Consider the following 112,580-nt stretch of genomic DNA (forward strand, 5'->3'; position numbering starts at 1 on the left):
GCACAGACGCGCGGCGTTGCCCGTGGCCAGCACGGGCAGATGCTGCGCGCAAATCGCGCGAGCGCACGCCAGGACCGCCGGGTCAGCCGCTTCCGGCAGGCTGGCCAGGTCAGGGTGGCGCAACTGCAACACCAGGCAGTCGGCCATGTCGCGCGCGCCGATGCCAGGGGGGTCGAACGACTGCAACAAGGACAGCGCGGCGCGCAATTCGTCCAGGTCCGGCTCCATGTCGGCGGGCAGCCAGGTCAGGATTTCCTCAAGCGGCGACCCCAGATACCCGTTTTCGTCCAGCTCGTCGATCAGCAGCGCGGCCAACGCCGCGTCACGCGGGGCGGCCCGCGTCAACATCAGTTGGCCCAGCAGGTGCTCACGCAGGGTGTCGGGGCGCGCCGCCTCGGGCAGGCCGGAGTCATCATCCGAATACACCCCGCCCGAGCCGGGCATTTCGTCCACGGGCGTCTCGCGCTCTACGGCGGGCTCATCGTCCTGCACGGAGGATTCGCGCTCGGATTCGGCTTGCGCCTCGGCGGCGGGGGTGTCGTCTTCCCGCTCCAACAGGGGATTGTCCGCGAGCACTTGCGAGATCTCGGCCTCAAGGTCGAGCGTGGACAACTGCAACAATCGTATCGATTGCTGCAGCTGAGGGGTCAGCGTCAAATGCTGGCCAGGTCGCAGTTCTAAAATTGGACGGGTCATAGGTACAATATTTTGCATGATGAATCTGACTTCGCCCGCAAGCGTTCGCCAGGACAGCCGACTTATCGGCCAGACCCTGCTCAAACTGGCGCTACCCCGAATCGTTGTGCGCGCGATAGTCATCGCCGTCGCCATCGTCCTTTGGTATCTGATCGCCTCGTGGATACTGGATTTCGGCAAGCGCATGAACTACGACTTCCTGCATACCCTGGGCCAACCCACCCAGGACATGGCGCAGAAGGTCAACCCTTACATCTGGTGGGTCGTCGCCGGTATCTGGACCCTGATCGTCTTCTTCTCCGTGCGGGCCTGGTTTTCGGCCAGCCTCGCATCGGGCGCCGCGACACCGGTAGGCACCGACGTTCTGGCGGACCTGGCCCCCAATCTGACTGAAGAATCGCTGGGCGTGCTGCGCTGGACCTGGGGCGACCGCCAGGAACCCTTCACTGTAGGCGACTTGCGCCGCGCATTGTCTGAAATTCGCCACAATCGCATCGGCAAGATCGCCATGGTGGCGGAACAGGCGCAAATTCTGGACGGATCGGCCAGCCTGCCAGCACGGGATCCGCGTGACGACGGCCGTCGCGAACCGCGCGGTGAGGCCCGCACCGAACGCTACGTCGAACCGCGTATCGGCCCGGCGCGCTGAGCCCCAACCTGGCAGTTTCTGTTTGCGCTTGTCGAAAAAGTATGTTTGACTAGCACCCTATGGCCGCTTACCGCACCCTCCCCGCGATTGCCACCGGACGCTTCGCCGCTCCGGTCGCCGGCCTGCGCGCTCGCTCTTCCTTCGCCGCCGCGCTATCGCTATACCTACCGATCGGTTGCCGGGCCTAGTGTCCCCGTGGTAGCTCGGCAGCCACGTTTGCCACACGCGATTTCCCCCATTTATTTGTGAATCCTGCCGGTTAATCACGGCACCCCCTGGCGCAAGACCGTCATCCGGTCACAGGCGCCGACGAGACTCAGTGCTCACGGGATTCAAAAGATACCGATCGAGGTGTAGTAATGATGCTTGCCAACCCCGCCACCAAATACGTCCCCTTCGCGCCCTTTGCCCGCGACTTCTCCGAGCGCACCTGGCCCAGCCGCCGCATCACCAAGGCGCCGATCTGGATGAGCACCGACTTGCGCGACGGCAACCAGGCATTGATCGAACCGATGAGCGTCGAGCGCAAGCTCCGCTTCTTCGAACAACTGGTGAAGATCGGCTTCAAGGAAATTGAGGTGGGTTTCCCGTCCGCTTCGCAGACCGACTTCGATTTCGTGCGCAAGCTCATCGACGAAAAGCGCATCCCCGATGACGTCACCATCATCGTATTGACGCAGTCGCGTGAAGACCTGATCAGCCGCACCGTGGAAGCCGCCGCCGGCGCCAAGCAAGCCATCGTTCACATGTACAACGCCTGCGCGCCGGCCTTCCGCAAGGTCGTGTTCAACATGTCCAAGGACGAGATCAAGGGCATCGCCACCACCGGCACGCGCCTGATCAAGCAATACACCTCGCAGCGCCCCGAAACCAAATGGAGCTACGAGTATTCGCCCGAAGTGTTCAGCACCACCGAACCCGAATTCGCGTTGGAAGTCTCGAATGCCGTGGCCGATGTCTGGCAGCCCACGCCTGACCACAAGATGGTGTTGAACCTGCCCGCCACCATCGAGGCTACCAGCCCCAACCTGTACGCCGACCAGATCGAATGGATGCACAAGAACCTGGCGCGCCGCGACAGCATCGTGCTTAGCGTGCACCCGCACAACGACCGCGGCACCGCAGTTGCCGCCGCTGAATTTGCCGTGATGGCCGGCGCCGACCGTATCGAAGGCTGCCTGTTTGGCAGCGGCGAACGCACCGGTAACGTCGACCTCGTCACGCTTGCCTTGAACCTGTACACGCAAGGCGTGCATCCGGGCCTGGACTTCTCCGACATCGACGAAGTGCGCCGCTGCGCCGAATACTGCAACCAATTGCCCGTACACCCGCGCCACCCGTACGCGGGTGACCTGGTCTTCACGGCGTTCTCGGGTTCGCACCAGGACGCCATCAAGAAGGGCTTTGCGCTGCAACAGGCCGACGCCGTCTGGGAAGTGCCGTACTTGCCGATCGACCCCGCCGACCTTGGCCGCAGCTACGACGCCGTGATCCGCGTGAACAGCCAGTCCGGCAAGGGTGGCGTGTCGTACCTGCTCGAGCAGGAACACGGCCTGGTCTTGCCGCGCCGCCTGCAAATTGAATTCAGCCGCGCCATCCAGCGCGTCACGGATGAGACCGGCAGCGAAGTCACCGCCGACGATGTGCACACCATCTTCAACCGCGAATACCTTGAGCAAAAGACGCCGTGGAAGCTGATCCGCCACCGCATCGACGGCAATCCGTCGGCCGGCGAAGGCCAGCACTTCAGCATCGAAGCCGAACTTGAATACAACGGCGAACGCCGCATCGTGACGGGCAAGGGTGATGGCGCCATCTCGGCCTTCGTCGCCGCGCTGGACGTGCCCGTGCGCATCATGGACTACCACGAGCATGCCATCGGCACCGGCACTGACACGCGCGCCGCTTCCTACGTGGAATTGCGCGTCGGCGAATCCAGCACGGGCTTTGGCGTGGGCATCGACCGCGACATCGTGACCGCCTCGTTCCAGGCCGTGCTGAGCGCCGTCAACCGCCACATCAACGCGGGCGCCGTGGCGTCCGCCGAGCAGGAAGCCGCCGAAGCCGAATCCGCGTGATCCGCGTGATCCGCTTGCTACGTCTGCGCAACCTGAACTGAACGCCCACAGCCAGCCCGAAACATGGGCTGGCCACCACCCAAAGACACACCTCTCTTTGGCGCACCCGGCAAAACAAAAGCCCGCCTTATCGGCGGGCTTTCTGCTTTCTGCACGACGCTATCCGAATAGCGTTCAGCCGCGCGGCCACATATCGGAGGCGCCGATATCGGTTTCATTGGCCTCAAGCAGCCGCTCATGGACCCAGGCGCCGATTGCCAGCGTGCGGTAGTCATCGTAGCGTTGCCCGATCAACTGCAACCCCACGGGCAGGCCTTGCGGGCCGGTGGCGAAGGGCAGGTTCAAGCAGGGCAGGCCGAACAGGGTCCAGGGCCGCGAGAATTGCGGGTCGCCCGTGCCCAGGTCGGCAAACGGCGCTTCGCCGGCAGCGCTGGGCGCCAGTACCACGTCGTAGTCCTCGAACCAACTATTCACGCGGGCGCGCGACTCTTCCGCCCGGGCCAGATTCCTGATGTGTTGTTCCGCCGTAATCTGCGACCCCGCCTCAAGCACCGCCTGAATTTTCGGGCTGAGCTGGCCGGCGTGCTGCAGGCGTTCGTAGGCCAGCGACTGCGAGGCCTCGAACGCCATGATGTCCGCGTGCAACTGCACCAGCATGCAATCCTGCGCGGGCAGCGGCACCTCTTGCACTACGGCGCCAGCGCGCGACAGCGTGGCCGCGGCCTGCGCAAAGGCTTCCTTGGTTTCCGCCTGCGCATGCCGCCATTGCAGCGTGCGGCACATGCCGACGCGCGGCTTGGCGTCGTAGGACAGGTTCAGCATGCGCGCATCGCGCATCATGACCGAGGCGAACAGCGCAACGTCCGGCACCGAGCGCGCGAACCCGCCGACGGTGTCCAGCGATTCGGCCAGGCTTTTCACCCCCGCGCGCGGAATCGCCCCGAACGTGGGCTTGAAGCCCACGATGCCACAGTAAGAAGCCGGACGGATGATCGAGCCCGCCGTTTGCGACCCCAGCGCGAAGGGCACCATGTCGTCAGCGACGGCTGCCGCCGAACCGCTGGACGAGCCGCCCGGCGTATAGGCCTCGTTGCGCGGGTTGCGCGTGGGGCCAGCCTGGTAGGTGGCGAATTCCGTGGTGACGGTCTTGCCCACGACAACGGCGCCCGCGCCACGGCAAAGCGCCACTGACGCGGCATCCAGGCCGGGGCGGTGGCGTTCGTAAATGGGCGAGCCATAGCGGGTGGGCAGGTCGACGGTGTCAAACAGGTCTTTCACGCCGATGGGCAGGCCGTGCAGCGGGCCGCGCAGGGCGCCTTCATCCAGGGCCTGGGCGTGGTCCAGCGCCGCCTGCTTTTGCAGCGCCGTCCAGGCATGAATGGTGTTCTCGCGCTGCTCGATACGGGCAAAGCACGCCCGCACCAGCTGCACCGCGGTTAACTCGCGCCGTTGCAGCTTGCGCGCGGCTTCAAGCGCGCCAAGTCTGTTCAAGGCAATAGACATTTTCTTTTTCCTCTATCCCGGCGCCACGCATTGCGTGGCGGCTGAAGCGCACCCGGTCCCCTTGACCGAGGGTCTGTCCTTGCTTGCCGCGCGGCATTATCGCCACGCGGATTCAGCGGACCGATCCCAGCCATTGTGCGCGCCGCGTCAATTGGGAAAAACACCAAAAACACCGGGTTTTCCCAGTCAATCCGTCTGCGCCACGCTCTGACTTTATGTTGTTGCGTTCGCACCAGCATAGCGCAAACCCGTGCAACACAAAGGTCATATTTGTCTTGTAAGATGAAATCGTTTTCAGCAAATCGACAGTCATCCAGATATGGCCACGCGCCCGTCGCCCCGCTTTTCCATTATTGAAGTGGCCCGCAAGGCAGGCGTTTCGCCGGCGACGGTTTCGCGCGCGTTCAACCAGCCCGAGATCGTGCATCCCGACACGCTGGCGCATATCCGCAACGTGGCCAAGCGCGCCGGCTTCAGGCCCAACCGCGTGGGCCGCAGCCTGCGGTCGGGCAGCACCCGCACCATCGGCTTGATTCTGCCCACCTTGTCCAACCCCGTCTTTGCCGAATGCTTCGAAGGCGCGGAACGGCGGGCGCGCGAATCCGGCTACAGCGTCATGCTGACCGCCACCGGCTATGACCCCGCCGTTGAATCGGCGGCGGTGCAAGGCTTGATGGATCACCAGGTGGATGGCTTGATCCTTACGGTTGCCGACGTAAACAAAAGCGCCACACTGGACGATCTGGACAGCGCGGGCATGCCCTATGTGCTGGTCTACAACGAGTCGTCCACGCACCCATTCGCCTCTGTCGACAATCGCGCCGCGGCCAGCGATATGGTGGCGCACCTGGCCGCGCTGGGGCATCGCCGCATTGCGCTTGTCACTGGCCCCTTGACTGCGTCCGACCGCGCGCGACGCCGTCTTATGGGCGCGCGCGCCTGCGCCAAGAAGCTGGACCTGGACACCGTGCAGCACATCGCGATGAGCTCGCATACCGGCAGCGACGCCGACGTGCTCAAGGCGGCGCTGCGCGGCAAGCAGGCGCCCACCGCGCTGTTCTGCTCGAACGACCTGCTGGCCACCGCCGTCATTGCCGACCTGGTGGCGCTGGGGCTGCGCGTGCCCAGCGACATTTCGGTCTGCGGCTTTGACGGCATGCGCTTTGGCGCCTTGTTGACCCCGCCGCTGACCACCGTGGCGCAACCCAGCGATGGCATTGGGCAGACGGCGTGCTCGAACCTGCTGGCGCAGATTCACGGCCAGCCCCCGCAATCGAATCGCCTGCCGCATTGCATCGTGGTCGGCGGCACCGCGGCGTCCGTGCGTCGTTGACGGCATTTCACGGACTTCATTCCGCTGCCTTTTCCAATTCCAACCTACCGTACGCATCATGCTCATCGCACAAATCACCGACCTGCACATGCGCACCCCGGGCGACAAGGCCTACGGCGTCATCGACCCCGCGGCGTTCCTGGCGCCGGCCGTGCGCGCGTTGAACGCGCTGACGCCGCGCCCCGATTGCGTGCTGATCACGGGCGACCTGACCGACCTGGGCCGCCCGCATGAATATCAGGTGCTGCGCGACCACTTGAGCGCGCTGGAGATTCCGTATTTTCTGCTGCCGGGCAACCATGACGATCGCGCGGAGCTGCGCGCTGCGTTTCCCGATCATCACTATCTGCAAGGCGGCGGCCCGTTCATCCAGTACGCGATCGAAACCTATCCGCTGCGCATGCTGGCGCTGGACACCGTGGTGCCGATGAAGAGCCATGGCGAGCTTTGCCAGGACCGGCTGGACTGGCTGGCGGCGCGCCTGGCGGAACAACCCGACCGCCCCACGCTGGTGTTGATGCACCATCCGCCGTTCCTGACCGGCATTGAGCACATGGACGCCATCGGCTTGCTGGCGGGCGCCCCGGAACTGGAGCGCATCGTGTCGCGCTTTCCCAAGGTAGAGCGCGTGTTGTGCGGCCATTTGCACCGCACGATTTTCCAGCGCTTCGGCGGCACGATCGCCTCAACCTGCCCCGGCACCGCGCATCAGTTGGCGCTGGAGCTTGGGCCTCGCCCGACACTGCAATACATCATGGAACCGCCGGGCTACCAGCTGCATTGGTGGCAGGGCGAAAACCTGGTCACGCATCACGCCGTTATCGGGGAATACCCCGGCCCGTATCCCTTTGCATGAGCGCTGCGCCTGACAGGCGACACGCAGTTTGAAGCCGTAGAGCTTGCCACGAATCCGTCATGTTTGCGCTGCACAATGAAAAGGTTTTCATAACAGGCAACAATGCGGATCTAACAATTAGATCTTCGAGACAGCATGTCATCCATCGTTCTGGATAACCTCACCAAACAGTACGGCAACGCCGCCGCCATCCACGGCGTGAGCTTCACGGTGCCGGCAGGCAGCTTCACGGTGCTGCTGGGCCCGTCGGGCTGCGGCAAGTCGACCACCTTGCGCATGATTGCCGGGCTGGATACGCCCACGTCGGGCACCATCCGCATCGGCGACCGCGACGTGACGCAACTGCCGCCCGCCAAGCGCCGCATTTCGATGGTGTTCCAGTCGTACGCGCTGTTTCCGCACTTGTCGGTGCGCGAGAACATCCTGTTCGGCTTGAAGGTGCGCAAGGAACCGGCGCGCGATTTCGATCGCCGCTTGCAGCGCGTGGCCGCGCTGCTGGGCCTGGGCCATCTGCTGGACCGCAAGCCGTCGCAATTGTCGGGTGGCCAGCAACAGCGCGTGGCGCTGGGGCGTGCCGTGATTTCCGAAGCGCCCGTGTGCCTGATGGACGAGCCGCTGTCCAACCTGGACGCGCAACTGCGCCACGAGATGCGCCGCGAGATCCGCGCGTTGCAGCAGAACCTGGGCATCACCATGGTGTACGTGACGCACGACCAGACCGAGGCCATGAGCATGGCCGACCAGGTTGTGCTGTTGCGCGGCGGCCAGATCGAACAACACGACACGCCTGACGGCCTGTACGCGCGCCCGGCCAGCGAATTCGCGGCCCGCTTCATCGGCACCCCGCCCATGAACCTGATCGCGCTGACCAGCCAGCAGGGTTCGACAGTCATCACCGGCACGCAAGGCCCGACCATCGCGAACGCCCCGGCGGGCGCGGTGAAGCTGGGCGTGCGCCCGGAACACATCCGCATCGACAGCGCGGGCATACCCGCCATTGTCGAAAGCGTCGAGTACTTCGGCGCGGACTCCATCGTGGTGTGCCGCGTGGGAGACACCAGTGGCGTGGCCGTGCGGGTTGGCGGCCATCTGCGCGCCCGCGCCGGCGAGGCCCTGGGCCTGACCTGGCCGAACGAGCAACAGCATTTCTTTGCCGCCGATTCGGCGGTCATCAACACCGTCGGGCGCTGAAAGACGCCCAATCCACAGGAAAGGAAACGCACCATGCGACGCATCGTACTGAAGACCCTGGCCGCCAGCCTGGCCGCCGCCTGCCTGTCCCTGCCGGCACAGGCGCAGAACAAACCCGTTGAAGTCGAGTTCTACTACCCGGTGGCCGTGGGCGGCCCCATCACCAAGATCGTCGACGACATGGTGGCGGACTTCCAGAAGGAAAACCCCGACATCAAGATCAAGCCCATCTACGCCGGCTCGTACCAGGACTCCATCGCCAAGGCGCTGACGGCGCTCAAGGGCGGCACGCCGCCGCAACTGGCGGTGCTGTTGTCGACCGACATGTTCACCCTGATCGACGAAGACGCCATCGTGCCGATCGATTCGTTGGCGAAGTCCGATGCTGACAAGAAGTGGCTGGGCAGCTTCTATGACGCCTTCATGCAGAACAGCCGCACGGGCGGCCACACCTGGGGCGTGCCGTTCCAGCGTTCGACCATCGTCATGTACTACAACAAGGACCTGTTCAAGGCCGCCGGGCTGGATCCCGAGCGCGCGCCGGCCACCTGGGAAGAACTGGTTGAATACGGCAAGAAGCTGACCAAGCAGGACGCCTCGGGCAACACCACGCAATGGGGCATCGAGATTCCATCGGGCGGCGCGTTCGCCTATTGGCTGTTCCAGGCGCTGACCACGCCCAACGGCGCCATCCTGATGAACGAGGCTGGCAACGAGGTCTACCTGGACAAGCCGGCGGTGGTGGAAGCCGCTCAGTTCTGGCGCGACCTGTCCGCCAAGCACAAGATCATGCCGACGGGCACGATCGACTGGGGCACCACGCCGAAGGACTTCCTGGAAAAGAAGGCGGCCATGGTCTGGACCACCACCGGCAATCTGACCAACATCCGCAAGAATGCCGACTTCCCGTTCGGCGTGGCCATGATGCCGAAGCAAAAGCGCGGCGGCAGCCCGACGGGCGGTGGCAACTTCTACATCTTCAAGAGCGGCACGCCGGCGCAGCAACAGGCCGCGCTGAAATTCGCGCAGTGGGTCACGACGCCGGAACGCGCGGCTGACTGGAGCATCGCCACCGGCTACGTCGCCGTGACGCCGGCCGCCTGGCAGACCGAGAAGATGAAGAAGTATGCGCAGGAAGTGCCGGCCGCGGCGGTCGCGCGCGACCAGTTGGAAGTCAGCGTGGCGGAATTCTCCACGCATGAAAACCAGCGCGTCACCAAGACCCTGAACGATGCGTTGCAAGCCGCGCTGATCGGGTCGAAGACGCCGCAGCAGGCGCTGACCGACGCACAGCGCGAGGCCGATCGCATCCTGCGTTCCTACAAGTAAACCGACAAGCACGATGAGCCGCTCTTTACATGCGCTTTATGGCTGGCTGCTGTTGCTGCCAGCCATCGTGCTGCTCGCCGCCTTCACGCATTACCCGGCGGTGGCGACGCTTTGGCACAGCTTTTTCTCTACCCCCAAGGGCGCGCGTCCGGCGCGCTTCGTGGGGCTGGAGAACTACGCCGTCATGCGCGACGATCCGGTGTTCTGGCAGTCGCTGTGGAACAACCTGTGGTTTGCGCTGGGCACGATCCCCACGTCCATCGGCATTGCGCTGATCATGGCGCTGTGGGTAAACCGCAATCTGAGCGGCCGCGGCTTTCTGCGCATGGCCTACTTCACGCCGACGGTGCTGCCGATGGTGGCGGTGGCCAACATCTGGCTGTTCTTCTACACGCCGCAATACGGCTTGATTGCGCAGGTGATGGGCTGGTTCGGTGCGCCCGGCCCCAACTGGCTGGGTAGCAGCGCAACCGCCTTGCCGGCGCTGATGCTGGTGACGGTGTGGAAAGAGGCCGGCTTCTTCATGATCTTCTACCTGGCCGCCTTGCAGACCGTGTCGCCGTCGCTGCGCGAGGCCGCCATGCTGGAAGGCGCATCGCGCTGGCAGTATTTCCGCCGCATTCTGTGGCCGCTCTTGATGCCCACCACGCTGTTCGTGCTGATCAATGCACTGATCAACGCTTTCCGCCTGGTGGACCATGTGGTCGTCATGACGCGCGGCGGGCCGGACAACGCCAGCACCTTGCTGCTGTACTACATCTACCAGGTGGGTTTCAGTTTCTGGGACACGGCTTACGCCGCCACGCTGACCGTCGTGTTGCTGGTGGTACTGGCGCTGACCGCGCTGTTCAAGTTCCGCTGGCTGGACCGCAGGACGCACTATCAATGAAAGACAAGCTAGATACCCTGGGCGCCTGGGCGCTAGGCCTGTTGTGGATTCTGCCGCTTGCCTATGCGATGTGGGCGGCGTTTCACCCTCCCGCCTACGCGACCCGCTTCGAGCTGTTCGCGCCGCTGACGCTGGATAACTTCGTGCGCGCCTGGCACGCGGCGCCGTTTCCACGCTACTTCCTGAACACCTTCATGCTGGTCACGATGGTGCTGGCGGCGCAACTGGTGCTGTCCACGCTGGCGGGCTACGCCTTCGCGCGCTTCGAATTTCGCGGCCGCGATTTCGTCTTCATGCTGGTGCTGCTGCAGTTGATGATCATGCCGGACGTGCTGCTGGTGGAGAACTACCGGTCAATGAGCCAGCTGGGCATCCGCGACACGGTGTTCGCCATCGGGCTGCCGTACTTCGCGTCGGCGTTCGGCATCTTCCTGCTGCGCCAGACCTTCAAGACGGTGCCGCGCGAACTGGAGGAAGCGGCGCGCATGGAAGGCGCCAATGCCATGCAGATTCTGTGGAAGGTGTATGTGCCGCTGGCCAAGCCGATCTACGTAGCCTATGGGCTGGTGTCGGTCAGCCACCACTGGAACAACTTCCTGTGGCCGCTGATCATCACCAATTCGGTCGAATCCCGGCCGCTGACGGTGGGCTTGCAGGTGTTCTCGTCCACCGACCAGGGCATCGACTGGTCGGTCATTACCGCCGCCACCCTGATGTCCGCCGCGCCGCTGCTGATCGCTTTCCTGCTGTTCCAGCGGCAGTTCGTGCAGTCGTTCATGCGGGCGGGGATACGGTAGGTTTTCCTGCTGCCGCGTTACGCGCGGACGTCGCCCAAAACAAATCCCCGCCTTGCGAGCGGGGATTTTCACGTGTGCCGCGCCGGTGCCGTCAGTAGCCGACGGTCAAACCCGGCAGGTCAACGGTGATGCGCGGACGCTCCAGCGCCATGGCCAGGTGCTCCGCGAACTCGCGGGCTTCCTTGGCGTCGCTGGACAGGGTGTCGTAGCCCAGGGCATCGGCCACGCCCAGCACCTTGTCCAGCAGCAGCACTTTGCCGCTGGGGCGCAACGGTTCGCAGCCCAGGGTTTCCCAGGCGCCGTCGAACCAGTCGCGCGCGTCGCTCTGGCGTTGCGGAGACGTTTCCACCGTGGCGTTCAGGTCCAGCGACCGGCGGGTGTCGAAAACAATGGTGATGTCGCAGCGCATAAAGGGGTTCCTTGAAAGGGCGTCTGGCGGCAAGGGTAGGCAAAAAACGCCGGGCAGATTGTCCGCCGGGCGACATTGCCTACCAGCCGCGCGACGCTTCCCAGGTAACTTCAACGCCCGCGGCCTGGGATTGCCGCATCATGTCCAGCAGCGGATACGCGCGTTCCTTCATGCCGACCGCGCGCGCCATGGCCGAACGCGGGGCCTTGTCTTCGTCGTCTTCGTCCTCGTCGGGATGTTCAGCGCTTTCAATGGCGCGCTCGATGCCGTTAATGGCGGGGCCCAGTTGCTCGACGGTGAACACACCACGTTCGGGGATCTTGTCGCCGATGGGCTTTCCCGCCGCCTGCAGGATGGGCATGGCGTGGTCGGACACCATCAGAACTTCGGCCACGACCTTGGAGTGAAAGGTAATCAGCATGTTGCGGTCTCCCTCAATGAATACGTTACATACACTACCCCAACGCCCCAGGGATGCCAACTGGCGCTATGGGGCGGGTGCAGGGGCCGCTGCCGTCGGCGCACCCACGAAAACCTAGGCGATTGATTTTATTGAGAGTTCCGCCGCCCGCGCGAACGCTTGCCGGACAGTTTGCGCCCCCATGGCCGCCGATTGGATCGCCAAATCAACTATCATTCCGGATGATTCCCGTGACATTGCCGGCCCGGACACCGTCCGTTTGATCCCCGCCTTGGTCACTCACCCAGAACTTCTTCAGACGCCCATGCTCCCCGAGCAACAAAAACAGCTTATCTCCCTGATCCAGGCCGCCGTTGCGCAGAGCCTTCCCGACGCCCAGGCCAACGTGCTGCTCGAGCGCCCCAAGGTCGCCGCCCATGGCGACGTTGCCACCAACGTGGCCATGCAGCTGGCCAAGCCGGCACGCCGCAACCCGCGCGAACTGGCCCAAGCCATCGTCGACGCTCTGCTGGCCGCCCCCGAGGCCCGTGATCTGGTCGATAGCGCCGAAGTCGCCGGACCCGGCTTCATCAACTTGCGCATCACCGCCGCCGCGCGCCAGGCCGTCATCACCACCGTGGCCGAGCAGGGCGCAAGCTTTGGCCGCGCCCCGCGCAGCGGCGAGAAGATCCTGGTTGAATTCGTGTCGGCCAACCCCACCGGCCCGCTGCACGTGGGCCATGCCCGCCAGGCCGCACTGGGCGACGCCCTGTGCCGCCTGTACGACGCCATCGGCTGGGACGTCACCCGCGAGTTCTATTACAACGACGCCGGCAACCAGATCCACAACCTGGCCATCAGCGTGCAGGCGCGCGCCCGTGGCCTGACGACCGAATCCCCCGACTGGCCGGAAGACGGCTACAAGGGCGACTACATCGCCGACATCGCGCGCGATTTCCAGGCAGGCAAGACCATCCAGCCGTCCGACGGCGAGCCCGTCACCGCCACCGGCAATATCGACAACCTGGACGACATCCGCGTCTTCGCCGTGGCCTACCTGCGCCGCGAACAAGACCTGGACCTGCAAGCGTTCGGCCTGGCGTTCGACAACTACTACCTGGAAAGCTCGCTGTACACGTCGGGCCGGGTCGAAGCCACCGTCAAGGCGCTGGTCGCCGGCGGCCATACCTATGAAGAGGGCGGCGCGCTGTGGCTGCGCACCACCGAACTGGGTACGGGCGACGACAAAGACCGCGTCATGCGCAAAAGCGAAGGCGGCTACACCTACTTCGTGCCGGACGTGGCGTATCACAAGGCCAAGTGGGAACGCGGCTTTCACCGCGCCGTGAACATCCAGGGCAGCGACCACCACGGCACCGTGGCCCGCGTGCGCGCCGGCCTGCAAGCGCTGAACGAAGGCATTCCGAAGGACTACCCGTCTTACGTGCTGCACAAGATGGTCAAGGTGATGCGCGGCGGCGAAGAGGTCAAGATCTCCAAGCGCGCCGGCAGCTACGTCACCATGCGCGACCTGATCGACTGGGTGGGCCGCGACGCCGTGCGCTACTTCCTGATCCAGCGCCGCGCCGACACCGAGTTCGTGTTCGACGTGGACCTGGCCTTGTCGAAAAGCGACGAGAACCCGGTCTATTACATCCAGTACGCCCACGCGCGCATCTGCACGATGATCAACAACGCCGGCATGCCCGCCGCCGACGTAGCCACCGCCGATACGTCCTTGCTGACCGCGCCGTCTGAATTCGCGCTGATGCAACGCCTGGCCGAATTCCCCAACGTGGTGGCGCTGGCCGCCCAGGACCTGTCGCCGCACCACATTGCTTTCTGGCTGCGCGATTGCGCGTCGGACTTCCACGCCTGGTACAGCGCCGAACGTGTGCTGGTGGACGACGTGGCTTTGAAGCTGGCCCGCCTGCGTCTGGCCGCCACGACGCGCCAGGTACTGGCCAACGGCTTGGCGCTGATGGGCGTGTCCGCGCCCGAGCGGATGTAACATCGGTTCATGGCAACCAAGCGCAAAACCACCCGCCGTTCCTCTGGCGAAAGCGGCAGCACCCTTTACGGGGCGCTCGCCGGCCTGCTTCTCGGCCTGATCGTGGCCGCCGTCGTGGCCTTTTACGTCACCAAGGCTCCCGTGCCCTTCGTGGACCGTGCCACCCGCCAGGGCGACACGGGCAAGCTGCCCGACCCGCGCCAGGCGCCGGACCCGAACGCGGGCCTGTACGGCCGCGACGGGGCGGCGGGCGCGCCGCCCACCGGCCCCACGGCCACCGCGCCGATGCCGCTGCCGGGTGCGGGCACTGCGTCCAAGCCCGACGAAACGCCATCCCGGCTGGATGACCTGGGTGCGCTGATCGCCACCTTGCCGTCCACCAGCAAGCCGCAGGCCGCCGCGCCGAATCAAAGCGCCACCGCAAGCAGCAACGCAACCCCCAGCGCAAGCCCGACGCCCTTGTCCAAACCCGCGCCAGCCGCCAAAGCCGCTGCCCCGGCGGCAACGGGCACGTACTACTTGCAGGCGGGTGCGTTTCGCGGTGAAAGCGACGCTGAATCGTTAAGGGCTCGCATCATCCTGCTGGGCCTGCCGGTGGCGGTGCAAAAGGCCGAAGTCAACGGCAAGCCGTTGAACCGTGTGCGGGTGGGTCCGTTTGCGCGGCTGGACGACATGAATCGCGCACGTGGCCGCCTGGGCGAAAACAAGATCGAAACCGCCGTGGTGCGCCAGTAAGCCTATCCGGCGCTATTTTTTGCATTGAACTTATCCGGCCCCGAGCCTGTCTGTAACTTTTTACTCAGGAACCTCTCATCCATGTTGTCCCCCAAGATTATTCGCATCATGGCCGCGGCCGCGCTGAGCGCCTCGGCGTTCTTCAGCCCGGTAAGCCACGCTCAAGGCACGCAAGCCTATGTGGCAATCAACCCGCCGCTGCCGTCGGACACCCCGGGCAAAGTGGAAGTGCTGGAATTCTTCGCCTATACCTGCCCGCATTGCGCCGCCATGGAACCCATGGTTGAAGAGTGGGCCAAGACGGTTCCTTCGGACGTCGTCCTCAAGCAAGTTCCCATCGCGTTCAACGCCGGCATGAAGCCGCTGCAACAGGTCTACTACACGTTCCTGGCCCTGGAACGCCCCGACCTGCACGCCAAGTTCTTCACCGCCATCCACGGTGAACACAAGCGCCTGTTCGACAAGAAGTCCATGGGCGACTGGGTTGCGACGCAAGGCGTGGACCGCGCCAAGTTCGATTCCGTGTTCGATTCGTTCAGCGTGCAAACCCAGGTGCAGCGCGCCACCCAGTTGGCCGACGCCTACCGCATCGACGGCACGCCGTCGTTTGCCGTCGGCGGCAAGTTCATGACCTCGCCGGTCATGGCGGGCAACAGCTACGAAGGCGCCCTGAAGGAAGTCGACAAATTGATCCCGATGGCGCGCAACAAGTAATTCGGTTTGCGCAGGGATTGCAGAGCGCCCCGGCCACATGGCCGGGGCGCTTTCTTTTGAGAAATCGTTGAGACATTGCGCCGCCCTTTTGCACCCACGGCGCTACACTTTCGCCACAAGAATTCGCCGCAAAGACGGCATCACATGGGTGGAAGACAAATGAAACAGCAATTCCTGCGCAAACGCGCCGCATGGTGTCTGGGCCTGTGCCTGGCGTTCAGTGCCAACGCCACGCACGCGAGTGCGGCTGACGGCGTGAAAATCGGCGTGCTTACCGACATGGCGGGCGTGACCGCCGATGCCACGGGCAAGGGCTCGGTCGAGGCCGCCCGGCTGGCCATCGAGGAGATGGGCGGCACCGTACTGGGCAAACCGATTTCGCTGGTCTCGGGCGACCATCAACATCGCCCCGACATCGGCAGCAGCATGGTCCGCAAGTGGTATGACACCGACGGCGTGGACGTGGTGGTGGACGTGCCTAATTCGTCAGTCGCGTTGGCGGTGCAGGGCATCGCGCGCGAAAAGAAGAAGCTGGTGTTGTTCTCCAGCCCCGGCACTACCGCGCTGTCACAAGCGCAGTGCTCGCCCTACGGCGTGCAGTGGACGTACACGACCTACGCCCTGTCTCGCGGCACGGCCACCGCCGTGGTCAACGAAGGCAACAAGCGCTGGTTCATCCTGGCGTCGGACTACGCCTTTGGCAAGCAACTGGCGGCCGACACCGAGACCGTCGTCAAAGCCAACGGCGGCGAAGTCGTCGGCACCGTCTTCCATCCGCTGAACGCATCGGACTTTGCCTCCTTCTTGCTTCAGGCCCAGGGGACCAAGGCGCAAATCATCGCCATCGCCAACGCGGGCGGAGACACGATCTCAGCCATCAAGCAAGCCGCGGAATTCGGAATCGGCGGCGCGCAGCAACTGGCGGCCATGCTGCTGCTGATCACGGACGTGCACAGCCTGGGCCTGCAGGCGGCGCAAAAGACTTATCTGACCGTGCCGTCGTACTGGAACATGAACGACGGCACGCGCGCCTTTACCAAAAAGTTCGAAGCGCGCGTCGGCCGGCCGCCCACCTTCCTTCAGGCCGGCGTCTACGGCTCGGTGCGCCACTACCTGCAAGCCGTGAAGGCGGCCGGCACGGTGGACGCAGATGCCGTCATGGCAAAAATGAAATCGCTGCCTATCGATGACCCCTTCAGTATCAACGCGCATATTCGCGAAGACGGCCTGGTGGTGCGCGACATGATGCTGGCTCAGGTAAAAACGCCTGCGCAATCCAAGGGGCCCTGGGACTACTACAACATCGTGCGCAACATCCCCGGCGACACGCTGGCATGGCCGCTGGCGGACAGCCAATGCCCGCTGGTCAAACGATGATGCAAGCACAGGGCCTGACCCAAACCCAGCAAGCCCAGACCCAGGCCGTCACGCTGGCCGATTTCGGCAGCTTCTATGCGGGTGGCAGGCCGGTGACCATCACTGGCCTGGCCCAGCGCGAGATCGCGTTCACCAAAAGCGCGTCACTGGCTTATGACCCCAACGGCCTGTACCACTTTGAACAGGCCTACGTGCAGTACTTCATCCCGGCGCGATTAGCGCATCCGCTGCCCGTCGTGCTGCTGCACGGCGGCGGCATGACGGGCGCGATGTGGGAGCAAACGCCCGACGGACGCCCAGGCTGGATGCAGCATTTTCTGCGTCAGGGGCATGCGGTGTATGTGGTGGATAACGTCGAGCGTGGGCGCGCGGGTTGGGCGCCATTCGAACAGGTGTGGCCCGAGCCGCCCATCATCCGAAGCGCGCAGGAAAGCTGGTCACTGTTCCGGCTGGGCCGCGCCGAGGATTTCGACGCGCGCCGTGCCTTCGCCGGCCAGCGCTTTCCGGTCAGCGCGTTCGACGACTTCATCCGACATGCCGTGCCGCGCTGGCTGGGCAACAACGACGCGGCGCTGCAAGGCTTCTGTGCGGTGCTCGACCGCGTCGGCCCCTGCCTGGTGGTGGCACACAGCCATGGCGGCGAAGTGGCCTACCGGGCGCTGCACGCGCGGCCCGATCTGGTGCGCGGCGTCATCGGCATTGAGCCATCGGGTTTCTCCGGCGACGTCGCGGCCGCCGCCGTCGCGGCCAAACCGTTTCTGTTCGTCTATGGCGACTATCTGGACGCCACGCCGCTGTGGCAACGCCTATGCGTCAGCGGCCAGGACTATGCCGATACGCTGGCACGCCACGGTGCCCGGGTCGACACCTGGCGGCTGGCAGAGATGGGCATTGCGGGAAATTCGCACATGCCGATGATGGACGACAACAGCGACGACATCGCCGCCCGCATCGGCACGTGGATACGCGCCGCGTCGGTGTGAAGCCGTCGCGGCGGCGTCAGCGTTATGCGCCGACCGCGGCCGCCTTCTCCAGCGCCTGGGTCAGGTCGGCGATGATGTCGTCCGGCGACTCCAGGCCGATGTGCAAACGCACCAGCGCGTTGTCGCCTTCGCCCCAATAGCGATGCTTGGACAGGTCTTTGGGCGACACCAGTTGCACCAGGCTTTCGTAGCCGCCCCACGAAAAGCCAATGCCGAACAAGGTCAGCGCATCTACGAAGGCGCCCGCCGCGGCGGGCGATAGACGCAGTTCGACGGACAGCATGCCGTTGGAGCCGGTGCAGTCGCGCTGCCACAGCGCATGGCCCGGATCTTCGGGCCACGCCGGGTGGAACAGGCGCACGGTTTCGGGACGGTTCTTGAAGAATTCGCACACCTGCATGGCATTGCGCGCGTGCTGCGCCATGCGGATCGGCATGGTGCGCACGCCGCGCAGCGCCAGCCAGGCGTCGTCGGCGCTGATGGAATAACCCATCGCGTACTGCGTGCGGTTCAGCTTCTTGGCGATGGCCTCGTCGTTCGTCACCACCGCACCCAGCATCAGGTCGGAGTGGCCGCCCACGTACTTCGTGCCGGCAATGACGGACACCTGCGCCCCCAGCGTCAGCGGGCGGTAGATATAGCCGGAGCCCCAGGTGTTGTCGGTGGCCAGCACCAGGCCGTGGCGGTTGGCAACGGCCGCCATGGCGCCCATGTCCAGCATTTCAAACAGCAGCGAGCCCGGTGATTCCACGTACAGCAGCTTGGTGTTGGGTTGCACCAAGGCGTCCAGGTCTTCATCGGCCGCGAAGTAGGTGATGCTGATGTTCATGCGCTTGAGCACCGCGTCGTCCAGCTCTCGCATCGGGCCGTAGACGCAATCGGAAATCAGCGCATGGTCGCCCGCCGAGCACAGCGCCATCATCACCATCGTCATCGCCGATAGCCCCGACGAGGCCAGATAGCAGTGCGTGCCGCCTTCCAGGTGTGTGAAGACCTCTTCCAGCGCGGCGTGGGTATCCATGCCCATGCGGCCGTAAGTGGTGGCACGGTCGCCAGCGGCCTTGCTGCGCTGTGCCTGCTCCAACGCGGCCAGGTTCTGGAACCGCACGGTGCTGGCGCGCATGGGCGGCAGCGGCACGGGCGCCGTGCCGGTTTCGGGGTCGAACGGGGCGGTGCCCGCGTGCTGCAATACCGTATCGATGTGTTTGGAGGTCATCTTCAAGGGGAATGCTGGAGAAATGAACAGGGCCGGACGGGGCCAACGGCGCCTGCCTGATGGAGCCGGGCTAGCGGCAAACAGGATGAACCATATCAGGCGTAGGGACGCCTGTCCCGGGCCGTATCGTTGAGCAGTCGCTTTAGCCAGAAATCCAGCTTACGACTTCCGGTAATTCGGCACGCCGCGTGCGGTAGCTGTTGGCCGGATGCGCGGCGTCGGCGTAGCCGAAGGAAATGCCGCAGACCACGCGCCGGTCGGAGCCAATGCCAAGCACCTCGCGCAGCACTTCCGGATACATCGCGAGCGAAGCCTGCGCCACCGTGGCTACGCCATTGGCCTGGGCCGCCAGCAGGAAGTTGGCGACGTAGCCGCCGCAGTCCATCGCGCCGTATTCGCCCAGCGCCTCATCGGTGGTGATGATGGCCACGTGCGGCGCGTCGAACAACTGGAAATTGCGCATCTCTTGCTGGCGGTAGGCGTCGCGGTCACCGCGCGCCACGCCCACCGCGCCGTACAGCTGGAAGCCCGATTCCCGGCGGCGCGCCAGGTATTCGTTGCGGTATTCGCGGGGGAAAGGGAAGTCGGGTGTGAAGGCGGGGCCGGCATCGGCGGCTTGCGCCCGCGCTTGCAGCGCCGCGCGCAGGCGCTCGGTGCCCGCGCCTTCGGTAATGGCCACTTGCCAGGGCTGGCAGTTGCACCAGGACGCCGTGCGCTGCGCCAGCGTCAGGATGCGTTCGATGACATTGCGCGGCACCGGCGCGGGCAGGAAAGCGCGGCAGCTATGACGGGCAAGCAGCAGGGCTTGCAGGGCGGCGTCGGGGTTCGCGTCGGGATTCGAGACGGCATTCGTGTCGGGATTCAAGACCGAGGGCGAGTCAGGGATCGCGCCGGGATTCCCGTCATCATCCTCGGGGACTTGCTGGCTTTGCGCGGCGTGTGTCGTCATGGCGTGTCTCTGTGTCCTTTGTGTCCCGTGCCGGGGGCTGAACGGTGTGGTTTTGCCCTTATGATGCCATTCTCCGGCTGACCGGCGCCCACCCCAACCAGGCCACACCCATGCTGCCCCTAGACACTCTGACCGCCTTTTTCGGCATTGCCGTTCTGCTCGCGCTGACGCCGGGACCGGACAACGTATTCGTGCTGATGCAATCGGCCATCTGGGGACGCAAGGCGGGCATGCTGGTGGTACTGGGGCTGTGCACGGGGTTGCTGGGTCACACGGCCGCCGTCGCCCTGGGGCTGGCCGCCGTGTTCGCCGCGTCGCCCATGGCGTTTACAGCATTGAAGCTGGCGGGCGCGGCGTACCTGGCCTATCTGGCCTGGCAGATTCTGCGCGCGCCGGTGGAATCGGAAGCCGGCAAGGCGCCCGAGCCCTTGAGGCCCGGCGCGCTGTACCGGCGCGGCATCGTCATGAACCTGACCAACCCCAAGGTGCTGCTGTTCTTCTTTGCCTTCCTGCCGCAATTCACCACGCCGGCGCTGGGTCCGGTGGGCTTGCAGGTCATGCAGTTGGGCGCCGTGTTCATCGTGTCGACGCTGTTGGTGTTTGGCGCCATCGCCTTCTTTTCCGGCGCCTTTGGCGAACTGCTGCAACGCTCGGTGACGGCCAAGCGCTGGCTGAACCGCATCGCCGCCTTGGTGTTCGTGGGCCTGGCCGTCAGGCTGGCCACCGCCACGCGCTGACCGTGGCGGGTTCCGTCTGGAACCCGCCTTGCCTACCGCGTATTGCTTGCTGCTCAGGCGGCCGTGAACCGCACAATGCCATCCGCGCCGGTCGCGCGTTTCAGCTTGCCTTCGAAATAAAGCGCATGCAGGTGCGCCAGCGCCTCGCCCATGGCGAAGGTCAGTTGGTGCAGGTCCAGCTTGCGCTTGAACAGCACTGGCACGATGTCGGAGGTTGAGTGCGGCTGCACCGCGCACGCCTCCAGCACTTCGGCCAGGCGGTCGCGGTGGTGCTCGTGCTGCTGCGCGATGCGCTCGTGCAGGCCCTTGAACGGACGGCCGTGCGACGGCAGCACCAGCGTGTCGCGGGGCAGGCCGGCGTAGCCGTCCAGCGACCGCAGATACAGGGGCAGGGGGTTGGCATCGGGTTCGTAGTCGAACACGCTGACGTTGGTGGAGATGCGTGGCAAGACCATGTCGCCGGAGATCAGCACGTTCAGGTCAGGCGAAAACAGCGACGCATGCTCGGGCGCATGGCCATAGCCCACGATCACGCGCCAGTCGTGGCCGCCAATGCGGACCTGATCGCCGTGCATGATGCGCGTGTAGCGCGCGGGTACGGCGGGCACCAGGTTCGGGAAGTAGTTGGCGCGCTGACGGATCTGCTCTTGCGCGTCGGGGTCGGTCAAACCATGGCGGGCGAAGTGCTCCACCGCCGACTGGCCACCGGGGCCGGCGCCCGCATCGTTGCGGCGCGACGACCACAACGACGCCACCATGAAGTCGGTCATCGTCATCCACAGCCGCGCGTTCCAGCGCTCACACAGCCAATAGGCAAGGCCGATGTGGTCGGGGTGCATGTGCGTGACCAGCACACGCAGCACGGGCAGGCCTTCCAGCTCGTTCTTGAATACGTCTTCCCACAGCGACTTCACTTCGTCGCGCGAAATGCCACAGTCAACGATGGTCCAGCCGTCCTGGCCATCGATGTTGTCGCGCAGCAGCCAGAGATTGATATGATCCAGCGCGAACGGCAGCGGCATACGTATCCACTTGACGCCTTCGGCCACCACCTGGGCCCGGCCGGCTTCGGGCTGGAAGTCTGCCCAGGGGTACTGCAATTTCTGTTCGTTGGGGTTCATTGCCTCGCGCTCCACGCTTGACGTTCACGTCAAGTCATCATAATTTACGTTTACGTAAACTGCCACACGTCGCATGCCCTCGTCAACCTGGACCATCTCTGAACTCGCCCGCGAGTTCGACGTTACGCCCCGCACGATCCGCTTCTACGAAGACCAGGGAATCGTCAGCCCGGCGCGCGAGGGACGCAACCGCATCTTCGGCCCGCGCGACCGCACGCGCCTGAAGCTGGCGCTGCGCGGCAAGCGCCTGGGGCTGCAACTGTCTGAAATCCTGACGCTGATCGATATGTACGACAGCCCAGGCGACACCGAGGTGCAACTGCGCCAGTACCTGAGCGTACTGGAACAGCATCGCGCCACGCTGGAACAACAGCGCCGCGACATCGAAGACACCCTGCAAGAAATCGAGCAGCAGGAACGCGAGTGCCGCGTGCTGCTCGCGAAAAAGCCTTAAAGGGCAGGGCCGGCGGACCAGACGGTTCCGCCCAAAAATAAGATTTATCCAATATCTTTGCTCCCCACGGGAAGGCAAGATCGGCGATCGCCATACCCGGCGCGTCGCGCTTGCGATTGCCCGGAGCAAGTCGTGCCCGTTGCCTGCACCTGTCCTGTTTCCCAAGCGGTGTTCGGTGGCTGCGCGCGCGACAGTCATGGCGGTGTCTTTGGCAACAGGATTCCTCATGCACAAGAGTCGTCGTCACCCCATTCTTGACCGCCAACCCCAGCTACGCGCCGCGGCGGACGCCGCCGGTTTCGAATGCCTGGACACCGATTGGCGCGGTTTGTCGGCGATGTATCGCTTTCAATGCCAAGAAGGGCATCTATTCCAACGCACGCTGCAAACCTTTGGCCGCGCGCTCGAAGTCAAATGCCCGCTGTGCGCCGCGGCGTCGAATTTCGGACGCTTGCGCGAGCTGTCGCGACAGCATGGCGTGACTTGCCTGGAACCGCACTGGCTGGGATGGGACGTGCCGCACCGCTTCCAGTGCGACGCCGGGCACGCCTGGAACCGCAAGGGCAACAAGGCGCTGCAACGGATAGGCTGCGCCGTCTGCGGCCGCGACGCGGGCTACCGGCGCAGGCGCGACGATCTTCTGCAGCGCATCCATCAAACGGCGGCCTTGCGGGGCGGGCAATGCCTGGACACCTCGAGCCCCCGTGGGCAACGAACATTCCTGTTTCGCTGCGGCGCGGGCCATGAATGGGAAGCGGCCGGCGTCGACGTGTTGCGGCGCACCTGGTGCCCGGAATGCGCGCGGCTGCGCAAAGTCGAAGGCTATCGGCATCCCGACGGCCTGGAGCGCTTGCAGCGCAAGGCGGCCGAACGCGGCGGCGCATGTCTGGCGGACGCCTATGGCGGGCTTGGGGTGCGCTACCGCTTTCGTTGCGCCGAAGGCCACGAATGGCTTACTACCGGCGGCAAGGTCATGCTGGGCAGTTGGTGCGGCGTGTGCGCCAATCTGAACAAGCGCCTGGGCATCGAAGCGGCGCATCAGGCGGCGCGAGAGCGGGGCGGTGAGTGCCTGACGTCCGTCTACCAGAACACCACCAAGAAAATGCACTGGCTGTGCCACCGTGGGCACGATTGGCACGCGCCATTCGCATCAATCAGGGCCGGCCACTGGTGCGCGCAGTGCGCACACATGGCGCGGATCACCAATCCCAAGTCCCTGGCGGTCATGCGGTATCGGGTGATGGACTTGCCTGTGGACGACCGAGGCGTGCCACACAAACCCCGCAGGCGCGCGACTCAGCCAGCCGTCAAAACATAAGCAGATCTTCTTGCCGGGGAATTTTCATTCCCTAGGGATAACCCGACTCCAATTTACGTTTACGTAAACGTAATATTTGCGGTGCATCATTGCGTAGCGGTGCGTGATCGGCGCATGATGAGCCACACGACGGCGGCGCGGCGCCGGCTACAGGCGCCCATAAGAATGTAAGTACCCACTATCACGGAGACATCGATGAACCTTCCCGGCCTGAACTTCGACCTGGGCGAAGACCTGGACATGCTGCGCGACGCCGTGCGCAATTTCGCACAAGCCGAGATCGCGCCGCGCGCGGCCGAGGTAGACCGCAGCGACCAGTTCCCCATGGATCTCTGGCGCAAATTCGGTGAACTCGGTGTGCTGGGCATGACGGCCGACGAGGAATACGGCGGCGCCAACATGGGCTATCTGGCCCATATGGTGGTGATGGAAGAAATCTCGCGCGCCAGCGCGTCGGTGGGCCTGTCGTATGGCGCGCATTCCAACCTGTGCGTGAACCAGATCAACCGCAACGGCACGGCGGCGCAAAAAGCCAAATACCTGCCCAAGCTCATTTCCGGCGAACACGTGGGCGCGCTGGCCATGAGCGAACCGGGCGCCGGCTCGGACGTGGTCAGCATGAAGCTGCGCGCCGACAAGAAGGGCGACCGCTACGTGCTGAACGGCACCAAGATGTGGATCACCAACGGCCCGGACGCCGACACGCTGGTGGTCTACGCCAAGACCGACCCCGAAGCGCACCAACGCGGCATCACCGCGTTCCTGGTCGAAAAGGGCTACAAGGGTTTCTCGGTGGCGCAAAAGCTCGACAAGCTGGGCATGCGCGGCAGCCACACGGGCGAACTCGTGTTCCAGGACTGCGAAATTCCCGAAGAAAACGTCCTGGGCCAGGTCAACGGCGGCGTCAAGGTGCTGATGAGCGGCCTGGATTACGAACGCGCCGTGCTGTCCGGCGGCCCGCTGGGCATCATGCAGGCCGTGATGGACGTGGTGGTGCCCTACATCCACGACCGCAAGCAGTTTGGCCAGGCCATCGGCGAATTCCAACTGATCCAGGGCAAGGTGGCCGACCTGTACACCACCCTGCAAGCCAGCCGCGCGTTTTGCTACCAGGTGGGCAAGAACCTGGACAAGCTGGGCGCCGAACACGTGCGCCAGGTGCGCAAGGACTGCGCCGCGCTGATCCTGTACACGGCCGAGAAAGCCACCTGGATGGCAGGCGAGGGCGTGCAGATCCTGGGCGGCAACGGCTACATCAATGAATACCCGGTGGGCCGCCTGTGGCGCGACGCCAAGCTGTACGAGATCGGCGCCGGCACCAGCGAAATCCGCCGCATGCTGATCGGCCGCGAGCTCTTCAACGAAACCGCCTGATCCTCAGGCCGAGCGCCCCGCCATGATCCGCATGTCCGACGTCCAGCACATCGAGCAGGCCCCCGCCCCGGGGCCGTCTCCGCTGGACGTGGCGCGGCTGATCCTGGCCGGGTTTGACCGCCACTACGCCCTGTTTCGCTACAGCGCGCAGCGGGCCAAGGCACTATTCGAATCGGGCGACTGGCACGGCATCCAGCACCTGTCGCGCGAACGCATCGAGTACTACGACATGCGCGTGCGCGAATGCGCCACGCAGTTGGAAAGCGTGCTGCGCGGGCGGCCGGAAGGCGCGCTGGACGACATCCCCAGCCACACCGGCAACGGCAGCGGCAGCGGAAATGGCAACGGCAAGGGCGCGGCCGTACCCGCCCTGACCGACGCCCAGACCGCCTACTGGCAACAGATCAAACAGGAATTCGTGGGCCTGCTGGGCGCACACAAGCAGCCCGAATGCGCCGAGACCTTCTTCAATTCGGTCACGTGCCGGCTGCTGCACCGCGACTATTTCCACAACGATTTCCTCTTCGTGCGGCCCGCCGTTGCCACCGACTATCTGGACAGCAGCATGCCGTCATACCGGGTGTATTACCCGGCAACAGACGGCCTGGAAAAAAGCCTGATCCGCATGGTGGCCGACTTCGGCCTGGCGCTGCCCTTTGAAGACCTGCCGCGCGATACCCGCATGCTGGCGCGCGCGGCGGTTACTCAGTTGCGCACGCTGCTGCCGCGCCACGTGGGCCGGCGCATCGCCAGCGACTGCCAGGTCCACGCGCTGGGCTCGCTGTTCTTTCGCAACAAGGGCGCCTACATCGTCGGCCGCCTGATCAACCAGACCACCGTCTACCCCTTCGCCGTGGCGCTCACGCGCAACCCGGCCGGGCAGGTGACGCTGGACGCGCTGTTGCTGGGCGCTGACGACCTGAGCACGCTGTTCAGCTTCACGCGCGCGTATTTCCTGGTGGACATGGAAACGCCCGCCGCCGTCGTCAACTTCCTGGCAACGCTGCTGCCCCGCAAGCCCAAGGCCGAGCTCTACACCATGATCGGCCTGCAAAAGCAGGGCAAGACGCTGTTCTACCGCGACTTCCTGCATCACCTGGCCCATTCGCGCGACGCCTTCGACATCGCGCCCGGCATCAAGGGCATGGTGATGTGCGTATTCACGCTGCCGTCCTACCCCTACGTGTTCAAGCTCATCAAGGACCGCATCGACAAAGACGGCATGGACCACGCCACCGTGCGGCGCAAGTACCAGATGGTGAAGCTGCACGATCGCGTGGGCCGCATGGCGGACACCTGGGAATATTCACAGGTGGCGCTGCCGCGCAGCCGCTTCGCCCCCGCCTTGCTGGACGAACTACGCCGCCTGGTGCCCAGCCTGATCGAAGAAACCAGTGACACCGTCGTCATCCGCCACGTCTACATCGAACGGCGGATGACGCCGTTGAACATCTATCTGCGCCAGGCCTCCGACGCCTTGCTGGACCCCGCCGTGCGCGAATACGGTGACGCCATCCGCCAGCTTGCCGCCGCCAACATCTTCCCCGGCGACATGCTTTACAAGAACTTCGGCGTCACGCGCCTGGGCCGCGTCGTCTTTTATGACTACGACGAAATCCAGCGCATGACCGAAATGAATTTCCGGCGCATCCCGCCGGCCCCGAACGAAGAAGCGGAAATGGCCTCCGAACCCTGGTACGCCATCGGACCGAACGACGTATTTCCCGAAGAATTCGGCCGCTTTCTGCTAGGCGACCCGCGCGTGCGCGGCGCCTTCATGCGTCACCATGCCGACTTGCTGGAACCGGACTGGTGGCAGGCCTGCCGCGCCCACGTGGCGCAGGGCCGGATTGAAGAATTTTTCCCTTACGATACAGACAGACGCCTGCGTCCGGCCCGCCTTCCTGGCGACCGCGCAGTGCCGACACCCAGACGCTGTCCCGACCCTCACAGGAGTTAGTCATGTCAGATCCCATCGTTATCGTTTCCATCGCCCGCACGCCCATGGGCGGCATGCTTGGCAGCCTGTCCGGCCTGGCCGCGCATGAGCTGGGCTCGGTGGCCATCAAGGCCGCTATCGAACGCGCCGGCATCAAGCCGGAACAAGTCGACGAAGTCATCATGGGCAACGTGCTGCAAGCCGGCCAGGGCCAAGCCCCCGCACGCCAGGCCGCGCTTGGCGCCGGCCTGCCTTTGGGCGTGGCTTGCACCACGATCCACAAGGTGTGCGGTTCGGGCCTGAAGGCTGCCATGTTCGGCCACGACCTGCTGGCGGCCGGCAGCGCCGAAGTGGTGGTGGCCGGTGGCCAGGAAAGCATGAGCAACGCGCCGTACCTGCTGTTGAAGGCGCGCCAGGGCTACCGCTTCGGCCACAACACCGTGTATGACCACATGGCGCTGGACGGCCTGGAAGATGCCTACGACAAGGGCAAGGCCATGGGCGTGTTCGCCGAAGACTGCGCCGCCAAATATGAATTCACGCGCGAGCAGCAGGACGAGTTCTCGCTGGAATCGTTGCGCCGCGCCCGCGCCGCCACGGAAGACGGCAGTTTCAAGTGGGAAATCGCCCCCGTGACCGTTGCCGGCCGCAAGGGCGACACCGTGATCGACACCGACGAAGCCCCCACCAAGGCCATGCCGGAAAAGATCCCGACCCTCAAGCCCGCTTTCAAGAAGGACGGCACCATCACCGCCGCGAACTCGTCGTCGATCTCCGACGGCGCCGCCGCCATGGTGTTGATGCGCGCGTCCACCGCCGAGAAACTTGGCGTGAAGCCGCTGGCCCGCATCGTGGCCCACAGCCAGCACTCGCAAGAGCCGGGCTGGTTCACCACCGCCCCCGTCGGCGCGCTGAAGAACCTGTTCGCCAAGACCGGCTGGAAGGCCGAGGACGTGGACCTGTACGAAATCAACGAAGCCTTCGCGGTGGTCACCATGGCCGCCATGACCGACTTCAAGCTGCCGCATGACAAGGTCAACGTCCATGGCGGCGCCACCGCCCTGGGCCACCCCATCGGCGCGTCGGGCGCCCGCCTGATGGCCACGCTGGTCGGCGCGCTGCGCAAGACCGGCGGCAAGCGCGGCGTTGCCACGCTGTGCATCGGCGGCGGCGAAGCCGTGGCAATGGCCATCGAGATGGTGTAAGGATTGGGGCGGGACAACGTCCCGCCCAATTCGCAGGGTGGGTGAAGCCGTGGGATGGGTGACGCCGTAGGATGGGTGAAGCCGTAGGATGGGTGAAGCGCGAGAGACCGATGGCAAAAACCCAACCGCCTCAACGCGCGCAACCCATCAAGCAGCATCAAATTCCTAGACAACCTAGGCCAGAAAGCGATGGCCCCCACACCCCATCATCGCTACACCCCGGTTCTTTTGATCTTCAGCCACAACTTAACGTTTGTTTGATGGGTTGCGCGCGTTGAAGCGTTGGGGTTCTTGCCCTGGCTCTCTCGCGCTTCACCCATCCTACGCCTTCAAATCCCCATTTCGCAGGACGGGTGGTACCCCATGCCCATCATCGAATCCCGCATCAATCCGCGGTCGCAAGATTTCACCGACAACGCGCGTGCCATGCAGGCGCAGCTGGATGATCTGAATCAGAAGCTGGCGCAGACCGCGCTGGGCGGCAGTGAAGCCGCGCGCGCCAAGCATGTGGCGCGCGGCAAGCTGCTGCCTCGCGACCGCGTTGAAAACCTGATCGATCCGGGCACCCCGTTCCTGGAACTGTCGCCCATGGCGGCACACGATATGTACGACGGCGACGCGCCCGGCGCGGGTGTCATCACCGGCATCGGCCGCGTGTCCGGCACCGAATGCGTCATCGTCTGCAACGACGCCACCGTCAAGGGCGGCACGTACTACCCGATGACGGTCAAGAAGCATCTGCGCGCGCAGGAAATCGCCGCGCAGAACCATCTGCCCTGCGTCTACCTGGTGGATTCGGGCGGCGCCAACCTGCCGCAGCAAGACGAAGTCTTCCCTGACCGCGAACACTTCGGCCGCATCTTCTACAACCAGGCGCAGATGTCCGCGCAGGGCATTTCGCAGATCGCCGTGGTGATGGGTTCGTGCACCGCGGGCGGCGCGTATGTGCCGGCCATGAGCGATGAATCCATCATCGTGAAAAACCAGGGCACGATCTTCCTGGGCGGCCCGCCGCTGGTGAAGGCCGCCACGGGCGAAGAAGTCAGCGCCGAAGACCTGGGCGGTGGCGACGTGCACACGCGCTTGTCGGGCGTGGTGGACCACCTGGCCGCCAACGACATGCATGCGCTGCAACTGGCGCGCAACGCCGTCGCGCGCCTGAACCGCAAGAAGCCCGCGCAACTGGCCACCATTGCCCCGCGCGAACCGCGCTACGACCCCAACGAACTGAACGGCATCATTCCCGCCGACACCCGCAAGCCTTATGACGTGCGCGAAGTCATCGCGCGCATCGTCGACGGCTCGGAGTTCGATGAATTCAAGGCCCGCTTCGGCCCCACGCTGATCACGGGCTTTGCGCACATTCAGGGCATGCCGGTGGGCATCGTCGCCAACAACGGCATCCTGTTTTCCGAATCCGCGCAAAAGGGCGCGCACTTTATCGAGCTGTGCGCGCAGCGCAAGATTCCGCTGGTGTTCCTGCAGAACATCACCGGCTTCATGGTGGGCCGCAAGTACGAAAACGAAGGCATCGCGCGCCACGGCGCCAAGATGGTGACGGCAGTGGCCACCGCCGCCGTGCCCAAGTTCACCGTGCTGATCGGCGGCTCGTTCGGCGCCGGCAACTACGGCATGTGCGGCCGCGCCTATTCGCCGCGCATGCTGTTCATGTGGCCCAACGCCCGCATCTCGGTAATGGGTGGCGAACAGGCCGCAAGCGTGTTGGCCACCGTCAAGCGCGACGGCATCGAAGCGCGCGGCGGCCAATGGTCGGCGGACGAGGAAGCCGCCTTCAAGGCGCCCATCCGCGACCAATACGAGCACGAAGGCCACCCGTACTACGCCACCGCGCGGCTCTGGGATGACGGCATCATCGCCCCCGCCGACACGCGCCGCGTGCTGGGCCTGGCCTTGTCCGCCGCATTGAACGCCCCCATCGAAGACACCAAGTTCGGCGTCTTCCGCATGTAGCGCCATCGCGCTATTGCCGTGCCCGCAGTTCAAGAAGAATTACAGCCAGGATGACATTCATGTTCGACACTTTGCTGATTGCCAATCGCGGCGAAATCGCCTGCCGCGTCGCCGCCACCGCCCGCCGCATGGGCATCCGCACCGTTGCTGTGTACTCGGACGCGGACGCCAACGCGCGCCACGTGGCCGCCTGCGATCAAGCCGTGTACATCGGCGGATCGGAGCCGCGCGCCAGCTACCTGCGCGCCGACGCCATCCTGCAAGCCGCGCTGGATACCGGCGCGGGCGCCATCCACCCCGGCTACGGCTTCCTGTCTGAAAACGAAGCCTTTGCCGAAGCCGCTGAAAAGGCCGGCATTGCCTTCGTGGGCCCGCCGGCCTCCGCCATTGCCGCCATGGGCAGCAAGTCGGCCGCCAAGTCGCTGATGGATAAAGCCGGCGTGCCGCTGGTGCCCGGCTACCACGGCGACAACCAGGACCCGCAATTCCTGAAGACCCAGGCCGACGGCATCGGCTACCCCGTGCTGATCAAGGCCAGCGCGGGCGGCGGCGGCAAGGGCATGCGCGTCGTGGAATCGTCGGGCGCGTTCCTGGACGCGCTGGCCTCGTGCCAACGTGAAGCGGCATCCAGCTTTGGCGACGACCGCGTACTGATCGAACGCTATCTGCAAAAGCCGCGCCACATTGAAATCCAGGTGTTCGCGGACACTCAAGGCAACTGCGTCTATCTGTTCGAACGCGATTGCTCGGTGCAGCGCCGCCACCAGAAGGTCATCGAAGAAGCCCCCGCCCCCGGCATGACCGAAGAACGCCGCCGCGCCATGGGCGAAGCCGCCGTGGCCGCCGCGCGCGCCGTGGGCTACGTGGGCGCAGGCACGGTGGAGTTCATTGCCGAGCCGGACGGCCGCTTCTACTTCATGGAAATGAACACGCGCCTGCAGGTGGAACACCCGGTCACCGAAATGATCACGGGCCACGATCTGGTGGAATGGCAACTGCGCGTGGCCGCGGGCCAGCCGCTGCCGGCGCGCCAAGAAGACTTGCGCATCAACGGCCACGCCATCGAAGCCCGCATCTACGCCGAGAACCCCGACAAGGGCTTCCTGCCGTCGATCGGCACCCTGGCTTATCTGGGCCTGCCCCCGCACAGCGCGTTCACCAACGCCGACATCCGCGTGGATGGCGGCGTGCGCACCGGCGACACGATCACGCCGTTTTATGACCCCATGATCGCCAAGCTGATCGTGCACGGCGCCGACCGCGACCAGGCCCGCGCCCGCATGCTGCAAGCGCTGGCGCAAACACAGGCCGTGGGCGTGCAGACCAACGTGGCGTTCCTGGCGCGCTTGATGAAAGACAGCGCCTTTGCCGCCGCCGACCTGGACACCGGCCTGATCGAACGCCAGCGCGCCACCCTGCTGCCCGAACCGCAAGCGGCCAACGCCGCCACGCTGGCGCTGGCCTCGGCCGCCGTGCTGGTACGACAGGGCCTGGCGCAGCCCGGCGCGCAATCCCCGGGAAAAGGCCCCGCCGACCCCTGGGATGCGCGCGACGGCTGGCGCCTGGGCGGGCAGTACCAGCGTCACCTGCAATGGGTGGAAAACGGCGAAGCGCGCCGCGTCACCGTGGCGCGCCAAGGCGGCGCGTGGACGCTGGACGCAGGCACCGGTGCACAGCCCTTTCTGTGGCGCTCGCACGCCAGCGCCAACCCCAACCTGGCCTACGGCCTGCGCGTCACGCTGGCCGGCCATGAGCACGCCGGCACCGTCGTGCTGCATGCCGACCGCGCCCACGTCTTTGGCGACGACGGCGTGCACGTGCTGGAGCTGTACGACCCCCTGGCGCATGCCCAGGACACGCAGGGCGAGCACGGCGGCGGCCTGACGGCCCCGATGCCGGGCAAGATCATCTCGATCTCGGTCAAGGCGGGCGACACCGTCGAGAAAGGGCAGCCGCTTTTGGTGATGGAAGCCATGAAGATGGAGCACACGATTTCGGCGCCAGCCGATGGCAAGGTCGAAGAAGTGTTCTATGGCGTGGGCGACCAGGTGACCGAAGGCGCGGAACTGGTGTCGATCGGGGGCTAGCCCGCTGGGCATCACTGATCGGGGCATGGTCGATGTGGAACATGAACCTTGGGGCGCTGTGGATGCCGTCAGCGCGCTGAGGACCTTGCAGGGGCGCAACCCGGCAAAAGAGTAGACTGACCGCCTCTTTCCTTTGTTTGAGTTGAACATCCATGTTTGTCAAAGCCTTGCGTGTCGGCCTGGGTCAATTGATCGTTCTTGGCGACGCGCTGACCCGTCCGCGCCCGCAACAACGTTCAGCACAAGGCCAGGCCACGGTCAACGCGGAAGCCGCCGCGCTGTCGCTCTATCAATTCCACGCCTGCCCGTTCTGCGTGAAAACGCGCCGCGCCATGCATCGTTTGAACGTGCCGGTGACGCTGCACGACGCCAAGAACGACCCCCAGGCCCGTGAACAACTGCTGGCCGGCGGCGGCAAGGTCAAGGTGCCTTGCCTGCGCATTGAAGAGGCCGGCGGCACGCGCTGGATGTATGAATCCAGCGAGATCATTGCGTACCTGGACAAACGCTTCGCGGGCGTGGCTTGAGGGTCGTGTGGGTGGGGGGGAGATGATGGGTTGCGCGCGTTGAACACCACGTTCTAGCAACGAGCTTGCCGCGCTTCACCCATCCTACGAATGAAGGCGTTGCCCGTTGCGCGGATGAAGACGTTGCGCGTTGACCCATGGCGCCGGCAGCGCCCGGCTTGTTGCCGCTCTGCCCCGTAGGATGGGTGTAGCGCGCGCGGACCGACGCAAAAAGCGCTACCGCATGCCGCGCGAAACCCATCTGCCGACCGCCCATCTCCCGACCGCCCATCTGCCGACCTCCCATCTGCCGACCGCCCATCTGCCGACCTCCCATCTACCTCCCTCCCTTCTGCCCATCCCCCGGCATGCCACTTGCTGCACCTTGGCTTCGGCGAGCACGCCCCGACCCGCCGCGCATCGCTTGCACGGGGCCCAGCACAGGGAGCAATCATGGCAACACTTAACGAGATAAACATCGCCATTCTGGCTGTCGACGGATTCGAGCAGGTAGAACTGACCGGTCCGCGTGACCGGCTGCAAGCCGAAGGCGCCCGCACGGTACTGGTGTCGGCGCGCAATGACCCGATCCTGGGCATGCATCACGACAAACCCGGTGATCGCTTTCCCGTGGACCTGATATTCGCGCAAGCCGAAGCCGAACCTTCGGTGTTCGACGGGCTGCTATTGCCCGGTGGTGTCGTCAACAGCGATGAGATCCGCATGCACCCCAAGGCGCAGGCGTTCGTGCGCGCCATGTTCGACGCCGGCAAGCCCGTGGCGGTCATCTGCCACGGCGCGTGGCTGCTGGTGTCCTCGGGCGTGGTGCGCGACCGCACCATGACCAGCTGGCCGTCGCTGCAGGACGACCTGCGCAATGCCGGGGCCAACTGGGTGGATCAGGAAGTCGTGGTCGACGGCGCGCTGGTGTCCAGCCGCAAGCCCGACGACATCCCGGCGTTCAGCACGGCATTCATCGAGGTCTTGCAGGCGTCCAGGCGCTGACGCGCAGGCTTGACCAGGGCACGGCTAGTTTGATCGGGGCTTGACCAAGGCTCGGCTAGTTTGATCGGGGCGCGGGCTTAAGCAGGGCTGGGCTAGTGTGACCGAGGCGCGAGCTTAACCAGGGCTCGGCTAGTTCAACCAAGGCGCAGCTAGCGCAGATCGCCCACGTTAAGCTTGCGCGCATTGCAGGCCTGCACCAGCTCGGGGTCGTGACTGGCGAACAGCACAACGCGGTCTCGCGCCCAGGTCGTGAAAACCTCGGCCAACACCCCGCGCGCCTGCGCGTCCAGGCCACTGCTGGGGCCATCCGCAACGACGACGGCCGGCGTGCCCAGCGCGGCGGCGGTCAGGTACACCTTGCGCCGCGTGCCCGTGGACATCTGCTCGAAGCGCTTGTCCAGATGCGGCTCCAGCCCCAGGCGGAATGCCAGATCCAGCACGCTATCGTCCAGGCTCACGTTTTTCTCGGCGGCGGCGTTCAGCAGGAATTCGCGCCCGGTCTGCGTGGGAAACGCCAGGCAGTTATCCGGCACATAGGCCAGTCGGGCGCGGGCTTGCTGCGGCGCGTTGGCCAGAGAATGACCATCGATCCATACCTCACCGCCATCCGGCGCGATCACGCCCGCGATGATGCCCAGCAAACTGGATTTGCCGGTGCTGTCTTCTTCGCATAGCGCCATGCATCCAGGCTGGAACGTGTGGGTCAGACCCTGGAATACAAAGTAGTCGCCGTAGCGCTTGCCGAGATTGTCGATGCGTAGCATGGCGGAAAGTTTAATCGAAGCACCGGCTTCCAGGCATGGCCCGCCGATTCAAACCCGAGCCACTTCCACCCATAGCCGCGTCATGACAACGTGCTTGACCAGGTCAAACATGTGCGCGGGCGCGCTCGCGGGTACCAGGACACGCCGGATCAGGGCCTGCAAGTCGACGCGCAAGCACGCTTGCGACGCCCCCTGCCGCGTGGACAGGGTGCGCAGGCGGACGCGGCTTTGCGTCGGCATATCGATCTTCAGCTCGGCGTGCTCGGGCGCCAGGACGGCATCATGCAAGGCATCCAGCGTGGTGCAGACGTACACCGCGCCAGGGTCGTTGGACTCGCCTTCAATGCGGCGCAGCCATTCCTGCGTGCCGACCCACGTGGTGCCTGCCCCTTGTATCGGGGCATCCAGGCGCAGGTGACTGAACTCAAGCAGTTCGATGAGTTCAACAAAGGCCAGCTCACGTAACACCGTCAGCGCCCCTCTTGGCCCATCGTCGCGTGGACCGCGCGCCCATTGCTTCACGACACCCTCCTGTTAATCGAAAGGGGGGCTCACGAATGGCCCCCCGGTTCAGCCCTGCCTGTGTTGCGCGATCAGGCCTGAGCTTGCGCCTCCTCCAACGCGCGCACCTTTTTTCTGTTGCGCATCGTCGAAAACACCAGCCAGATGGCCAGCGCCGCGATGGCGTAGATGAAGCCCGCGCTGATCGGCCGGTCAATGAACACGTTCATGCTGCCCCGCGACAGCAACAGCGCGCGGCGGAAGTTCTCTTCAACCATGGGGCCCAGCACGAAGCCCAACAGCAGCGGCGCGGGAGAAAAGCGCAGCTTCAGGAACAGGTAACCGACCAGCCCAACCATCAACACCATGCCCACATCGAACAGGTTGTTGTTGGTGCTGTACACGCCGACGCAGACAAAGAACAGCGCGGACGGGAACAGATACTTGTAGGGCACTTTCAAGAGCCTTGCCCACATGCCGATCAAGGGCAGGTTCATCACCACCAGCATGATGTTGCCGATCCAGAAGCTGGCGATCAGCCCCCAGAACAAATCCGCGTGCTCGGTCACCATCTGCGGGCCGGGCTGGATGCCGTGGATGATCAGCGCGCCCAGCATCAAGGCCATGACGGAGTCGCCGGGAATGCCCAGGCTCATCGTGGGAATGAAGCTCGTTTGCGCGGCCGCATTGTTTGCCGCTTCCGGCCCCGCCACCCCTTCGATGGCGCCATTGCCAAAGCGCTTGGGCGTCTTCGACACGCGCTTCTCGACCGCATACGACATGAACGAGGCGATGGTCGCGCCCGTTCCCGGCAGGATGCCCAGGACGGCGCCGATGGCGCTGCCACGCGCGATCGGCATGGCCGATTGCTTGATGTCGCCCGGTTCCGGCCGTACCGACATCTTGGGGCCGGCGCCCACGGTCGTGGCCTTGCCGATGCGATTCACGTTGGCAAAGAAGTCCGCCAGCCCGAACAGCCCCATCGCCAACGCCACCAACTGCACGCCATCGCTGAGTTCGATGATGCCGAAGGCATAACGGATGGTGCCGGTGTTCACATCAGTGCCCACCACGCCCAGCAGCAGGCCCAAGAACACCATGGCAATGCCCTTGACGGCCGACCCCTTCGCCAGAGTGGCGCCGGCGAACAGGCCCAGCATCATCATGGAGAAATACTCGGCCGGGCCGAACTGAAACGCCACTTCGACCAGCAAGGGCGAGAACAGAATCATGATGATGATGCCCACGCTGGCGCCCACGAAAGACGACATCACCAGCATGAACAACGCGGACCCGGACTTGCCTTGCCGCGCCAGCGGATTGCCGTCCAGGCAGGTCACCGCATGGGAAGGCGTGCCCGGCAGGTTGAGCAAAATGCAGGTAATGCCACCGCCGTACTGGGCGCCGTAGTAAATGCCGGCCAGCATCATCAAGGCAGCTACCGGCGTCATCGCGTAGGTAAGCGGAAGCAGGATGGAAATGGCGGCCAGCACGCCCATGCCCGGCAGCACGCCGATCATGTTGCCCATGAAGACGCCGAACAGCGACCACAGCAGGTTGTCCCACTGCAGCGCCACGGAAAAGCCGTGCAATACGTTATCGAACAGATCCATGGCCTACCCCCAGCGCAGCATCGGGAACTGCAATTGCAGCGCCCACGAGAACACAACCGCGCCGAACACCGTCATCGCAATGGCGAGAATGGCGGCGGATTTGATGGAATTCGACGTATCGCCCAGGGCCGACACGAACACCAACGCGAAGGTCGCGGGCAGAAAGCCCACGAAGCTGCCCAGGATGATGAAGAGCGCAATGCCCGCTGCAATGCAGGCCATGCCACGGATGCGATCGCGGCGCGACGGTTGCGGCAGATGCTCTTCGACGAGTTCTTCCTGCACCTCGTCGGGGTCCGGGCTAAGCGGAATCAGAATGCCCAGCGCCACCAGGAAACAACCCACCATCAGGGGGAAGTAGCCTGGCCCCATCCGGGCCAGTTCTCCGATGTTGTATGACGTCGCTTCAAGTATGGTGAGCGCGCCGCAGAGTGCTATGAACGCACCTCCCCACAGATCGCGCTTTCTAGAGAATATGGTGCTGCCCACGGCTTGCTCCCCGGTTTGTTGTTGACTTGCTCCGGGCATGCAACCGTGCATGCCGGAGGAGCGGGCACTTTAAGGAGTGGGCCTTGCAAACGGCTTTCACGCATCCGCGGCGGCTATGCGGGATAACCATGGCGCGGGCATGACGGCGGCAGCCCGAGTGAACAAGCGTGAACAAGGGTTCAATGCCGATGTTCACAAAAGTGAACATCGCCGCGCCACATTGCGCCTGGAACGCCCGTGTGGCGCCCCTGGCACGGATTTTTCCCACGCCCAGCGCACTTGCCAAATATTGCAAATCCGAAGCAGGTAGAACGCGAGGCATAATTTCGTTTTCGAGGTCCAGAAGCGCCGCCATGCTCCGCCTGTCTCTTACCGCGCGAATTCCGCTTGCGGTCGCTTTGCTATTTCTTGTGATCTCCACCGCGCTCATCTCCCTGGCGCTGCATGGCGTATCACGGCAGTTCGACCGGCAGATCACCAACCTGGGCCAGGTGTATCTGGACGGGCTTTCCGCTGCGATTCTTCCCGCCGTGCGCGCCCACGACGCCGAGCAAATGGTGGAGGTGTTGAATCGGGCGCTGGACACCCATCTGGGCGTGGTTGATCGCACGCTTGCCGTGGTGGGTGCCGATCAGCGTCTGCTGGCGCACGTTGCACGTTATCCCGTGGTGGAACCGGTTCCGCTTGCGTTGCTGGCGGACACGTCCGGCACGCTGATCAGCGCGCGCTCGGAAGGGGTGTGGACGTGGCGCCTGCTGGACACTGCCCAGCCCCAGCTTGGCACCTTGGTGGCCAACCTGGACGTCAGCGACTTCCATCGGCAACGCCAGGAACTGGCCCTTGAGCTTGGCCTGGTCGGCCTGGCGATCAGCCTGCTAGGCGCCGTGCTGTGCTTCGGGATGGCTCGGCGCCTGCAACGCCCGATCATCTCGCTGACCGAGGCACTGCGCGCGGGGCCGGAAGCACGCCTGCGCCCCATGCGCGTTGACACCACGGACCCGGAACTCCGGGAACTGCTCTCGGCCTACAACTGGATGGCGGAAGGCGCCCTGCAACGCGAGGCGCTTGCCGCACGCAACGCGCGCATCGAACGCGAAGCGGTGCTGGGCCGCATGTCGGCGGCGCTAGCGCACGAGGTACGCAATCCATTGGGCGGCCTACGCACCGCCGTGCAAACCTTGCGGCAATTCGGTGAACGCCCTGAAGTCAGAACCGAGTCGCTGGATTTCATCGAACGCGGCGTGCAGGCGCTACAAGCCGTTGTCGATGCAAGCCTACGTACCTTTCGCCCCGGCAGCGCCTGGTTGCGCCAGGAAGATATCGCCGACATTCGCCTGATGGTGGATGCTCAAGCCGGCAAGGCAGGCGTACGCGTGCAACTCGATAGCGAGGGCATGCTCCACGACCAGGCCCTGGCGCTGCCCGCCGGCGCTGTCCGCCAGGTCTTGCTGAACCTGGTCCTGAACGCGATCCAGGCGTCGCCGCCCGGTGCATGGGTGCGGATCTTTGCGCGGGCCAAGCGCGACGCGTTGACGCTGCACGTGGCGGACAGTGGCTCCGGTTTGCCGACCGCGGCGCGGCGCGCGCTGGCGGGCCATCCGTCCGAAGGCGACGGCATGGGCTTGCGCATCGTTGCGGACCTGATCACCACCCTGAACGGCCGTCTGCGCGTGACGCGCTTCGGAAGCGGCACGCGCATCTCGGTGCGCCTGCCCTTCGCCACAGAGGAAATATTGTCGTGAACGATATCCAGGTGCTGCTCATCGAAGATGATGCCTTGCTGGGCGCGGCGCTCTTGCAGCGCTTGCGGCTGGAAGGCATCTCGGCGCAATGGGTGCAAAGCTGCGCGCAGGCCGTCGAGCTGTTTCGCCGAACGCGCATGCGGCCCGCGTTCCTGCTTGCCGATATTCGGCTGCCGGATGGATCTGGCGAAGACCTGTATCGCCGCCTGATTCCCCATCTGGCGCGCACCACCGTGGTCTTTGCCACCGCCTATGGAGAAATTGCCCAGGCGGTGCGCCTGGTCTCGGCGGGCGCGAACGATTACCTGACCAAGCCCTACGACACCGACGCGCTGGTTGCGCGCATCCGGTCCGTCATTGCCGCTCAGCCCTCGGGCGGCAGCCCGGCAGTCCAAGACAATCCGTTTGTGCTTGACGCCGCCACGCACGCTGTCGCGCAAGAGCTGGAACGGTTTGCAGCCAGCGCGTTGCCGGTGCTCTTTGAAGGGGAAACCGGAACGGGCAAAGACCGCGCCGCACGATACGTCCACGCGCGCTCGTCGTTTTCGTCCGGCCCCTTCGTTGCGGTCAATTGCGCCACGCTGGCCACCGACCTGGTCGAGAGCCTGTTGTTTGGCCATGCCAAGGGCGCCTTCAGCGGCGCCGGCGCGGCGCGCGATGGCCTGTTTTCCCAGGCTTCGGGCGGCACCTTGTATCTGGATGAAGTGGCCGAGCTGACGCCCAGAGCGCAAGCCGCCCTGTTGCGAGTGCTGGAAAATGGAGAGTATCGACCCTTGGGCGAGGCTTCGAGCCGCCAGACGAATTGCCGAATACTTGCCAGCACCTGCGCGGACCTGGAAGCGGCAATCGCGCAGGGAACGTTTCGCGCCGACCTCTTTTATCGGCTAGCCGTGGCACGGATTGCGACCTTGCCGCTCAGAAACCGGCCGGCGGCGATCGACGTGCTGGCAGGCGTCTTATTGGATGAGCAACACACGTCGGGCATCACGTTTTCGGCGGACGCCACGCAGGCGATGCATGACCATGCCTGGCCCGGCAATATCCGGGAAATGAAGAACCGGATCGCGCGCGGCCTCGTCATGATGGAGGGCACCACGCTACATGCCAGCGACCTGTTCCCGGAAAGACGGCTTACGGAACAACCGGATCTTGCCGCAACGCGCCTGGATGCCGAACAACGCGCCATCCAGCAAGCCATTTCCGAATCCGGCGGCCATATGGGATTGGCGGCCAAGCGGCTGGGAATTTCACGAACGACACTATGGAAAAAACTGCGCGCCGGCCGTCAGGAAGGCGCCGATTCCGAGCCATACTGACTAGCGCTTGTGCCATCCAAAGGAATTTCAAGCAGCAGGTAATCGGTGGCGTCTCGGTGCTCGATGCGCCATTCGACGTCGAGCATGTCTCGCACCTGCTCAAACGCCGACAGGCGATTGTCGAAACGCTTGTCGGCGTCGCCATCACCCAGCGTGGAGTGCGCCACGGTTTGCACGATCGCGAACAAGCTGCGCGTGCGGCGTTGCAGATCGGCGATCAGCACGCGGTGGCGCCGCTCGACCTTGATGATGTCGGTGATGTCGATGAACGTGACGACGACACCATCCACGCTGCTATCGGCGCCACTGTGCGGCACCATGCGCAGCAGATAGTGCTTTCCGTCCAGCGGGCTGGCGATGCGGCGTTCAACGGGCCGAAAGTCGGTATAGACCTGCTCGATATCGTTCGCAAACGCAGGCAGGTCGAAGCGGCTGGCCAAATCGGTAATGGGCCGGCCGCAGTCACCGGGCAGGATGTTGAACACATCGCTTATTGCAGGCGTGAAGCTGCGGATGATCAGGTTGCGGTCAAGGAACAACGTTGCGATGGCCGCCTTGTCGAACAGAACGTTCAGATCATTGTTGCAGCGGTCCAGCTCGTCGACCTTGCCGTGAAGTTCATCGTTGACCGTATGCAGCTCTTCGTTAAGCGAGACCAGTTCTTCCTTGGAGGCTTCCAGCTCTTCGTTGGCGGATTGCAGCTCTTCGTTGACCGACAGCAGCTCTTCATTGGACGCGCTCAATTCCTCCAGCGCGGCCTCGTATTCCTCAGCCATGGACTGCAAGCGTTCACGCGCTTGCAGCAGTTCGATTTCCACATGGCGGCCTGCGCCGTCTTGCGGTGCATTTTCTGGGGAATGGGCGCCGCCCTCGCTCTCCATGCCACGCTGAAAGAACAGGACCAGATATCGCGTTTCAGTGTCTCGCTGCCAGCACAAGGGCTCGACCTCGAGTGAGACCCGCTGCAAGCGTCCTTCGTCGTCTTCAAAGGCCACGCCCTCCCGTCGCGCGACCTTACCCGTCTCAGCCGCCTCGTGCAGCAAGGCGCGCAAATCCGGCCGCAGGCCCTTGCGAGCCAAGGCCAGTACTTGATGGCTGGGTACGCCCGCCTCGGCCTGCAGGAATTTTCCGGTGCCGTTCGAGTAATACAGCACGTCGCCATTTCCGTTGATCACGACATGCGCGGGGGCATGCCGAGTCAGCACCTGGCGTTCGATCGCCGCGTGCAGCGTCGCGCCAACCGCATCACCTGGGCGGTGCGTGAAACTGGGCAGGCTGGCAGCCTGCAAGGGCCACGACGAGAACGCCAGGCGCGGCGCAACCGGTTGCCCGTTGCGCCGTTGAAAGATCCGGTGCTTGCGTTCAATGGCCTTGAACAAGCTGCCGACCTCGCCCGCGTCATCCGCCGCGCCAAGCACCAGAAAGCCATTGGGCTGCAACGAATAATGGAACGTCGGAATGATCTGCTGTTGGGCCTGGCGATCAGAACAGATAAGCAGGTTGCGGCACGAAATCAGGTCGATTCGGGCGAAGGGCGGGTCACGTACCACGCCATGGGGCGCAAAGACGCACATGTCGCGCAGATGCTTGTTCACGACATAGCCGTCGCCGTCCGCAAGAAAGTGACGGTCACGCCGTTCTCGCGACATTCCTTCCAGCGACTGGCCAGGGTATCTTGCCGCGCGCGCGGCAAGCAGCGCCCAGTCGTCCACATCGGTGGCGAACAAACGCACACGAGGCGGCGCCGCCATGGTGTCCATGTATTCGCGCAACAGCATGGCCAGCGAATAGGCCTCTTCGCCCGTGGCGCAGCCGGGCACCCATACCCGCACGGTATCCGTCGCCCCCCGGCCTTGCAGCAGTTCCGGAATAACCAGCCGGTTCAAGACGTCGAACGCCTCGGCGTCCTTGAAGAAGTTCGTGATGCCGACCGATAGATCTCGGAACAGCGCAATGGCCTCTTGGGGTTCTTGATTCAGATGGTCGATGTAGGCATCAACGGCGCCAAGCTGTTTGACCTGCATGCGGCGCCGCACACGGCGCATGAAATCCTGATCGCTGTAGCCACTGGAATCGTGGCCGATGCTGGCGCGCAGCAACTCCCGGATTTTCATGCGCGAAGCGCCCAAGCCGTCCGGATCACCCCCTTCTTGCGTGTCGGGACTCGCCTCGCCCCGCAGGGATAAGCCCACGCCAAGCTCGGTCAGCTTGCGCGCCATTTCGCTCGCGGGCAGCGCAAAATCGATCCACCCACTGGCGATGGCGCTGGCCGGCATTTCAGGATTGACCGGGCCGTCTTCGTCCGTAGCCTGCGCCATGGTTAACCCGCCATACTCTTTGATGGCCTTGATGCCAAGCGTGCCGTCTGAATTCCCGCCGGACAACACCACGCCCGCCGCATAATCCAGGCAATCCTGCGCCAAGGCGGAAAAGAATAAATCAACAGGGCGGCGAACCGACAGATTCGCCGGACGCTTAATCACGCGCAAGCGCCGCTGGCCAATAGACATAAGGGCGTCGCGCGGCAGCAGATATACACAATTTGGTTCAAGCTGCTGATTATCAACGCCGATCATCACCGCCAGCGAGGTGTGGCGCGCGATGGCGTCAAGCAGGTGTTGTTCGTGGCCAGAACTTAAATGGGAAACCACCACGAAGGCCATGCCGGGATTCAGGGGCACGCCACGGAAAAACGCTTCCAATGCCTGGATTCCGCCGCCGGACGCGCCGAGACCCACGATGGGAAATTCCGTTCGCAGCATCATGTCCCTCTGGCCAAGCCGGCCTGGCAAACAGCATATTGGGTGTCACATGCAAGGCAAGGGATACGCATTAACCCCTGGCGTCAACATTACCATGGGCAATTACGCTTTGATACGGGTTAAGCCATATGGCTCGGGTGAGTCCTAATACCCTTTTCAGACAAGCAAAAACACGAACTAAATAATCCCCGATAACCCTACTGGCGTTTTTCTGTGCCGGGTGGCACCAGGCCGCGGCGTTCGATGGGGGTAGAGAAAATAATGGAAGTCCGTGTTTCTCCGTATCCGTTGATGGTCCCGATAAAACGCTCAAGATCCATCAAACCCGTTGCGACCACGGTCATCAGATAGGAATCGGCCCCGGCCACATGGTGGCACTCAAGCACTTCGGGTGCGTGGCGCAGCCGGTCAAGCAGGGCTTTCTTGCCGGGCTGTGTCGCGGTGATCCCCACAATCGCCTTTACGGGGTAGCCCACTTGCGCCGCATCCACCTCAAGGGTGAATCGCTGCGCAATGCCGGCATCCTGCAACCGCTTGAGCCGTTCCGCCGTTGCCGCAACCGACAAGCCGGCGGCCTCGGCAAGGGTCTTCAGTGGCGCGCGCGCGTCAAGCTGAAGGGCGCGCAGCAAGCGCCACGCCACGTCATCCAGTTCATTTTTATCCGTTCTTGCCATGGCGCGCTTCTACCAGAAAACCGACGGCTAAATTTAGCATTCACCGGAATAATGCGCTGTATCTGGCAATGGGACCGACGGGATAATCGATTCTTCTTATTGCGAATCCCGATGCGGCATGCTCGACATCCAGCACTACGGCAGTTTTATCCTCGCCATCCTGGTATTCCAGGCCATTCCCGGCGCGGGCACCATCGCCATCCTGGACGCCACGGCGCGCCATGGCAAAAGCGCCGGCATGGCCGCGGTGTTGGGCACCATCGCGGGCGACTTTCTGTTCATGGTCGCGGCGGCGGCGGGCCTGGCCGCGATCATGCGGACGCATCCGCTGGTCTTTCAAGGCCTGCAATGGGCGGGAGTCGCGTATCTGCTATGGCTGGGCGCGCAACTCATCCGCACACGCCCAAATACGCAGGATCAGGAACGCGGACGCGACCGATCACCCTGGGTGTACTGTCGCCGGGCGTTCATGGTGAGCCTGACCAACCCCAAGGTGATCCTGTTCTTCGTCGCGTTCTTTCCCCTGTTTCTTAAACCGGCGGCATCCCCGGTAACGCTGGCGGTGATGATGCTGCACGTGACCGTGCTAAGCCTGCTCTATCAAAGCGCCTTGGTGCTGATCGGAAACGCCCTGGCCTTGCGCCTTGCGACGTTTCCAAGCGCCAGGCTGCTGGCAACGCGGTTTGCCGGCCTGGCGCTGGTCGGCCTGAGTATCCAACTGGCTGCTGGCGTCGCTTAGGCGCCACGGCAGGTGAACAGGGGCCGGGAAGCTAGCCCGCCTGGATCATCTTCCACCCATTGCCGGCCGGGTCGCGGAAACCGGCATCGACGCTGCCGTAGCGGTCCGTGGGCTCTTGGGTGAACTCAACGCCCAGCGCCTGCAACCTGGCATGGCTGGCGCGGCAGTCTGCCACCGACAACACCAGCGGCGGCATGGCGCCCTTGGCAACCATGGCGTGCAGGGTCTGCGCGGTGGCGTCGTCATGGACGGGCGGGCCGGGCTTGAACAGGCCAAGCTGAAACGAGGGCTGGTCCGGATGCTGGATGGTCAGCCAGCGGTAGTCGCCATTGCGCACATCCGTGTGAACGCGAAAGCCCAATTTTTCGACGTAGAACGCCAGCGCTTCGTCCTGATCGTTTACGTACAAGCCGACAACATTGATTCCTTCGTTCATGACTCCTCCTTGGTGGATTCACGCAATGTAGCGGCGGCGGCGCGACGGCGCTTCTCCAAAACTGCGCTGTCCAAGTCGGGGCGTTGCGCGGCCTTGACCACACAGGCCGGGACCCGGGCAAGTTCCTCGGGCTGGGCCTGAAGCTGGGCGCGCATCCCCCCTGGGCTAAGCCCGGTAACGTCATGGAAGATGCGGCCGAAGGTACCCAAACTTTGCCAACCGGTCTCGAACGCGATCGCCGTAATGCTCATGTCGGTATCCCGCAACAGGGCGATGGCGCGCTCGATCCGGCGTGTCAGCAAGTAGCGGTGCGGTGGAAGCCCGAAGGCGCGCTTGAACGAGCGCGCGAAATAGGCTTGGGATACACCGCTGACTTCGGCCAGACGGCTGACCGGCCAAGCCTCGGCGGACGCCGCGTCCATGCGGTCCTTGGCCCGCAGCAGGCGGCGCAGCAGCGCCGCATCCTCCAACGGACGGGATGCGTCCATTACCGAGGCGGCGGCAAGCGGCTGCGGATCACTGACGGCGTGGATGGTCATGGGTGCCTGGCGACTCCGGATCAAGATCCAGATCCGCTTCCTCGCGCGCCTCCAGCTCGTTGCCCAGCACCTCGGCGGCATCGTCGCCGCTGGTTTCCGGCGTCAGGCGGCGGCGCGTGTGGCCCGCGGCCCGGGCGTCTTCGCCCTCGTCGGGGCGCTCGGCTTGCAACGCCACGTTCGCCACAGGCGCATAGCCCCGCTTGTCCTGGCCGAAGTAAACCACCGTGTGCGGGTAGGGCAGCTCGATGCCGGCGGCGTCGAAGTGCTTTTTAAGCAGCCGGTTGTAGCCGCGCTGCACGGCCCATTGCATGCCCGGCGTGGTCTTGATCAGGATGCGGATGGTCACGCCCTTGTCGTTGACCGCCGTGACGCCGGCAATGGTGATCTCTTCCAGAATTTCCGGACCCAGCACCGAATCCGTCATCAGCTCGGCAAAGGCCGCGCGCAGATGCTCGATGGCGTCGTCCACGCTTTCGCGATGCGCGATCGTGTATTCGCCCAGGTGGTACGAGAAGTCACGCATGTGGTTGGCCACCACGTCCACCGACGAGAACGGCACCAGGTGATAGCCGCCGTCCAGCGTGCGGATGCCCACCGAACGTATCGTCATCTTCTCGACCGTGCCGAACACGCCCGCCACCTGCACCACGTCGTTCTCGTTCATGCCGTTTTCAAGCTGGATGAAGACACCGGTGATGATGTCCTGCACCAGCTTCTGCGCGCCAAAACCGATCGCCAGGCCCACCACCCCGGCGCCGGCGATCAGCGGGCCCACGTCGATTCCGATCTGCGACAGCAGCACCATCAGCGTCATCGTCACAATGACGATCAACGCGGCATTGCGAAACAGCGCCAGCAGGGTACGTTCCCGCGCGGTGGGCATGCCGCGCCCCTCGCTCTGGCTCAGGCGGTGTTCGATGACGCTTGCGATAACCGTCCAGACCAGCGCCGCGATCAGCAGCACGATGACGATGTTAAGCACCACCTTGATGGCCGCGCCTCCGGCATCCGAGGCCAGCCAGCTAGACAGGTCAAACGCCTGCCAGGCGTCAAGAATAAGCAGCACCGCGACGATGCGGATGATCCATCCCAGCACTTTCAGCAGGGCCGGCACATAGGCGTTGACGCGCGTCTCCAGCATCGGCAGGCGCCGCCGCAGGTCGGCTGACAACACGATGGGCTTGGCCAGTACGGTGTTTACCAACAGCACCAACAGGCTGCTCACGCCGATCACCAGCAAGGTCTGCGCGGTGGCGCGGGCCATGAAGGGCAGCGCATTGGTGGGGTCGATCTGGCTGACCACCAGCAGGACGGTGAAGTACCCGATACCCAGCACGTGCCACACGCGCGACAGAAAGTGCAGCCGCGATCCCATGAACGTGGCCGCATTGGCGGCGCGTCGGCTAAGGCGTTCGCGTACCGACTGGCGGTTCTGCCAGATGACGCGCACCGCGTACACGTACACCGCCAGCATGATGACCATGTTGGCCAGGCGACCCAGGGCGGGCGACAGCGTGGCCGAGATCACGGGGTCTATCAGCAGCGTGCCATAGCCCGCCGCCGCCACCACGCGCACCAGCCAGCCGTTCCAGTACTTGGCCAGTTCGTCGGACATGGGCAGAAGACGCAGGTGCGGATGCCGCACCGCGAACACCGTGCGGATCAGCACCTTGACGATCTCCACCGCCACGAAGGCCTGCAGAAACACGGCCGCCAAGGGGTCCAGCGTGCCGCGCCCCGGCGTACCCCACAGGGCAGCCGCGCCGCCCGCCATGGCCGCCAGCAGAACGACGCCCGCGTCGATGGCCACCGCGCCGACGATGGCGCCGCCACGCCGATACAGCACGCGCATGGAGGCCGGCACGCCGCGCTTGGGCGGCGCGACGGGCTCGCCCGCGCCCTGATGCGCCACCCAGCGATCGATGCGGGTGTAGATGCGCATGGCGATCATCCGCAACAGCAGGAAGGCAATGATGGTGGCCACGGCGGCCAATGTCAGCGGCAGCAAGGCCTGGCCCGCCGTGCCGCTGTCCATGCGCAGGCTGCGCCCCGACGCCAGCACGCGCATATCGTCCACGCCTTGGCCCATGTCGGCGGCAACGCCGGTCAGGAAACGCTGCACGCCATCGGCCATGCGTGCCTGCAAACCGGGTACGGCGGGTTCGGCAGGCTCGGCCGCGCCTGCGGAGCGGGAGGCCGCCGGTTTGGTCCCCGACGCCTGCGTGCGCAACTCGTCCACCAGCGCTTTGCGCGCCTCGGGATTCTCCAACAGGTCGGCCAGCGCGGCGGGAGTCAGCGCCGAAGGGGGCGCAGCGGCTTCCTTGGCTGGCAGGGGCAACGCGGCCATGGCGGGGGCTTGCCACAGCATCGACAGGCAACTCAGCATCGCCGCCAGCAGCAGGGCCGCCAGCCAGGGTCTTTCTCGTCGGCGCCTCCAGAGACTGGCGGCATGGTTGCGGAACAGGGAAGACGCGGATGCTGTCGTTGCGGATAGAACCACTAATAAATCTCCTATGCGATCAGGGCAGAAAATCGCGGCGCGCGATCGCGGTGGGGACGCCGGCAATTTCCAAATGATATCGCCCATGGAGCCGTCCCCTTGTTCGGCCTCCCCGGTTCCCCGCTCCGCAACGTCAAGTTTCAGCCTGCATCACGGCATCAGGAATTGCAGTCTGACGCCCTATCAATTGCCATCCCCACCGGCATCCGACATCGTCAGAATGATTTTCCCAACGTTCTGAGACGACTCCATTCGGCGATGCGCGTCCGCTGCGCGTTCAAGCGGATAGGTGCTGTCAACCACGGGCACCAGACCCGCGCCGCTGGAAAAGCGGTCCAGCCAATGCTCGCGAAAGCGCTGCACCATCGCGTGCTTTTCAGTCTGCTGACGTGATTTCATGACAGTGCCGAAAATTTGCAGATGGCGATACAGGATGTCTTCCAGCGCAATGCTGACCTGGCCGCCGCCGCCCAGGATACCCACCTGAACCAGCCGCCCGCCGTTGGCCAGCGAGGCAATGTTGCGCGCAAAGTTGGGTGCGCCGATAAAGTCGATCACCACGTCCACGCCACGCTTCGATGTCCGCTCGGCCACGACCTGCGAAAAGTCCTGCGTGCGATAGTCGATGACGCAGTCGGCGCCCAGCTGCTGGACCTGCTCAAGCTTGCTGGCCTCGGCCGTGGCGTACACGGTGGCGCCCGTTGCCCGGGCAAGCTGCACCGCCGCCGACCCCACGCCGCCCGCTGCCGCGTGAATCAACACGGAATCACCCGCTTTCAGACGGCCCAGGTGCAGCATGGCTTCGTGCGCGGTGACGAACACTTCGGGAATGGCGGCCGCGTGGACGTAGTCCAGCTCCTGGGGAATGGGCAAGGCCATGCGCCAGTCCAGCCGGGCGACCTCCGCATATGCACCGCCACCCACCACGCCCATCACGCGATCGCCCGCCTTGAAGCCGCGTACGGCGCTGCCGGCTTGCAGCACTTCGCCCGCGATCTCCAGACCCATGATGGTGGAGTCACCAAAATTCGGCCGGCCATAGCCGCCACGGCGGTGGGTCAGGTCGGCACGATTCACACCCGCTGCATGGACGCGCACGATAAGGTCATCGGGCCGCATGTCGGGCTGGGCCACGTCGGCCACCTGGAGCACATCCGCCTCGCCAAACTGTTCAAAAATAATCGCTTTCATTGCTTATCCTTCAGGTCGCTTTCGTGTGACACGGCCAATGTGGCTTGCGCAATCGCCGAGGCGGTGATCGCGGCGGGAAATCCGACGTAGAACGCCAGGTGCGTGATGGCGGCCGACAGCTCATCCTGTGTCAGCCCATTGCCAACGGCGCGGCGCAGGTGCGCGGGCAATTCATCCGTATGCCCCGCGGCAATCAAGGCGGCCACGGTAATCAGGCTGCGGTCTCGCGGCGCCAACGCGGGGTCGCTCCAGATATCGGGGTAAAGCGTGTTGTCGACGAAGGCCGACAGCGCCGGGGTGAATGCACGCGCGGCTTCGCGCGGATGGCTGAAATCGATATTCGACATGGTGTGCTCCTGGTTCAAGCCTGGCTGATGAATTTGTGCGTGAGGTAGTACTCGATGCCTTCCACGCCGCCCTCCGAACCGTGTCCGCTTTCCTTCATACCGCCGAAGGGCAGTTCCGTGGCCACGATGCGGTATTGATTGATGCCGATCATTCCGGCTTCCAGGCCGTCGGCCACGTCTATCGCCGTACGGGCATTGCTGGTGAACGCATAGGCAGACAAGCCATAAGGCAGCCGATTGGCTTCTTGCAACCCGTCCGCCAGTTCATCAAAAGTCATCAGCACCGCAATCGGGCCGAACGGCTCTTCGTGCATGATCTTGGCATGCATCGGCACATCGGCCAGCACCGTCGGTTCGAAGAAGTAGCCCGCGCCGTCGATGGGCTTGCCCCCGGCCAATACCGTGGCGCCGCATGCCACCGCGTCAGCAATCAACGCCTGCATCTTCTCCAACTGGCGCGGGTTCGCCAACGGCCCCACTTGCGTATCCGGATCAAGCCCGTTGCCGACCTTCAGGGCGCGGGTAGCCTCGACGAAATGTTCACGGAATTCGTCATAGACGCCGCGCTGGACTAAAAAGCGCGTGGACGAAATGCAGACTTGGCCGGTGCCACGGAAGCGGTTGGCGGCGCCCTCGACCGCGGCGCGCTGGACATCGGCATCGTCGAACACCAGCACCGGCCCATGTCCACCAAGTTCCAGCGTGATGGGCTTCACGCCCTCGGCGGCACGCGCCGACAACAAGCGGCCGATGGGGACGGAGCCAGTGAAGGTCACCTTGCGGATCACCGGCGACGCAATCAGATGCCGCGACACGTCGTCCGGCACGCCGAAGACGACTTGCAGCACCCCTTTGGGCAAGCCGGCATCGTCCAGGGCGCGAGCCAGCGCCAGCGCGGTGGCCGGGCTCTCTTCACCGGGTTTGATGATGACGCTGCAACCGGCTGCTAGGGCGGCGGCAAGTTTGCGCGCCGGCGTGATCGCGGGAAAATTCCAGGGCGTGAACGCGGCCACCGGGCCAATTGCCTGCCGCTTGACCAGTTGCTGCACGCCGGGGCGATTGGCGGGCACGACGCGGCCGTCAATCCGCTTGGCTTCTTCGGCAAACCATTCGAAATACTCGGCGGCGCGCAACACTTCATCACGGCTTTCAGCCAAGGGCTTGCCCTCTTCAAGCGTCATCAGCGTGGCAATGTGCTCGGCACGTTCGCGCATCAATTCCGCCCCGCGCTTGAGAACACGAGCGCGCTCGTTGGGCACCGTCGTGCGCCAGGCATTGAAGGCCGGCTGCGTCGCGGCAAGCGCGCGATCCAGATCCGCCGTCGTCGCAAGCGGCACACGGCCCAGTTCCTGACGTGTGGCGGGATTCACCACGCCGGCCGTGTCGCGTTCGCCAGCGCCTATCCATTCGCCGTTGATGAAGAGGTAAAGCGGGTCATAGTTGCCGTTCATGGTTGCAAACTCCGATAAGATTGTTGGTGACCTTGGAACGGAGTCTAGGCGTGAGCGGCGCGCGGATTTAGCCCCTTGCGGAAGAATGACTTTCCCTTCCAGAGGAAAAGTCGCACGAACACAATGGGCCCACGATGGACAAGCTATACAACATGTCGGTTTTTGCGAAAGTGGTGGAGATGGGCAGTTTCACTGCCGTGGCCAACCATCTTTCCACCACGGTCGGCAACATTTCGCGCGCCGTCACGGTGCTGGAAGAAGGCCTGAATGCCCGGCTGATTCAGCGCTCCACCCGCCGCCTGGTCGTCACCGATGTGGGGCACCGCTTCTATGACCGCTGCATCGCGATCCTGGGCGACGTCGAGCAAGCCGAAGCCGAGGCGGGGCATGCAACGGTGTCGCCACGCGGCGTATTGCGCGTTCACGCCGTACCCGGCTTGGGGCGCACGCTGGTCGCCCGCGCAGCCTTGGCGTATAGAAAGACCTACCCCGACGTCTCGGTGGACCTGCTTCTGTCGCAGCGCATGCCGAATCTGCTTGAAGAACAGCTTGATGTCGGCATCGTGATCGCGCGCGCCTTGCCGGACTCCACCTACGTCAGCCAGAAGATTGGCGTCAGCCACTGCGTCTTGGCGGCATCGCCTGAGTACCTGGCACAACATCCCCCGGTGCACACCCCCGAGGACCTTGCTCAGCACACTTGCTTGTTGTTGACCACGGTGGACTATGCCCCGGACGAATGGCATCTGGAAGGCGAGAACGGCACGTTCACCCATCGGCCGTCGGGCGGGCATCTTGGCGTAAACGACATGGACGCCATGGCCACCGCGCTGCGCGATGGCGCCGGGATTGGACTGCTGGCGGGGTTCTCGGCGATCGAGGATCTGCGCCGAGGCACGCTGGTGCGGGTATTGCCCGGGTACTACACGAACCAGCGCAACGTGTATGCGCTGTACCCGTCGCGTCAGTTTGTCGACGCCAAGATCAAGCTGTTCGTGGACGCGCTGAAGCTCCATGTGGGCGAGCAGCTTGCGGGCTATGCCGCTGAGCTGGGCATCACGGCGAAAGAGACGGGCTGAAGGGATCAGCGTTTGGAATTAACGGGAATTAACGTGTCAGAATTAACGTGTCAGACTACGTTGCCGTGCCAGCATGCCTGACGCCTCAACCCTCATCCCCATCTCCATGACCAAACCCAGCATAAGACCACCCGCCCCATACGAAGACGCCGTTACGTTTCAGTTCGGCGATTCGCCCGAACTCGCCGACGAATTGCTCGCGCTGGTTCTGGCGGGCACGAAGACGGCTACTTGCGGCGCGCTGCATCACTTCGACGACGAAGAACCCGTGCCACAAGCGGGCCGGCGCGATGTCGTGCTGGATGGCCAGGGTCGCCCCGCCTGCGTCATCGAAACCACCGGCGTGTTGATCCAGCGCTTCGACCAAGTCGACGAAGCCTTCGCGCTGGCTGAAGGCGAGGGCCCGTACCCCGTTTGGCGCGACGCGCACATTGCCTACTTCGAACGCAACGGCGGGTATGCGCCGGACATGATGCTGGTGTGCGAACGCTTCCGCGTCGTAGAGGTCTATGCGCGATAGAACCTGTTTGACTTCTGGCGCACGCCGCCCGGCGATGGCGCCAACCCGTTTCAGGAGATGGGAAACATGGTGCGCGAGTACGGGAGCTTGGCGAATTGGCGTTTCAGCGGTCGGCTGCCGGCCGCATTGGTCATCGTAGGTCTGTTGAATGGTTGTTCCATGTCTTCCGGGCTGTGCGATGCATTCGGTCCCAGCAAACGCGCGTCGATCGAGGTGCCGCAAAGCGCGACGGTCGAGGAAGTGTTCGCGTGTATCGACCAAGAGACCATCGGGAATAAAGACCGTGCCCCGCTTTTCGATAGTGGCTACGCGATCCGGGATACCAGGACGGGAGTGCTTGAGACCGAGCACTACGGCACGCCAAACACGAGCGGCTTTCGTCTGAGGGCCGAGATGTCAAAGCAAGCGTCCCGGCTGGATCTTTCATTGCGAGGCGCGGGGGCCTATTGCTCGGATCTGGGCGTCGATAATGAAATGACGCGGCTGGCGTCAGACGTGGCCAGTTGCCTTCAGCGTTGAAGGCAAGGTGGCGAATTGCAGTCTGACACCTGGAGTCGACCTCGTGCCGTTCACCACGCACTCAGTCCGGCTTCCCGTCATGTTCGCCCAGCGGCCTGGCGGGCCAGTCTTCCCAACGGTTCACGCGGGTACGTTCATACGCTTCGTCGACCGGGCAACAACCTGACGTGATGAATGCCGATGCGTGTAATGCCGAGTGCCGCGGAAAGCGGTGCGTCCAGCGCCATGGGTTCGGTACGACTTCAACCATCCGTCGATACCGTAGTCGCCTCCCACGCTTGAAACTCGTCTTCCAACGCAGCATGCTTGGCTCGCACCAGCATCAACGCGTCGCTGCCCAGCAATAGATGTGCCGGAGGATCGTCAGCCTCGATCGCTGCAAGCATCGCACGGGCGGCCTTCACCGGGTCGCCAAGCTGCTTGCCGCTTTTCTCTTCACGCGCCTGCCGGATGGGGTCGAAGATGGTGTCGTAGTCCGGGATGGAACGCGGGGTGCGTGTCATTGAACGGCCGGCCCAGTCGGTACGGAATGAACCCGGCGCCACGGCGGTGACGGCGATGCCCAAGGGTTTGACCTCTTTGCCGAGGGTCTCCGAAATGCCTTCCAGCGCGAATTTGCTGCCGCAGTAATAGGCGATGCCCGGCATGGTGAGGTGTCCGCCCATGGACGTGATGTTCAGGATGTGGCCACATCGGCGCGCGCGCAGGTAGGGCAGCACGGCCTTCATCATGGCGACGGCGCCGAACACGTTCACGTCGAACTGCCGGCGCATCTCCGATAGCGACGACTCTTCCAGCACGCCCTCGTGCCCATAGCCCGCGTTGTTGACCAGAACGTCGATGGGTCCGACGCTGGTTTCGATTTCCGATACGACGTCGTCAATGCGATCGAAGTGGGTGACGTCCAGCACGCGCCCATAGGCCGCATCGGCAAGCGATTCGAAATCGCGCTTTGCCTCGTCGCTTCTTACGGTGCCCACCACGGTATGGCCGGCGGCCAGCGCTTCTTGCGCCAGCGCGCGGCCGAATCCGCTGCTGACTCCGGTGATCAGAAATATCTTGCTCAACGCCATGATGCGTCTCCAGAATACGAAAGAGAGACTGCATACTATTCTTGCGGCAGACGACTTATCAGCCAAAATTCGCTGAATTTCTTGCATAAAGCTATGAGCCATGACTACACCCCGAATCAGGATTCGGCCACACTGCCCGATACGCGAAAGCGCACGGTCGCGCTGCTGCGCGACTTGGCGCCCACGGAAGGCTATAACCTGACCGCGCTGCCCAGCGTGCGTATCCTGCGTTCCGACCGTGCGCTTTCGCGCACCCCGGTTTTGTATGACCCAGGCATCGTGATCGTGTGCCAAGGACGTAAGCGCGGGTACTTTGGCGGGCAGCTGTACCAGTACGACGCGGATCATTATCTTGCCGTCTCGGTGCCGGTTCCCTTCAGCATGGAAACCGATGCCACGCCGGACCGCCCGTTGCTAGCGCTGTATCTGCATCTTGATTTCACGGTGGCTGCCGAGCTGGCCGCGCAGATCGGCAACACAGGCATGGGCGATGGGGCAGACGTGCCTCAAAGCATGATGTCGACGCGGATGGACGACAGGATGCATGCCTCGGTGCTGCGCTTTCTTGAAGCCATGCACCGGCCAATCGAAGCCGCCGTGCTGGGACCGGGCCTGCTGCGCGAACTGTACTTCCGCGTGCTGACCGGGCCACAGGGCGGCGCGCTGCGAGAGGCGCTGGCGATGCGAGGACAGTTTGGCAGGATAGGGATGTCGCTACGGCAGATTCATGCCGACTACGCCAAGCCGCTTGATGTGACGCAGCTTGCCCACAAGGCGGGCATGAGCGTGCCCAGCTTCCACAGCCATTTCAAGGCGGTTACGCAGGTGTCGCCGATGCAGTACGTGAAGTCGACGCGACTGCATCAGGCCAGGTTGTTGATGGTGCGCCAGGACTTGACGGCGGAAGCGGCGGGCCATGCCGTGGGCTACACGAGCCCATCGCAATTCAGCCGGGAATTCAAGCGGCTGTTCGGCTTGACGCCCGCAGCCGAAGCGAAACGCATGCGTGAAAGTTTCGCGATACCGGCGTCGTTTGCCGACGCCACGTATGTGTCGTCGCACTGACGCTGGCGCTAGAGCCTATCCAGGCGCTTGGGGTTGAACGCCCACTGATGGGTCTCGTCCGCCGTGCATTGGATGACGGTCTTGAGGTGTCGACTGGGGCCGATGTCCTTCAACTTGATCTCCCCGTTGCACACCGGGCAGTCTCCCCCCAGCGTGGTGAGAGAGATGCGGCCCGCCTTGTCGGCTTCTAAGTTGAAGGCGCCCACTAAGCGGACGAAGCCCTTGCGCATCAAGCCACGCCCGACGAGGAAGGCGATGCCACTTGGAATGAACAGCCAGAACCACCAGACGCCCCATCTGAAGACTATATCGCCGATTGTCATCAGCACGCCGGCCGCGCCAAGCGCCGTGAGCCAACCCCGCTTGATTGGGCGGCCGGCCAGCGTCAGGGGAATGACATCGGTTCGAACGAGTTCGGGTTGATCCCAGCCGCCTTCCTTGGATAGCGGCTTTTGCGGCTCGTTCCAGCCGCCGTCCTTCGGTAGCGGCTGTTGCGGCTGAGCCGCGGGGAAAGTTTGATCAGTATTGAAGTCGCCAAGGGGCGGAAGTTTGCTGGGCTCGGAAAAGCCGGACAAGGTCTTGGTGCATTCGTCGCAAAGACGGCCACGGCCGCGATGCGCGGCCCCACAAGTTTCGCAATGCACGCGCGCTTCCTCGCGAATGATGACAACGGCCAAAAGGATACAACTGATTGGGGGATTCAATCGACGGTAGGCGGCGAGGCGGTCTGGCGAGGCGCTTGGCGGCGTGTTTGTCGGACAAGCATTTCCGTACACTTTACGTTCCACATCACGGGTAGCCGCGCATGCCACCAAGCCCCCTGGAAAGCCAGCTTGCCTTCCTACGTGAAATCGACAGGCTCAAGACCGTCGTGCGGCAATCCCCGTTGCTAGACCGCAGCAGAAAGGAAAACTCAGCCGAGCATTCCTGGCACCTGGCGATGTATGCCCTGATCCTAGAAAGCGGCGTGTCTCTTGAACAGGTGCTCGCACGGTATGGGCCTGCCATCCAAAGGGGCGCGCCCCGGCTATGGGAAGAATGCGAGAGGTGGGTGAGGCGGCATTTTCAGCTGCGAACAAACGCAAGCAGCAATTGATAATCGCCCTGGTCGGCTGCGCGCAGCGCGTCGAGATAGCGAGTCCGAGCGTCGGAGGCGTTCACAAGATTTCCAGCGCCGCCCCAGGAAAACTGCGGTTGCCCCAGGCTGCGTAGAAGAGCGTCAGCCATCATTCGGGAATGCCGCCCGTTGCCGTTGGGGAACGGGTGAATCCAGACCAGGTCGCGGTGAAAGCGGGCGGCGATTTCGTCAGGGGGATAAGAGCCATGCTCGATTCCCCAGCGTGTGTTGGCAAGCAGTTGCGCCAACCGTGTGCTCACCTGCGTCCAGTCACAACCTATATTCTTGTCTGACTGACGAAACGTTCCTGCCCAGGTCCAGGTCTGGTCAAACATTTTGGAATGGAGCGTTCGGCAGAATCCTTCACTCAGAACATCTTGCGAGCGAGCCCGTTTCAACCAGCGCATCGCTCGCAACAAGTTTTCCTGCTCCCAGTCATTCAAGTCGCCCTTGGTGGCAAGGTGCTCCGGAATGAGGCCCGCCTGTTCATCGGGGTCCAGTGGTGTCTGGCCATCTTGATAGTCAAGATCTAGCGCCATAGCGCGGACCATCGGCCCCGTAGCAGTTCATCGGTTCTTCGCTCTACTTGTTTACGAAGTCGACCCTCCGTTGGGCGTTGGTCTTCGAGGCCCATGGTGTGCGCAACGCCGCCAACCTCTTCAAGTGCGACCGCGCGGGCGCGCTCTTGAACCATATCCGTGAGCGGCTTGCGCGGCACCAGGGCATAAACAAGTTCACAATCAAGTCCGTCCGCCAGCTTGCGGAGTTGCCCTAGCGTGATGCGTTCGTCGGCTTCCGCCTGTTCTGATTTATGCAGGGTCGGTGCCGAAATGCCCAGACGTTGGGCTTGCTGCCGCTGACTTAAGCCGAGCGATTCCCGGATCAGCTTCAGCCAACCGCTAGCAGGCGCTTTTCGCGTCAGCAGATTGGCATAACCAGAAAGAGCCGCCTGCAGTTGTTCCAGGCGAAGTTGGTTGAGTTCGGGAGACATTTGCTAGCCTATAGGCTTTCATAAGTTATAAAAATATTAGCCTATAGTGCAGCATAATTGCAAAATTTGTTAGCCTATAGTGCAACAAAATAGCTGCTTTTGCTGCACTATAGGCTAACGGTGGAGGTTTGACGATGAACGGTCCCTGCTCATCCCCACGCCTCCCACACCCGTCCCACCAAAAAACAAGGGCCGCAAATCTGCGGCCCTTGCTCATTTCCTACCTGCCTGAATCAATCAGGCCTTGCGCACCTGCGCGATCAGCGCGTCCAGTTGCGTCAGCATCAGGTCGATTTCTTCGGCCGTCACGTTCAGCGCCGGCATGAAGCGCAGCAGGTTCGGGCGCGGGGCGTTCAGCAGCAGGCCTTGGGGGTTTTGGTTGCGGGCGGCTTCGACGATGGCGGGGCCGTCGTCTCGGTCCATGATCAAGGCGCGCAGCAGGCCTTGGCCGCGCTCGCCCTTCATGCCGTACTTGGCCGACAGGGCCAGCAGACCTTCGGACAACTGCTTGGAACGCGCGTTGACGGCGTCCATGAAGCCCGGGGCAGCCAGTGTGTCGAACACGGCCACGCCCACGGCGGTGGTCAGCGGGTTGCCGTTGTACGTGCCGCCCTGGTCGCCGTGCGAGAACACGCAGGCGTCCTGGCGGGCCAGCAGCGCGGCCAGCGGCACGCCGCCGCCGATGCCCTTGGCCAGCGTCATGATGTCGGGCGTGACGTCGGAATGCTGGTAGGCGAACATCTTGCCGGTGCGGCCCATGCCGGTCTGGACTTCGTCCACGATCAGCAGCAGTTGGTTCTCGTCGGCCAGCTTGCGCAGGCCTTGCATGAACTCTTTGGTAGCGGGGATGACGCCGCCTTCGCCCTGCACCGGTTCCAGCATGATGGCGACGGTCTTGTCGTCGATCAGCTTTTTCACGGATTCCAGGTCGTTCAGTTCCGCCTTGGGGAAGCCTTCCACTTGCGGGGCGAACATCTTGTCCCAGCCCGGCTTGCCCGATGCGGACATCGTGGCCAGCGTGCGGCCGTGGAAGCCGTGGTTCATGGTGATGATCTTGTAGGCGCCGTTCTTCTTGACCTGGCCCCACTTGCGCGCCAGCTTGATGGCGCCTTCGTTGGCTTCGCCGCCGCTGTTGGCGAAGAAGACGCGGTCAAAGCAGGACGCGCCGGTCAGGCGTTGGGCCAGCTCGATCGAGGGGATGTTGTAGAACGCCGGCGACGGGTTCATCAGCTTTTGCGACTGTTCAACCAGCGCGCGCTGCATTTCCGGGGCCGAGTGGCCCAGCGTGTTCACGGCCCAGCCCTGCACGAAGTCCAGATATCGCTTGCCCGCGTGATCCTCCAGCCAGGATCCCTTGCCGCTGACGAACACGAGGTCCGGGCGGGAAGTGATATCCATGAGGGTGTTGACGTTGAACTGGCTGAATTCCATGGCGGTTCCTGCGGGGGGTAAGGACAGCGGTGAAGGAAGAAGTTCGCGGCGGAAAGCGCGAAAAGGCAAATGTAGCACCGACAGAGGGATGCTATCGTGACGCACCCCCCGCCGAATCGCCCCGGGCCGCCTCACAAGGGCCGCCTGATCGGGCGCTCTATTTTATGAGCAGTGGCGCGCCCTGCGCGCGCACTCCGTTGTCGCTTTTTACTGACCAATCATGAAACGTATCCTTTCCAGTCTTGCCGCTGGCCTGACGCTGGCGGCGGCCAGCGCCACGGCGCACGCCGAGTTTCCCGACCGCCCCATCCGCCTGGTGGTGCCTTTCCCGCCCGGGCAGGCCACCGACATCTTTGCCCGCGCCCTGGCTGAAAAGCTGGGCGCCGCCGTCAAGCAACCGATCGTGGTGGAAAACCGCGCGGGCGCCGGCAGCAACATCGGCATGGAGCAGGCCGCCCGCGCCACGCCGGACGGCTACACGCTGGTCATCGCGGGCAGCGCGGCAGCGGTCAACCAGACGCTCTACAAGAACATCAAGTACAGCCTGACGCAGGATTTCGCGCCGGTCTCGGGCGTGTTTTCGGTGCCACTGATGTTCCTGGCCACGCCGGCCTCGGGCATTACCTCGCTTAAGCAACTGGTGACCCAGGCGCGCGCCAATCCGGGTGAACTGGCGTATGCCAGCGCCGGCATCGGCGGCACGCAGCACTTGTCGGCCGAGATGTTCAAGGCGGCTGCCGATATTGATATCCGCCACATTCCGTACAAGGGCAGTGGCCCGGCGCAAGCGGACTTCCTGGGGCACCAGGTGCCGCTGATGGTGGACTCCGTTACGGCCGGCCTGCCGCACGTGCAAAGCAAGAAGGCCGTGGCGCTGGCGGTCACCACCGCCAAGCGCCTGCCGCAATTGCCGGACGTGCCGACGGTGGCGGAATCCGGCTACCCGGGTTTTGAAGCCATCGGCTGGGCCGCCGTGCTGGCCCCGCGCGACACGCCGCCCGAGGTGACCAACTACCTGAGCCAGCAGATCAGCGCGGCGCTCAACACCCCGGAAATGCAGAAGTTCCTGCGCGACCGAGGCGCCGAGCCGATGCCGCTGACGCCTGAGGCCACCGGCAAGTTCATTGCCGCTGAAGTGGACAAGTGGGGCCGCGCGGTCAAGCAGTCCGGCGCGCAAGTGGACTAAGCGTCCAGGCGTTGCCAGGAAGCCGTCCCGGGGTCTGTTCATATCCCGGGGCGGCTTTTTTATTTCCCGATGCCTTCAGCCACCCAGGTCAAGTTGCCGGCTGAAGGTCGGGTGATCTTTCACGTTGCTTGACGCTTCCAGATCAGCCCGGCGGCCAGTGCAAGCGCCGCGCCGATGGCCACCGAGGCCACCGCAAAACCAAGTCGGACGTCCTGGGCACTGGCGCCATCAGGCGCGATGGCGATGAACAATCCGCCGACCATGGCGACGCTTACGGCGGCGCTGATCTGCAGGGTGGCGGTTACCAGGCCCGACGCCAAACCCGCCCAACGTGTTTCGACCTGGTCCACGTTCAAGCGCACCAGTGCAGGAAGCGCAATGCCTTGCCCGGCGCCGATCAGGAACAAGGGCAGCGGGAGCCAGGACGCCACACCGGCAACGGCCAAGGCGGCAACCATGATCAGGCCGAACACCTCCAGCATCATGCCCACTGCGGCGGTACGTGAACCTATTCGCCGGACGATATGCGGGCTGCACAGCGGCCCAAGGAAGAAGCCGATACCAAGCGGCAGGACCGCCAGACCGGCCGTCAGGGCATCGTGTCCCAGGCCGCTCTGCTCGTACACCGCGAACACGAAGAAGAACGCGGCTAGCGCATAGAAGAAGAACGTGGATGCCAGGCTGCGCCGCAGCCCGCGCCCGACCAACAGCGAGGGCAGGACCAAGGGCGTTCGGCCCGCAAGTTCCTGTGCTTTTTCGTAGCGCCAGAAGAGCCACAGCAAGGGCATGCTCAAGATCAGCAGCGCCACGCACCATACTGGCCAGTGACGCTCGCGCCCTTCGATAAGCGGCACCACAAACGCCAGCAAGCCAGCCGCCAGCAACAGCGCCCCGGGCACGTCCAAACGCGCCGAACGCTCGGCTCGGCTTTCACGCAGCAACAACAGCGCTGCGGGAACGGCAAGCACGATGATGGGAAGGTTGATCAGAAAAACGCTACGCCAACCCAGTCCCCATGGGCTGGTCGACACCAGCACGCCGCCCAGCAATTGACCGCCCACGGAAGCCAAGCCGAATGTCGCGCCATAGAGACTTAGCGCGCGGTTCTTTTCGCTGGCCGGAAAGAGGGCGTGTATGGACGCCAATGATTGCGGCGCCATGATCGCCGCCGATATCCCTTGCAGCAAGCGGCCGACAATAAGCAGGTCCGGCGATGGCGCCAGGCCGCACAACGCCGAAGCGACGCCAAAACCAAGCATGCCGCTCACGAACACGCGCTTTCGGCCATAGAGATCGCCCAAGCGCCCGCCCAGGATCAACGTGACAGCATAGGACGCGGCATAGACCGAGATCACCAGTTGCGAGACATCCGACGTGGCTTGCAGGCCCACGCGGATCGCAGGCAGCGCTACGTTGACGATGAAGAAATCCAGGGGCGGCAAGAGGGTGCCGGTCAGGAGGACAAGCAAGGCAAGCCAACGGCGCGAGTCAGGGGCATAGACCACCACGGGCAAAGCTTGGTTATTCATGGCTAGAGGTTCCAGACCAGACCGCCCGAAGTTCGAGAAATAGTGCGTCCACGGGCGGCGCGGTCGATGTCGGCATCGACGATTGAGCGGCATCATGACACCCTCAATGTTGTTTGCTAACCGCCATTTCTGCATATTTTTCGTGCATTTTTGCACGCGAAGGTGTGCCGCTGAATGAAGCGACGTTCGCCTCTTCCTGGTGCGGTTCATGCCCGCATCCGGCGCATGGCGCGCACTACATCGGGGCAACGTCCAAGCGCTTGGTGCCGCGCTCCCGGCGCGCGCGGAATGGCACGGAACTTGCTTTTCCAGCTTTGTATACCGAATTGGTGTGCAACGCGTTGACCCGCCCTGGGCGACGCGCGCCCTGGAGAGTCCCCTCATGAACCGCAGAACCCTGTTGTTGTCCCTTTGCACCGCCGCCAGCCTGCTGGCCGCGCCGCTGACGCATGCCGACACGCTGGACGATATCGTCAAAGCCGGCACCATCAAGATCGCCGTGCCGCAGGATTTCCCGCCCTTCGGTTCGGTGGGCGCCGACATGAAGCCGCTGGGCTATGACATCGATACGGCAGCACTGATCGCCAAGCAACTGGGCGTGAAGCTGGAGCTGGTGCCGGTCACCAGCGCCAACCGTGTGCCGTACTTGCAGACCCGCAAGGTGGATCTGGTGATCTCCAGCCTGGGCAAGAATGCGGAACGCGAGAAGGCCATCGACTTTTCGGATGCCTATGCGCCGTTCTTCAATGGCGTGTTTGGTCCGGCGGACCTGAAGGTATCGTCCGCGGCCGACCTGGCCGGCAAGACCATCGGTGTCACGCGCGGCGCGGTGGAAGATATCGAGCTGTCGAAGATTGCGCCGGCAACCGCCACCCTCAAGCGCTATGAAGACAACAACGGCACCATCACGGCCTTCCTGTCAGGCCAGGTGCCGATGATCGCCACCGGCAACGTGGTTGCCGCCGCCATTCTGGCGCGCAACCCGGCCAAGAAGCCCGAAACGAAATTCCTGATCAAGAACTCGCCTTGCTACATCGGCATGAACAAGGACGAGCCCAAGCTGCGCGCCAAGGTCAACGACATCCTGGCCGCCGCCAAGCGCGACGGCTCGCTGTCGGCGATCTCGCAGAAGTGGCTGGGGGCCGAGCTGCCCAAGGACCTGTAAGTCCGGAAGGCGGCCATCATGGCTTATCAATACGACTTCGCGTCGGTGTTCGACTACACGCCGGTGCTCATCAAGGGCATCGGCGTCACGATCGAACTGATTGCCTTCGGCGCGGTGGCGGGCGTGGCGCTGGGCATCGCCTGCGCCTGGGTCCGCACGCAGGGGCCGCGCGCGCTGCGCGCCCCCGTGACGGCCTATGTCGAGGTCATCCGCAACACGCCGTTCCTGATCCAGTTGTTCTTCGTCTTCTTCGGCTTGCCGTCGCTGGGCATACAACTGGGCGAAATGCAGGCCGCCTGCCTGGCGATGGCCTTGAACCTGGGCGCCTACAGCACCGAGATCATCCGCGCCGGTATCGATGCCACCCCCAAAGGGCAGTACGAGGCCGGCGCCAGCCTGGCGATGACGCGCTTTCAGGTGTTCCGGCACGTGGTGCTGAAACCCGCGTTGCAACGCATCTGGCCCGCACTGTCGTCGCAGATCGTGATCGTGATGCTGGGCTCGGCGGTGTGTTCGCAGATTGCGGCTGAAGACCTGACCTTTGCCGCCAACTTCATCCAGTCGCGCAACTTCCGCGCGTTCGAGGTGTACCTGGTTACCACCGGCATCTATCTGGCCCTGGCCATCGTCTTGCGCCAATTGCTGCGCATGACGGGCCGGCGTCTGTTTCGCAAGGCGGCGCGATGATTGAATTTTCAATGTGGGACATCGTCCGCAACCTGCTGTTGGCCGCGCGCTGGACGGTGGTGCTGTCGCTGGTGGCGTTCGCGGGCGGCGCGCTGATGGGCGTGCTGGCGCTGATGATGCGCACGTCTCGCGTGGCGCTGATGCGGCGAGCCAGTTGGGCGTACATCGAACTGTTCCAGGGCACGCCGCTGCTGATGCAACTGTTCCTGGCGTTCTTCGGCCTGTCGTTGCTGGGCCTGGAAGTGCCGCCGTGGCTGGCCGCGGGCGCGGCGCTGACGCTGTGGTCGGGCGCGTTCCTGGCCGAGATCTGGCGCGGCTGCGTGGAAGCGATTCCGAAAGGCCAGTGGGAAGCGTCCGCCAGCCTGGCGCTGGGCTACGTGCAGCAGATGCGCTACGTGGTGCTGCCGCAGGCGCTGCGCATTGCCATTGCGCCCACCGTCGGCTTCGCCGTGCAGATCGTCAAGAGCACCGCGCTGACCTCCATCATCGGGTTCACAGAGCTGTCCAAGGCCAGCACGGTGATCACCAACGCCACGTTCAGTCCCTTCACCGTCTATGCCTGCGCCGCGCTGATCTACTTCGCGCTGTGCTGGCCCCTGTCGCGCCTCAGCCTCCGGCTGGAAAGGAAGTTGCATGCCCCTCATCGCCCTTGAAGACGTCCGCAAGAAATTCGGCGACAACGAAGTCCTGAAGGGGGTGACGCTGCGCGTCGAACCCGGTGAGGTCATCGCCATCATCGGCAAGAGCGGCTCGGGCAAGAGCACGCTTTTGCGCTGCGTGAACGGGCTGGAACAGATTGACGGCGGCGCCATCATGGTGGCCGACGCGCAACTGGGCGACGATGAACTGCGGCTGCGCGCGCTGCGGCTCAAGGTGGGCATGATCTTTCAGCAATTCAACCTGTTCCCGCACCTGACGGTGGGGCGCAACGTGATGCTGTCGCCCATGGTGGCCAAGCGCATGCCGGAGGCGGAAGCGGCCGACATGGCGCGCGCCATGCTGACGCGCGTGGGGCTGGCGCACAAGTTCGATGCGTGGCCCGAGGAACTGTCGGGCGGGCAGCAGCAGCGCGTGGCGATTGCCCGCGCGCTGGCGATGCAGCCCTTGGCCTTGCTGTGCGACGAGATCACGTCGGCGCTGGACCCGGAACTGGTCAACGAAGTGCTGGCGGTGGTGCGCGAACTGGCCGCCGATGGCATGACGCTGCTGATGGTCACGCACGAAATGCGTTTTGCGCGCGAAGTGTGCAACCGCGTCGTCTTCATGCATCAGGGTCGCGTGCATGAGATTGGCCCGCCGGAGGAATTGTTCACGGCGCCCGCCACCCCCGAATTGCGCCAATTCCTGGGGATGACGAACCTTTGATCAGTCGTGCGGCGTTGATCGTTGAGCGCTGAACGCTGAACCCCGAACTTTAAGCGCTGAACGTCGAACGATGTCCGGCGGCGATCAGCGCGAAAAGCCGCGCGCCGCGATCTCCCAGATGTCTTGCACCACGCCGTCGCGCACCACCACCAAGCCGTCATGCAGGTTGAAGGTCGGGTCCACATGCGAGGGCACCAGACGCAACACATCACCCAGCGCGGGCGCCTGCGCGCCGGGCGCCACGCTCACCACGCCGTGCTCGTCGTTGATGGCGGCATAGGTCAGGCCGTCCACGCCGAAGACCGCGGGCGGACCGCATTCGGCGGTGGTGGATTTCAGGCCCGCGTCCAGGATCACGCGCTCGGGCGCGGGCACGCTCATCACGGTGGACAGCACGAACAGGCTGTTCTGGAAGCGGAGCGGGCCGTCCCACTCATTGGCGCCGTAGTCGCCGTCCATGAAAGCATAGGACCCCGCTTGCAGTTCCGTGTAGACGCCGCTTGCCGCGTCGAATTCCGCGCTGCCCGTGCCGCCGCCCGTGATGACGTCGCAGGCGATGCCGCTTTCCCGCAGCAGTTGCGCGTAGGACGCCGCAATGCGCGCCGCCTGCCGACACACCTGGGCGCGTTCTTCGCGCGTGCGGGCGTGTTGCACCGAGCCGTGGTAGGCCTGCAAGCCCACGAAATTCACGCCAGGCAGGTCGCGCGCCTGCTGCGCCAGGGCCAGCACCAAGGCGTCGTCCGACACGCCGCAGCGGCCTTGCCCGACGTCAACTTCCACCAGCACGTCGATCTCGGCCCCGGCATGCACCATGGCTTGGGAAATGTCCGCCAAGTTCTTTGCGTTGTCCACGCAAACGCTCATCTTGGCGATGCGCGCCAGTTGACCCAGCAAGGCCAGCTTGGGCAGCCCGACCACTTCGTTGCTGATGTGGATGTCATGGATGCCGGCGGCCACGAAGGGCAGGGCTTCGCTGACTTTCTGGCAGCAGATGCCGCGCGCGCCCAGGGCCAGTTGGCGCAGGGCGATCTCGGGGCATTTGTGCGCCTTGGCGTGCGGGCGCAATGCGACGTCGTGACGGTCGGCCCAGGCCTGCATGGCGCGCAGGTTGGCCTCGAACGGCGCCAGATCCAGCACCAGGCTGGGGGTGTCGACGCGGGCCAAGGGATCGCCGGGTTGCGCGGCCGGGGGCAGCGCTATGCCGCGTATGACTTCCTGGGACATCGGGGTAACTCCGTTATCTACAGCGCGTGGGATGTAACCGTGGGGCAGGACGCCATAACCAAAGGACGACCATCCATAACCAAAGGGTTCATTGACCCCCAGGTAAACGATAGCTCCGTAACCATTGGCTACGCATGCCCCGCATGCCAGAATTTCAACATGAAAACGGCCCCCAAGGGGAGGCCCATTTTTGCGCCGTGGCGGCGCTTTTCCTGAACCGCCCGATGCAGGAATGACAAGACGATTTTCGTCACACGAACCCTACCCAACAACACCCGGAGAAGCACGCATGAAACTCAAACACTGGATCACCGCCCTGACCGTCGCGGTTGCCGCGGTCGGCACCGTGGGTACCGCACAGGCCCAGCAGTTCTTCCGCATTGGCACGGGCGGCACGGCCGGCACGTACTACCCCATCGGCGGCATCATCGCCAACGCCGTGTCGCAGCCGGGCAAGCTCGTCGCCACGGCGGTGGCTTCCAACGGTTCGGTGGCCAACATCAACGGCATCCTGGGCGGCTCGTTCGAAGCCGGCTTCACGCAGTCGGACGTAGCGTTCTGGGCCTACAGCGGCACCGGCACCTTCGAAGGCAAGCCCAAGGCGCAAGACCTGCGCCTGATCGCAACCCTGTACCCGGAAAGCATCCACCTGGTGACGCGCAAGGGCGCGGGCATCAAGAGCGTGGCCGACCTGAAGGGCAAGCGCGTGTCGATGGACGAACCGGGCTCGGGCACGCTGGTTGACGTGCGCCTGATCCTGGGCGCCTACGGCATGACCGACAAGGACATCAAGGCCGAATACCTGAAGCCCAACCAAGCCGGCGACAAGCTCAAGGACGGCGGCCTGGATGCGTTCTTCTTCGTGGGCGGGGCACCGGCCGGCGCCATCGCCGAACTGGCCTCCAGCGGCGGCGGTATCGAAATCGTGCCGCTGGTCGGCCCGGAAATTGACGCGCTGCGCGCCAAGCAGGAGTTCTTCACGCCTGACACCATCGCCGCCAACACCTATCAGAACGTGGGCGAAGTGAAGACCATCTCGGTCAACGCGCAAATGGTCACGTCGGCCAAGCAGTCCGAACAGGTCGTGTACGACGTCACCAAGGCGCTGTACAGCGACGCCACGCGCAAGACGCTGGACAACGGCCACGCCAAGGGCAAGCTCATCACGCGCGAAAACGCGATCAAGGGCGCCGGCATCCCGTTCCACCCGGGCGCCGAGAAGTTCTACAAGGAAATCGGCCTGCTGAAGTAAGCCCAAGCCGTCCCCCCGACGGCGATACGCCGGCGCGCCGGGTCACCCCGGTGTCGCCCCGGCATTGCGCAGGGCCGCCTAGTGCGGCCCTGTTTGCGGATTCACCTGAGAAATACGTCGATGGAAATAGACCACGAAAAGACCCAGCAACTAGCGGAAAAGTACGATTCCGAAATCCGCTTCCGGCCCCTGGACAAGACCGCCACCTGGATCGTTTCCGGCCTGCTGGTGACGCTCTCGATCTTTCACTACTACACCGCCGGCTTTGGCCTCTTGCGCGAAGCCACCCATCGCGGCGTGCACCTGGCTTTTGTGCTGAGCCTGATTTTCCTGGTGTTCGGCTTTTCAAAGTCGCACTACCAGCGCGAGCCGAAGTCCACGTGGTGGGCGCCGGGCGGCATCCCGCTGTATGACTGGATCATCGCCGTGGCGCTGGCGCTGTCGGTGATGTACATCCCGTACATCTTCGAAGACTTGGCGTTCCGCGTGGGCAATCCGCTGCCCATCGACGTGTTCATGGGGTCGATCCTCTTGATCGGCCTGTTGGAAGCCACGCGCCGCGCCATGGGCTGGCCGTTGCCGATCATCGCCATCGTGTTCATGGCCTACGCCATGTTCGGGCCTTACTTCCCCGGGCTGCTGCAGCACGCCGGCAACACCTGGTCCCAGATCGTCAACCACATGTACCTGACCAGCCAGGGCGTGTATGGCGTGGCGGTCGGCGTGGTGGCCACCTACGTGTTCCACTTCGTGCTGTTCGGCGTGCTGGCCACCCGTATCGGCTTGGGCCAGTTGTTCCTGGACGTGGCCTCGACCGTTGCCGGGCGCTACGCGGGCGGACCCGCCAAGGTGTCGGTGTTCGGCTCGGCCATGTTCGGCATGCTGTCGGGTTCGTCAGTGGCCAACGCGGTCACGGTCGGGTCGCTGACCATTCCCGCCATGATCCGCGTCGGCTACCCCCGGCACTTCGCGGCGGGCGTCGAAGCCGCCAGCAGCACGGGCGGACAGATCACGCCCCCCATCATGGGCGCGGCCGCGTTCCTGATGATCGAGTTCCTGGGCATTCCGTACCAGCAGATTGCGATTGCCGGCGTTTTCCCGGCCTTCCTGTACTTCTTCGGCCTGTTCATGCAGGTGCACTTCGAGGCCAAGCGTGAAGGGCTGCGCGGCCTGACGCCCGAAGAAATGCCGAAGCTGAAGCAGTCGATCAAGATGCGCTGGCCTACGTTGATCCCGCTGGTCCTGCTGATCGGCGTGCTGGCCAGCGGCCGCACGCCTTATCTGGCGGCGTTCGCGGGCATTACGGGCTGCATCCTGGTGGGCTTGCTGAATCCGTATCAGCGCTTGCGCCTGCGCGACCTGTACGAAGCCTTCGAGACCGGCGCCAAGTACGCGCTGGCCGTAGGCGCCGCCGCCGGCACCGTGGGCATCGTCATCGGCGTGGTCACGCTGACCGGCGTGGGCTTCAAGGTGTCGTACATCGTGATCTCGGCGGCGCAGTCCATCGCGGGCGTGGCATCGGTGGTGATCCCGGAAGCCATCGCCAACACGCAATCGCTGACGCTGGTGGCCGCGCTGATCATGACGGGCATCGTCTGCATCCTGATGGGCTGCGGCATTCCCACCACGGCCAACTACCTGATCATGGTGGCGGTGGCCGCCCCCACCCTTGTGCAGTTGGGCGTGCAGCCGATCGCGGCGCACTTCTTCGTGTTCTATTTCGGCATCCTGGCAGACATCACGCCACCGGTGGCACTCGCCGCCTATGCGGCGGCCGGCATGGCGGGCAGCGACCCGTTCAAGACCGGCAACACGGCGTTCAGGCTGGGCATCACCAAGCTGATCGTGCCGTTCGTGTTCGTGTTTTCGCCATCGCTGCTGATTTCGGTGCAGGGCTTTACCTGGTACGACTTCTTCGTGACGCTGATCGGTTGCATGGTGGGCCTGGTGCTGCTGTCGGCCGCGTTCTCGCGCTACATGCTGGTCGGCATGAAGAGCTGGGAACGGTGGGTGTGCACGGTGGGAGCGTTGCTGACGATCGTGCCGGGCGTGGCTAGCGGCTTGATCGGGCTGGCCATCTGCATCCCGGTGTTCATCCGCCAGCTTGCCGGACTGAAGCTGGAGAATGCAGCCAAGGCGGCCTAGCGCGGCACGCCAAAAGCAATCTGGCAAGAGATAAAACAGGGGCGGACTTAGGTGTCCGCCCCTGTTTTTCTTTCGGCCAATCACGCATTTTGTCAGCAAATAAGGGCAGAATGGGGGCCGTCAAACGACAGGGTGACGTCATACAACATTCCGCCTTTTCGCCGGTTGCCCGGCTAAATAAATCAGCGTAAAGTAAAATTCATGTTTGCTGGTCTGCCGATATGCGGGCCGACTGTGCAAACAGGCACAAACTGCGCCATATGTTCGATATCCTGGTTTATCTGTTCGAGAATTACTACACGCCGCAAGCCTGTCCTGCGGCCGATGTGCTCGCTAAGCGGCTTGCCGCTGCCGGTTTCGAGCACGAAGACATCGACGACGCTCTCGGTTGGCTGTATGGCCTGGCCGAGACAACCGAACGATGTGTCGACCTCGCTCAGGCGCCCAACACCGGAACCCGGATCTACACCGACAACGAATACAGCCAGCTCGGCACCGAATCCATCGGCTTCATCGCCTTCCTGGAATCGGCCGGCGTGCTGCCGGCGCCCCTGCGTGAGATCGTCATCGACCGAGGCCTGGCTTCGCCCGAAACGCCCGTGCCGCTTTCCAAGATCAAGATCATTGCCCTCATGGTTCTCTGGAGCCAGGAAGCCGAGATCGACAACCTGGTCCTGGAAGAGCTGCTGGACGAAGAAGGCGTGCGGCTGTTGCACTGACCCGACGCGCAGGCCCTTGCTTTTGCTGTGACCTACGTAGGCCGATTCGCCCCCAGCCCTAGCGGCCCGCTGCACGCGGGTTCGCTTGTGGCCGCGCTGGCCAGTTGGCTGGACGCGCGCGCCCACGGCGGGCGCTGGCTGCTGCGCATGGAAGACGTGGATACGCCCCGCACCGTCGCGGGCGCCGCCGACACCATCATGGCGCAGTTGAACGCGTTGGGCCTGCATTGGGACGGCGACGTCATGTGGCAGTCGCAACGCAACGCCGCTTACCAATCCGCTTTTGACGCCCTGGCCGCACGTGGCCTGATCTACGGCTGCGGCTGCACGCGGCGCGAAATCGCCGATTCCGCACTGCGCGGCCAGACCGCGCCGGGCGCCGACGGCGAGCGACCCTACCCAGGCACCTGCCGTCACGGCTTGCCGCCCGGCCGGCAAGCGCGCGCCTGGCGCTTGCGCGTGCCCGACGGCATCGAACGCTTTGAAGACCGCTGGCTGGGTCCGCAGGAGCAGGACGTGGCAACCGCTGTCGGCGACTTCGCCTTGCGGCGCGCGGACGGCTTGTGGGCGTATCAGCTGGCGGTGGTGGTGGACGACGCCGAGCAGGGCGTCACCGATGTGGTGCGTGGCGCGGACTTGCTCAGTTCCACGGCGCGCCAGCGCGTGCTGGGCCGCCTGCTGGGCTTGCCGCCGCTGCGCTATCTGCATGTGCCGTTGATCCTGGACGCCGCCAGCGGGCTGAAGCTGTCCAAGCAGAATGGCGCCGCCGCCATCGACATCGATACGCCGATGGCCGCGCGGGCCGCCCTGGCCGACGCCTGGCGTGCGCTGGGGTTCGACCCCATTGCCGCGCCGGACCGTGCCGACTTTCTTCGGACGGCCACCGCGCAGTGGGCGCGGCGCTTTCCGCTGCCTTAGCCGCTGATCCACTACAGCGGCTGCAAGTCCTCGCCCAGCATTCGCACCAGCAAGGCTTCGCCGTTCTCGGCCACGCGCAGTTCGCCATAACGCGCAACCTCATAGCGCTTGGCCTGGCCTTCCGGAAAGAAATACGCATTGGTCACAATGCGCACGCCCCGGTCGCGCAGGCGATAGCGCAACGGCACTTCGTCCGCCGCATGCGGCTGCGCGTTGGGCTGGATGCGCAAGGGCGTGGCAACCCCACGTGCATCGGCTTGCAGCATCACATAGCCGTCAGGCTCGAAACCCAGGACGACGTCATCGTCCGCCGTGCGATCGGCGCTTAGCCGCAGGCGCGTGATATCCCGGCTGGCCGCGAAGTTCAGCGCCATGTAGTCGCCCTGCATCAGCGACCGGGGGTCCACCGGCGCCAATTCCAGAATCACCACCTTGCCCGTGGCCAGCAGCTTCTCGCGCTGCCAGATGCCGCCGTTGGCCACCACCAGCACCAGCGCCAGGCCGCCCAGGATGGCCAGCGTGCGCCAGCGCAACTGCGCCGACACCGGCGGCAGCGGCACGCGCCGTTGGGGCGCTTGCGTGCGCATCAGCCTGGGCACCAGCCACACCAGGCCACGCAGCACGAACAACAGCAGCGCCCCGCCGCCCAGCCACAGTGCCTTTTGCAGCAAGGGGACGTCCAACTGGTAGTAATAGACGCCCAGATAGGCCAGCAGGCTCAAGACCCCAAAAATGACCAGGCGCAATTGGTTCAGCCCAAAGCCCAGCAACAGCCAGGCCAGCGCAAAGCCCACGCCCGGGCTGGGTAGCCAGAACAGCGCCAGGACAAGCAGGGCGATCGGCACGCCCCAGGTCACGCCAGCCGTCAGCACATGGCGGCGTGGCCATAGCACCGCCATTGCCGCCGCCGCCGGCAGCAGCGCGCCCGCCACGAGCAGCAAGGCGCCCTGGGGGTTCAGTTGCCACATGGCGGGCAGATGCAGGGCCGAAATGCCGCCCGCCAGCCACACCATGCCTTGCACGGACAGCAGGAAGGCCCAGGCCAGCGGCTCCAGCGCATGACCGCGCTTGCCGCCCACGTGGTGGCTCCAGGTCAGGATGACGGCGGTAGCCCAGGCGCCGATCACGGCGATCGGCAGCCAGACAAAGCCGGCGCGTCCCGCGTCGAAATAAAGCCAGGCGTCCAGCAGGTCGTCCCGCATCAACTCCGGCGACAAGCCGCGCCAGATCAAGGCGGCGCCTGCCGCCGCGATCATCAGGCCCGACAGAAAACGCAGGATGACGTCAGGCCCCAGCGCGTAGATCACCGCCGCCAGCAGCAGCACAAAGAAGCAGGCGCTGGTGAACGAGGTCGAGCTGGACAAGCCGTAGATGATGAGGATCTGGCCCGTAAAAGCCATCGCCGTGCCGCATTGCCGCCAGAACGGCCCGGCGTCGCTGCGCAGCACCGCCACGCCCGCCCCGCACAACACCAGCCCGGCGATCAGCGCGCCTTCGTCCGACGTCACGATGCCCGAGAACGCCACGAACACCAGCAGCAGCAAGGTCGCCAGCCAGGCGCTCAGGCCCAGCAGACATTGCACATACCAGGGGGGTTCGGCATGCGGCGTGGCAACGGGCGCCAGTTGCGCCACGGCGGCGCCGGAATCGCCCGGCTCGACGGCATTGCCCGCCGAGGCCGCGGCCGGTTCGGCATCCGCGGCGGCCACGGCAGCCTGGGGCTGCGCCGCCAGCCTGCGCAACCAGCGCGCCGCCAGCACCGCTTCGGCCATCAGCAAGGCGGCCAGGGGCAGGGCGGCCCACACGCCGGGCTCCAGCCGCAGCAGCCATTCGCCCACCACCCGCAGCGACACGCAGATGACGCCGGCGGCCAGCATGGCCAGAATGACCAGGTCCAGCCGGCCGCGCTGATAGTAAAAGCCCAGCCCCAAGGTTGCCGCCAGCCAGGCGATGCCGTTCAGCGACCCCACGCCGCGCACGATGAAGTCGCCGAACATCAGCGACAGCACCAAGGCGCTGATGGCGATGGCCGCCAGCACGCGCGGGCCGATCATCGTGCTGGCGCGCCAGCGGCGTGCCGCCAGTTCCCAGCCCAGTAGCAAAGTCAGGTTCAGCGCCGCCATGATCAGGTTGGGCAGGCCCGCGCCGTCAAGGAGGGCGTACCAGGTGAAGACGCGCTCGCCCAGCCACAGGGCAACCGCCATATTCAGCACCAGGGCCCACAATAGCCACACAGCCTGGCTGGCCGATGCCAGCGCCCAGGGCAGCAGCAGAACCGCCCACCAGGCGAACAATTCCCAGGTATCGGCGCCAGTCTGGTAAGTTTGACCCAATAACGCGAGCAAGGCGCCCAGCAAGATGCCGGCCAAAGCCAAAAGCGCGCCGGGGACGCTGCGCCGTACGCCAGGCTTGCCGCGCAGGCGCAATCCGGCCCAGGCAGCAGCCAGCGCAGAAATGGCCAGCAAGCCTTGCGTGCCGGCAAAGCGTTGCACTTTTGTCATGTCCTGCCAGTTGGCGGCGACCCAGCAAATCGCAGCGCTGCCCAGCAGCAAAACGCCTAGCCACAAGGTGCTTCGCGCCAGGAATTGACGCCAAGCGTGCAGTTCGGATCCCGCTTGCCTTTCAGTGCCGACTTGCATCTGGCGAATCTCCGATCTTATTATCCGCGCTACTAAGGCGGGACTACCGCCACTGGATACACATGAATAAAACGCTGATTATTGCCGAGAAGCCCTCGGTGGCCCTTGATATATCACGCGCCTTGGGAGGCTTTGCGCGCGAGGGCGACTATTTTGAAAGCGAACGTTACGTACTCGCGTCCAGCATCGGCCACCTGCTGAGCTTGGTCGCGCCCAATGATCCGGTCAAGGGAAAGTGGAGCTTCACGCACCTGCCCGTGATTCCGCCGGAATTCGAACTGGGCCCCACCGACAAGAAGTCGGCAGAACGCCTGAAGCTGCTGGTCCGCCTGGCCAAGCGCAAGGACGTGGATTCGATCATCAACGCCTGTGACGCGGGTCGCGAAGGCGAACTGATCTTCCGCTACATCATTCAGTATGCGGGCGTGAAAAAGCCGATTCAGCGCCTGTGGCTGCAATCGATGACGCAGGCCGCCATCCGCGAAGCCTTCGCCAACCTGCGCGACGACTCCCAGTTGAAGCCGCTGGAAGCGGCCGCCCGCTCGCGCGCCGAAGCCGACTGGCTGGTCGGCATCAACGGCACGCGCGCCATGACCGCCTTCAACAGCAAGGACGGCGGCTTCTTCAAGACGCCGGTCGGCCGCGTGCAGACGCCCACGCTGGCCATCGTGGCCGAGCGTGAAGAGCGCATCCGCCGCTTCGTGCCCCGCGACTACTGGGAAGTGCGCGCCACCTTCATCGCCGCCGCCGGCCTGTACGAAGGCCGCTGGATCGACCCGCAATTCAAGAAAGACGACCGTGACCCGGAAAAGCGCGAATCGCGCCTGTGGTCGGCCGCCGCCGCGCAAAGCGTGGTGGCCGCCTGCCGCGACCAGCCGGGCAACGTCACCGAGGAATCCAAGCCGTCGACCCAGATGTCGCCGGCCCTGTACGACCTGACGTCGTTGCAGCGTGAGGCCAACGGCCGGTTCGGCTTTTCGGCCAAGACCACGCTGTCGCTAGCCCAGACCTTGTACGAACGCCACAAAGCGCTGACCTACCCGCGTACCGATTCGCGCTACCTGCCCGAGGACTACATCACCACGGTGCAGGAAACGATGCGCGCGCTGGCCGCGGGCGGCTCGAACGCCGTGGGCGGCCTGTCGCGCCACGCGGGCACCGTCGTCAGCCAGCAGTGGGTGAAGCCCAACCGCCGCATCTTCGACAACAAGAAGGTGTCGGATCACTTTGCCATCATCCCCACGCTGCAAATCCCGCATGACCTGAGCGAAGCCGAGGCCAAGCTGTACGACCTGGTGCTCAAGCGCTTCCTGGCCGTGTTCTTCCCGGCCGCCGAATACCGCGTCACCACCCGCCTGACCGAAGTGCAGGGGCACCGCTTCCGCACCGACGGCAAGGTGCTGGTCACCCCGGGCTGGCTGGCCGTGTACGGCAAGGAAGCCCAGGGCGAAGACGCCAACCTGGTGCCGGTTGCCGACGGCGAAACCGTGCGCACGGAAGACGTCGAAGCCGTCGGCCTGTCGACCAAGCCGCCCGCCCGCTTCAACGAAGGCACCTTGCTGTCCGCCATGGAAGGCGCAGGCAAGCTGGTGGACGACGAAGAACTGCGCGAAGCCATGTCCGAGCGCGGCCTGGGCACGCCGGCCACGCGCGCCGCCATCATCGAAGGCCTGCTCAACGAGGTCTACCTGCGCCGCGAAGGCCGCGACCTGGTGCCCACCGCCAAGGCGCGCCAGTTGATGACGCTGCTGTCGGGCCTGGACGTAACCGAACTGACCTCGCCCGAATTGACGGGCGAGTGGGAACACAAGCTCAAGCAGATCGAGCAGGGCGGCCTGGGCCGCGAGGCCTTCATGCGCGAAATCGCGCAGATGACGCAAGTGATCGTCAAACGCGCCAAGGAATACGAGCGCGACACGGTGCCGGGCGACTACGCCACGCTGCAAACGCCGTGCCCCAAGTGCGGCGCCGTGGTGAAGGAAAACTACCGCCGCTTCGCCTGCACCGCCTGCGATTTCTCGATCGGCAAGCACCCGGGCGGCCGCACCTTCGAACTGCCGGAAGTCGAAGAGCTGCTGGCCAAGCGCGAGATCGGTCCGCTGCAAGGCTTCATCAGCAAGATGGGCCGTCCGTTTGCGGCCATCCTGCGCATCAGCGATGAATACAAGCTGGAATTCGACTTCGGCCAGAACGACGAAGACGATGCCGAAGCGGTGGACTTCTCCGGCCACACGCCGGTGGGCGCCTGCCCCAAGTGCCAGTCGCGCGTGTTCGAGCACGGCATGAGCTACGTGTGCGAGAAGTCCGTCGGCCCCGAAAAGACCTGCGACTTCCGCTCGGGCAAGGTCATCCTGCAGCAAGAGATCTCGGCCGAACAGATGGGCAAGCTGCTGGGTAACGGCCGCACCGACCTGCTTGAAGGCTTCGTGTCCAGCCGCACCAACCGCAAGTTCAAGGCCTTCCTGGTGCGTCAGCCCGACGGCAAGATCGGCTTCGAATTCGAACCGCGTCCTGAAAAGCCCGGCCGCGCCCCGTCCAAGACCGCGACCAAAACGGCGGCAAAAACGGCAACGAAAACGGCCGCGAAAAAGGCCCCGGCCAAGAAAGCCGCGGTAAAGAAAACGGCAGTCAAAAAAGCCGCCGTAAAGAAAACCGCCGCCAAAAAAGCCGCCCCCAAAAAAGCCACGTAGGATGGGCGAAAGACCCCGTAGGATGGGTGAAGCGCGATAAACCGGGCAGAAGAACCCAACCGCAGAACGCGCGTAACCCATCACTCCCCCCCAAAACGCCCGGCCCCCCCGGGCGTTTTCCATTGTTGCCCCCACACCCCTGCGTTATCGTCTACCCCAAAACAGCAACACCCAAACTCAATCCGAGGACGACATGACCCACAGCCCCCGCTTCACCACCCGCCGCCGCATGCTGACCGCCGCCGGGGCCTTGGCCGGCGTCAGCCTGCTTGATGGGCGCATCGCCTTCGCCCAGCCCAAGCTGGGCCGCGTGGCCTATGGGCAAGGCAGCATCGACCCCTTCTTCGCGGCGGGCTACGTGGCCTTGAAAAAGGGCTACTTTGGCGAAGGCGGCCTGGACGTCGAATACCTGAATTCGCAAAGCGGCCCGCGCACCAACCAGTTGCTGGCGGCGGGCCAGATCGTGTTCGGCGCCACGGCAGCCACCGCCGCCCCCGCGCTGACCATCGCCGGCAAGGCCGCCACGCTGGTGTTCGGCTTTGACCGCAAGCTGACCTATGCCAACATCATCGTGCGCCGCGAAGACTTCGACAGCGGCAAGATCAAGTCGCTGAAGGACCTGGCCGGCAAGCGCGTGGGCGCCACGCAACCGCAGTCCAGCACCTGGTTGATGGCGCTGTACCTGATGCAGAAGGCCGGCGTGGCAGACAAGGTCGATATCCGTCCGCTGGGCGATCTGGCCACGATGCTGGGCGCGCTGAAGACCGGTTCGGTGTCCGCCAGCATGGCCACCATGTCCATGATGGAACAGGCTCGCCAGGAAGGCTGGGGCGTGCCGATATTCGACGCCACCACCGAAAGTTCATGGAACGAATTCATGGGCGGCGACGTACCGGGTATTGCCGCTCTGACCTTGGAAGACACCATCCAGAAGCGGCCGGAAGTGGTGCAGGCTTTCGTCACCGCCATGGTCAAGGCGCAAGACTTCATCACCGCCAACAGCGCCGCGGGCGTCACCGACGCGATCTACGACGACTATCTCAGCGCCTTTCCGCGCGCCGCCATCGAGAAGACGCTGGGCGTCTACAAAGACACGGTGTTTTTGAAAGACAACCTCATCACCGAAGACGCCTACAACCGCATGACGGCCATCATGGGCGACGGCCGCCAGTTCTCGAACGACGAGATCAAGACCGTGCCTTACGCCAAGTGCGTGAACATGAGCTTCGTGCGCAAAGCGCGGGGCCTTTGATGATTACGCTGGACAAGGTCGGCAAGGCGTACCAATCCCGCCAGGGCACGACGCATGCGGTGGGCGAGGTCAGCCTGACGATCGAGGCAGGCGAATTCGTGTCCATCGTGGGCCCCTCGGGCTGCGGCAAGAGCACGCTCTTGAACATGATCGCGGGCTTCCTGCGCCCCACCACGGGCACCATCCACGTGGACGGCCGGGTGGTCGACGGGCAGGTGCCCCCGGCGTTGGGCTACATCTTTCAGAAAGACACGCTGCTGCCGTGGTTCAGCGTCAAGAAGAACGTGGCGCTGGGGCTGAAGTTCCAGGGCGTGGCCGCCGACAAGATCGAACGCCGCGTGGCCGAACTGCTGGAGCTTGGTCATCTCAGCGCCTTTGCCGACGCCTTTCCGCATCAGCTCTCGGGCGGCATGCGGCGGCGCGTGGCGCTCTTGATGAGCCTGGCCGTCGAACCGCGCATCCTGCTGCTGGACGAGCCCTTCGGCGCGCTGGACACGCACACCAAGACGCACCTGCATCGCGAACTGATGGAGATCTGGCGCAAGCTGGGCCAGACCATCGTGATGGTCACACACGACCTGGACGAAGCCATCCTCCTGTCGGATCGCGTGGTGGTGTTGTCCGGCCCGCCCAGCCGCGTGCTGCTGGACGAGCGCATCCGCATCCCGCATCCGCGCGACGTCTTCACGCTGCGCGAAACACCGCAGTTCGTCTCTCACGTGCAAAGCCTCTGGAGCGTGCTGGGCCAGCAGTTCCGTGCCGCCGCCTGACCCGATTCGCACCATGATTTCGACTGACACTTCCGATTCCCTGCAAGACCAGCTACGGCTGGACCGCCGCGCCGCCGTCAAGCGCCGCGTCCGCATCACCTTGTGGCAAGTGCTGATTCTTGCCGTCATCCTGGGTTCGTGGGAAACGCTGACGCGCATTCCCTGGTTCACGCAGAACACGCTATTCGACCCCTTCTTCATCAGCCAGCCGTCACGCGTGGCGGTGCGGCTTTGGGAATGGCTGCAACCCGGCCCGCGCTCGGTCTGGCCGCATCTGTGGCTGACCTTGCAAGCCACGATGGTGGGGCTGGTGGTGGGCGTGGGCAGCGGCTTCATCGTCGGCATGACGCTTAGCCGCAGCCGCTTTCTGGCCGACGTGTTCAACCCCTTCATCGTCGCGTTCAATTCCATGCCGCGCATCGCCTTCGTGCCACTCATCACCATGTTCTTCGGCCTGGGGCTGGCGTCCAAAGTGGTGACCTCGTGGTTCGTGGTGTTCTTCCTGGTGTTCTTCAACACCTACAAGGGCGGGCGCAGCGTAGAACGCGAACTGGTCGACTTCTGCCGCACGCTGGGCGGCTCGCCGCGGCAGATCCTCTGGCGCGTGCGCATTCCGACCGCGGCGGCGTGGACGTTCGCCGCCTTGCCCAACGCCATCAGCTTCGCGCTGATCGGGGTGGTGCTGGCCGAATTCGTCGGGTCCACCACGGGCATGGGGTATTTGATGATCACCGCGCTGGCCACGCTGAACGCCACCGACATGTTCGCGGCCGTGACGCTGCTGTCCATCGTGGGCATTGTGTTGGTTTATTGTGTGACCTGGCTGGAACGGCGGCTCTTGCATTGGGCGCCGGAGTTCAGGGAATGACTATGGAACAAGGCGGGGCATCATCGATGAGCACACTTCCGTATCTGCGTAACTTCGACTTGACCGGGCAGGTCGCGCTGGTGACCGGGTCCGCGCGCGGGCTGGGATTTTGCATTGCGCGGGCCTTGGCCGGTTGCGGCGCGCGTGTCTTGATCAACGGCCGCAATGCCGGGTCCGTGGACGCGGCCGTGGCCGAGCTGGCCGACGCGGGGTTGGACGCGCACGCCTTGCCGTTCGATGTCAGCGACGATGCCGACATGGAACGCGCGTTCCAGCGCATTGACGACGAGCATGGCCGGCTGGACGTGTTGGTGAACAACGTGGGCGCCCGCAACCGCAAGACGCTGCGCGACACCAGCCCCGCCGAAATTCGCGAATTGATCGATACGGATCTGGTGGCCGGCATGCTGCTGGCGAAGTTCGCCGCCGAGCGCATGATGCGCCAGGGCGGCGGCCGCCTGATCGCCATCACGTCGGTGGTGGGCGAGCTGGCACGCGCGGGTGACGCCGTCTATCCCGCCGCCAAACAGGGCCTGACGGGCATGGTGCGGGCATTGGCGGCAGAGTTCGGCGGCCACCACATCACCAGCAACGCGATCGCGCCGGGCACTTTCGCAACGGAGACGAATGCGGCCATGGTGGCGGACCCGAATTTCGGTCCTCGTATTGCGGCGCGCAATCCGACGGGGCGTTGGGGAGAGCCCGAGGAGATCGCCGGAGCGGCGGTGTTTCTGGCGTCACCGGCGGCGTCGTATGTGAACGGGCACGTGTTGGTGGTGGACGGAGGGTTGTCGATTCAGTTTTGAGGTGAATCGACGTTTGAGGTGATGGGCGTTTTTGTGGCGATGATGGGTTGCGCGCGAACGCCGGTGATGGGTTGCGCGCGAACGCGGGCATCTTGGAACAGTTAGACCGGTGCGCGCTTCACCCATCCTACGAAGTAGCGGGGGTCATTCATCACGCACGGCGAATGCCGTGCGCCACCACTGTAGGATGGGTGAAGCGCGGAAATATCGCCCCGCGCACGGTCACGCCCATCGCGCGCAACCCATCACCCCGCAAAACAATCAGGTCGTCTCGTCCTGATACCAAACCCCTTCCGCCAACATCATCTTCTGATGCCCGTGCCCGGCGGGCATCATCGGAAAGCAGTTTTCCTGCGCCGTCACGGCCACGTCCAAAAAGTAAGGCCCATCGTGCGCCAGGCATTCCGCCAGCGCCGCATCCAGCTTTGCCGGATCATCCACCCGCGCCGCGCCCCAGCCGAACGCACGCGCCAAGGCCACGAAATCCGGCAATGACGCGTTATAGCTGTGGCTATACCGCCCGCCATGGATCAGCTCTTGCCATTGCCGCACCATGCCCATGTAGCCGTTGTTGCACAACACGACCTTCACGGGCGTCTCGTGCTGCATGGCGGTGGACAGTTCCTGGATGTTCATCAACACCGACGCATCGCCGCTGACGCAAACCACCGTCTTGTCCGGATGCGCCACCTGCGCGCCAATCGCGGCTGGCACGCCGTAGCCCATCGTGCCCGCGCCGCCGGACGTCAGCCAACGGTTCGGCTTGTCGAAACGCAGGTATTGCGCGGCCCACATCTGATGCTGGCCCACGTCGGTGGAGACGATCGCATCGCGGTCGGCCAGCGCGGCGTTCAGGCTCGCCATCAGGTGCTGCGGCAGGATCGCGTCGGCGGCGGGCGTGAAGCCCAGACAGTCCTGCGCGCGCCACGCCTCGATGCGCTTGAACCAGGGCGCCAGCCGCGCGGCGTCCAAGGGCGCATCGCCCATTTCGGCGCGCAGCGCGCGCACCAGCGGCAGGCAGTCGCCCACCAGCGCCACGTCCACGCGCACCACCTTGTTGATGGAAGCGGGGTCGATGTCGATATGGATCTTGCGCGCATGCGGGCAGAACTCGGACAGCTTGCCGGTGATGCGGTCATCGAAACGGGCGCCGATGCACACCACCAAATCTGAGTTGTGCATGGCCAGGTTGGCCTCGACCGTGCCGTGCATGCCCAACATGCCGACAAACTGCGGGTCGGACGCGGGGAAGGCGCCCAGCCCCATCAGCGTCAAGGTGCAGGGCGCGCCGGTGTGGCGGACCAGGTCGGTGAAGGCCTCGCAGGCTTCCGGGCCGGCATTGATCAAGCCGCCCCCGCCGTAGAAGATGGGCCGCTTGGCCTGGGCGATCAGCGCGGCGGCGCGGCGCACGGCCGACTGCGGCAGCTTGGCCGCCAGCTTGCCGGACTGCCGGCGCGCGCGCAGCGCGGCCAGCTTTTGCTGCGACGGCAAACCCGGCACATCATCGTCCGCGTCGCGCGGCACGGCCAGTTGCACGTCCTTCGGAAAATCCACCAGCACCGGGCCAGGGCGGCCCTGGCGGGTCAATTCAAACGCACGCGCCACCACATTGGCCACGTCGTCCACGGCACGGATCTGGGTATTCCACTTGGTAACGGAACGCGAAATGCCGATGGCGTCGCACTCCTGGAACGCATCGGTGCCGATGGCGGCCGTGGCCACCTGGCCGCTGATGCACAGCACCGGAATCGAATCGCACATGGCGTCCAGCAGGCCCGATGTGGTGTTGGCCATGCCGGGGCCCGAGGTCACGAACACCACGCCCGTGCGGCCCGTGGTGCGGGCATAGCCTTCGGCGGCATGCACGGCGGCCTGTTCGTGGCGCACCAGCACGTGGCGCAAGCGCGGCTCGGCATACAGGGCGTCGTACAGCGGCAGGACCGCGCCGCCGGGGTAGCCAAAGACCGTGTCGACCCCGTTCGCAATCAAGGTGTCCAGCAGAATCTTGGCCCCGTTTGCAGGGGGGGGTTCAGTGGCGGCAAGCGCGGCGGCGGCGGTGGGGTGCAGGCGATCGTTCATGCTATCTATCTTATTCGGAGCGACGAAGAATTTTTATCTTCTTTTCTACGAATCGGGGCCATCCAGAGTAAATTCATCTTTGATTTGGAGGAATCAAAGAAAATGAACCTGGACAAGTTTGATCTGGCCATTTTGAAGGTCCTGCAGGACAACGCGCGCGCCAGCCTGAACGAGATCGGCGCGGCGGTGGGGCTGTCGTCCACCCCGTGTTGGAACCGCATCAAGCGCATGGAGGGCGCCGGGGTCATCCGCGGCTACACCGTGGACATCGATCCCGCCAGCCTGGGCTTCATGGATACGGTCATCGTCCACGTCACGCTGGAAAGCCACAGCGAAGAAACACTCTACGAGTTCGGCCGCGCCCTGGCGGCCATACCCGAGGTGCTGGAAGCGTTCCTGGTGTCGGGCGACTACGACTATTACATCCGCATCGCCGTGCGTGACACCCGCGACTACGAACGCCTGCTGCGCGAACAGCTCTACCGCATCCCCGGCATCCGCCACAGCAAATCGTGCTTTGTGCTGCGCCGCCTGAAAGAAACCATGCTGCCGTTGACCGGGCCGGTGGGCTAAGACGGCATCAGCGCAGGACGAAGTCTTCAGGCACCGCGGCGTCCGGCAACGGGCGTACGCCCAGGCCTTCCAGCAGGTCGATCTCGATCACGCGCGCCAGGGCCGACAGCGGCAGGTCGTTCTCTTCCAGGCCGAACGGGTCTTCGAGCTCGTCGCCCAAGGCATCCAGCCCGAAGAAGGTGTAGGCGATGATGGTGACCGCCACGGGCGTCAGATATTCCAGCGTGCCCACCAGGCCGAAGGGCAGCAGCAAGCAGAACAGCCAGGCCGTGCGATGCAGCAGCAGCGAATAGGCAAACGGACAGGGCGTGAACTTGATGCGTTCACAGGCGGCCTGGATGGCGGCGCACTGCGCCACGCGCTGGGTCAGCGCCTGGTAAAGAATGTCGCTGAGTTCGCCGCGCCGCAGGCAGCCCGCCAGGTCGCGGTTGATGGCCATGAGCAGCGCGTCCGGCACATTGCGGCAACCGGCAAGCGTGTCCAGCTCGTCCTGCTGCACCCAGGGGCGCACGGCCTGCACCATGTCCTGACCGCGCAGCCGCGCCGCCAGGCCGTAGCCGAAGCCGATGCAGCGCCGCACCAGCCGTTCCTGAATCGGGTTGGCCGTGCTGGCGGCCAGCAGCACCGCGCTTTCGCGGGCCAGGCTGCGCGCCTGCACGATCAGGTCGCCCCATTGCTTGCGGGCTTCCCACCAGCGGTCATAGCAGACGTTGTTGCGAAAGCCCATGAAGACCGACAGGGCCAGGCCGAACAGCGAGAAGGGCACCGCCGTCAGGTGCGCGGGCGAGAACCATAGTCGGTGGTACATCCACACCACCACGCACGACAGCAGCGTGATGACAAGGATCTTGCCAAGAATGCGCGGGATGATGGAACCGCGCATCACAAAGAACAAAGCCAGCGCGGAAGGACGCGGACGGACGATCATGATGAAATCAACCAAGGACAAGGCGGCGCCAACTATACGCCTGTGATCCTGTCACAGGCGCGTCGATATAATTCTGTTTCGTCTCGCGCGCCCCAACGCCTTCTTCAACGCCTTCCCCAACGCCTACATGACCACCGAAGCCACCCCGATCAAGCCCTGGCATGTTGTTCGCCGCTCGAAGCTGCATGGCACCGGCGTCTTCGCCGCCCGCAAGATCCCCGCCGGCACGCGCATCATTGAATACGGTGGCGCGCGCATCAGCGCCAAGGAAGCCGACCGGCGCCACCCGACCAACCCCGACGATCCCTTCCACACCTTCTTCTTCGCGCTCAGCTCCGGCCGCGTGATCGACGGCGGCGACGAAGGCAATGACGCCCGCTGGATCAACCACTCCTGTGAGCCCAACTGCGAGGCCCAGGAAGGCAAGCACGGCAAGCGCGTGTACATCGTCGCCTTGCAGGACATCGCGCGCGGCACCGAACTGTCATACGACTACGGCCTGGTCCTGGACGGCCGCATCACCAAGGCGCTGAAGGAAGGCTACCGCTGCCTGTGCGGCACGCCGCCGTGCCGGGGCACGATGCTGGCGCTGCCGAAAAAGAAGACGGCGACCAAATCCGCCCAAGCCGACAAATCCGTCCCCTGAAAATCCGCGTTCACGTCCCGCCCGACCAGTTCCGCCATCCGCGCAGACAGGCGTACAATCGCCGATGTCGTTAACACGACATGCAGTACGTCTTCAGGGCGGGGTGTAATTCCCCACCGGCGGTATGCCATGCAATGTGGCGAGCCCGCGAGCGCCCGGCGTCCTTCACGGACATCGGGGTCAGCAGATCTGGTGAGATGCCAGAGCCGACGGTCATAGTCCGGATGAGAGAAGATGTGCCGGCACAATACCCCGTCATCCAGGCGCCCATGCGCCTGGAAAGTCGTATTGCGTTCGGCTGTCGATTAGCCCTGAAACGTTTTTCGCCCACTTTATTTTGCGAGAGCGTTTCAATGTCCACCCTCAATACCCCGCAGTCCCTTCCCAGCCTGGCTTCGCAACCCTTCGCCGCCCGTTTGCAGCGCGCGCTGCATCATCTGCGCCTGGGCCGTCCGGTCATCCTCATGGACGACTTCGACCGCGAGAACGAAGCCGACCTGATCGTCGCGGCCGACAAGCTCACCGTGCCCGTCATGGCCCAGTTGATCCGCGACGGCAGTGGCATCGTCTGCCTGTGCCTGCCCGGCGAAACGCTGGACCGGCTGGAACTGCCGCCCATGGTCACGCGCAACCAAAGCCGCTTCGCCACCGCCTTCACCGTGTCCATCGAAGCGCGCGAAGGCGTCAGCACCGGCGTGTCGGCGGTTGACCGCGTCACCACTATCCGCGCCGCCATCTCGCCGTCGGCCCAAAGCGACGACATCGTCAGCCCCGGCCACGTGTTCCCGCTGCGTGCGCAACCCGGCGGCGTGCTGACGCGGCGTGGTCATACCGAAGGCTCGGTGGACCTGGCCGTGCTGGCCGGCCTGCGCCCCGCCGGCGTGCTGTGCGAACTGATGAACGCCGACGGCACCATGATGCGCGGCGCCTCGCTGGAACGTTACGCGGCCCAGCACGGCCTGGTTGCGCTGACCATTGCGGAACTGGCCGACCACCTGCAGAGGCTGAAAGACGGCAACGCCGAAACCGTGGACGACGAAGTCCTGGAAATGGCCGCCACCGTCTAAGGCAAGCGGCATTCCGGCGGGCCGCAGCCACGCGCGGCCCCGCGCCGGGCTAGCGAACCACCGGGCTGGTGCCAGCGGGTCGCCGGGCTACAGCCACACAGGACGTCGCAGCGCCAGGGCCACGAACACCGCGGCCAGCGCGCATGCGCCGCCCATCGCATACACGGCGCCAACGCCTTGCGCGCCGGCCAGCCCGCCCGCCACCGGGCCGCTGATACCCAGCGCCACATCCAGAAACGCCACATACGCCCCCATGGCCGCGCCACGGCTTGCCGCCGGCACGCGCCGCACGGCTTCGACACCGAACGCCGGGAACGCCAGCGAATAGCCCGCACCGGTCAGGCATGCGCCGGCATACGCCCACATCGGCGTTGCGCTTTGCCAGATCAGCCACTGGCCCGCCGCCTCGATCAGCACGCACACCAGCGCCACGCGCGCGCCACCCAACTTGTCAGGCAGACCCGCGAAGAAAACGCGGGCAAGAATGAAGCCCACGCCGAACGCGCTGAACATCCATCCCGCGCCGTCCCAGCCGCGTTGCACAAACAGCAGGCTGACAAACGCGGTGATCACGCCGAATCCCACGCTGGTCAGGGCCAGCCCCAGACCGGGTAGCAGCACCATGCCCAGCACCCGGTAGAAGGGCGTGCGCACTCCACCCAGCGGCGCGCTGCGGCAGCACCAGCGCCAGCGCCGCCAACGGAATCACGACCGTTGCCCACGCCAGGCCCGCGAAGCCTGCATAGGCATACAGCCGCATGCCGGCGGGTGCGCCCAAGGCATAGGCGGCGTAGATGGCGACGCCCACCCAGGCCATGACGCGGCCCGCGTTCTGCGGCCCCACGCGGCCCACGCCCCAGCTCAGCGCACCGGTGACGATCAGGCTTTCGGCGCATCCCATCAGCGCACGGCCCGCCAACAGCGCCGTCAGCGCCCCTTGCGGCCGCGCCGACAACATGTCGGCCAACACATACAGCACACCCGCCGCCGTCCCCAGCAGGCATCCGATCACCACCGCCCGCTTGGCGCCGTGGCGATCAGCCAGCGCACCGGCATAGGCGCGCGACAGCAGGGCGGCGGCAAACTGCAGGCCGGCCACCACGCCCACCACCAGCGCGCTCATCATCAGCGTGCCGGTCACGTAGAGCGGCAAGACCGGCATCGGCAGGCCGACCATGAAAAATGCAATGAACACCACCACAACCAACGGCGACAACTGCACAAAAACAGAGCGCACGGGTTCGCGGGCCGTGGGCGCAGCCCCAGCCGTCGATACATTCGACATGAGAAATCCTTGATAGGGTTGTGGCAATCTGAAACCATCATGGAGAATTCGTCGATGGCATAATCCGCGCTTGCGGGTAAACAATCAGATTGCCTGCCATGAATTTTATGAGCCATTGCTCAGGTTTGATACTCGCCTTTCCACGCATCCATGACTGCTATCCCTCAGCCCCGAAAATCGCCGCGCCAGCTCAGGTCCCAGCACACCGTCGACACGATCCTGCAAGCCACGGCTCGCATTCTGGCCACGCACGGCTATGCCGGCACCAACACCAATCTGATCGCCGAAACAGCTGGGGTCAGCGTCGGGTCGCTGTACCAGTATTTTCCGAACAAGAACGCGCTGATCGCCGCGCTGCATCAGCGCCACGACAACGACATGCTGGATGTCATCGACGAGGTGCTGAACAGCAACCCCGCCGCGACGCTGAAGCAGCGCGTGGCGGCCATCGTGCAGGCCATGCTGCACGCGCACCTGCTGGAACCGGCCTTGCACCGGGTGCTTGAACGCGAGTTTCCGCTGTTCGATACGCCGCGCGACCACAGCCTGGCCGACCAGGATATCCACCGCCGCATGCGGCACTTGCTGGAACTGCATCGGGCCGAGATCGCGCAACAGGACCGCGACCTGGCCACCTATGTGGTGCTGCGCATCATGGAATCGTTGGTGCATGCGGCGGCGTTGGAGCCGCCCGTGGGCTTTTCCACCGAACAGCTTGAGCAAGCCGTGGTAGACGCGGTGATGGGGTATCTGGGCACGCCTGCGGCCACTACGGCCAAGAAGCCGGCGCGCAAAAAGGCGGCGAAATAGCGGCTAGGGATTACCGCTTGGCGATCACCGGCTGGCCTCTGCCGCCATCAGGGCCAGGCAGTCCGAGGCCTTGCCCACCACGATGCGCGCGCTGCACGCCAGCATCAGGTTCAGGTTCAGGCCGAAGTCTTCCACCGTAAGGCCCTCGGCATCCACCATGCGCGATGCGCCGTCGTCCGCCGCCGCCCCCACCGCCACCTGATCGATCAAGGACCCGGCCTGGCTGGTGTAGCCCCAGACCGGCTTGCCGCAGGCGATGGCATAGCCCACTTCAAAGGCCGTGCCCGAATCCGGTTCGGCGCCGCGAAAGGTATTCAGGTTGGCCATCACCATGTCGGCGCGGCGGATCAACGCGACGTTTTCGCGATAGATCCATTGCGCCAGCGCGGGCCCCGACAAGTCCGGGGGCGCCGCATTGTCCAAGGGAAACAGGCCGTCGAACCCGTAGGTGGCGCATAGCGCCTTCAGGCGCTGGCCATGCGCCACGGCATCGGGCAGGAATACGTCGAACCCCGCGAGATACACACTGCGCATCAGGGCTGCTCCGGTTCTGAAACGGGTTCTGAAACGTTAAACGGCTGGCCGGTGGTAAAGAAGGAACCGCCCGCCAGGTAATGGATGGAACGCCGCTCGTCCGCCGGAAAGTGCCAGCGGTTTTGCGAGAACACGTCCGGCGCGGCCCAGGCGGCGACGACTTCGCCAATGAACAAATCATAAGCCTGTTGGTTGTGCGGCTCGGGCACCACCTTGCATTCCAGCCAACCCAGGCAGTCGCTGACGAGCGGCGCGCCGATCTTGCTGGCCGCAAACGTGTTCAAGCCGCAGGCCGCGAACTTGTCTTCGTCCCGGCCCGTTTCCGAACCCACTTTCAGCGTGGCGGCGGCCTGCGCGCGTGAAGGAATGCACAGCGCGAATTCGCCGGAGGCTTCGATCAGTTCGCGCGTGTAGGTGTTCTTGTCCACCACCACCAGCATCTTGGGCGGATTGAAATCCAGGGGCATCGCCCAGGCAGCGGCCATGACGTTGCGGGCCGCGCCGTGGGCGCTGGTGACGAGCACCGTCGGGCCATGGTTCAAAAGCAGGTAGGAGCGAGGCAGATCGACGGGTTCGATGTTGGACATGGACGTTGCAGGGTGGGGTTGCCGGCTTCAGATTGCCGGCTTCAATACCCGACCGTGAAGCGGCGGCGGGAATGTTTGGGGGATTCGATTTCGTCGGCCAACGCAATCGCGTAGTCTTCCATCGAGATCCAGCTTTTGCCTTCCTCGTCGGCCAGCAGGAAGTCATCGCCGACCCGGAATGCCCCGGTACGCTCGCCGGGTTCAAACATGGCCGATGGCGACAGGAAGGTCCAGTTCAGCACTTTTTCCTGACGCAGCGTGTCCAGGAAGACCACGCCCGCGCGGGCCTCGGGCTTGTAGGCGTCCGGAAATTCAGGGGTGTCGATCAGCAGCGTGCCGGGCGCCACTTGCAGGCTGCCCGCGCCGCCCACCACCAGCAGGCGCGGCACGCCCGCGTTCTTCACGGCGGCCAGCAAGGGCTTGGCGTCGGTGGACACAAAGCGCGTGGCGCTGACCACCGCGTCGTGGCCGGTCAGGAGTGGGGTCAGGGTTTCAGGGTCGGTGGCATCGCCCTGTTGCACGGTCAAGCCTGGCTGGGTGTTGACGTCGGCCGGGTTGCGGGCGATGCCCGTCACCTGGTGGCCGCGCTTGAGCAACTCGTCCGCCACGCGCGAACCCACTCGGCCCGAAATGCCGATCAATGCGATTTTCATGGTCTTGCTCCTTAAGCGGGAACCGGGGCGGCTGGCGGCGCACCACGCGCCTTTGCCCTGCGCCGCCCCGAATTCGGCAATCCATACTATTCGGTCAAATCCGAACAAAAAACCCAATAGAACCGACGAGTTTTTTGCAATCCATGCATCAATACATCAATGCAGCAGTGGCTCAAGACCGCAGCCCCGGGGCTGCAACTCAAGCCGCCGCGCGCTGCGCTTGATAGACCTGCAAGTGCGAATAGGCCACGCGCAGATACGTCGCATCCACGCCCAAGGTACGGGCACGGTTGACCATGTCGCCCACGATGTGATCGGCCTCGACCGGCAGGCCTTGGCGCAAATCGCGGAACATGGACGCCGTCATGGGCTGCGTGCGGTCGCTGATCAGGTTCTGCACGAACGCATCGGCTTCAGGGCGCACGGCATGACCGGACGCCGCCGCCACGGACTGCGATTCCTGCAACAGGCTTTTCAGGATATCGATGCCGTCATCGGTGGACGCGATCTGACCGATCGAGCCGCGCATCAGACACGTGGCGGCGGCCAGCGTGGTCAGCATGACGTACTTTTCCCACATGTCCTGATGGATGTCTTCGCTTAGGCGGCTGACGTATTCGCCCCCGGCCAGCGCCTGCTCCAACGCCACGCAACGCTCACTACGGGCAGGGCCGGCGCGTTCGCCAAAGACAATATTCGCGTGCTTGCCCAGGTGCACCACTTCACCTTCCGGGCCCAGCGTGGCGTTGATCTGGCACAGGCCGCCCAGCACGCGATGCGGCTCGAACTCGCGATCCAGCACGTCGTATTGCAGCACGCCGTTCATGATGGGCAACACCGCCGTGTCGGGGCCGACCGCGGGGCGGATGGCGTCGATGGCGCTGGCCAGGTCATACGCCTTGCAGCTCAGCACAATCACGTCATACGCGCCCTGCAAGGTCTGTTGCGTGACCAGCTTCGGGTGCAGCGTGACATCGCCAAGCGGGCTCTGGATGCGCAACCCTTGTTCACGCATCCGAGCCGCGCGCGGTTCGCGCACCAGAAAGGTCACATCCGCGCCAGCCTGCGCCGCGCGTCCGCCAAAATATCCACCGGTGCCGCCAGCACCCAAGAACAACAACCGCATTCGTCTCTCCTGTAGCCGCCCGCCTGTTTTGCGGGCTGATACGGAATTATGCGCTTGGCGCGGAACATCGCCCAGCCCAAGCCCGGCGACTCAAGCCTCGTGATTGCGTTCCATCCACGCTTCAAAGCCACCCCGCAGCGCCCAGGTCTTTGGATACCCCGCCGCGCGCAGGCGCGAGGCCAGCAGCGCGGCCGAGACCTCGTTGGGGCAGGCGCAATAGACCACGATGTCGGACTCCAGCGCTTGCGGGTCCAGCGTGGGCAAGGGCGCCTTCAGGTCCACGGCGATGGCGCCGGGTATGCGCGCGGCGTCGCCTTGCGCGTCGGGCCGTACATCGAAGACCAGCGTGTTGCGGCCGTCCTGGCGCCATTGCATGAGCTCGTCGACGGACACGCGGGGAATGACGCGCAGGCTGCGCAACAAAAGCCGGCGGCGCAGGAAACGCGCCAGGATGTAAATCGCCAGCACCGCCGCCAGCACGCCCAGCCCCGTCGGGCCGTAGGTGCCCAGCACGTCGAGCACATCATTGATCACGCTGTGGAACAGGCCGCCCAACAACAAGGCGGAGCCCGCCCAGATCATGGACCCTGCCAGGTCATAGAGCAGGAAGCGGCGATAGGCCGTGCCGGTCAGGCCCGCCATGACGGTGGACAGCGCGCCCGCGCCGGGCAGGAACTTGCAGACCAGCAAGGCCCGCACCCCGATGCGCAAATACAGCCGCTGCGTCTGGCGGATGCAGGAGTCCTGCGACAAGGACATCTTGCACACCACGCCCAGCAACCGCGCGCCATAGCGCCGGCCCGCCACATACCAAAGCGTGTCGGCCAACAGGCAGGCCACGGTGGCGGCCAGCCAGGGCGTCAGCCAACCCGCCGCGCCGCCCAACGCGCCCGCCGCGATCAGCATAGGGTAGGCAGGGACGGGCAAGCCCGCTTGTTCGACCAGGACGTTGGCGAACACCAGCCACCCGCCGTATTGCTCGAGCAGCAATTGAATGTCTTGCATGGATCTTCCGGCATGCCGCGCCGCGCGGCCGAAGCAGCGATTTTAATGGCGTGGCCACCCGCGCAACGGTTTGTCGGAGTCGCCGATAGGGGAACAGTGCGTTTTGCCGGCGCGTGTCCATCCCATGAAACGGCGGGCACCAAATTGGTGCCACGGATCCCAGCCGGGGTGCCTATAATCCTGCCCGTCCATCAGGTTTCCCCGACTTGTCGCGAGGAATGCCGCATGGCATACAACTTGCTTCGCCAGGATGGGCCGCGCTGCCGATCCTGCCGCCGCATCGCTGCCATCCCATCACGTTTCCATCCCCCGCGAAGGAGTCACCCGCATGAAATCCCTGTCCACCCTGTCCACAGGCGGCATCGCTCGCCGTGGGCTGCTCAAGCTGGCCGCGGCCGCCGCGACCGGTGCGCTGCTGTTCTCGGGCGCAGTGCAAGCCCAAGCCCCAGCCCAGGCGCCCGCCAAGACCAAGGTTGCCGCCATCTATACGGTGCCGGTCGAACAGCAATGGGTGTCGCGCATCCACAAGGCGCTGACGGCTGCGCGCGACCGTGGCGAGATCGACTACACGTTCTCGGAAAACGTCACCAACGCCGACTACGAGCGCGTCATGCGCCAGTACGCCGAGCAGGGCAACAAGCTGGTGGTGGGCGAAGCCTTCGCGGTGGAATCCGCCGCCCGCAAGGTGGCCAAGGACTACCCGCAGACCGCCTTCCTGATGGGGTCCTCGGGCAAGCCGCAGCAGCCCAACTTCTCGGTGTTCGACAACTACATCCAGGAACCCGCCTACCTGACCGGCATGATCGCCGGCGGCATGAGCCAGAGCGGCAAGATCGGCCTGGTTGGCGGCTACCCCATTCCGGAAGTGAACCGCCTGATGCACGCCTTCATCGAAGGCGCCAAGGAAGTGAACCCGAAGGCCGAATTCACCGTGACCTTCATCGGTTCGTGGTTTGATCCCCCGAAGGCCAAGGAAGCCGCCTTCGCCATGATCGACAAGGGCGCGGACGTGCTGTACGCCGAGCGCTTCGGCGTGTCGGACGCCGCCAAGGAACGCGGCAAGCTGGCCATCGGCAACGTGATCGACACGCAGCCGCAGTACCCCGAAACCGTGGTGGCCTCGGCCCTGTGGAGCATGGAACCCACCATTGACGAAGCGCTCAAGCAGGTCAAGGCCGGCACGTTCAAGGCCGACGACTACGGCCAGTACTCGCTGATGAAGTACAAGGGCTCGTCGCTGGCGCCGCTGGGCACCTTCGAAAAGAAGATTCCCGCCGAACTCGTCGCCAAGGTGGAAGCCAAGCAGAAGGCCATTCTGGACGGCAGCTTCACCGTCAAGGTCAACGACAAAGAACCCAAGTCCTCGGCACGATGAACCAAGCGCCTCTCGCCCTGCAACTGACGGGGATCACCAAACGCTTCGGCAGCCTGACGGCCAACGACGATATCTCGCTGACGCTGCGGCAGGGCGAGGTCTTGGCACTGCTGGGCGAGAACGGCGCCGGCAAATCGACGCTGGTGTCGATTCTGTTCGGCCACTACTTGGCCGACGCGGGCAGCATCGACGTGTTCGGCAAGCCCTTGCCGCCCGGACGGCCCGACGCCGCGCTGGCGGCGGGCGTGGGCATGGTGCATCAGCACTTCACCCTGGCCGACAACCTGACCGTGCTGGACAACATCATGGTCGGCACGGAATCGCTGTGGAAGCTGGCGTCCGGCCGAAGCAAGGCGCGCAAACGCCTGGTTGAACTGGGCCAACGCTTTGGCCTGGGCGTGGACCCGGATGCGCGCGTGGGCGGCTTGTCCGTCGGCGAAAAGCAGCGCGTTGAAATCCTGAAGGCGCTGTATCGCGGCGCGCGCGTGTTGATCCTGGACGAGCCCACCGCGGTGCTCACGCCGCAGGAAGTGCAGGACCTGTTCGCCACGCTGCGCGGTTTTGTCGATGACGGCCTGGCCGTCATCTTCATTTCGCACAAGCTGGACGAAGTGATGGCCGTGTCGCGCCGCGTGGCGGTGCTGCGCCAGGGCAAGCTGGTGGCCGAACGCGACACCGCCGCCACCAGCCCCGCCGAACTGGCTGAATTGATGGTGGGCCGCAAGGTCGTCATGCCGCGCGCCGAAGCGGTGGCCGCCGCCGAACAGGCGGCGCCCGTGGTGACGCTGTCGCAAGTCACCGTGCGCGACAGCCGCGCTGGCGCGCCGCGCCTGGACAGCCTGGACCTTACCGTCCACAAACATGAAATCGTGGCGATCGCGGGCGTGGCCGGCAACGGCCAGCAGGCGCTGGTGTCGGTCTTGACCGGCTTGGCGCAACCGTCCGACGGCACGATCCGGCTGGGCGCCGAACACGCGCCCGCGCCCACGTCGCCCGCCGGCTGGACCGCCGCCCGCGTCGGCCGCATCCCCGAAGATCGCCACGGCGAAGGCATGATCGGCGACAGCCCGCTTTGGGAAAACGCCATCGTCGAAGACCTGAAGGACAAGCGCTTCGCACGCTACGGCCTGATCCGCGCGCGCGCGGGCCGGGCCTACGCCGCGTCGCTGGCCAAGCAGTTCGACGTGCGCGCGGCGTCGCTGGATGTGCGCACGCGCAGCCTGTCGGGCGGCAATATGCAGAAGCTGATCCTGGGACGCACGCTGGCGCGCGAACCGCGCTTTATCGTGGCCGACCAGCCCACCTGGGGCCTGGACATCGGCGCCGTGGCCTATGTGCGCGAGCAATTGCTGGCCGCCCGCGCACGCGGCGCCGGCGTGCTGCTGGTGTCCGAAGACCTGGAAGAGATCTTCGCCCTGGCCGACCGCATCGCCGTGCTGTGCGGCGGCAAGCTCGTCGCCATCAAGCCGGTGGCCGACTGGACGCCCGCGACCGTCGGCCTGGCCATGACGGGAACCCGCGCGTGACGGTTCACACCGCCCCGCGCCGCTTCCCTTTCTATTGAGCATTCTTCGCATGAAACTGATCCTGGAACGTCGCCCCGAGCCCAGCCGCATGGCGCTGGCCTTGGCCCCGATCGCGGCCATCCTTTTCACCCTGGCGATCTGCACCTTGCTGGTGGCCTGGGCCGGCGCGCCCGTGGGCCGCACCTACGCGCTGCTGTTCGAAGGCGCGTTCGGCTCGCGCTTCGCGCTGTCTGAAACGCTGACCCGCGCCACCCCGCTGATGTTGACGGGCCTGGCCTGTGCCGTGGCGTTCCGCGCGCGCTTCTACAACATCGGCGCCGAAGGCCAGTTGTATCTGGGCGCGCTGGCGGCGGTGGCCATCGGCGGGCTGCATGACGGCACGGGTTTCGATCTGCCGGTGCCCGTGCTGTTCGGCGGCATGATGCTGGCGGCGGCCTTGGCGGGCGCCTTGCTGCTGCTGATTCCCGCGCTGCTGAAAACCCGGCTGGGCGTGGATGAGGTCGTCACCACCTTGCTGGGCAACTTCATCGTGCTGCTGTTCGTGTCCATGATGCTGGACGGGCCCATGAAAGACCCGATGGCGATGGGCTGGCCGCAATCCGTGGCGCTGAACGGTGACCTGGAACTGGGCAAGCTGATCGAGCGCACGCGCGCGCATACCGGGCTGCTGTGGGCGGCGGGGCTGGCGCTGGGCTTGTGGCTGCTGAACCGCTATACCGTGTTCGGCTTCCAGATGCGGGCCGTGGGCGCCAACGCACATGCGTCGCGCTTTCTGGGCCTGCCGGTCAACCGCGTGATGCTGGGCACCGCGATGTTGTCCGGCGCGCTGGCCGGTCTGGCAGGCGCTATTGAAGTGGCGGGCCGCACTGGCTACGTCACGCTGGATATGTCGCCGGGCTACGGCTACACCGGCGTGGTCGTCGCCATGCTGGCCGGCCTGCATCCGCTGGGGGTCATCCTGGCCAGCATCTTCGTGGCCGGCATGCTGGTGGGCGCCGACAGCATGAGCCGCGCCATTGCCGTGCCGAACTACATCGCCGACGTCATCGTCGCCACTTCGTTGCTTGCCATGCTGGTCGCGACGCTATTCGCGCAGTACCGCCTGCGCCGCAACCAGGCTTGAGGAACACGCCATGGAATGGATGGATCTATTGAGCACCTCGGCCTTCTGGGTCGCTGTGCTGCGCCTGGCGACGCCGCTGATTCTGGGTACGCTGGGCGTGCTGCTGTGCGAACGCGCCGGCGTGCTGAACCTGGGCATCGAAGGCATCATGGCCGCGGGCGCCTTCACCGGCTGGCTGGTTGTGTACCTGGGCGCGCCGCTGTATGTGGGCGTGCTGGCGGCGGCGTTCGCCGGGGCCGTGTTCGGCCTGTTGCACGCCGTGCTGACGGTGCCATTGGGGCTGTCGCAACACGTGTCGGGGCTGGGGGTGACCTTGCTGGCGACCAGCCTGTCGTACTTTGCGTACCGCGTGACGTTTCCCAGCGTGAACACGCCGCCCACGATCACGCCGTTTGCTGAAATGAAATACCTGGACGGCATTCCGTTGATCGGGCCCGTGCTGGCCGGGCAGACGCCAATGACGCTGATCGCGCTGGCCGCCGTGCCGATTCTGGCATGGGTGCTGAACCGCACGCCGGTCGGGCTGGCGGTCCGCATGGTGGGCGAAAACCCCGCCGCCGCCGAAGGCCAGGGCCTGTCGGTCACGCGGCTGCGCATGGGCGCCATCGTGGCGGGGTCGGCGCTGATGGGGGTTGCCGGCAGCTTCCTGACGCTAGCCGCGTTCAACGCCTTCTTCTTCAACATGGTCAACGGCCGTGGCTGGGTCTGCGTGGCGCTGGTCGTGTTCGCGTCGTGGCGTCCCGGCAAGGCATTGCTGGGCGCGCTGATCTTTGCTTTCTTCGATGCACTGCAACTGCGCCTGCAACAAGGCGGCGCGGCCTTGCCCGGCCTGCCTGAGCTACCGTATCAGGTGTATCTGATGCTGCCCTACATCCTGTCCATCCTGGCCCTGGTGGTGATGGCGCGCCGCGCCGCCTACCCGCAGGCCTTGATGAAACCCTATCGCAAAGGCGAACGCTAATGGCTCGCCCGAGGACCCAACCATGCTCGACCTGATCTTCAAGAATTGCACGCTGCCCGATGGCCGCACGAACATCGACATTGGTGTGGCGCAAGGTCGCATCACTGCCGTGGAACCGGCGTTGAAGGCCGAGGCTGGCCAGACGATTGACGCGGCCGGTCAACTGGTGTCGTCGCCTTTTGTCGACGCGCACTTTCATATGGACTCCACGCTGTCGTTCGGGCTGCCGCGCGTGAACCAGTCGGGCACGCTGCTGGAAGGCATCGCGCTGTGGGGCGAGCTGAAACCGCTCTTGACGCAGGAGGCGCTGGTGGAACGCGCGCTGGCGTATTGCGACTGGGCCGTCGCGCGCGGCCTGTTGGCCATCCGCTCGCATGTGGACGTCTGTGACCCGCGCCTCTTGGCCACCGAAGCGCTGCTGCACGTGCGCGAGAAGGTCAAACCGTACCTGGACCTGCAACTGGTGGCCTTCCCGCAAGACGGCGTGCTGCGCGCACCCGGTGCCCTGGAAAATCTGAAGCGCGCGCTCGACATGGGCGTGGACGTGGTGGGCGGCATTCCGCACTTTGAACGCACCATGCAGGACGGCGCCGAATCCGTGCGCATCCTGTGCGAACTGGCCGCCGAACGTGGCCTGCGCGTGGACATGCACTGCGACGAAAGCGACGACCCGCTGTCGCGCCACATCGAAACGCTGGCCTATCACACGCAGCGCCTGGGCCTGCACGGCCGCGTCACCGGTTCGCACCTGACGTCCATGCATTCGATGGACAACTACTACGTGTCCAAGCTGATCCCGCTGATCCGCGAAGCGGGCGTGGCCGCGATTGCCAACCCGCTGATCAACATCACGCTGCAAGGCCGCCACGACACCTATCCCAAGCGCCGTGGCATGACGCGCGTGCCGGAATTGCTGGCGGCTGGCGTGCCGGTGGCCTTCGGCCATGACTGCGTGATGGACCCCTGGTACAGCCTGGGTTCGGGCGACATGCTGGAAGTGGCGCACATGGGCCTGCATGTGGCCCAGATGACGGGCCAGGACGCCATGCGCGCCTGTTTCGAGGCCGTGACGACCACGCCCGCCAAGATCCTGGGGCTGGACGACACGGGCATCGCGGTCGGCAAGCGTGCCGACCTGGTGCTGCTGCAAGCGCGCGACCCCGTCGAGGCGCTACGCTTGCGCGCGACCCGGCTGATGGTGCTGCGCGCGGGCCAGGTCATTGCGACCACGCCGCCCGCCACCGCCACCCTGAGTCTGCCGGGCCGCCCCGGCCAGGTCAGCTTTCAGACACCGGCCCGCTGACATACCCCGGGCCGCCGACAGGCTGCGGCCGCCTCGCGGCCGTCACGATGATCTCCACCAGCAGCTCCGGCGCGGCCAGCTTGGCCTCGCAGGTGGCGCGGGTGGGCATCGCCTCGGGCAGCGCCCACTCAGCCCACACGCTGTTCATGCCGGCGAAGTCGCGGTCGATATCCTTCAACCAGATCTGCACCGACAACAGCCGCGATTTGTCGATGCCGGCCTGCGCCAGATAGCCATCTATCTTTGCCAACACGTCGCGCGTCTGCGGCACGATGCCGCCTTCGGCCGTTGACGTCACCCCCGCCACATAGACCGTATCGCCGTGGATCACGATGCGGCTCAGGCGCTGGTTGGTGTCTTTGCGCACGATATCGTTGTTCATACGTCCTGCTCCTTTTCTGATGGGGTGGACGCCATCGTGGCGTCCGAAAAACGTTCAATCCGGAATGGCTCGATCGGCATGTCCGTCGCGCCGGTGGTGATCAGGTCGGCCATGATGCGGCCCACGATCGGGCCCAATTCAAAGCCATGCGCCGAAAAGCCGAAGGCATGGAAGGCCGTCTCGTGGCGGCTGCTGCGGCCGATGACGGGAATCTCGTCCGGCATGGCCGCTTCGATGCCGGCCCAGCCCCGGTTCACGATGGCGTCGCGCATGTGCGGAAACAGGTCGCAGACCGTGCGCGCGCCCTCGGCCAGCGAACGAAAGTCCAGCTCGGTCCATTCCGCGTCGCGGTCCACCCAGGCGCGCCGGCCGCCGCCGATCAGCACGGTGCCGTTCGTGCGCTGCTTGAACGATAGCGCGCGTCCCGTGCCCAGCACCACCGGGTCCAGGAAATGGTCCATGCGCAAGGTCACCAGCATCATGGGGCTGATGGCAAGCAGCGGCACGGGCTCGCCCCATTGCGCCGCGATGCGGTCGGCCCAGGCGCCCGCGCAATTCAAGACTTGCGGCGCGGTGTAGGTGCCCGCATCGGTCTCCACCCGCCATTGGCCGCCGTCGTGCGCCACGCGGTCCACGCGCACGCCTTCCAGAAAGCGCGCGCCCAGGCTGGCGGCCTTGCTGCGACACGCCAGCGTCGTGCGGTAGGGGTCGGCCGCCGCATCTTCACGCGCGATCAATCCGCCCTCGATGGTCGGCGCAATCATCGGGATCATGTCCCGCAGCGCTTCAGCGCTGATCCACTGTTCATGCGTGTAGCCGTGATCGGTCATCGTGCGCAAGCGCGTTTGCAGCGCCTGGACATCGGCGGCGTTCTCGGCCACGCGCACCTGGCCGTGCTGCTCGAAGCCGCAGTCGTCATCCACCAGCTCGCCGATGCGATACCAAAGTTCGCGCGAGGCCAGCGCCAGCGGTACTTCGGCCAAGTGCCGCGACAAGGTGCGCACGCCGCCCGCGTTCACGCCCGAGGCATGCCGCCCCACGTAGTTCTTTTCGATCACCAGGGCCGACACGCCCGCGCGCGCCAGATGTAGCGCCGCCGAGCTGCCATGCAGGCCCCCGCCGATGATGATGACTTGCGCCGACCGCGTTGCATCGGTCATGGCATTACTTCTTCAAGCGGACCACGGCCTGGCGGGAATCATCCGTCTGCGGCAGCGACGCGAGTTCTCCCAAGGTCAGCGGCTTGGTCGGGAAGCGCAGCCGGTAATAGCCCACTTCCTGCGTCGGCACGCCGCGTTCCTCGGCGATGATCTCGGCCACGGTCAGCCCGCAGAAGCGCCCTTGGCACGGTCCCATGCCGCAGCGCAGGAAAGCCTTCATCTGGTTGGGACCGGTGCAGCCCAGCTTGACCGTCTCGCGCACTTGCGCGGCGGTGACTTCCTCGCAGCGGCACACGATGGTGTCGCCGGTGGGCCGCCGGAATGCGTCAGGCGCCTTGTACAGCGCGTCGAAGAACTCGCGGCCCCTGACGGCACGGGCGAGCCCGTCGCGCGGCGCCACGGCCTCGCTATCGCGTTTACGGGCGTCGATGCGGCCAAGCAGATGCGCGGCCTGCAAGGCAGCCAGCCGGCCCCGGTGTTCCGCCGCCAGCGCACCCGCGATCCCCGCGCCATCGCCCGCCATGCCGATGCCGTCCACCGACGTCAGGCCCCATTCATCGACCTGCGGCTCCCAACAGTCCAGCGCGTCGTTCCAACGGTGTTCGGCGCCCACGGCGCGCGACAGGTTCACGTTGGGCACCACGCCCTGGTGCAGCATCAGTTGTTCGGCGGGCAAGGTCTTGGTGACGCCGCCCGCCGTGTAGCGCACGCTTTCCAGCTTGCCGTTGCCCAACGCTTCCAAGGCCGTGACGCCGCGCATGATCGGCACCGCCGCCTTGACGGCGCGCAGCAGCTTCAAGCCCTTGCCCAGGTAAGGCGAGCGCAAGAACCCCCACACCTTGGGCAGCGCCTGGCTCATGCGTCCGGGCGGCGTGGTTTCCAGCAGCGCGTCGATCTTCACGCCCGCATTCAGGTACTGCCAGGCCACCAGGTAAAGCAGCGGGCCGCTGCCCGCCAGCACCGTGCGGTCGGCCGGCACCACGCCCGCCGACTTCAGCAGAATCTGCGCCGCGCCCGCGGTGATGACGCCGGGCAGCGTCCAGCCCGGAATCGGAAAGGGCCGCTCTTGCGCGCCCGTGGCCAGCAGCAGCCGGCGCGCGTGCACGATGCGCGCTTCGCCCGCCACCGAGTACGCCACCTCGAAGCCTTTGTCGGGCTGCGGCGCGGTGCGTTCGGCCACCGCCCAGACGGTGGCGCCCGGCACGTAGCGCGCGCCCGATTGCTTGAACGGCGCCACCAGCGACGCACCATGCCAATAGTCTTCGCCCAGGATGCCCCGGTCGGTGACGGGGGTGGTGGTGATGGCGCGATAGATCTGGCCGCCCGGCGCCGGCTGTTCATCCAGCAGCACCGTGTCCACGCCCAACGTGGCCGCCAGCGTCGCCGCCGCCAGGCCCGCCGGGCCCGCGCCCACCACCAGCAAATCGCATTGCGTTGTTTCGATCATGCCTGCACCTTGCGCGCGCCCAACTGGCGCTCGATCTTCATGCCCTCGCGCACGGCCGTCATGCAGCCCTGCTGGTTCGCCTGGCCATCAATGGTGACCAGGCAGTCGTAGCACACCCCCATCATGCAATAGGGGCCGCGCGGCACTTCGTTCACCGCCGTGTCGCGACAGGCCGACACGCCGCCCGCGAACAACGCCGCCGCCACCGTATCGCCTGGCCGGCATTGCAGTTCGGCCCCATTGACCGTCACGCGCACGGGTGCGCTTTGCGTCTGGCGCTGCGCCTCGTCAAGCCTCTTGAACATGAAACCTCCGGGTCGAGAAGGGCGCCATGTCGTCGGCAAGCTTGCCGGCCACGATCATGGGCGCCAGATTGAGCGCGTGCGCGGCGGCCAGCGTCACACCGCTATGACAGGTGGCGACGAAGGCGCCGGGGCACGTTTCGGATTGCTGATAAATGGGAAAGCCGTCCTTGGACATCACGCGCAGCGCCGCCCAGCTGCGCACCACGCGCACGTCGCGCAAGGCCGGCAGCGTGCGCACGGCACGATCAGCCAGCGTACCCAGGATAGGCAGGCCCACCAGGTTATCCACATAGCCGGCTTCTTCCTGCGAATCGCCGATCAGCCAGGTGCCTTCATCGGTCTGGCGCAAGGTGGATAGCGGCGTCTCCAGCATGCGGCGCGTGCGTTCCAGCACCACGATCTGGCCGCGCTGCGGGCGCACCGGCACGTCCAGGCCAACTTGCGCGCCCAGGTCCTTGTTGGACAGGCCCGAGGCCAGCACAAGCTTGCGCGCGCGCACCGTGCCGCCCGGCGTCGCAACCTCGAACACACCATCGCGCTGCTTGATGCCTTGCGCCGGACGGCGCGGCAGGTAATCCACAACCCGCTGTGCAAAACTCGCATGCAGCGCGCGCAGCAGCTTGAGCGGATTGGCAATGCCATCCACCGGTGTCCACGTGGCGCCGCGTACGTCGGGGCCGATGCCCGGCACCAGGTCGGCGACTTCAGCGCGGTCCAGCAGCTTCCAGTCGTATTGCGCCATGCCGGGCTGCGCCAGCAGGGTCTTCATGAAGTTGCCGCGCGCTTCCACTTCTTCATCACTCAGCAGCGCGTGCAGACCGCCGCGCTGCTCCAGATGCACGTCCACGCCGGTCTCATCCAGCAGCTGCGCGGCCAGCCGAGGCCAGCCGGACGCGGACGTCATCGTCCACACGCCGTAGCGCGGCAGGCCCATGCCCTTGCTCTGTACCCACACCAGCCCGAAGTTGCCGCGTGACGCGCGGTAAGCCACGTCGCCTTCGTCCAGTACGGCCACATGGTCCAGTTCGCGCCGCAATCCGTAAGCGATCGCCGAACCCACCAAGCCCCCGCCTATCACCACGGCGTCATAAATGCCGCGATGCACGGGCGCGCGGGGCGCCAGTTCTTTCTCGTCCGTCATTAGCGTCCCTTTCCTACAAACAGCTTTTCCAGACCGACCACGCGGTCCAGGATGAAGATGGCGATGATGGTCACGTAGATCAGCACGGCTGACACGGCGGTGACCAGCGGGTCGATCGTGTCTTCGATGTGCAGGAAGATGCGCACCGGCAACGTCGTCGTGGACGGCGAGGCAATGAAGATCGACATGGTCAATTCGTCAAAGCTCGTAATGAAGGCGATCACCCAGCCGCTGACCACCCCCGGCAACAACAGCGGCAGCACCACGCGCCGAAACGCCGTCCAGTTGGACGCGCCCAGCGACTGCGCGGCGCGCTCCAGCGCGGGGTCGATGCCGGTGGCCGACGCCAGCACCAGGCGCAGCGCGTACGGCATCACCAATATCACGTGCGCCACCACCAGGCCCACATAGGTGCCGGCCAGATCCACCGTGGTGAAGAACTTCAGGAAGGCCAGCCCCAGCACCACATGCGGAATCATCAGCGGCGACATGAAGAAGGCCACCAGTGCCTCGCGGCCACGGAACCGGTTGCGGGCCAGGGCCAGCGCGCTGGGCACGGCCAGGCCGATCGCCAGCGTGGCCGACAGCGTGCCCAGGCCCAGGCTGAACCAGAACGCCTCGACAAAGCGCGGGTTGTCCAGAATGGCACGGAACCAGCGCAGCGACAGCCCGGTGGTGGGTAGCGAGATAAAGCCTTCGGAGGTGAACGCCACCGCGCACACCATGACGATGGGCGCCAGGATGAAGAGGATGAAAAGCGTGTGGAAGATCAGCCCGATGGGGCCGTTTCGAAATTGCATCTCAGCCTCCGGCCTGGTTGAAGACGGCGCCGTACTTGCGTTCGATGATGCGGTTGGCCGACAGCAACACCACCACGGTCGCCAGCAGCAGCACCACCGCCAGGGCCGCGCCCAGGGGCCAGTTCAGCGTGTTCAGGAATTCGTCGTAGGCAGCGGTGGCCACGTTCTTCAGCCGCCGCCCGCCGATGATGGCCGGCGTGGCGAAGGAACTTGCCGCCATCGCAAACACCATGATGGCGCCCGACAGAATGCCCGGCATCACCTGCGGCACGATCACGCGGCGGATCACGGTGAACTGCGACGCGCCCAACGACAGCGCGGCGGCTTCCGTGGCCGGGTTGATCCGCTGCAAGGACGCCCACACCGAAATCACCATGAAGGGCACCAGCACGTGCGTCAGCGCAATGCCCACGCCCAGGTTGCTGTACATCAGGTCCACGGGCGTCGAGGTCAGGCCGATGCCCATCAGCACCTTGCTGATCAGGCCGGTGGAACCGAACAACAGCGCCCAGCCCAGCGTGCGCACCACCACCGAAATCAAGAGCGGCCCCAACACCACCATCAGGAACAAGCCCTTCCACGGGTTGGCCATGCGCGACAAGACATACGCTTCGGCCGTGCCCAGAATCAGGCAGGCCACGGTCACGGCGGCCGCCACGCCGAACGTGCGCGCGTAGATCTCGTAGTAGTAGCCGTCGCTGAAGATTTCAAAGTAGTTCTTCCAGGTAAACGTGGCCTGCATGCCGCCGTAGAACTGGAAGTCGAAAAAGCTGATCAGGAACACCAGCGCCATCGGCACCACCAGGAAGGTGGCGTACACCACCAGCGCCGGCGCGCTCAGTACCCAGGGGTTGGTGCGCGTGCTCATGACGCGCTGCCCCGCGGCGCGGACGCCACCTCGCACATGTCTTGCGCGCGCCAGCGCAAATGCACGGTCTCGCCCTCGGCGGGCACCGGCACGCCGTCGTTCTGGCGGATCACCATCACTTCGCCCACCGACGTATCTACCTGGCATAGCCAGTGGTTGCCCTGGAAGACGCGGGTCTTCATGCGGCCGGGCAGGGCACAGGCGGCGGGTTCCGAGAACAGGATTTTTTCAGGCCGCACGATTACCGCGCCTTGCGGCACGGCCGCGCCGGCCATCGGGATATGCGCCTCGCCGATGCGGGCACGCGTTTCGTTTTCGTAATGCTCGGCCTGGGGCGTGAACACATTGGCCTTGCCCAGGAAGCCGCCCACGAAATGGCTGGCCGGCCCTTCGTAGGCCTGGAAGGGTTCGGCCACCTGCTCCACGCGGCCCTGGTTCATGACCACGATGCGGTCCGACAGCGCCAGCGCCTCGGACTGATCATGCGTGACCAGGATGGTGGTGGTGCCGATGGTGCGCTGGATGCTGCGCAGTTCCAACTGCATTTCCTCGCGCAGCTTGGCGTCCAGGTTCGACAGCGGTTCATCCAGCAGCAACACGCTGGGCCGGATGACCAGCGCGCGAGCCAAAGCCACCCGCTGCTGCTGCCCGCCCGACATCTGTGCGGGATGGCGGTCCGCCAAGTGCGACAGCCCCACCAGCTTCAACGCATCGGCCACGCGCGCTTCGCGCTCGTCCTTCTTGACCCGCTGCATCTCAAGACCAAACGACACGTTTTCGGCCACCGTCATGTGCGGGAACAGCGCGTAGTTCTGGAACACTAGGCCCAGGCCGCGCTTGTTGGCCGGCACGCGGCTGACGTCACGGCCGTCCAGCACGATGCTGCCGCCCGTGGGTTCGACAAAGCCCGCGATCATTTGCAGGGTGGTCGTCTTGCCGCAACCCGAGGGCCCCAGCAGCGAAATGAATTCGCCCCGGTTCACGGACAGGCTCAGCTCTTGCACGGCGGTGGTCTCGCCATAGCGCTTGCTAAGGCGGTTCAACACTAGATAGGTCATGAAGGCTCCCGTGGGCGACGCGCCGCGCCGCCCCGTATTGCACTACCGGCGATTGCGCGTCAACGCTCGACTTCGCGCGTCCAGCGCTTGTTCCATTCGTCGCGGTTCTGGTTGACGGTGTCCCAGTCGATCACGATGAGGTCGGCGGCGCGCTTGCCAATCGGCAGCGGCACACGCGGGTCGTCGGTGACCTTGGCCTTCTTGTTGACGGGGCCGTAGCCATAGGCGGACGCCAGCTTTTCCTGCACCTCGGGCGACACCAGGTACTGCACGAAGGCCTGCGCGGCCGGGTTGGCGTTGGACTTGGCCACCGGGCACACGGACGACAGCAAGGCGTAGGCGCCTTCCTGCGGGTACACGAAGCCCACCGGGAAGCCGGTGTCGGCGAACGACTTGGCGCGGCCGCTGCCCCACACGGAAATCAGCGCCTGGCCGCTGGAGAACAGCTCGGTCATCTTGCCCGGGGACGGTTCATAGACCAGCACGTTGGGGCCGATTTCATTCTTGAAGGTGGTGAAGCCGGCGTCGATATTCTTTTCACCGCCGCCACCCTCGCGGGCGTACTCCACCACGGCGTGCAGCCCATAGGTGTTGTTCAGCGGCGGCACCACCAACAGCTTCTTGTACTTGGGGTCCTTCAGGTCTTTCCAGGACGTGGGCGGGGCCCACTTCTTCTCTTCGAAAGCCTTCTTGTTGTACATGATGCCGGTGGCCACGATGCCGATGGCCACTGCCTTGTCGTCCTTGTAGCGCGCGGTGCTGTAGAGGTCGTCAGCGGGCAGGCCCTTGATGGGGGCACAAAATCCCAGCGCGATGGCTTGGTACATGGGGCCGTCATCAATGATGGCCACGTCTATCTGCTGATTGCTTTTCTGCGCTTGCAGGCGCGCCACCGTGTTGGTGGAATTGCCGGCCACATAGTCCAGTTCAATGCCGTGCTGCTTGGCGAAGGGCGGGAAGATGTCCTTGCGCATGATGTCTTCGAACGAGCCGCCATAACCTGCCACCACCAACTTCTGCTGCGCCATGGCGTTGGCGCTGAGCCCTGCGGCTACCGTTGCCGCTGCGAGTACTGCAAGTACCTTGCTCATGAGAACCCCCGATTTGTTGGTACACTTTGTCCGTACATGAATGTCCGGACAAATAATGAATCCGACCGGACATCGTTGTCAATCGGGTTATCGTCCGTACAAACCCCATATAACAATTCAAGGAGCCTCCTCATGACCCGATCCTCCGAGCGCGCAACCGGCCCCGGCGGAGCACGGCAAGCGCGTGGCAAGCCCGAATCGCAAGCGCCGGACGTTGATACCGGCGGCCCCCGCTACAAGAGCATTTTTCAAACCTTGTCGCAGGACATCAGCGCCGGCCGCTACCCCGTGATGACGCTGCTGCCCACTGAACACGAGCTTTGCGACCAGTTCAACGCCAGCCGCCACACCATCCGTGAAGCCATCCGCATGCTGACCGTGGCGGGCATGGTGTCGCGCCGCCCCGGCGTGGGCACCCGCGTTGAAACGGCCCGCGCCAGCACGCGTTTCACGCAACGCATCTCGCAATTCCCCGACCTGCTTCAGTACGCGCGCAACGCCGCCCTGCTGGTGCAGGACGTGCGTACCATCAAGCTGCCCAAGCGGCTGGCCGAATCGCTGGGCTGCCCCGCTGACAAGTCCTGGCTGCATATCAACTCCATCAAGACACTCGACGACCAGGGCACCGCCGCGGCCAGCACGCTGATCTACGCGGACCCCGAGCATTCGGACGTGCGCGTGGACGTCAAATCACGCATATCGCTACTGCGCCTGATCGAAGACCATTTCGGTGACCGCATCACCGAGGTCAACCAGGAGTTCTCGGCCACGCCCATCAACGCCACCATCGCCAAGCAGCTCAAGGTGGAACCCAAGACGGCGGGCTTCGTCATCACCCGCCGCTACTACGGCGATGGCGGCTTGCTGCTGCTGGCCACCATCACCACCTTCCCGCACGACAAGATGAAGTACTCCATGACCCTCAACGTGGGGTAGTTGCCCCTGCGCCGTCGGCCGCGCGCACGCCTCGCATACCGTAGGCCGTGCGTGCCGCATCCAAGCTGATCTTGCCGTCGGCGAGGTCTTGCGCAATGCGTGCCTGGGTGCGTTCGGCCGGCGGCCCATAGCCGCCACCACCGGGCGTTTCGATGCGCACGCTTTCGCCGGCCGCCAGCGCAATGTTGGCGGTCTTGGAAAACAGTTCTTCCTCTTGCGGCGTGCCGAAGTTGCGCACCAGCCGGGCACGCCGCCCGTCGCCGCCACCATCCACGCCCGCCGCCACGCCCACCGTGTGGCTATCCGACCGCGCCGAGAACACGATGCCTGGGCCCACCGCGCGAATCTGCTTGGCAATCGCCATGCCGCCGCGCGTGCGGCCTGGGCCGCCCGAGTCCTGGATCATGGCGTACTCGTCCATCAGCAAGGGGTATTCGTTTTCCAGCGCTTCCACGGGCAGGTTCGAGGTGTTGGTCATGTGCACATGCACGGCGTCCATGCCGTCCGCATCGAAGCGCGCACCCGCTCCACCGCCCAAGGTTTCCAAGTAAACGAAGTGGCCCGCGCGCTCGCGCCAGCGGCCTGAAAACACGATGGCGGGGCAGCAGTCATTGCTGGACGCCATGGTCTTTTCCGGCGGCAGCAGGCCACGGAACGCACCGAAGATCGCGCCCGCGACTTTCTGCGCGGTGATGGACCGCGCGCCCACGGCGGCCGGATGCTCGGGGTTGGTGATGGTGCCCACCGGCGCCGACAGCGTGATGGGGTCGAACAGGCCGGCGTTGGGTGCAAGGTCAGGGTCCAGCAGCGCTTTCACGGCGTAGTACACGCAGGCGCGCAGGGCATTGATCGGCAGGTTCATCGCGCCGCGCGCCTGCTTGCCGGAGCCTTCGAAATCAAAGTGCAGGTTGTCGTGGCTGACGGTCAGCGTCACCTGGATGGGCACGGGGTCGCCGCCCATGCCGTCGTCATCCAGATCGCTGCGAAAGGTGTAGCTGCCCGCTTGCAGTTCGGCGATGCGGTTGAGCAGGCGGCGGCGCGTGTAGGCGATGACGTCGTCCACCGAACGCAGCACGGCGTCCAGCCCCATCTGGCGGATCAGGCCTTGCACGGCGGCCGCGCCACGGCGGTTGGTGGCCATCTGCACGCGCAGGTCCAGCACGCGCTCTTCGGGGTCGCGGGTGTTGGCGCAGATCAGGCGCAGCATGTCTTCATCGTTCTGGCCGTGGCGCGCGATGCGGCAGGCGGGGATGCGGATGCCTTCCTCGAAGATCGACTTCAAGCCGCCCGCGATGGACCCGGGCACCGCGCCGCCCACGTCCGAATGGTGCGCGATGTTGGCGGCGAAGAAGCGCAGCACGCCGTCCCAGAATACGGGGGTGACGATGTTGATGTCGGGCAGGTGGCTGCCATCGGCCAGATAGGGGTCGTTGCAGATGAACACGTCGCCCTCGCGGATGTCATCCACCGGGTACGTGCGCAAGATCGCGCCCATGGCCCCGTCCAGCGAACCCAGGTGCAGCGGAATCTGCGTGCCCTGCGCAACCAGCCTGCCGGCCGCGTCGAACAAGGCCACCGAGCAATCCTTGCGTTCCTTGATGTTGGTGGAGAACGACGCGCGCACCAGCGTGTTGTTCATATCCTCGGTAATGGAGAGCAGGCGGTTGCAGAACACCTCCATGCCGATGGGGTCGGCCAGCGCCACGACGGTATTGGAATGGTCGGGCTTGGCGTTGTCGGGCTTAGCGTTGTCGGGCTTATTCATGCAAGCCTCCTTGCAAACGGATGATCAGGTTGCCGTACTCGTCCACGCTGGCTGCGTGGCCCACGCCCACCACCGTGGTCGAGCTCATTTCCTCAAGCAGGGCAGGGCCGATGAAGCACGCGCCGGTCGGCACGCGGTCGCGGTCGTAGACGGGCGTCTCCTTCCAGCCGTGCACCGCGCCGAAGTAGGCCTTGCGCCGTCCCAGGCTGGCGTCTTCCAGCTCGCCGCCGATGTAGCGCGGCGCAAGCGGCGCCTTCACCACCTGGCCCACGGCCTGCATGCGGCAATTGATGATCTGCACCTTGCGGTCATCCACCGTGTAGCCGTATTCACGTTCATGCGCCTCGGCAAAACGGCGGGCAAATTCCGCATGGCCGCCCGCGCCCATGTCCACGCCATCCAGGCTGACCTGCACTTCAAAGTTCTGGCCTTCATAGCGCGCATCGATGGCGCTATGGCACACGCGTAGTGCCGGGTCCACGCGCTCCGTTTCAAGCCAGCGCTCGGCCTGCTGGCGCAAGCCGTCAAAGATGGCGGCGATGGCGGGCCAGGTGTCATCGGACGCGAGCGATATTTCGCTTTGCACGAAGTCGAACGAGATGTCGCTCAACAAGATGCCGCGCGCACACATGGTGCCCGGTTCCTGCGGCACGATGACGACGGGGATGCCGCATTCCTCGGCCACTTCCACCGCATGCAGGGGCCCCGCGCCGCCGTAGGCGTAGAGCGCGAAGCAGGACAGGTCGTAGCCGCGTTCGGTGGATACCGCGCGAATGGCGCGGCTCATGTTGGCTGCCGCGATGCGCAGGATGCCTTCGGCCGCGGCCTCGGGTTCCAGGCCCAGCGGCTGCGCCACGCGCTGCTCGATCACGTCGCGTGCGGCCTGGGCGTGCACGGGCATGCGTCCGTTCAGCAATGCGATGGGGTTCAGCCGCTGTAGCGCGATTTCGGCATCGGTAATGGTGGGCTCCTGCCCGCCACGGCCATAGCCCACCGGCCCGGGCACCGCGCCCGCGCTGTGCGGCCCTACCTTCAAGGCGCCCGCGTCGTCCAGCCAGGCGATGCTGCCGCCGCCCGCGCCGATCACGTGGATGTCGACCATGGGCGTCTTGACGGGGTAGCCCGCCACCTGCCGATGCGAGGTAAACAGTGGACGCCCGTCGCACACCAGCGACACGTCGGTGCTGGTGCCGCCGACGTCGAAGGTGACCAGGTTCAGGCTGCCGATGGCGCGCCCCACCGCCGCCGCACCCACCACGCCGGCCGCCGGCCCCGACAGGCAGGTACGCACGGGGTATTGGCGCACGGTGCCGATCGACATCAGGCCGCCGTTGGAGTGGATGGTGTGCGGCTCGTGGCTGATGTCCAGGTCGCGCACCCGTTGCAGGAAGCGTTCCAGATAGCGCGCCATCTTCGGCCCCACCGCCGCGTTCAGCACCGTGGTGGACAGGCGCTCGTATTCGCGAAATTCTGGCAGCACATCGGACGACATGCTGATGTAGGCGCCGGGCATGACCTCGGCCACGATCTGCGCGGCGCGGCGCTCGTGCGCGGGGTTGCGGTAGGCGTGCAGAAAGCACACGGTGACGGCTTCGATACCGGCTTCGGCGAATTGCCGCGCGGCGGCCTGCACCTGGGCTTCATCCAGCGGCGTGAGCACGTCTCCCGACGCGCTCACGCGCTCGCTCACTTCAACACGGAACTCACGCGGCACGGCCACGGGCGGCTTGCCGACGCTGTAGTCGTACAGGTGGGGCCGCGTCTGGCGGCCGATTTCCAGCACGTCGCGAAAGCCGCGCGTGGTGATCAGGCCAACACGCGCGCCCTTGCGCTCGATGATGAGGTTGGTGGCAACGGTGGTGCCGTGGCCCACGTGCGACACCTGCGAGGGCGCCACGTCATGGTCCGCCAGCATCTGGCCGATGCCGGTGGCAATGGCCTCGGACGGGTCGTGCGGGGTGGAGGGCACTTTGTGGAAGTGCACCACGCCCGCGTCCTCGTCGATCATCGTGAAGTCGGTGAACGTGCCGCCGACGTCTATCCCTATGCGATACATATCGTGTGTTCCAAAGAAAGTGTGCTGCCAGGGAAGATCAGTCCAGGCGGATGCCGGCTTGCTTGACCACCCCGCACCATTTGCTGATCTCGCTTTTGATCATCGTGGCGAACGCGGGGCCCGCCACGTCCGACACCTGCGCGCCCTGCTGTTCCAGGTACGTTTTCATGGCGGGCGCGTGCAGGGTCTGCACCAGGCCGTCGGTGAGCTGCTGGCGCAGCGGCTCGGGCATGTTGGCGGGGGCCAGCATGCCAAACCACACCATGGCTTCGTAGCCGGGGTAACCGGATTCCGCGACGGTGGGCACATCGGGCAACATCGACGAACGCTCGGGCGAGGTCACGGCCAGCGCCTTGATCTTGCCGTCCTTGATGTAGGGGTACGACGTCATCACCACGTCCATCATCATGTTGACCTGGCCGCCCACCAGATCGATGAGCGCGGGGCCGGAGCCGCGATACGGCACGTGCACCATGGAGACGCCGGCGGTGGACTTGAACAGTTCGGCCGCCAGGTGGTTGGACGTGCCCTGGCCGTTGGAGGCGAAGGAGTATTTTTCGGGCTCCTTCTTCAGCAGCGCCACGAACTCTTTCAAGCTGTTGGCGGGCACCGATTGGTTCACCGACATGACGTTGGGAATGGTGGCCACCACGGTCAGGGGCGTGAAGTCCTTGACGGCGTCGTAGGGCAGCTTGGAATAGATGCACGGGGCGCTGCCGTGTGTGCTGACCGAGCCCATCAGAATGGTGTAGCCGTCGGCCGGCTGGCGGGCCACGTATTCGGTACCGACGGTGCCGCCGGCGCCGGGCCGGTTTTCAACGATGACGTTGGCGGACAGGCGCTGGCCCAATCCGTCGGCGATCTTGCGGGCGATGAGGTCGGTGGACCCACCCGCGGCAAACGGCACGACGATGCGGATCACCTTGTCCGGCCACGCGGCGGTGGCGGTGCCGGCGGCGGCAAACAACGCGACCCCGGCGGCAATGCGGAAGCAACTGCGTATCAGCCCTTGGTTCATGGCTTGGTTTCCCCTTGTTGATAGAACTTCGTGGTGGCCGGATCATGCGTGTCCGGTCCTGGTTCGCTGCAACAACAGGGCCATCCTAGGCTTCTGCCTTCAATGACAGCAGTCCTACAGGTTTATATTTGTATAAACGCCATTTATAGGTGCACGGCCGTGAAGAACCCGGACTTGAATCTGCTGATGCATTTCGACGCCTTGATGGCGTGCCGTAACGTGTCGCGCGCGGCGGACACACTGAACATCAGCCAGCCGGCGATGAGCGCGGCGATGAACCGGCTGCGGCAATTGTTTGGCGACCCCTTGCTGGTGCGCGAGGGGGGCACGTGGCAGCCGACGCCACGCGCACTGGAGCTGCATCAGAACTTCAAGCCTTTGCTGGAAAGCTGGCATCGCGCAACGCGTACGCGCGAGGCATTCGACCCGGCGCATTCATCGCGAACGCTGTCGCTGTATGCCACGGACTATGTGCAGTACACCTTGCTGCCGAAGCTGATCCCGCGTCTGGCGGTGGATGCGCCGCATTTCCAGTTGCAGATCGTGCCGGCGCGGCCGCAGCATGGCTTGAGCATGCTGGACACGAACCATGTGGAGTTGATTGCGGGCTATTTCCCGGATCCGGCGCCGGATCTGCGCACGCGGTTCTTGTATCAGGAGCCTGCGGTGTGCATCGTGCGCGAAGGCCATCCGTGTTTGCGCAAGCGTTGGAATCTGGATGCGTACCTGCGTTATGGCCATCTGGACCTGGCGGCGCATACGCGCTATTTCAGCACGGCGATCGACCGCATTCTGTTGGGGCAGAACCGCAGCCGCAAGATCGTGGCGACGCTGTCGAGTTATCTGGTTTGCCCGTTCATTGTGGAAGGGTCAGATCTGATTGCGACGATGCCGGTCAGCATCGCTCGGGCGATGGCGGGCGCGGCGCGGATCGTGACGCAGAAGGTGCCGCTGACGTTGCCACCGATTGCGGTGTCGCTGTACTGGCACGAGCGCTATCAGGATGACCCCGCGCACGCCTGGCTCAGGCAGTACCTGGCGGGCGTGCTGGGGTAGCGTGGGGTGC

At 64.8% G+C, this 112,580-nt stretch carries 103 protein-coding genes, 1 pseudogene and 1 riboswitch (2 of these 105 running past the window's edge); of the genes and pseudogenes, 56 read left to right on the forward strand and 48 right to left on the reverse strand.

Features of this window, described 5'->3' with window-relative positions; translation table 11 throughout:
• Window positions 1-696 carry the 5' portion of an RNA polymerase factor sigma-54 gene (gene rpoN / locus CVS48_RS05390; protein WP_473186643.1) on the reverse strand. It extends 732 nt beyond the left edge of the window, so 696 of the gene's 1,428 nt are visible here — the first part of the coding sequence; it begins with the start codon at window positions 694-696; its stop codon lies off the left edge, out of view.
• Between the two features lie 16 nt (window positions 697-712).
• On the opposite strand from rpoN, the gene CVS48_RS05395 reads away from it, so the two are divergent.
• On the forward strand, window positions 713-1,345 hold the full coding sequence (locus CVS48_RS05395; RefSeq protein ID WP_100853577.1) for a hypothetical protein: 633 nt from the start codon (window positions 713-715) through the stop codon (window positions 1,343-1,345).
• Window positions 1,346-1,704: 359 nt separating this feature from the next.
• Entirely contained in the window at window positions 1,705-3,423 is a 1,719-nt protein-coding gene (gene leuA / locus CVS48_RS05400; protein ID WP_100853578.1) for a 2-isopropylmalate synthase, read from the forward strand.
• A gap of 174 nt (window positions 3,424-3,597) precedes the next feature.
• Here the strand turns inward: leuA and CVS48_RS05405 are convergent, their stop codons facing one another.
• Complete coding sequence (locus CVS48_RS05405) at window positions 3,598-4,926, reverse strand: amidase (RefSeq protein ID WP_100853579.1); 1,329 nt, start codon at window positions 4,924-4,926, stop codon at window positions 3,598-3,600.
• A 319-nt stretch (window positions 4,927-5,245) separates the two neighbouring features.
• On the opposite strand from CVS48_RS05405, the gene CVS48_RS05410 reads away from it, so the two are divergent.
• From CVS48_RS05410 to CVS48_RS05435, 6 genes are all read left to right on the forward strand, one after another.
• Window positions 5,246-6,259 (forward strand): substrate-binding domain-containing protein, encoded by a 1,014-nt coding sequence (locus tag CVS48_RS05410; RefSeq protein WP_100853580.1) that lies wholly within the window; start codon window positions 5,246-5,248, stop codon window positions 6,257-6,259.
• Between the two features lie 58 nt (window positions 6,260-6,317).
• Window positions 6,318-7,115, forward strand: coding sequence for a phosphodiesterase (locus CVS48_RS05415; RefSeq protein ID WP_100853581.1), 798 nt, complete (start codon window positions 6,318-6,320; stop codon window positions 7,113-7,115).
• 135 nt (window positions 7,116-7,250) lie between these two features.
• Window positions 7,251-8,306: an ABC transporter ATP-binding protein gene (locus tag CVS48_RS05420; protein WP_100853582.1), complete on the forward strand. Its 1,056-nt coding sequence runs from the start codon at window positions 7,251-7,253 to the stop codon at window positions 8,304-8,306.
• Between the two features lie 33 nt (window positions 8,307-8,339).
• Window positions 8,340-9,635, forward strand: a complete 1,296-nt coding sequence (locus CVS48_RS05425) for an ABC transporter substrate-binding protein (RefSeq protein WP_100853583.1) — start codon at window positions 8,340-8,342, stop codon at window positions 9,633-9,635.
• A gap of 13 nt (window positions 9,636-9,648) precedes the next feature.
• Window positions 9,649-10,524, forward strand: coding sequence for a carbohydrate ABC transporter permease (locus tag CVS48_RS05430; RefSeq protein ID WP_100853584.1), 876 nt, complete (start codon window positions 9,649-9,651; stop codon window positions 10,522-10,524).
• Complete coding sequence (locus tag CVS48_RS05435) at window positions 10,521-11,321, forward strand: carbohydrate ABC transporter permease (protein WP_100853585.1); 801 nt, start codon at window positions 10,521-10,523, stop codon at window positions 11,319-11,321. The genes CVS48_RS05430 and CVS48_RS05435 overlap by 4 nt, the downstream gene beginning before the upstream one ends.
• Before the next feature lie 91 nt (window positions 11,322-11,412).
• Here the strand turns inward: CVS48_RS05435 and CVS48_RS05440 are convergent, their stop codons facing one another.
• A complete protein-coding gene (locus tag CVS48_RS05440; protein ID WP_100853586.1) occupies window positions 11,413-11,730 on the reverse strand; it encodes a hypothetical protein in 318 nt (105 codons plus the stop codon).
• A gap of 79 nt (window positions 11,731-11,809) precedes the next feature.
• Window positions 11,810-12,151 carry a DUF1840 domain-containing protein gene (locus CVS48_RS05445; RefSeq protein WP_100853587.1) on the reverse strand — a complete coding sequence of 114 codons (342 nt, stop codon included), beginning with the start codon at window positions 12,149-12,151 and terminating at the stop codon, window positions 11,810-11,812.
• 304 nt (window positions 12,152-12,455) lie between these two features.
• Between CVS48_RS05445 and argS the strand changes: the two genes are divergently transcribed.
• From argS to CVS48_RS05470, 5 genes are all read left to right on the forward strand, one after another.
• Complete coding sequence (gene argS / locus CVS48_RS05450; protein WP_100857520.1) at window positions 12,456-14,141, forward strand: arginine--tRNA ligase; 1,686 nt, start codon at window positions 12,456-12,458, stop codon at window positions 14,139-14,141.
• 9 nt (window positions 14,142-14,150) lie between these two features.
• Window positions 14,151-14,876, forward strand: a complete 726-nt coding sequence (locus tag CVS48_RS05455) for an SPOR domain-containing protein (protein ID WP_100853588.1) — start codon at window positions 14,151-14,153, stop codon at window positions 14,874-14,876.
• Window positions 14,877-14,957: 81 nt separating this feature from the next.
• Window positions 14,958-15,590, forward strand: coding sequence for a thiol:disulfide interchange protein DsbA/DsbL (locus tag CVS48_RS05460; protein WP_100853589.1), 633 nt, complete (start codon window positions 14,958-14,960; stop codon window positions 15,588-15,590).
• 159 nt (window positions 15,591-15,749) lie between these two features.
• Window positions 15,750-16,967 (forward strand): ABC transporter substrate-binding protein, encoded by a 1,218-nt coding sequence (locus CVS48_RS05465; RefSeq protein ID WP_100853590.1) that lies wholly within the window; start codon window positions 15,750-15,752, stop codon window positions 16,965-16,967.
• On the forward strand, window positions 16,946-17,950 hold the full coding sequence (locus tag CVS48_RS05470) for an alpha/beta hydrolase (RefSeq protein ID WP_419191454.1): 1,005 nt from the start codon (window positions 16,946-16,948) through the stop codon (window positions 17,948-17,950). The genes CVS48_RS05465 and CVS48_RS05470 overlap by 22 nt, the downstream gene beginning before the upstream one ends.
• A gap of 22 nt (window positions 17,951-17,972) precedes the next feature.
• Here CVS48_RS05470 and metC read toward each other — a convergent pair whose 3' ends face one another.
• Together metC and CVS48_RS05480 are read right to left on the reverse strand one after the other, a co-directional pair.
• Window positions 17,973-19,166, reverse strand: coding sequence for a cystathionine beta-lyase (gene metC / locus CVS48_RS05475; protein ID WP_100857522.1), 1,194 nt, complete (start codon window positions 19,164-19,166; stop codon window positions 17,973-17,975).
• A gap of 142 nt (window positions 19,167-19,308) precedes the next feature.
• Window positions 19,309-20,115 (reverse strand): nitroreductase, encoded by an 807-nt coding sequence (locus CVS48_RS05480; protein WP_242001360.1) that lies wholly within the window; start codon window positions 20,113-20,115, stop codon window positions 19,309-19,311.
• A 110-nt stretch (window positions 20,116-20,225) separates the two neighbouring features.
• Here CVS48_RS05480 and CVS48_RS05485 point away from each other — a divergent pair, with 110 nt between their 5' ends.
• Entirely contained in the window at window positions 20,226-20,852 is a 627-nt protein-coding gene (locus tag CVS48_RS05485) for a LysE family translocator (protein WP_100853591.1), read from the forward strand.
• 53 nt (window positions 20,853-20,905) lie between these two features.
• Here the strand turns inward: CVS48_RS05485 and CVS48_RS05490 are convergent, their stop codons facing one another.
• Window positions 20,906-21,973, reverse strand: coding sequence for an MBL fold metallo-hydrolase (locus CVS48_RS05490; RefSeq protein ID WP_100853592.1), 1,068 nt, complete (start codon window positions 21,971-21,973; stop codon window positions 20,906-20,908).
• A 73-nt stretch (window positions 21,974-22,046) separates the two neighbouring features.
• Here CVS48_RS05490 and CVS48_RS05495 point away from each other — a divergent pair, with 73 nt between their 5' ends.
• The 9 genes from CVS48_RS05495 to CVS48_RS05535 all read left to right on the forward strand — a co-directional run bounded on the left by CVS48_RS05495 (window position 22,047) and on the right by CVS48_RS05535 (window position 33,832).
• Window positions 22,047-22,427, forward strand: a complete 381-nt coding sequence (locus CVS48_RS05495; protein WP_100853593.1) for a MerR family transcriptional regulator — start codon at window positions 22,047-22,049, stop codon at window positions 22,425-22,427.
• Window positions 22,428-22,653: 226 nt separating this feature from the next.
• Window positions 22,654-23,745, forward strand: a complete 1,092-nt coding sequence (locus CVS48_RS05500) for a hypothetical protein (protein WP_100853594.1) — start codon at window positions 22,654-22,656, stop codon at window positions 23,743-23,745.
• 195 nt (window positions 23,746-23,940) lie between these two features.
• Entirely contained in the window at window positions 23,941-25,119 is a 1,179-nt protein-coding gene (locus tag CVS48_RS05505; protein ID WP_100853595.1) for an isovaleryl-CoA dehydrogenase, read from the forward strand.
• A gap of 22 nt (window positions 25,120-25,141) precedes the next feature.
• Window positions 25,142-27,079 carry a bifunctional isocitrate dehydrogenase kinase/phosphatase gene (gene aceK, locus CVS48_RS05510; protein WP_100853596.1) on the forward strand — a complete coding sequence of 646 codons (1,938 nt, stop codon included), beginning with the start codon at window positions 25,142-25,144 and terminating at the stop codon, window positions 27,077-27,079.
• Between the two features lie 2 nt (window positions 27,080-27,081).
• A complete protein-coding gene (locus CVS48_RS05515) occupies window positions 27,082-28,263 on the forward strand; it encodes an acetyl-CoA C-acetyltransferase (RefSeq protein WP_100853597.1) in 1,182 nt (393 codons plus the stop codon).
• Between the two features lie 363 nt (window positions 28,264-28,626).
• Window positions 28,627-30,234 (forward strand): carboxyl transferase domain-containing protein, encoded by a 1,608-nt coding sequence (locus tag CVS48_RS05520; protein ID WP_100853598.1) that lies wholly within the window; start codon window positions 28,627-28,629, stop codon window positions 30,232-30,234.
• Between the two features lie 59 nt (window positions 30,235-30,293).
• Window positions 30,294-32,321: an acetyl/propionyl/methylcrotonyl-CoA carboxylase subunit alpha gene (locus tag CVS48_RS05525; RefSeq protein WP_100853599.1), complete on the forward strand. Its 2,028-nt coding sequence runs from the start codon at window positions 30,294-30,296 to the stop codon at window positions 32,319-32,321.
• A gap of 152 nt (window positions 32,322-32,473) precedes the next feature.
• On the forward strand, window positions 32,474-32,848 hold the full coding sequence (locus tag CVS48_RS05530) for a glutaredoxin family protein (RefSeq protein ID WP_050447462.1): 375 nt from the start codon (window positions 32,474-32,476) through the stop codon (window positions 32,846-32,848).
• 432 nt (window positions 32,849-33,280) lie between these two features.
• On the forward strand, window positions 33,281-33,832 hold the full coding sequence (locus CVS48_RS05535) for a type 1 glutamine amidotransferase domain-containing protein (protein WP_100853600.1): 552 nt from the start codon (window positions 33,281-33,283) through the stop codon (window positions 33,830-33,832).
• Window positions 33,833-33,981: 149 nt separating this feature from the next.
• Here CVS48_RS05535 and CVS48_RS05540 read toward each other — a convergent pair whose 3' ends face one another.
• The 4 genes from CVS48_RS05540 to CVS48_RS05555 all read right to left on the reverse strand — a co-directional run bounded on the left by CVS48_RS05540 (window position 33,982) and on the right by CVS48_RS05555 (window position 37,199).
• Window positions 33,982-34,596: an ABC transporter ATP-binding protein gene (locus CVS48_RS05540; RefSeq protein WP_100853601.1), complete on the reverse strand. Its 615-nt coding sequence runs from the start codon at window positions 34,594-34,596 to the stop codon at window positions 33,982-33,984.
• A gap of 48 nt (window positions 34,597-34,644) precedes the next feature.
• Window positions 34,645-35,118, reverse strand: coding sequence for a hypothetical protein (locus tag CVS48_RS05545; RefSeq protein ID WP_100853602.1), 474 nt, complete (start codon window positions 35,116-35,118; stop codon window positions 34,645-34,647).
• A 71-nt stretch (window positions 35,119-35,189) separates the two neighbouring features.
• The gene (locus CVS48_RS05550) at window positions 35,190-36,710 is read right to left on the reverse strand and encodes a tripartite tricarboxylate transporter permease (protein ID WP_100853603.1); all 1,521 of its coding nucleotides are present in this window, start codon (window positions 36,708-36,710) and stop codon (window positions 35,190-35,192) included.
• 3 nt (window positions 36,711-36,713) lie between these two features.
• A complete protein-coding gene (locus CVS48_RS05555; RefSeq protein WP_242001359.1) occupies window positions 36,714-37,199 on the reverse strand; it encodes a tripartite tricarboxylate transporter TctB family protein in 486 nt (161 codons plus the stop codon).
• A gap of 353 nt (window positions 37,200-37,552) precedes the next feature.
• On the opposite strand from CVS48_RS05555, the gene CVS48_RS05560 reads away from it, so the two are divergent.
• Together CVS48_RS05560 and CVS48_RS05565 are read left to right on the forward strand one after the other, a co-directional pair.
• Window positions 37,553-38,941, forward strand: a complete 1,389-nt coding sequence (locus tag CVS48_RS05560) for a sensor histidine kinase (RefSeq protein WP_100853605.1) — start codon at window positions 37,553-37,555, stop codon at window positions 38,939-38,941.
• The gene (locus tag CVS48_RS05565; RefSeq protein WP_100853606.1) at window positions 38,938-40,257 is read left to right on the forward strand and encodes a sigma-54-dependent transcriptional regulator; all 1,320 of its coding nucleotides are present in this window, start codon (window positions 38,938-38,940) and stop codon (window positions 40,255-40,257) included. The genes CVS48_RS05560 and CVS48_RS05565 overlap by 4 nt, the downstream gene beginning before the upstream one ends.
• Here CVS48_RS05565 and CVS48_RS05570 read toward each other — a convergent pair.
• Window positions 40,227-43,022, reverse strand: coding sequence for a CheR family methyltransferase (locus tag CVS48_RS05570; protein WP_100853607.1), 2,796 nt, complete (start codon window positions 43,020-43,022; stop codon window positions 40,227-40,229). The genes CVS48_RS05565 and CVS48_RS05570 overlap by 31 nt on opposite strands.
• 194 nt (window positions 43,023-43,216) lie before the next feature.
• Window positions 43,217-43,693 carry an Lrp/AsnC family transcriptional regulator gene (locus CVS48_RS05575; RefSeq protein WP_100853608.1) on the reverse strand — a complete coding sequence of 159 codons (477 nt, stop codon included), beginning with the start codon at window positions 43,691-43,693 and terminating at the stop codon, window positions 43,217-43,219.
• A gap of 118 nt (window positions 43,694-43,811) precedes the next feature.
• On the opposite strand from CVS48_RS05575, the gene CVS48_RS05580 reads away from it, so the two are divergent.
• Entirely contained in the window at window positions 43,812-44,432 is a 621-nt protein-coding gene (locus CVS48_RS05580) for a LysE family translocator (protein WP_100853609.1), read from the forward strand.
• A gap of 31 nt (window positions 44,433-44,463) precedes the next feature.
• On the opposite strand, the gene CVS48_RS05585 is transcribed toward CVS48_RS05580, so the two are convergent.
• The 6 genes from CVS48_RS05585 to CVS48_RS05610 form a co-directional block, all read right to left on the reverse strand.
• The gene (locus CVS48_RS05585) at window positions 44,464-44,868 is read right to left on the reverse strand and encodes a VOC family protein (RefSeq protein WP_100853610.1); all 405 of its coding nucleotides are present in this window, start codon (window positions 44,866-44,868) and stop codon (window positions 44,464-44,466) included.
• Entirely contained in the window at window positions 44,865-45,356 is a 492-nt protein-coding gene (locus CVS48_RS05590; protein WP_100857524.1) for a helix-turn-helix domain-containing protein, read from the reverse strand. Before CVS48_RS05590 ends, CVS48_RS05585 begins: the two co-directional genes overlap by 4 nt.
• A 28-nt stretch (window positions 45,357-45,384) precedes the next feature.
• Window positions 45,385-47,793, reverse strand: coding sequence for a mechanosensitive ion channel domain-containing protein (locus tag CVS48_RS05595; RefSeq protein WP_100853611.1), 2,409 nt, complete (start codon window positions 47,791-47,793; stop codon window positions 45,385-45,387).
• Between the two features lie 297 nt (window positions 47,794-48,090).
• Window positions 48,091-49,098 carry an NAD(P)H-quinone oxidoreductase gene (locus CVS48_RS05600; RefSeq protein WP_100853612.1) on the reverse strand — a complete coding sequence of 336 codons (1,008 nt, stop codon included), beginning with the start codon at window positions 49,096-49,098 and terminating at the stop codon, window positions 48,091-48,093.
• Entirely contained in the window at window positions 49,095-49,445 is a 351-nt protein-coding gene (locus CVS48_RS05605; protein ID WP_100853613.1) for a carboxymuconolactone decarboxylase family protein, read from the reverse strand. Before CVS48_RS05605 ends, CVS48_RS05600 begins: the two co-directional genes overlap by 4 nt.
• A 14-nt stretch (window positions 49,446-49,459) precedes the next feature.
• Window positions 49,460-50,896 (reverse strand): NAD-dependent succinate-semialdehyde dehydrogenase, encoded by a 1,437-nt coding sequence (locus CVS48_RS05610; protein WP_100853614.1) that lies wholly within the window; start codon window positions 50,894-50,896, stop codon window positions 49,460-49,462.
• Between the two features lie 134 nt (window positions 50,897-51,030).
• Between CVS48_RS05610 and CVS48_RS05615 the strand changes: the two genes are divergently transcribed.
• The 3 genes from CVS48_RS05615 (at window position 51,031) to CVS48_RS05625 (ending at window position 53,014) form a co-directional block, all read left to right on the forward strand.
• Entirely contained in the window at window positions 51,031-51,975 is a 945-nt protein-coding gene (locus CVS48_RS05615) for a LysR family transcriptional regulator (protein ID WP_100853615.1), read from the forward strand.
• Between the two features lie 73 nt (window positions 51,976-52,048).
• A complete protein-coding gene (locus CVS48_RS05620) occupies window positions 52,049-52,495 on the forward strand; it encodes an ASCH domain-containing protein (RefSeq protein WP_242001358.1) in 447 nt (148 codons plus the stop codon).
• A 66-nt stretch (window positions 52,496-52,561) separates the two neighbouring features.
• The gene (locus CVS48_RS05625; RefSeq protein WP_100853616.1) at window positions 52,562-53,014 is read left to right on the forward strand and encodes a hypothetical protein; all 453 of its coding nucleotides are present in this window, start codon (window positions 52,562-52,564) and stop codon (window positions 53,012-53,014) included.
• A 242-nt stretch (window positions 53,015-53,256) separates the two neighbouring features.
• On the opposite strand, the gene CVS48_RS05630 is transcribed toward CVS48_RS05625, so the two are convergent.
• A complete protein-coding gene (locus CVS48_RS05630) occupies window positions 53,257-54,087 on the reverse strand; it encodes an oxidoreductase (protein ID WP_100853617.1) in 831 nt (276 codons plus the stop codon).
• 93 nt (window positions 54,088-54,180) lie between these two features.
• Here CVS48_RS05630 and CVS48_RS05635 point away from each other — a divergent pair, with 93 nt between their 5' ends.
• Window positions 54,181-55,152, forward strand: a complete 972-nt coding sequence (locus CVS48_RS05635; protein ID WP_100853618.1) for an AraC family transcriptional regulator — start codon at window positions 54,181-54,183, stop codon at window positions 55,150-55,152.
• An 8-nt stretch (window positions 55,153-55,160) separates the two neighbouring features.
• On the opposite strand, the gene CVS48_RS05640 is transcribed toward CVS48_RS05635, so the two are convergent.
• The gene (locus CVS48_RS05640) at window positions 55,161-55,940 is read right to left on the reverse strand and encodes an ECF transporter S component family protein (protein WP_126376233.1); all 780 of its coding nucleotides are present in this window, start codon (window positions 55,938-55,940) and stop codon (window positions 55,161-55,163) included.
• 17 nt (window positions 55,941-55,957) lie between these two features.
• Here CVS48_RS05640 and CVS48_RS05645 point away from each other — a divergent pair, with 17 nt between their 5' ends.
• Complete coding sequence (locus tag CVS48_RS05645; RefSeq protein ID WP_100853620.1) at window positions 55,958-56,248, forward strand: HD domain-containing protein; 291 nt, start codon at window positions 55,958-55,960, stop codon at window positions 56,246-56,248.
• Here CVS48_RS05645 and CVS48_RS05650 read toward each other — a convergent pair.
• The 3 genes from CVS48_RS05650 to CVS48_RS05660 form a co-directional block, all read right to left on the reverse strand.
• Complete coding sequence (locus tag CVS48_RS05650; RefSeq protein ID WP_100853621.1) at window positions 56,218-56,808, reverse strand: mobile mystery protein B; 591 nt, start codon at window positions 56,806-56,808, stop codon at window positions 56,218-56,220. The two genes, CVS48_RS05645 and CVS48_RS05650, sit on opposite strands and share 31 nt — an antisense overlap.
• Complete coding sequence (locus tag CVS48_RS05655) at window positions 56,799-57,260, reverse strand: mobile mystery protein A (RefSeq protein WP_100853622.1); 462 nt, start codon at window positions 57,258-57,260, stop codon at window positions 56,799-56,801. The genes CVS48_RS05650 and CVS48_RS05655 overlap by 10 nt, the downstream gene beginning before the upstream one ends.
• Before the next feature lie 237 nt (window positions 57,261-57,497).
• Window positions 57,498-58,691, reverse strand: coding sequence for an acetylornithine transaminase (locus CVS48_RS05660; protein WP_100853623.1), 1,194 nt, complete (start codon window positions 58,689-58,691; stop codon window positions 57,498-57,500).
• A gap of 220 nt (window positions 58,692-58,911) precedes the next feature.
• Here CVS48_RS05660 and CVS48_RS05665 point away from each other — a divergent pair, with 220 nt between their 5' ends.
• Complete coding sequence (locus CVS48_RS05665; protein ID WP_100853624.1) at window positions 58,912-59,877, forward strand: Bug family tripartite tricarboxylate transporter substrate binding protein; 966 nt, start codon at window positions 58,912-58,914, stop codon at window positions 59,875-59,877.
• A 119-nt stretch (window positions 59,878-59,996) separates the two neighbouring features.
• Here CVS48_RS05665 and CVS48_RS05670 read toward each other — a convergent pair whose 3' ends face one another.
• A complete protein-coding gene (locus CVS48_RS05670; protein WP_100853625.1) occupies window positions 59,997-61,406 on the reverse strand; it encodes an MFS transporter in 1,410 nt (469 codons plus the stop codon).
• Window positions 61,407-61,788: 382 nt separating this feature from the next.
• On the opposite strand from CVS48_RS05670, the gene CVS48_RS05675 reads away from it, so the two are divergent.
• From CVS48_RS05675 to CVS48_RS05690, 4 genes are read left to right on the forward strand one after another with little or no spacing between them, the layout of a single operon-like run.
• Window positions 61,789-62,571 (forward strand): transporter substrate-binding domain-containing protein, encoded by a 783-nt coding sequence (locus CVS48_RS05675; RefSeq protein ID WP_100853626.1) that lies wholly within the window; start codon window positions 61,789-61,791, stop codon window positions 62,569-62,571.
• 18 nt (window positions 62,572-62,589) lie between these two features.
• Entirely contained in the window at window positions 62,590-63,258 is a 669-nt protein-coding gene (locus CVS48_RS05680) for an amino acid ABC transporter permease (protein ID WP_100853627.1), read from the forward strand.
• A complete protein-coding gene (locus CVS48_RS05685) occupies window positions 63,255-63,911 on the forward strand; it encodes an amino acid ABC transporter permease (protein WP_100853628.1) in 657 nt (218 codons plus the stop codon). The genes CVS48_RS05680 and CVS48_RS05685 overlap by 4 nt, the downstream gene beginning before the upstream one ends.
• Entirely contained in the window at window positions 63,892-64,623 is a 732-nt protein-coding gene (locus tag CVS48_RS05690) for an amino acid ABC transporter ATP-binding protein (protein ID WP_050447434.1), read from the forward strand. Before CVS48_RS05685 ends, CVS48_RS05690 begins: the two co-directional genes overlap by 20 nt.
• 84 nt (window positions 64,624-64,707) lie before the next feature.
• Here CVS48_RS05690 and CVS48_RS05695 read toward each other — a convergent pair whose 3' ends face one another.
• Complete coding sequence (locus CVS48_RS05695; protein ID WP_100853629.1) at window positions 64,708-65,847, reverse strand: DSD1 family PLP-dependent enzyme; 1,140 nt, start codon at window positions 65,845-65,847, stop codon at window positions 64,708-64,710.
• A 289-nt stretch (window positions 65,848-66,136) separates the two neighbouring features.
• Here CVS48_RS05695 and CVS48_RS05700 point away from each other — a divergent pair, with 289 nt between their 5' ends.
• The 4 genes from CVS48_RS05700 (at window position 66,137) to gluQRS (ending at window position 70,881) form a co-directional block, all read left to right on the forward strand.
• On the forward strand, window positions 66,137-67,099 hold the full coding sequence (locus CVS48_RS05700; RefSeq protein ID WP_100853630.1) for a TAXI family TRAP transporter solute-binding subunit: 963 nt from the start codon (window positions 66,137-66,139) through the stop codon (window positions 67,097-67,099).
• 120 nt (window positions 67,100-67,219) lie between these two features.
• Window positions 67,220-69,244 (forward strand): TRAP transporter permease, encoded by a 2,025-nt coding sequence (locus tag CVS48_RS05705; protein ID WP_100853631.1) that lies wholly within the window; start codon window positions 67,220-67,222, stop codon window positions 69,242-69,244.
• Between the two features lie 260 nt (window positions 69,245-69,504).
• Window positions 69,505-69,963 carry a Smg family protein gene (locus CVS48_RS05710; protein WP_050447430.1) on the forward strand — a complete coding sequence of 153 codons (459 nt, stop codon included), beginning with the start codon at window positions 69,505-69,507 and terminating at the stop codon, window positions 69,961-69,963.
• Between the two features lie 27 nt (window positions 69,964-69,990).
• Window positions 69,991-70,881 (forward strand): tRNA glutamyl-Q(34) synthetase GluQRS, encoded by an 891-nt coding sequence (gluQRS, locus tag CVS48_RS05715; protein WP_100853632.1) that lies wholly within the window; start codon window positions 69,991-69,993, stop codon window positions 70,879-70,881.
• A gap of 11 nt (window positions 70,882-70,892) precedes the next feature.
• On the opposite strand, the gene CVS48_RS05720 is transcribed toward gluQRS, so the two are convergent.
• The gene (locus CVS48_RS05720) at window positions 70,893-73,520 is read right to left on the reverse strand and encodes a GDYXXLXY domain-containing protein (protein ID WP_100853633.1); all 2,628 of its coding nucleotides are present in this window, start codon (window positions 73,518-73,520) and stop codon (window positions 70,893-70,895) included.
• A 62-nt stretch (window positions 73,521-73,582) separates the two neighbouring features.
• Between CVS48_RS05720 and CVS48_RS05725 the strand changes: the two genes are divergently transcribed.
• The 5 genes from CVS48_RS05725 (at window position 73,583) to CVS48_RS05745 (ending at window position 79,906) form a co-directional block, all read left to right on the forward strand.
• Entirely contained in the window at window positions 73,583-76,210 is a 2,628-nt protein-coding gene (locus CVS48_RS05725) for a DNA topoisomerase III (protein WP_100853634.1), read from the forward strand.
• Window positions 76,211-76,403: 193 nt separating this feature from the next.
• Entirely contained in the window at window positions 76,404-77,462 is a 1,059-nt protein-coding gene (locus CVS48_RS05730; protein WP_100853635.1) for an ABC transporter substrate-binding protein, read from the forward strand.
• Window positions 77,462-78,232 carry an ABC transporter ATP-binding protein gene (locus CVS48_RS05735; RefSeq protein WP_167400948.1) on the forward strand — a complete coding sequence of 257 codons (771 nt, stop codon included), beginning with the start codon at window positions 77,462-77,464 and terminating at the stop codon, window positions 78,230-78,232. The genes CVS48_RS05730 and CVS48_RS05735 overlap by 1 nt, the downstream gene beginning before the upstream one ends.
• A gap of 13 nt (window positions 78,233-78,245) precedes the next feature.
• Window positions 78,246-79,100: an ABC transporter permease gene (locus CVS48_RS05740; protein WP_167400949.1), complete on the forward strand. Its 855-nt coding sequence runs from the start codon at window positions 78,246-78,248 to the stop codon at window positions 79,098-79,100.
• Window positions 79,101-79,126: 26 nt separating this feature from the next.
• Window positions 79,127-79,906, forward strand: coding sequence for an SDR family oxidoreductase (locus tag CVS48_RS05745; RefSeq protein WP_100853637.1), 780 nt, complete (start codon window positions 79,127-79,129; stop codon window positions 79,904-79,906).
• 261 nt (window positions 79,907-80,167) lie between these two features.
• Here the strand turns inward: CVS48_RS05745 and ilvB are convergent, their stop codons facing one another.
• On the reverse strand, window positions 80,168-81,994 hold the full coding sequence (ilvB, locus tag CVS48_RS05750) for a biosynthetic-type acetolactate synthase large subunit (protein ID WP_100853638.1): 1,827 nt from the start codon (window positions 81,992-81,994) through the stop codon (window positions 80,168-80,170).
• A gap of 93 nt (window positions 81,995-82,087) precedes the next feature.
• Between ilvB and CVS48_RS05755 the strand changes: the two genes are divergently transcribed.
• Entirely contained in the window at window positions 82,088-82,558 is a 471-nt protein-coding gene (locus CVS48_RS05755) for an Lrp/AsnC family transcriptional regulator (RefSeq protein WP_050447422.1), read from the forward strand.
• A gap of 7 nt (window positions 82,559-82,565) precedes the next feature.
• Here CVS48_RS05755 and CVS48_RS05760 read toward each other — a convergent pair whose 3' ends face one another.
• Window positions 82,566-83,486 carry a bestrophin family protein gene (locus CVS48_RS05760; RefSeq protein WP_100857527.1) on the reverse strand — a complete coding sequence of 307 codons (921 nt, stop codon included), beginning with the start codon at window positions 83,484-83,486 and terminating at the stop codon, window positions 82,566-82,568.
• Window positions 83,487-83,613: 127 nt separating this feature from the next.
• Between CVS48_RS05760 and CVS48_RS05765 the strand changes: the two genes are divergently transcribed.
• The gene (locus CVS48_RS05765) at window positions 83,614-84,132 is read left to right on the forward strand and encodes an SET domain-containing protein (protein WP_100853639.1); all 519 of its coding nucleotides are present in this window, start codon (window positions 83,614-83,616) and stop codon (window positions 84,130-84,132) included.
• 85 nt (window positions 84,133-84,217) lie between these two features.
• Window positions 84,218-84,372, forward strand: a riboswitch (FMN riboswitch).
• A 113-nt stretch (window positions 84,373-84,485) separates the two neighbouring features.
• Entirely contained in the window at window positions 84,486-85,199 is a 714-nt protein-coding gene (ribB, locus tag CVS48_RS05770; RefSeq protein ID WP_100853640.1) for a 3,4-dihydroxy-2-butanone-4-phosphate synthase, read from the forward strand.
• Between the two features lie 87 nt (window positions 85,200-85,286).
• Here the strand turns inward: ribB and CVS48_RS05775 are convergent.
• A pseudogene (locus tag CVS48_RS05775) lies at window positions 85,287-86,484 on the reverse strand (arabinose transporter).
• Between the two features lie 150 nt (window positions 86,485-86,634).
• Between CVS48_RS05775 and CVS48_RS05780 the strand changes: the two are divergent.
• Entirely contained in the window at window positions 86,635-87,294 is a 660-nt protein-coding gene (locus CVS48_RS05780) for a TetR/AcrR family transcriptional regulator (RefSeq protein ID WP_100853641.1), read from the forward strand.
• Window positions 87,295-87,318: 24 nt separating this feature from the next.
• Here the strand turns inward: CVS48_RS05780 and CVS48_RS05785 are convergent, their stop codons facing one another.
• From CVS48_RS05785 to CVS48_RS05805, 5 genes are all read right to left on the reverse strand, one after another.
• Window positions 87,319-87,828, reverse strand: coding sequence for a nucleoside 2-deoxyribosyltransferase (locus CVS48_RS05785; RefSeq protein ID WP_100853642.1), 510 nt, complete (start codon window positions 87,826-87,828; stop codon window positions 87,319-87,321).
• Window positions 87,828-88,415, reverse strand: a complete 588-nt coding sequence (locus CVS48_RS05790) for a flavin reductase family protein (RefSeq protein ID WP_100853643.1) — start codon at window positions 88,413-88,415, stop codon at window positions 87,828-87,830. Before CVS48_RS05790 ends, CVS48_RS05785 begins: the two co-directional genes overlap by 1 nt.
• Window positions 88,416-88,456: 41 nt before the next feature.
• On the reverse strand, window positions 88,457-89,068 hold the full coding sequence (locus tag CVS48_RS05795; protein ID WP_100853644.1) for an NAD(P)-dependent oxidoreductase: 612 nt from the start codon (window positions 89,066-89,068) through the stop codon (window positions 88,457-88,459).
• 199 nt (window positions 89,069-89,267) lie between these two features.
• Window positions 89,268-90,194 carry a 2-dehydropantoate 2-reductase gene (panE, locus tag CVS48_RS05800; protein ID WP_100853645.1) on the reverse strand — a complete coding sequence of 309 codons (927 nt, stop codon included), beginning with the start codon at window positions 90,192-90,194 and terminating at the stop codon, window positions 89,268-89,270.
• A 90-nt stretch (window positions 90,195-90,284) separates the two neighbouring features.
• A complete protein-coding gene (locus tag CVS48_RS05805) occupies window positions 90,285-91,199 on the reverse strand; it encodes a DedA family protein/thiosulfate sulfurtransferase GlpE (protein WP_100853646.1) in 915 nt (304 codons plus the stop codon).
• A 328-nt stretch (window positions 91,200-91,527) separates the two neighbouring features.
• Here CVS48_RS05805 and CVS48_RS05810 point away from each other — a divergent pair, with 328 nt between their 5' ends.
• Genes CVS48_RS05810 through CVS48_RS05830 form a run of 5 tightly spaced genes read left to right on the forward strand, consistent with a single transcriptional unit; the run spans window position 91,528 to window position 97,487 of the window.
• A complete protein-coding gene (locus CVS48_RS05810; RefSeq protein WP_100853647.1) occupies window positions 91,528-92,574 on the forward strand; it encodes a BMP family protein in 1,047 nt (348 codons plus the stop codon).
• Window positions 92,571-94,100, forward strand: a complete 1,530-nt coding sequence (locus CVS48_RS05815; protein ID WP_100853648.1) for an ABC transporter ATP-binding protein — start codon at window positions 92,571-92,573, stop codon at window positions 94,098-94,100. Before CVS48_RS05810 ends, CVS48_RS05815 begins: the two co-directional genes overlap by 4 nt.
• A 49-nt stretch (window positions 94,101-94,149) precedes the next feature.
• Window positions 94,150-95,223 (forward strand): ABC transporter permease, encoded by a 1,074-nt coding sequence (locus CVS48_RS05820; protein WP_100853649.1) that lies wholly within the window; start codon window positions 94,150-94,152, stop codon window positions 95,221-95,223.
• A 10-nt stretch (window positions 95,224-95,233) separates the two neighbouring features.
• The gene (locus CVS48_RS05825) at window positions 95,234-96,184 is read left to right on the forward strand and encodes an ABC transporter permease (protein WP_100853650.1); all 951 of its coding nucleotides are present in this window, start codon (window positions 95,234-95,236) and stop codon (window positions 96,182-96,184) included.
• 22 nt (window positions 96,185-96,206) lie between these two features.
• The gene (locus CVS48_RS05830) at window positions 96,207-97,487 is read left to right on the forward strand and encodes an amidohydrolase family protein (RefSeq protein ID WP_100853651.1); all 1,281 of its coding nucleotides are present in this window, start codon (window positions 96,207-96,209) and stop codon (window positions 97,485-97,487) included.
• On the opposite strand, the gene CVS48_RS05835 is transcribed toward CVS48_RS05830, so the two are convergent.
• From CVS48_RS05835 to CVS48_RS05875, 9 genes are read right to left on the reverse strand one after another with little or no spacing between them, the layout of a single operon-like run.
• Window positions 97,462-97,869, reverse strand: a complete 408-nt coding sequence (locus CVS48_RS05835) for a RidA family protein (RefSeq protein WP_100853652.1) — start codon at window positions 97,867-97,869, stop codon at window positions 97,462-97,464. The two genes, CVS48_RS05830 and CVS48_RS05835, sit on opposite strands and share 26 nt — an antisense overlap.
• Window positions 97,866-99,029: an NAD(P)/FAD-dependent oxidoreductase gene (locus CVS48_RS05840; protein WP_100853653.1), complete on the reverse strand. Its 1,164-nt coding sequence runs from the start codon at window positions 99,027-99,029 to the stop codon at window positions 97,866-97,868. Before CVS48_RS05840 ends, CVS48_RS05835 begins: the two co-directional genes overlap by 4 nt.
• A 4-nt stretch (window positions 99,030-99,033) precedes the next feature.
• Entirely contained in the window at window positions 99,034-100,476 is a 1,443-nt protein-coding gene (locus CVS48_RS05845; protein ID WP_100853654.1) for an FAD/NAD(P)-dependent oxidoreductase, read from the reverse strand.
• Window positions 100,473-100,781, reverse strand: a complete 309-nt coding sequence (locus tag CVS48_RS05850) for a (2Fe-2S)-binding protein (protein WP_100853655.1) — start codon at window positions 100,779-100,781, stop codon at window positions 100,473-100,475. The genes CVS48_RS05845 and CVS48_RS05850 overlap by 4 nt, the downstream gene beginning before the upstream one ends.
• A complete protein-coding gene (locus CVS48_RS05855; RefSeq protein WP_100853656.1) occupies window positions 100,765-101,922 on the reverse strand; it encodes an NAD(P)/FAD-dependent oxidoreductase in 1,158 nt (385 codons plus the stop codon). Before CVS48_RS05855 ends, CVS48_RS05850 begins: the two co-directional genes overlap by 17 nt.
• On the reverse strand, window positions 101,922-102,722 hold the full coding sequence (locus CVS48_RS05860; protein WP_100853657.1) for an ABC transporter permease: 801 nt from the start codon (window positions 102,720-102,722) through the stop codon (window positions 101,922-101,924). Before CVS48_RS05860 ends, CVS48_RS05855 begins: the two co-directional genes overlap by 1 nt.
• 1 nt (window position 102,723) lies before the next feature.
• Entirely contained in the window at window positions 102,724-103,590 is an 867-nt protein-coding gene (locus tag CVS48_RS05865) for an ABC transporter permease (protein WP_100853658.1), read from the reverse strand.
• Window positions 103,587-104,648 carry an ABC transporter ATP-binding protein gene (locus CVS48_RS05870; protein WP_100853659.1) on the reverse strand — a complete coding sequence of 354 codons (1,062 nt, stop codon included), beginning with the start codon at window positions 104,646-104,648 and terminating at the stop codon, window positions 103,587-103,589. The genes CVS48_RS05865 and CVS48_RS05870 overlap by 4 nt, the downstream gene beginning before the upstream one ends.
• Before the next feature lie 59 nt (window positions 104,649-104,707).
• Window positions 104,708-105,739 carry an ABC transporter substrate-binding protein gene (locus tag CVS48_RS05875; protein WP_100853660.1) on the reverse strand — a complete coding sequence of 344 codons (1,032 nt, stop codon included), beginning with the start codon at window positions 105,737-105,739 and terminating at the stop codon, window positions 104,708-104,710.
• A 132-nt stretch (window positions 105,740-105,871) separates the two neighbouring features.
• Here CVS48_RS05875 and CVS48_RS05880 point away from each other — a divergent pair, with 132 nt between their 5' ends.
• Entirely contained in the window at window positions 105,872-106,675 is an 804-nt protein-coding gene (locus tag CVS48_RS05880; protein WP_100853661.1) for a GntR family transcriptional regulator, read from the forward strand.
• On the opposite strand, the gene CVS48_RS05885 is transcribed toward CVS48_RS05880, so the two are convergent.
• From CVS48_RS05885 to CVS48_RS05895, 3 genes are read right to left on the reverse strand one after another with little or no spacing between them, the layout of a single operon-like run.
• Window positions 106,662-108,440 (reverse strand): hydantoinase B/oxoprolinase family protein, encoded by a 1,779-nt coding sequence (locus CVS48_RS05885; protein WP_100853662.1) that lies wholly within the window; start codon window positions 108,438-108,440, stop codon window positions 106,662-106,664. The two genes, CVS48_RS05880 and CVS48_RS05885, sit on opposite strands and share 14 nt — an antisense overlap.
• Window positions 108,433-110,496 carry a hydantoinase/oxoprolinase family protein gene (locus tag CVS48_RS05890; protein WP_100853663.1) on the reverse strand — a complete coding sequence of 688 codons (2,064 nt, stop codon included), beginning with the start codon at window positions 110,494-110,496 and terminating at the stop codon, window positions 108,433-108,435. The genes CVS48_RS05885 and CVS48_RS05890 overlap by 8 nt, the downstream gene beginning before the upstream one ends.
• A gap of 37 nt (window positions 110,497-110,533) precedes the next feature.
• Entirely contained in the window at window positions 110,534-111,514 is a 981-nt protein-coding gene (locus tag CVS48_RS05895) for a Bug family tripartite tricarboxylate transporter substrate binding protein (RefSeq protein WP_100853664.1), read from the reverse strand.
• Window positions 111,515-111,673: 159 nt separating this feature from the next.
• On the opposite strand from CVS48_RS05895, the gene CVS48_RS05900 reads away from it, so the two are divergent.
• Window positions 111,674-112,570 (forward strand): LysR family transcriptional regulator, encoded by an 897-nt coding sequence (locus CVS48_RS05900; RefSeq protein WP_242001356.1) that lies wholly within the window; start codon window positions 111,674-111,676, stop codon window positions 112,568-112,570.
• Between the two features lie 9 nt (window positions 112,571-112,579).
• Here CVS48_RS05900 and CVS48_RS05905 read toward each other — a convergent pair whose 3' ends face one another.
• On the reverse strand, window position 112,580 holds a 1-nt sliver of the coding sequence (locus tag CVS48_RS05905; RefSeq protein ID WP_100853666.1) for an AraC family transcriptional regulator. The gene runs 833 nt beyond the window's last position; a 1-nt sliver of its 834-nt coding sequence is all that appears in the window; its start codon lies off the right edge, out of view; only part of the stop codon is in view: it crosses the right edge, with 1 base visible at window position 112,580.

Origin of the sequence: Achromobacter spanius (genome assembly GCF_002812705.1) — a bacterium.
GTDB lineage: Bacteria > Pseudomonadota > Gammaproteobacteria > Burkholderiales > Burkholderiaceae_B > Achromobacter > Achromobacter spanius.

Excerpts from the sequence above, each read along its gene's own strand:
- CVS48_RS05895 (WP_100853664.1), bottom strand. The coding sequence starts at position 111,514 with ATGAACCAAGGGCTGATACGCAGTTGCTTCCGCATTGCCGCCGGGGTC.
- CVS48_RS05885 (WP_100853662.1), bottom strand. The coding sequence starts at position 108,440 with ATGAATAAGCCCGACAACGCTAAGCCCGACAACGCCAAGCCCGACCAT.
- CVS48_RS05650 (WP_100853621.1), bottom strand. The coding sequence starts at position 56,808 with ATGGCGCTAGATCTTGACTATCAAGATGGCCAGACACCACTGGACCCC.
- CVS48_RS05630 (WP_100853617.1), bottom strand. The coding sequence starts at position 54,087 with ATGGCGTTGAGCAAGATATTTCTGATCACCGGAGTCAGCAGCGGATTC.
- CVS48_RS05595 (WP_100853611.1), bottom strand. The coding sequence starts at position 47,793 with ATGCTGAGTTGCCTGTCGATGCTGTGGCAAGCCCCCGCCATGGCCGCG.
- CVS48_RS05810 (WP_100853647.1), top strand. The coding sequence starts at position 91,528 with ATGAAATCCCTGTCCACCCTGTCCACAGGCGGCATCGCTCGCCGTGGG.
- CVS48_RS05485 (WP_100853591.1), top strand. The coding sequence starts at position 20,226 with ATGCTGCCCCTAGACACTCTGACCGCCTTTTTCGGCATTGCCGTTCTG.
- CVS48_RS05520 (WP_100853598.1), top strand. The coding sequence starts at position 28,627 with ATGCCCATCATCGAATCCCGCATCAATCCGCGGTCGCAAGATTTCACC.
- CVS48_RS05845 (WP_100853654.1), bottom strand. The coding sequence starts at position 100,476 with ATGATCGAAACAACGCAATGCGATTTGCTGGTGGTGGGCGCGGGCCCG.
- CVS48_RS05765 (WP_100853639.1), top strand. The coding sequence starts at position 83,614 with ATGACCACCGAAGCCACCCCGATCAAGCCCTGGCATGTTGTTCGCCGC.
- CVS48_RS05645 (WP_100853620.1), top strand. The coding sequence starts at position 55,958 with ATGCCACCAAGCCCCCTGGAAAGCCAGCTTGCCTTCCTACGTGAAATC.
- CVS48_RS05670 (WP_100853625.1), bottom strand. The coding sequence starts at position 61,406 with ATGAATAACCAAGCTTTGCCCGTGGTGGTCTATGCCCCTGACTCGCGC.
- CVS48_RS05675 (WP_100853626.1), top strand. The coding sequence starts at position 61,789 with ATGAACCGCAGAACCCTGTTGTTGTCCCTTTGCACCGCCGCCAGCCTG.
- CVS48_RS05460 (WP_100853589.1), top strand. The coding sequence starts at position 14,958 with ATGTTGTCCCCCAAGATTATTCGCATCATGGCCGCGGCCGCGCTGAGC.
- CVS48_RS05505 (WP_100853595.1), top strand. The coding sequence starts at position 23,941 with ATGAACCTTCCCGGCCTGAACTTCGACCTGGGCGAAGACCTGGACATG.
- CVS48_RS05780 (WP_100853641.1), top strand. The coding sequence starts at position 86,635 with ATGACTGCTATCCCTCAGCCCCGAAAATCGCCGCGCCAGCTCAGGTCC.
- CVS48_RS05820 (WP_100853649.1), top strand. The coding sequence starts at position 94,150 with ATGAAACTGATCCTGGAACGTCGCCCCGAGCCCAGCCGCATGGCGCTG.
- CVS48_RS05480 (WP_242001360.1), bottom strand. The coding sequence starts at position 20,115 with ATGACGACACACGCCGCGCAAAGCCAGCAAGTCCCCGAGGATGATGAC.
- CVS48_RS05890 (WP_100853663.1), bottom strand. The coding sequence starts at position 110,496 with ATGTATCGCATAGGGATAGACGTCGGCGGCACGTTCACCGACTTCACG.
- CVS48_RS05875 (WP_100853660.1), bottom strand. The coding sequence starts at position 105,739 with ATGAGCAAGGTACTTGCAGTACTCGCAGCGGCAACGGTAGCCGCAGGG.
- CVS48_RS05540 (WP_100853601.1), bottom strand. The coding sequence starts at position 34,596 with ATGCTACGCATCGACAATCTCGGCAAGCGCTACGGCGACTACTTTGTA.
- CVS48_RS05680 (WP_100853627.1), top strand. The coding sequence starts at position 62,590 with ATGGCTTATCAATACGACTTCGCGTCGGTGTTCGACTACACGCCGGTG.
- CVS48_RS05735 (WP_167400948.1), top strand. The coding sequence starts at position 77,462 with ATGATTACGCTGGACAAGGTCGGCAAGGCGTACCAATCCCGCCAGGGC.
- CVS48_RS05625 (WP_100853616.1), top strand. The coding sequence starts at position 52,562 with ATGGTGCGCGAGTACGGGAGCTTGGCGAATTGGCGTTTCAGCGGTCGG.
- CVS48_RS05720 (WP_100853633.1), bottom strand. The coding sequence starts at position 73,520 with ATGCAAGTCGGCACTGAAAGGCAAGCGGGATCCGAACTGCACGCTTGG.
- CVS48_RS05710 (WP_050447430.1), top strand. The coding sequence starts at position 69,505 with ATGTTCGATATCCTGGTTTATCTGTTCGAGAATTACTACACGCCGCAA.
- CVS48_RS05590 (WP_100857524.1), bottom strand. The coding sequence starts at position 45,356 with ATGGACGCATCCCGTCCGTTGGAGGATGCGGCGCTGCTGCGCCGCCTG.
- ribB (WP_100853640.1), top strand. The coding sequence starts at position 84,486 with ATGTCCACCCTCAATACCCCGCAGTCCCTTCCCAGCCTGGCTTCGCAA.
- CVS48_RS05420 (WP_100853582.1), top strand. The coding sequence starts at position 7,251 with ATGTCATCCATCGTTCTGGATAACCTCACCAAACAGTACGGCAACGCC.
- CVS48_RS05850 (WP_100853655.1), bottom strand. The coding sequence starts at position 100,781 with ATGTTCAAGAGGCTTGACGAGGCGCAGCGCCAGACGCAAAGCGCACCC.
- CVS48_RS05790 (WP_100853643.1), bottom strand. The coding sequence starts at position 88,415 with ATGTCCAACATCGAACCCGTCGATCTGCCTCGCTCCTACCTGCTTTTG.
- CVS48_RS05455 (WP_100853588.1), top strand. The coding sequence starts at position 14,151 with ATGGCAACCAAGCGCAAAACCACCCGCCGTTCCTCTGGCGAAAGCGGC.
- CVS48_RS05430 (WP_100853584.1), top strand. The coding sequence starts at position 9,649 with ATGAGCCGCTCTTTACATGCGCTTTATGGCTGGCTGCTGTTGCTGCCA.
- CVS48_RS05755 (WP_050447422.1), top strand. The coding sequence starts at position 82,088 with ATGAACCTGGACAAGTTTGATCTGGCCATTTTGAAGGTCCTGCAGGAC.
- CVS48_RS05635 (WP_100853618.1), top strand. The coding sequence starts at position 54,181 with ATGAGCCATGACTACACCCCGAATCAGGATTCGGCCACACTGCCCGAT.
- CVS48_RS05550 (WP_100853603.1), bottom strand. The coding sequence starts at position 36,710 with ATGGATCTGTTCGATAACGTATTGCACGGCTTTTCCGTGGCGCTGCAG.
- CVS48_RS05880 (WP_100853661.1), top strand. The coding sequence starts at position 105,872 with ATGACCCGATCCTCCGAGCGCGCAACCGGCCCCGGCGGAGCACGGCAA.
- CVS48_RS05470 (WP_419191454.1), top strand. The coding sequence starts at position 16,946 with ATGCCCGCTGGTCAAACGATGATGCAAGCACAGGGCCTGACCCAAACC.
- CVS48_RS05840 (WP_100853653.1), bottom strand. The coding sequence starts at position 99,029 with ATGACCGATGCAACGCGGTCGGCGCAAGTCATCATCATCGGCGGGGGC.
- CVS48_RS05535 (WP_100853600.1), top strand. The coding sequence starts at position 33,281 with ATGGCAACACTTAACGAGATAAACATCGCCATTCTGGCTGTCGACGGA.
- CVS48_RS05660 (WP_100853623.1), bottom strand. The coding sequence starts at position 58,691 with ATGGAATTCAGCCAGTTCAACGTCAACACCCTCATGGATATCACTTCC.
- CVS48_RS05515 (WP_100853597.1), top strand. The coding sequence starts at position 27,082 with ATGTCAGATCCCATCGTTATCGTTTCCATCGCCCGCACGCCCATGGGC.
- CVS48_RS05760 (WP_100857527.1), bottom strand. The coding sequence starts at position 83,486 with ATGATCGTCCGTCCGCGTCCTTCCGCGCTGGCTTTGTTCTTTGTGATG.
- CVS48_RS05500 (WP_100853594.1), top strand. The coding sequence starts at position 22,654 with ATGCACAAGAGTCGTCGTCACCCCATTCTTGACCGCCAACCCCAGCTA.
- CVS48_RS05490 (WP_100853592.1), bottom strand. The coding sequence starts at position 21,973 with ATGAACCCCAACGAACAGAAATTGCAGTACCCCTGGGCAGACTTCCAG.
- leuA (WP_100853578.1), top strand. The coding sequence starts at position 1,705 with ATGATGCTTGCCAACCCCGCCACCAAATACGTCCCCTTCGCGCCCTTT.
- CVS48_RS05835 (WP_100853652.1), bottom strand. The coding sequence starts at position 97,869 with ATGAACAACGATATCGTGCGCAAAGACACCAACCAGCGCCTGAGCCGC.
- CVS48_RS05745 (WP_100853637.1), top strand. The coding sequence starts at position 79,127 with ATGAGCACACTTCCGTATCTGCGTAACTTCGACTTGACCGGGCAGGTC.
- CVS48_RS05815 (WP_100853648.1), top strand. The coding sequence starts at position 92,571 with ATGAACCAAGCGCCTCTCGCCCTGCAACTGACGGGGATCACCAAACGC.
- CVS48_RS05570 (WP_100853607.1), bottom strand. The coding sequence starts at position 43,022 with ATGATGCTGCGAACGGAATTTCCCATCGTGGGTCTCGGCGCGTCCGGC.
- argS (WP_100857520.1), top strand. The coding sequence starts at position 12,456 with ATGCTCCCCGAGCAACAAAAACAGCTTATCTCCCTGATCCAGGCCGCC.
- CVS48_RS05860 (WP_100853657.1), bottom strand. The coding sequence starts at position 102,722 with ATGCAATTTCGAAACGGCCCCATCGGGCTGATCTTCCACACGCTTTTC.
- CVS48_RS05705 (WP_100853631.1), top strand. The coding sequence starts at position 67,220 with ATGGAAATAGACCACGAAAAGACCCAGCAACTAGCGGAAAAGTACGAT.
- CVS48_RS05605 (WP_100853613.1), bottom strand. The coding sequence starts at position 49,445 with ATGTCGAATATCGATTTCAGCCATCCGCGCGAAGCCGCGCGTGCATTC.
- CVS48_RS05665 (WP_100853624.1), top strand. The coding sequence starts at position 58,912 with ATGAAACGTATCCTTTCCAGTCTTGCCGCTGGCCTGACGCTGGCGGCG.
- CVS48_RS05465 (WP_100853590.1), top strand. The coding sequence starts at position 15,750 with ATGAAACAGCAATTCCTGCGCAAACGCGCCGCATGGTGTCTGGGCCTG.
- CVS48_RS05580 (WP_100853609.1), top strand. The coding sequence starts at position 43,812 with ATGCTCGACATCCAGCACTACGGCAGTTTTATCCTCGCCATCCTGGTA.
- CVS48_RS05610 (WP_100853614.1), bottom strand. The coding sequence starts at position 50,896 with ATGAACGGCAACTATGACCCGCTTTACCTCTTCATCAACGGCGAATGG.
- CVS48_RS05415 (WP_100853581.1), top strand. The coding sequence starts at position 6,318 with ATGCTCATCGCACAAATCACCGACCTGCACATGCGCACCCCGGGCGAC.
- metC (WP_100857522.1), bottom strand. The coding sequence starts at position 19,166 with ATGACCTCCAAACACATCGATACGGTATTGCAGCACGCGGGCACCGCC.
- CVS48_RS05405 (WP_100853579.1), bottom strand. The coding sequence starts at position 4,926 with ATGTCTATTGCCTTGAACAGACTTGGCGCGCTTGAAGCCGCGCGCAAG.
- CVS48_RS05440 (WP_100853586.1), bottom strand. The coding sequence starts at position 11,730 with ATGCGCTGCGACATCACCATTGTTTTCGACACCCGCCGGTCGCTGGAC.
- CVS48_RS05445 (WP_100853587.1), bottom strand. The coding sequence starts at position 12,151 with ATGCTGATTACCTTTCACTCCAAGGTCGTGGCCGAAGTTCTGATGGTG.
- CVS48_RS05865 (WP_100853658.1), bottom strand. The coding sequence starts at position 103,590 with ATGAGCACGCGCACCAACCCCTGGGTACTGAGCGCGCCGGCGCTGGTG.
- CVS48_RS05785 (WP_100853642.1), bottom strand. The coding sequence starts at position 87,828 with ATGCGCAGTGTGTATCTCGCGGGGTTCGACGTATTCCTGCCCGATGCC.
- CVS48_RS05615 (WP_100853615.1), top strand. The coding sequence starts at position 51,031 with ATGGACAAGCTATACAACATGTCGGTTTTTGCGAAAGTGGTGGAGATG.
- CVS48_RS05700 (WP_100853630.1), top strand. The coding sequence starts at position 66,137 with ATGAAACTCAAACACTGGATCACCGCCCTGACCGTCGCGGTTGCCGCG.
- CVS48_RS05395 (WP_100853577.1), top strand. The coding sequence starts at position 713 with ATGATGAATCTGACTTCGCCCGCAAGCGTTCGCCAGGACAGCCGACTT.
- CVS48_RS05805 (WP_100853646.1), bottom strand. The coding sequence starts at position 91,199 with ATGCAAGACATTCAATTGCTGCTCGAGCAATACGGCGGGTGGCTGGTG.
- CVS48_RS05685 (WP_100853628.1), top strand. The coding sequence starts at position 63,255 with ATGATTGAATTTTCAATGTGGGACATCGTCCGCAACCTGCTGTTGGCC.
- CVS48_RS05730 (WP_100853635.1), top strand. The coding sequence starts at position 76,404 with ATGACCCACAGCCCCCGCTTCACCACCCGCCGCCGCATGCTGACCGCC.
- CVS48_RS05870 (WP_100853659.1), bottom strand. The coding sequence starts at position 104,648 with ATGACCTATCTAGTGTTGAACCGCCTTAGCAAGCGCTATGGCGAGACC.
- CVS48_RS05495 (WP_100853593.1), top strand. The coding sequence starts at position 22,047 with ATGCCCTCGTCAACCTGGACCATCTCTGAACTCGCCCGCGAGTTCGAC.
- CVS48_RS05575 (WP_100853608.1), bottom strand. The coding sequence starts at position 43,693 with ATGGCAAGAACGGATAAAAATGAACTGGATGACGTGGCGTGGCGCTTG.
- CVS48_RS05410 (WP_100853580.1), top strand. The coding sequence starts at position 5,246 with ATGGCCACGCGCCCGTCGCCCCGCTTTTCCATTATTGAAGTGGCCCGC.
- aceK (WP_100853596.1), top strand. The coding sequence starts at position 25,142 with ATGATCCGCATGTCCGACGTCCAGCACATCGAGCAGGCCCCCGCCCCG.
- CVS48_RS05620 (WP_242001358.1), top strand. The coding sequence starts at position 52,049 with ATGCCTGACGCCTCAACCCTCATCCCCATCTCCATGACCAAACCCAGC.
- CVS48_RS05600 (WP_100853612.1), bottom strand. The coding sequence starts at position 49,098 with ATGAAAGCGATTATTTTTGAACAGTTTGGCGAGGCGGATGTGCTCCAG.
- CVS48_RS05585 (WP_100853610.1), bottom strand. The coding sequence starts at position 44,868 with ATGAACGAAGGAATCAATGTTGTCGGCTTGTACGTAAACGATCAGGAC.
- CVS48_RS05425 (WP_100853583.1), top strand. The coding sequence starts at position 8,340 with ATGCGACGCATCGTACTGAAGACCCTGGCCGCCAGCCTGGCCGCCGCC.
- CVS48_RS05530 (WP_050447462.1), top strand. The coding sequence starts at position 32,474 with ATGTTTGTCAAAGCCTTGCGTGTCGGCCTGGGTCAATTGATCGTTCTT.
- CVS48_RS05855 (WP_100853656.1), bottom strand. The coding sequence starts at position 101,922 with ATGACGGACGAGAAAGAACTGGCGCCCCGCGCGCCCGTGCATCGCGGC.
- CVS48_RS05795 (WP_100853644.1), bottom strand. The coding sequence starts at position 89,068 with ATGAAAATCGCATTGATCGGCATTTCGGGCCGAGTGGGTTCGCGCGTG.
- CVS48_RS05725 (WP_100853634.1), top strand. The coding sequence starts at position 73,583 with ATGAATAAAACGCTGATTATTGCCGAGAAGCCCTCGGTGGCCCTTGAT.
- CVS48_RS05690 (WP_050447434.1), top strand. The coding sequence starts at position 63,892 with ATGCCCCTCATCGCCCTTGAAGACGTCCGCAAGAAATTCGGCGACAAC.
- CVS48_RS05525 (WP_100853599.1), top strand. The coding sequence starts at position 30,294 with ATGTTCGACACTTTGCTGATTGCCAATCGCGGCGAAATCGCCTGCCGC.
- CVS48_RS05655 (WP_100853622.1), bottom strand. The coding sequence starts at position 57,260 with ATGTCTCCCGAACTCAACCAACTTCGCCTGGAACAACTGCAGGCGGCT.
- panE (WP_100853645.1), bottom strand. The coding sequence starts at position 90,194 with ATGCGGTTGTTGTTCTTGGGTGCTGGCGGCACCGGTGGATATTTTGGC.
- CVS48_RS05830 (WP_100853651.1), top strand. The coding sequence starts at position 96,207 with ATGCTCGACCTGATCTTCAAGAATTGCACGCTGCCCGATGGCCGCACG.
- CVS48_RS05435 (WP_100853585.1), top strand. The coding sequence starts at position 10,521 with ATGAAAGACAAGCTAGATACCCTGGGCGCCTGGGCGCTAGGCCTGTTG.
- CVS48_RS05695 (WP_100853629.1), bottom strand. The coding sequence starts at position 65,847 with ATGTCCCAGGAAGTCATACGCGGCATAGCGCTGCCCCCGGCCGCGCAA.
- CVS48_RS05740 (WP_167400949.1), top strand. The coding sequence starts at position 78,246 with ATGATTTCGACTGACACTTCCGATTCCCTGCAAGACCAGCTACGGCTG.
- CVS48_RS05825 (WP_100853650.1), top strand. The coding sequence starts at position 95,234 with ATGGAATGGATGGATCTATTGAGCACCTCGGCCTTCTGGGTCGCTGTG.
- CVS48_RS05560 (WP_100853605.1), top strand. The coding sequence starts at position 37,553 with ATGCTCCGCCTGTCTCTTACCGCGCGAATTCCGCTTGCGGTCGCTTTG.